This window comes from Sedimentibacter sp. B4, assembly GCF_000309315.1.
GTDB classification, from domain to species: domain Bacteria; phylum Bacillota; class Clostridia; order Tissierellales; family Sedimentibacteraceae; genus Sedimentibacter; species Sedimentibacter saalensis.
The window spans coordinates 1-109,287 of record NZ_CANG01000033.1; the positions used below are offsets into that span (position 1 = coordinate 1).

Annotated in this window: 99 protein-coding genes and 1 pseudogene; 80 read left to right on the forward strand and 20 right to left on the reverse strand. The window is 35.4% G+C overall.

Going from position 1 to position 109,287, the window contains the following annotated elements; translation table 11 throughout:
• The 13 genes from BN358_RS05530 to BN358_RS05590 form a co-directional block, all read left to right on the forward strand.
• Nucleotides 1–1,179: acetyl-CoA C-acetyltransferase (locus tag BN358_RS05530; RefSeq protein WP_019228213.1), on the forward strand; the 1,179-nt coding region annotated here is incomplete at its 5' end.
• A gap of 283 nt (nt 1,180–1,462) precedes the next feature.
• Nucleotides 1,463–1,687, forward strand: coding sequence for a hypothetical protein (locus tag BN358_RS05535; RefSeq protein WP_019228214.1), 225 nt, complete (start codon nt 1,463–1,465; stop codon nt 1,685–1,687).
• A gap of 295 nt (nt 1,688–1,982) precedes the next feature.
• Nucleotides 1,983–3,365 carry a sigma-54-dependent Fis family transcriptional regulator gene (locus tag BN358_RS05540; RefSeq protein WP_019228215.1) on the forward strand — a complete coding sequence of 461 codons (1,383 nt, stop codon included), beginning with the start codon at nt 1,983–1,985 and terminating at the stop codon, nt 3,363–3,365.
• Nucleotides 3,366–3,628: 263 nt separating this feature from the next.
• A complete protein-coding gene (locus BN358_RS05545) occupies nt 3,629–5,080 on the forward strand; it encodes a 4-hydroxyphenylacetate 3-hydroxylase family protein (RefSeq protein ID WP_019228216.1) in 1,452 nt (483 codons plus the stop codon).
• Between the two features lie 68 nt (nt 5,081–5,148).
• Nucleotides 5,149–5,427: a NifU family protein gene (locus BN358_RS05550; protein WP_019228217.1), complete on the forward strand. Its 279-nt coding sequence runs from the start codon at nt 5,149–5,151 to the stop codon at nt 5,425–5,427.
• Nucleotides 5,428–5,720: 293 nt separating this feature from the next.
• The gene (locus BN358_RS05555; RefSeq protein ID WP_040582090.1) at nt 5,721–7,019 is read left to right on the forward strand and encodes an acetyl-CoA hydrolase/transferase family protein; all 1,299 of its coding nucleotides are present in this window, start codon (nt 5,721–5,723) and stop codon (nt 7,017–7,019) included.
• Nucleotides 7,020–7,043: 24 nt separating this feature from the next.
• Entirely contained in the window at nt 7,044–8,414 is a 1,371-nt protein-coding gene (locus BN358_RS05560) for a hypothetical protein (RefSeq protein ID WP_019228219.1), read from the forward strand.
• 165 nt (nt 8,415–8,579) lie between these two features.
• The gene (gene larA / locus BN358_RS05565; protein ID WP_019228220.1) at nt 8,580–9,827 is read left to right on the forward strand and encodes a nickel-dependent lactate racemase; all 1,248 of its coding nucleotides are present in this window, start codon (nt 8,580–8,582) and stop codon (nt 9,825–9,827) included.
• A gap of 217 nt (nt 9,828–10,044) precedes the next feature.
• Nucleotides 10,045–11,703 (forward strand): ABC transporter substrate-binding protein, encoded by a 1,659-nt coding sequence (locus BN358_RS05570; protein ID WP_019228221.1) that lies wholly within the window; start codon nt 10,045–10,047, stop codon nt 11,701–11,703.
• A gap of 56 nt (nt 11,704–11,759) precedes the next feature.
• Entirely contained in the window at nt 11,760–12,680 is a 921-nt protein-coding gene (locus tag BN358_RS05575; protein WP_019228222.1) for an ABC transporter permease, read from the forward strand.
• 12 nt (nt 12,681–12,692) lie between these two features.
• Nucleotides 12,693–13,601, forward strand: a complete 909-nt coding sequence (locus BN358_RS05580; RefSeq protein WP_019228223.1) for an ABC transporter permease — start codon at nt 12,693–12,695, stop codon at nt 13,599–13,601.
• A 21-nt stretch (nt 13,602–13,622) separates the two neighbouring features.
• Entirely contained in the window at nt 13,623–14,609 is a 987-nt protein-coding gene (locus BN358_RS05585; RefSeq protein ID WP_040582091.1) for an ABC transporter ATP-binding protein, read from the forward strand.
• On the forward strand, nt 14,606–15,583 hold the full coding sequence (locus BN358_RS05590) for an ABC transporter ATP-binding protein (RefSeq protein WP_019228225.1): 978 nt from the start codon (nt 14,606–14,608) through the stop codon (nt 15,581–15,583). Before BN358_RS05585 ends, BN358_RS05590 begins: the two co-directional genes overlap by 4 nt.
• Nucleotides 15,584–15,677: 94 nt before the next feature.
• On the opposite strand, the gene BN358_RS05595 is transcribed toward BN358_RS05590, so the two are convergent.
• A complete protein-coding gene (locus BN358_RS05595) occupies nt 15,678–17,039 on the reverse strand; it encodes an oxaloacetate decarboxylase subunit alpha (protein WP_019228226.1) in 1,362 nt (453 codons plus the stop codon).
• A gap of 313 nt (nt 17,040–17,352) precedes the next feature.
• Here BN358_RS05595 and BN358_RS05600 point away from each other — a divergent pair, with 313 nt between their 5' ends.
• The 11 genes from BN358_RS05600 to BN358_RS05650 all read left to right on the forward strand — a co-directional run bounded on the left by BN358_RS05600 (nt 17,353) and on the right by BN358_RS05650 (nt 32,159).
• Nucleotides 17,353–17,778: an Lrp/AsnC family transcriptional regulator gene (locus tag BN358_RS05600; protein ID WP_019228227.1), complete on the forward strand. Its 426-nt coding sequence runs from the start codon at nt 17,353–17,355 to the stop codon at nt 17,776–17,778.
• 350 nt (nt 17,779–18,128) lie between these two features.
• Entirely contained in the window at nt 18,129–19,730 is a 1,602-nt protein-coding gene (locus BN358_RS05605) for an NAD(P)/FAD-dependent oxidoreductase (protein ID WP_019228228.1), read from the forward strand.
• Between the two features lie 4 nt (nt 19,731–19,734).
• Nucleotides 19,735–20,955, forward strand: a complete 1,221-nt coding sequence (locus BN358_RS05610; protein WP_019228229.1) for an NAD(P)/FAD-dependent oxidoreductase — start codon at nt 19,735–19,737, stop codon at nt 20,953–20,955.
• Between the two features lie 20 nt (nt 20,956–20,975).
• Nucleotides 20,976–23,735, forward strand: a complete 2,760-nt coding sequence (secA, locus tag BN358_RS05615) for a preprotein translocase subunit SecA (RefSeq protein ID WP_019228230.1) — start codon at nt 20,976–20,978, stop codon at nt 23,733–23,735.
• A 116-nt stretch (nt 23,736–23,851) separates the two neighbouring features.
• Nucleotides 23,852–24,965, forward strand: a protein-coding gene (gene prfB / locus BN358_RS05620; RefSeq protein ID WP_157593255.1) for a peptide chain release factor 2 whose coding sequence is annotated in 2 segments (ribosomal slippage) — nt 23,852–23,926 and nt 23,928–24,965 — 1,113 coding nt in all. Because the reading frame shifts where the segments join, the coding sequence is not laid out codon by codon here.
• A 55-nt stretch (nt 24,966–25,020) separates the two neighbouring features.
• Nucleotides 25,021–27,309, forward strand: a complete 2,289-nt coding sequence (locus BN358_RS05625) for a Tex family protein (RefSeq protein ID WP_019228232.1) — start codon at nt 25,021–25,023, stop codon at nt 27,307–27,309.
• A 9-nt stretch (nt 27,310–27,318) separates the two neighbouring features.
• Nucleotides 27,319–27,951 (forward strand): HAD-IA family hydrolase, encoded by a 633-nt coding sequence (locus BN358_RS05630; protein WP_019228233.1) that lies wholly within the window; start codon nt 27,319–27,321, stop codon nt 27,949–27,951.
• Nucleotides 27,952–28,105: 154 nt separating this feature from the next.
• Entirely contained in the window at nt 28,106–28,879 is a 774-nt protein-coding gene (locus tag BN358_RS05635; protein WP_019228234.1) for a short-chain-enoyl-CoA hydratase, read from the forward strand.
• Between the two features lie 299 nt (nt 28,880–29,178).
• A complete protein-coding gene (locus BN358_RS05640; protein ID WP_019228235.1) occupies nt 29,179–30,318 on the forward strand; it encodes an acyl-CoA dehydrogenase in 1,140 nt (379 codons plus the stop codon).
• A 13-nt stretch (nt 30,319–30,331) separates the two neighbouring features.
• Nucleotides 30,332–31,114 carry an electron transfer flavoprotein subunit beta/FixA family protein gene (locus BN358_RS05645; protein ID WP_019228236.1) on the forward strand — a complete coding sequence of 261 codons (783 nt, stop codon included), beginning with the start codon at nt 30,332–30,334 and terminating at the stop codon, nt 31,112–31,114.
• 13 nt (nt 31,115–31,127) lie between these two features.
• Nucleotides 31,128–32,159: an electron transfer flavoprotein subunit alpha/FixB family protein gene (locus BN358_RS05650; RefSeq protein WP_019228237.1), complete on the forward strand. Its 1,032-nt coding sequence runs from the start codon at nt 31,128–31,130 to the stop codon at nt 32,157–32,159.
• Here BN358_RS05650 and BN358_RS25275 read toward each other — a convergent pair.
• Nucleotides 32,160–32,276, reverse strand: a pseudogene (locus tag BN358_RS25275) (3-keto-5-aminohexanoate cleavage protein); the annotation flags it as partial.
• A gap of 27 nt (nt 32,277–32,303) precedes the next feature.
• Here BN358_RS25275 and BN358_RS05655 point away from each other — a divergent pair.
• Nucleotides 32,304–32,696 carry a hypothetical protein gene (locus tag BN358_RS05655; RefSeq protein WP_157593257.1) on the forward strand — a complete coding sequence of 131 codons (393 nt, stop codon included), beginning with the start codon at nt 32,304–32,306 and terminating at the stop codon, nt 32,694–32,696.
• Between the two features lie 86 nt (nt 32,697–32,782).
• Here the strand turns inward: BN358_RS05655 and BN358_RS05660 are convergent, their stop codons facing one another.
• The gene (locus BN358_RS05660) at nt 32,783–33,031 is read right to left on the reverse strand and encodes an alpha/beta-type small acid-soluble spore protein (RefSeq protein ID WP_019228239.1); all 249 of its coding nucleotides are present in this window, start codon (nt 33,029–33,031) and stop codon (nt 32,783–32,785) included.
• Nucleotides 33,032–33,809: 778 nt separating this feature from the next.
• Between BN358_RS05660 and glmS the strand changes: the two genes are divergently transcribed.
• Complete coding sequence (glmS, locus tag BN358_RS05665) at nt 33,810–35,600, forward strand: glutamine--fructose-6-phosphate transaminase (isomerizing) (RefSeq protein WP_019228240.1); 1,791 nt, start codon at nt 33,810–33,812, stop codon at nt 35,598–35,600.
• A 253-nt stretch (nt 35,601–35,853) separates the two neighbouring features.
• Here glmS and BN358_RS05670 read toward each other — a convergent pair whose 3' ends face one another.
• On the reverse strand, nt 35,854–36,561 hold the full coding sequence (locus BN358_RS05670) for a hypothetical protein (protein WP_019228241.1): 708 nt from the start codon (nt 36,559–36,561) through the stop codon (nt 35,854–35,856).
• A 173-nt stretch (nt 36,562–36,734) separates the two neighbouring features.
• Here BN358_RS05670 and BN358_RS05675 point away from each other — a divergent pair, with 173 nt between their 5' ends.
• The 7 genes from BN358_RS05675 (at nt 36,735) to BN358_RS05705 (ending at nt 44,700) form a co-directional block, all read left to right on the forward strand.
• Entirely contained in the window at nt 36,735–37,397 is a 663-nt protein-coding gene (locus tag BN358_RS05675) for a TnsD family Tn7-like transposition protein (protein WP_019228242.1), read from the forward strand.
• A gap of 204 nt (nt 37,398–37,601) precedes the next feature.
• Entirely contained in the window at nt 37,602–39,119 is a 1,518-nt protein-coding gene (locus BN358_RS05680) for an SAVED domain-containing protein (protein WP_019228243.1), read from the forward strand.
• The gene (locus BN358_RS05685) at nt 39,119–40,228 is read left to right on the forward strand and encodes a nucleotidyltransferase (protein ID WP_019228244.1); all 1,110 of its coding nucleotides are present in this window, start codon (nt 39,119–39,121) and stop codon (nt 40,226–40,228) included. The genes BN358_RS05680 and BN358_RS05685 overlap by 1 nt, the downstream gene beginning before the upstream one ends.
• Nucleotides 40,225–41,994: a ThiF family adenylyltransferase gene (locus tag BN358_RS05690; protein WP_019228245.1), complete on the forward strand. Its 1,770-nt coding sequence runs from the start codon at nt 40,225–40,227 to the stop codon at nt 41,992–41,994. The genes BN358_RS05685 and BN358_RS05690 overlap by 4 nt, the downstream gene beginning before the upstream one ends.
• Nucleotides 41,981–42,460 (forward strand): Mov34/MPN/PAD-1 family protein, encoded by a 480-nt coding sequence (locus BN358_RS05695; protein ID WP_040582093.1) that lies wholly within the window; start codon nt 41,981–41,983, stop codon nt 42,458–42,460. The genes BN358_RS05690 and BN358_RS05695 overlap by 14 nt, the downstream gene beginning before the upstream one ends.
• A 285-nt stretch (nt 42,461–42,745) precedes the next feature.
• Nucleotides 42,746–43,720 carry a DUF2971 domain-containing protein gene (locus BN358_RS05700; RefSeq protein WP_019228247.1) on the forward strand — a complete coding sequence of 325 codons (975 nt, stop codon included), beginning with the start codon at nt 42,746–42,748 and terminating at the stop codon, nt 43,718–43,720.
• 218 nt (nt 43,721–43,938) lie between these two features.
• A complete protein-coding gene (locus BN358_RS05705) occupies nt 43,939–44,700 on the forward strand; it encodes a hypothetical protein (RefSeq protein ID WP_019228248.1) in 762 nt (253 codons plus the stop codon).
• A gap of 230 nt (nt 44,701–44,930) precedes the next feature.
• Here BN358_RS05705 and BN358_RS05710 read toward each other — a convergent pair whose 3' ends face one another.
• Nucleotides 44,931–45,200, reverse strand: a complete 270-nt coding sequence (locus BN358_RS05710) for a hypothetical protein (RefSeq protein ID WP_019228249.1) — start codon at nt 45,198–45,200, stop codon at nt 44,931–44,933.
• 372 nt (nt 45,201–45,572) lie between these two features.
• On the opposite strand from BN358_RS05710, the gene BN358_RS05715 reads away from it, so the two are divergent.
• The 5 genes from BN358_RS05715 to BN358_RS05735 are packed head-to-tail and all read left to right on the forward strand — an operon-like array spanning nt 45,573 to nt 50,343.
• Nucleotides 45,573–46,481, forward strand: coding sequence for a YIEGIA domain-containing protein (locus BN358_RS05715; protein WP_019228250.1), 909 nt, complete (start codon nt 45,573–45,575; stop codon nt 46,479–46,481).
• A gap of 24 nt (nt 46,482–46,505) precedes the next feature.
• Nucleotides 46,506–46,694, forward strand: coding sequence for a hypothetical protein (locus BN358_RS05720; protein WP_019228251.1), 189 nt, complete (start codon nt 46,506–46,508; stop codon nt 46,692–46,694).
• An 11-nt stretch (nt 46,695–46,705) separates the two neighbouring features.
• Nucleotides 46,706–49,042 carry a xanthine dehydrogenase family protein molybdopterin-binding subunit gene (locus BN358_RS05725; protein ID WP_019228252.1) on the forward strand — a complete coding sequence of 779 codons (2,337 nt, stop codon included), beginning with the start codon at nt 46,706–46,708 and terminating at the stop codon, nt 49,040–49,042.
• Nucleotides 49,029–49,859, forward strand: a complete 831-nt coding sequence (locus tag BN358_RS05730) for an FAD binding domain-containing protein (RefSeq protein ID WP_019228253.1) — start codon at nt 49,029–49,031, stop codon at nt 49,857–49,859. The genes BN358_RS05725 and BN358_RS05730 overlap by 14 nt, the downstream gene beginning before the upstream one ends.
• Nucleotide 49,860: 1 nt before the next feature.
• The gene (locus tag BN358_RS05735) at nt 49,861–50,343 is read left to right on the forward strand and encodes a (2Fe-2S)-binding protein (protein ID WP_019228254.1); all 483 of its coding nucleotides are present in this window, start codon (nt 49,861–49,863) and stop codon (nt 50,341–50,343) included.
• A gap of 62 nt (nt 50,344–50,405) precedes the next feature.
• On the opposite strand, the gene BN358_RS05740 is transcribed toward BN358_RS05735, so the two are convergent.
• Nucleotides 50,406–50,765, reverse strand: a complete 360-nt coding sequence (locus tag BN358_RS05740; protein ID WP_019228255.1) for a four-helix bundle copper-binding protein — start codon at nt 50,763–50,765, stop codon at nt 50,406–50,408.
• Nucleotides 50,766–51,028: 263 nt separating this feature from the next.
• Between BN358_RS05740 and BN358_RS05745 the strand changes: the two genes are divergently transcribed.
• On the forward strand, nt 51,029–51,637 hold the full coding sequence (locus BN358_RS05745) for a DUF421 domain-containing protein (RefSeq protein WP_019228256.1): 609 nt from the start codon (nt 51,029–51,031) through the stop codon (nt 51,635–51,637).
• 103 nt (nt 51,638–51,740) lie between these two features.
• Here the strand turns inward: BN358_RS05745 and BN358_RS05750 are convergent, their stop codons facing one another.
• Nucleotides 51,741–53,978 carry an immune inhibitor A domain-containing protein gene (locus BN358_RS05750; protein WP_019228257.1) on the reverse strand — a complete coding sequence of 746 codons (2,238 nt, stop codon included), beginning with the start codon at nt 53,976–53,978 and terminating at the stop codon, nt 51,741–51,743.
• Between the two features lie 572 nt (nt 53,979–54,550).
• On the opposite strand from BN358_RS05750, the gene BN358_RS05755 reads away from it, so the two are divergent.
• From BN358_RS05755 to BN358_RS05765, 3 genes are all read left to right on the forward strand, one after another.
• On the forward strand, nt 54,551–56,605 hold the full coding sequence (locus BN358_RS05755) for a methyl-accepting chemotaxis protein (protein ID WP_019228258.1): 2,055 nt from the start codon (nt 54,551–54,553) through the stop codon (nt 56,603–56,605).
• 126 nt (nt 56,606–56,731) lie between these two features.
• Nucleotides 56,732–57,319, forward strand: a complete 588-nt coding sequence (locus tag BN358_RS05760) for a winged helix-turn-helix domain-containing protein (RefSeq protein ID WP_019228259.1) — start codon at nt 56,732–56,734, stop codon at nt 57,317–57,319.
• 3 nt (nt 57,320–57,322) lie between these two features.
• A complete protein-coding gene (locus BN358_RS05765; RefSeq protein WP_019228260.1) occupies nt 57,323–58,552 on the forward strand; it encodes an MFS transporter in 1,230 nt (409 codons plus the stop codon).
• Between the two features lie 61 nt (nt 58,553–58,613).
• On the opposite strand, the gene BN358_RS05770 is transcribed toward BN358_RS05765, so the two are convergent.
• A complete protein-coding gene (locus BN358_RS05770; RefSeq protein WP_019228261.1) occupies nt 58,614–58,832 on the reverse strand; it encodes a hypothetical protein in 219 nt (72 codons plus the stop codon).
• Nucleotides 58,825–59,178, reverse strand: coding sequence for a hypothetical protein (locus BN358_RS05775; protein WP_019228262.1), 354 nt, complete (start codon nt 59,176–59,178; stop codon nt 58,825–58,827). Before BN358_RS05775 ends, BN358_RS05770 begins: the two co-directional genes overlap by 8 nt.
• A 227-nt stretch (nt 59,179–59,405) precedes the next feature.
• Here BN358_RS05775 and BN358_RS05780 point away from each other — a divergent pair, with 227 nt between their 5' ends.
• The 10 genes from BN358_RS05780 to BN358_RS05820 all read left to right on the forward strand — a co-directional run bounded on the left by BN358_RS05780 (nt 59,406) and on the right by BN358_RS05820 (nt 68,192).
• Complete coding sequence (locus BN358_RS05780; RefSeq protein ID WP_019228263.1) at nt 59,406–59,813, forward strand: NusG domain II-containing protein; 408 nt, start codon at nt 59,406–59,408, stop codon at nt 59,811–59,813.
• Nucleotides 59,814–60,072: 259 nt separating this feature from the next.
• Nucleotides 60,073–60,762 carry a response regulator transcription factor gene (locus BN358_RS05785; protein WP_019228264.1) on the forward strand — a complete coding sequence of 230 codons (690 nt, stop codon included), beginning with the start codon at nt 60,073–60,075 and terminating at the stop codon, nt 60,760–60,762.
• Between the two features lies 1 nt (nt 60,763).
• A complete protein-coding gene (locus tag BN358_RS05790) occupies nt 60,764–62,119 on the forward strand; it encodes a cell wall metabolism sensor histidine kinase WalK (RefSeq protein ID WP_019228265.1) in 1,356 nt (451 codons plus the stop codon).
• A gap of 189 nt (nt 62,120–62,308) precedes the next feature.
• Entirely contained in the window at nt 62,309–63,349 is a 1,041-nt protein-coding gene (locus BN358_RS05795; RefSeq protein ID WP_019228266.1) for an extracellular solute-binding protein, read from the forward strand.
• Nucleotides 63,350–63,351: 2 nt separating this feature from the next.
• A complete protein-coding gene (locus tag BN358_RS05800; RefSeq protein ID WP_040582085.1) occupies nt 63,352–64,908 on the forward strand; it encodes an iron ABC transporter permease in 1,557 nt (518 codons plus the stop codon).
• The gene (locus BN358_RS05805) at nt 64,908–65,546 is read left to right on the forward strand and encodes an ABC transporter ATP-binding protein (RefSeq protein WP_019228268.1); all 639 of its coding nucleotides are present in this window, start codon (nt 64,908–64,910) and stop codon (nt 65,544–65,546) included. Before BN358_RS05800 ends, BN358_RS05805 begins: the two co-directional genes overlap by 1 nt.
• A gap of 185 nt (nt 65,547–65,731) precedes the next feature.
• Nucleotides 65,732–65,875, forward strand: coding sequence for an LDCC motif putative metal-binding protein (locus tag BN358_RS25990; RefSeq protein ID WP_019228269.1), 144 nt, complete (start codon nt 65,732–65,734; stop codon nt 65,873–65,875).
• A gap of 49 nt (nt 65,876–65,924) precedes the next feature.
• Nucleotides 65,925–66,230, forward strand: coding sequence for a hypothetical protein (locus BN358_RS05810; RefSeq protein WP_019228270.1), 306 nt, complete (start codon nt 65,925–65,927; stop codon nt 66,228–66,230).
• Nucleotides 66,231–66,682: 452 nt separating this feature from the next.
• The gene (locus tag BN358_RS05815; RefSeq protein WP_019228271.1) at nt 66,683–67,552 is read left to right on the forward strand and encodes a radical SAM protein; all 870 of its coding nucleotides are present in this window, start codon (nt 66,683–66,685) and stop codon (nt 67,550–67,552) included.
• A 106-nt stretch (nt 67,553–67,658) separates the two neighbouring features.
• A complete protein-coding gene (locus BN358_RS05820; RefSeq protein ID WP_019228272.1) occupies nt 67,659–68,192 on the forward strand; it encodes a hypothetical protein in 534 nt (177 codons plus the stop codon).
• Nucleotides 68,193–68,512: 320 nt separating this feature from the next.
• On the opposite strand, the gene BN358_RS05825 is transcribed toward BN358_RS05820, so the two are convergent.
• The 5 genes from BN358_RS05825 to BN358_RS05845 form a co-directional block, all read right to left on the reverse strand.
• Nucleotides 68,513–70,411, reverse strand: coding sequence for an extracellular solute-binding protein (locus BN358_RS05825; protein WP_019228273.1), 1,899 nt, complete (start codon nt 70,409–70,411; stop codon nt 68,513–68,515).
• On the reverse strand, nt 70,411–71,277 hold the full coding sequence (locus tag BN358_RS05830; RefSeq protein WP_019228274.1) for an ABC transporter permease: 867 nt from the start codon (nt 71,275–71,277) through the stop codon (nt 70,411–70,413). Before BN358_RS05830 ends, BN358_RS05825 begins: the two co-directional genes overlap by 1 nt.
• The gene (locus BN358_RS05835; protein WP_019228275.1) at nt 71,274–72,353 is read right to left on the reverse strand and encodes an ABC transporter ATP-binding protein; all 1,080 of its coding nucleotides are present in this window, start codon (nt 72,351–72,353) and stop codon (nt 71,274–71,276) included. The genes BN358_RS05830 and BN358_RS05835 overlap by 4 nt, the downstream gene beginning before the upstream one ends.
• Before the next feature lie 346 nt (nt 72,354–72,699).
• Complete coding sequence (locus tag BN358_RS05840) at nt 72,700–74,037, reverse strand: sulfite exporter TauE/SafE family protein (RefSeq protein WP_019228276.1); 1,338 nt, start codon at nt 74,035–74,037, stop codon at nt 72,700–72,702.
• Nucleotides 74,038–74,050: 13 nt separating this feature from the next.
• Nucleotides 74,051–74,599, reverse strand: coding sequence for a DUF2318 domain-containing protein (locus BN358_RS05845; protein WP_019228277.1), 549 nt, complete (start codon nt 74,597–74,599; stop codon nt 74,051–74,053).
• Between the two features lie 211 nt (nt 74,600–74,810).
• Between BN358_RS05845 and BN358_RS05850 the strand changes: the two genes are divergently transcribed.
• From BN358_RS05850 to BN358_RS05865, 5 genes are all read left to right on the forward strand, one after another.
• Complete coding sequence (locus tag BN358_RS05850; protein WP_019228278.1) at nt 74,811–75,380, forward strand: GNAT family N-acetyltransferase; 570 nt, start codon at nt 74,811–74,813, stop codon at nt 75,378–75,380.
• A gap of 78 nt (nt 75,381–75,458) precedes the next feature.
• The gene (locus tag BN358_RS25280) at nt 75,459–75,620 is read left to right on the forward strand and encodes a hypothetical protein (RefSeq protein WP_019228279.1); all 162 of its coding nucleotides are present in this window, start codon (nt 75,459–75,461) and stop codon (nt 75,618–75,620) included.
• A gap of 416 nt (nt 75,621–76,036) precedes the next feature.
• Nucleotides 76,037–77,329 (forward strand): ATP-binding protein, encoded by a 1,293-nt coding sequence (locus BN358_RS05855; protein WP_019228280.1) that lies wholly within the window; start codon nt 76,037–76,039, stop codon nt 77,327–77,329.
• Nucleotides 77,330–77,467: 138 nt separating this feature from the next.
• Nucleotides 77,468–77,803, forward strand: a complete 336-nt coding sequence (locus BN358_RS05860; protein WP_019228281.1) for a YtrH family sporulation protein — start codon at nt 77,468–77,470, stop codon at nt 77,801–77,803.
• Nucleotides 77,800–78,282, forward strand: coding sequence for a hypothetical protein (locus BN358_RS05865; protein WP_019228282.1), 483 nt, complete (start codon nt 77,800–77,802; stop codon nt 78,280–78,282). The genes BN358_RS05860 and BN358_RS05865 overlap by 4 nt, the downstream gene beginning before the upstream one ends.
• 30 nt (nt 78,283–78,312) lie before the next feature.
• Here BN358_RS05865 and BN358_RS05870 read toward each other — a convergent pair whose 3' ends face one another.
• The gene (locus BN358_RS05870; protein WP_019228283.1) at nt 78,313–79,203 is read right to left on the reverse strand and encodes a putative ABC transporter permease; all 891 of its coding nucleotides are present in this window, start codon (nt 79,201–79,203) and stop codon (nt 78,313–78,315) included.
• A 184-nt stretch (nt 79,204–79,387) separates the two neighbouring features.
• On the opposite strand from BN358_RS05870, the gene BN358_RS05875 reads away from it, so the two are divergent.
• The 9 genes from BN358_RS05875 (at nt 79,388) to citC (ending at nt 88,256) form a co-directional block, all read left to right on the forward strand.
• Complete coding sequence (locus BN358_RS05875; RefSeq protein ID WP_019228284.1) at nt 79,388–79,609, forward strand: YdbC family protein; 222 nt, start codon at nt 79,388–79,390, stop codon at nt 79,607–79,609.
• Between the two features lie 42 nt (nt 79,610–79,651).
• A complete protein-coding gene (locus BN358_RS05880; protein ID WP_040582088.1) occupies nt 79,652–81,235 on the forward strand; it encodes a sensor histidine kinase in 1,584 nt (527 codons plus the stop codon).
• Entirely contained in the window at nt 81,228–81,914 is a 687-nt protein-coding gene (locus tag BN358_RS05885) for a response regulator (RefSeq protein WP_019228286.1), read from the forward strand. Before BN358_RS05880 ends, BN358_RS05885 begins: the two co-directional genes overlap by 8 nt.
• Before the next feature lie 166 nt (nt 81,915–82,080).
• Nucleotides 82,081–83,253 carry an NADP-dependent malic enzyme gene (locus BN358_RS05890; RefSeq protein ID WP_019228287.1) on the forward strand — a complete coding sequence of 391 codons (1,173 nt, stop codon included), beginning with the start codon at nt 82,081–82,083 and terminating at the stop codon, nt 83,251–83,253.
• 33 nt (nt 83,254–83,286) lie between these two features.
• The gene (locus BN358_RS05895; RefSeq protein ID WP_019228288.1) at nt 83,287–84,576 is read left to right on the forward strand and encodes a 2-hydroxycarboxylate transporter family protein; all 1,290 of its coding nucleotides are present in this window, start codon (nt 83,287–83,289) and stop codon (nt 84,574–84,576) included.
• A 90-nt stretch (nt 84,577–84,666) separates the two neighbouring features.
• Entirely contained in the window at nt 84,667–84,936 is a 270-nt protein-coding gene (citD, locus tag BN358_RS05900) for a citrate lyase acyl carrier protein (protein WP_019228289.1), read from the forward strand.
• A gap of 2 nt (nt 84,937–84,938) precedes the next feature.
• A complete protein-coding gene (locus BN358_RS05905; RefSeq protein ID WP_019228290.1) occupies nt 84,939–85,805 on the forward strand; it encodes a CoA ester lyase in 867 nt (288 codons plus the stop codon).
• Nucleotides 85,805–87,208, forward strand: a complete 1,404-nt coding sequence (citF, locus tag BN358_RS05910) for a citrate lyase subunit alpha (RefSeq protein ID WP_019228291.1) — start codon at nt 85,805–85,807, stop codon at nt 87,206–87,208. The genes BN358_RS05905 and citF overlap by 1 nt, the downstream gene beginning before the upstream one ends.
• 10 nt (nt 87,209–87,218) lie before the next feature.
• Nucleotides 87,219–88,256 (forward strand): [citrate (pro-3S)-lyase] ligase, encoded by a 1,038-nt coding sequence (gene citC, locus BN358_RS05915; protein WP_019228292.1) that lies wholly within the window; start codon nt 87,219–87,221, stop codon nt 88,254–88,256.
• Between the two features lie 121 nt (nt 88,257–88,377).
• On the opposite strand, the gene BN358_RS05920 is transcribed toward citC, so the two are convergent.
• Genes BN358_RS05920 through BN358_RS28465 form a run of 4 tightly spaced genes read right to left on the reverse strand, consistent with a single transcriptional unit; the run spans nt 88,378 to nt 91,712 of the window.
• Nucleotides 88,378–90,243: a carbohydrate-binding domain-containing protein gene (locus BN358_RS05920; RefSeq protein ID WP_019228293.1), complete on the reverse strand. Its 1,866-nt coding sequence runs from the start codon at nt 90,241–90,243 to the stop codon at nt 88,378–88,380.
• Between the two features lie 10 nt (nt 90,244–90,253).
• Complete coding sequence (locus tag BN358_RS05925) at nt 90,254–90,928, reverse strand: DUF4956 domain-containing protein (protein ID WP_019228294.1); 675 nt, start codon at nt 90,926–90,928, stop codon at nt 90,254–90,256.
• The gene (locus BN358_RS28460) at nt 90,910–91,266 is read right to left on the reverse strand and encodes a VTC domain-containing protein (protein WP_306461324.1); all 357 of its coding nucleotides are present in this window, start codon (nt 91,264–91,266) and stop codon (nt 90,910–90,912) included. Before BN358_RS28460 ends, BN358_RS05925 begins: the two co-directional genes overlap by 19 nt.
• A gap of 17 nt (nt 91,267–91,283) precedes the next feature.
• The gene (locus tag BN358_RS28465) at nt 91,284–91,712 is read right to left on the reverse strand and encodes a VTC domain-containing protein (RefSeq protein WP_306461325.1); all 429 of its coding nucleotides are present in this window, start codon (nt 91,710–91,712) and stop codon (nt 91,284–91,286) included.
• Nucleotides 91,713–91,974: 262 nt separating this feature from the next.
• Here BN358_RS28465 and BN358_RS05935 point away from each other — a divergent pair, with 262 nt between their 5' ends.
• Nucleotides 91,975–93,366, forward strand: coding sequence for a sodium:alanine symporter family protein (locus tag BN358_RS05935; protein ID WP_019228295.1), 1,392 nt, complete (start codon nt 91,975–91,977; stop codon nt 93,364–93,366).
• A 238-nt stretch (nt 93,367–93,604) separates the two neighbouring features.
• Entirely contained in the window at nt 93,605–94,285 is a 681-nt protein-coding gene (locus BN358_RS05940; protein WP_019228296.1) for a Crp/Fnr family transcriptional regulator, read from the forward strand.
• Between the two features lie 27 nt (nt 94,286–94,312).
• Here the strand turns inward: BN358_RS05940 and BN358_RS05945 are convergent, their stop codons facing one another.
• Nucleotides 94,313–94,759 (reverse strand): DUF2680 domain-containing protein, encoded by a 447-nt coding sequence (locus BN358_RS05945; RefSeq protein WP_019228297.1) that lies wholly within the window; start codon nt 94,757–94,759, stop codon nt 94,313–94,315.
• Nucleotides 94,760–94,946: 187 nt separating this feature from the next.
• On the opposite strand from BN358_RS05945, the gene BN358_RS05950 reads away from it, so the two are divergent.
• From BN358_RS05950 to BN358_RS22775, 12 genes are all read left to right on the forward strand, one after another.
• A complete protein-coding gene (locus BN358_RS05950; protein WP_019228298.1) occupies nt 94,947–95,642 on the forward strand; it encodes a response regulator transcription factor in 696 nt (231 codons plus the stop codon).
• Nucleotides 95,632–97,104: a HAMP domain-containing sensor histidine kinase gene (locus BN358_RS05955; RefSeq protein ID WP_019228299.1), complete on the forward strand. Its 1,473-nt coding sequence runs from the start codon at nt 95,632–95,634 to the stop codon at nt 97,102–97,104. Before BN358_RS05950 ends, BN358_RS05955 begins: the two co-directional genes overlap by 11 nt.
• 12 nt (nt 97,105–97,116) lie before the next feature.
• Nucleotides 97,117–98,307: an aldo/keto reductase gene (locus tag BN358_RS05960; RefSeq protein WP_019228300.1), complete on the forward strand. Its 1,191-nt coding sequence runs from the start codon at nt 97,117–97,119 to the stop codon at nt 98,305–98,307.
• A 242-nt stretch (nt 98,308–98,549) separates the two neighbouring features.
• On the forward strand, nt 98,550–99,026 hold the full coding sequence (locus BN358_RS05965) for a sigma-70 family RNA polymerase sigma factor (protein WP_019228301.1): 477 nt from the start codon (nt 98,550–98,552) through the stop codon (nt 99,024–99,026).
• A 12-nt stretch (nt 99,027–99,038) separates the two neighbouring features.
• Nucleotides 99,039–100,421 (forward strand): DUF4179 domain-containing protein, encoded by a 1,383-nt coding sequence (locus BN358_RS05970; protein ID WP_019228302.1) that lies wholly within the window; start codon nt 99,039–99,041, stop codon nt 100,419–100,421.
• Between the two features lie 116 nt (nt 100,422–100,537).
• Nucleotides 100,538–101,785: a putative DNA modification/repair radical SAM protein gene (locus BN358_RS05975; protein WP_019228303.1), complete on the forward strand. Its 1,248-nt coding sequence runs from the start codon at nt 100,538–100,540 to the stop codon at nt 101,783–101,785.
• A gap of 7 nt (nt 101,786–101,792) precedes the next feature.
• On the forward strand, nt 101,793–102,521 hold the full coding sequence (locus BN358_RS05980; protein ID WP_019228304.1) for a TIGR03915 family putative DNA repair protein: 729 nt from the start codon (nt 101,793–101,795) through the stop codon (nt 102,519–102,521).
• Nucleotides 102,522–102,643: 122 nt separating this feature from the next.
• Entirely contained in the window at nt 102,644–103,792 is a 1,149-nt protein-coding gene (locus tag BN358_RS05985) for a GGDEF domain-containing protein (protein WP_019228305.1), read from the forward strand.
• Between the two features lie 113 nt (nt 103,793–103,905).
• A complete protein-coding gene (locus BN358_RS05990) occupies nt 103,906–105,150 on the forward strand; it encodes a [Fe-Fe] hydrogenase large subunit C-terminal domain-containing protein (RefSeq protein WP_019228306.1) in 1,245 nt (414 codons plus the stop codon).
• A 117-nt stretch (nt 105,151–105,267) separates the two neighbouring features.
• Nucleotides 105,268–107,277 (forward strand): sigma-54-dependent Fis family transcriptional regulator, encoded by a 2,010-nt coding sequence (locus BN358_RS05995; protein ID WP_019228307.1) that lies wholly within the window; start codon nt 105,268–105,270, stop codon nt 107,275–107,277.
• Nucleotides 107,278–107,554: 277 nt separating this feature from the next.
• Complete coding sequence (locus BN358_RS06000; RefSeq protein ID WP_019228308.1) at nt 107,555–109,000, forward strand: DASS family sodium-coupled anion symporter; 1,446 nt, start codon at nt 107,555–107,557, stop codon at nt 108,998–109,000.
• A gap of 112 nt (nt 109,001–109,112) precedes the next feature.
• On the forward strand, nt 109,113–109,287 hold a 175-nt coding region (locus BN358_RS22775), incomplete at its 3' end, for a CoA transferase (RefSeq protein WP_198018345.1).

Sequence of the window (109,287 nt, forward strand, 5' to 3'; positions counted from 1 at the left end):
ATGAGAAAGGCAGTAATAGTATCAGCAGCAAGAACACCAATAGGTTCTTTCGGAGGAGCATTATCACCGTTATCAGCTGTTGACTTAGGCGTGATTGCAGCCAAAGAAGCAATTAAAAGAGCAGGCATTGAGCCAAGTGCAATCGAAGAAGTTTATTTTGGAAATGTTTTAGGAGCCGGTCTTGGACAAAACGTTGCAAGACAGGTTACATTGGGTGCAGGAGTTCCAATAGAAATTCCGGCGCTGACAATCAACATGGTATGCGGTTCAGGCTTAAGAGCAGTGAGCATGGCTGCACAATTTGTGGAAAGCGGACAATGCGATGTTATTCTTTGCGGAGGATGTGAATCCATGACAAATGCTCCATATCTTTTACCTAAAACAAGATGGGGACAAAGAATGGGAGACGGCCAGATCATAGACTACATGGTTTATGACGGACTTACAGATGTATACAATCAATACCACATGGGAATCACAGCTGAAAATGTAGCTGAACAATGGGGTATTACAAGAGAAGAACAGGACAGAATAGCCGTTCAAAGCCAAAACAGAGCTGAAGAAGCACAAAAGAGCGGAAGATTTGCAGATGAAATAGTTCCTGTTGTACTTCCACAGAAAAAAGGTGATCCGGTTGTAATAGATACAGATGAATATCCAAGACACGGTTCAACATTAGATAAGATGGCAAAATTAAAACCAGCATTCAAAAAAGACGGAACAGTTACAGCAGGTAATGCATCAGGAATAAATGACGGAGCAGCAGCTCTGGTAATCATGAGCAAAGAAAAAGCTGATGAACTTGGGCTCAAATACTTGTGCGAAATAGCAGGATATGGCTCAGCAGGAGTAGATCCGAAAATAATGGGTATAGGACCTGTTCCGGCAACAAAAAAAGCTCTTGCTAAAGCAGGCTGGACAATTGAAGACATTGAACTTGCAGAAGCAAATGAAGCATTTGCATCACAGGCATGTGCAGTTGTAAGAGATTTGGGTTTAAGTGAAGACATTACAAACGTAAACGGCGGAGCAATAGCACTTGGACATCCAATCGGAGCTTCAGGAGCAAGAATTCTTGTTTCATTGATTTACGAAATGCAAAAAAGAGATGCTAAAAAAGGTCTCGCAACATTGTGCATAGGCGGCGGAATGGGAACTGCCATGCTGGTACAAAGATAAAAAAGGGCATATTAAATTCTAAGAGGCATTTAATATTTGAGAGGCTGCTAATGCAGCCTCTTTTTTAACAAAAATTACATTAATAAATGTATAGACAAATCGAGAAAAACATAATAAAATAAAAAGTATAACATTTACAATAGAACAAATAAATATACATACAAATAATCAAGTCGAATTGTTGCAATTTCTGCAGAAACATCCACATTATCTTTATAACATAGAAAATAATTAAGAAAGGAAAATGAATTTATAAGCTAAATTTATTTTACAAGGACGATATATGAAACAACTGATTATATTATTGTTTACAGCATTGGTTCTTACATCATGCAACAGCTCTGAAACAAAGACGGAAGAAACTAATACTTCTCAAGTTGAAATCAAAAATGACATGGTAATTAACGTAACAGACTCTGCTCTTAAAAAAATGGATTATGAGCTTAAAAATTCCAATATTGTTGGCGCAATGTACAGAATTGACTTTGTCTATTCATCAGCAGGATGAGGCACTCCTGTTTATAATCTTGTTCTGGATGAACATGCAAGTGACGAGAGTTGGGAATTTTACGAAGTCAATAATATGGTAATAGCTGTTCCTGTCAGTTTGAAAGAATATTTGAGCGGATTTAATATAGATTATGATAATAAAAGTATACTAAATGAATTTTTAATTGAACCAGTGTATTGACAATCACTTGTATTACTTGTTAATATATTAACCAAAGTTAAGGCTATAATTGTGCTATGACTTTGAAACATTTCAAGGAAGGAAAGTATAACTTATTATACACGGTATGTATATGAAAGAGGCTTTTAAAAGTTTAGATCATTTAATGATGCTGGAAGCGATTATAGAGACTTCTTATGATGGTATTTATATAACAGATGGACAAGCAAATACCATATTAATAAATAATAGCTATGAACGAATTACAGGACTAAGAAGAGAAAACCTCTTAGGTCACAACATGGAGGAACTAGTAAGAAAGGGCATCATATCCCAGTCAGTTACCTTGAAAGTTTTAAAGGACAATGCATCATACACACTGCATCAGCAATTTAACACCGGTAAGTGCGCGCTGGTCACAGGAACACCATTTTATGATTCAGATGGAAAAATTCAGTTGGTAGTGACCAATGTCAGAGATATTACAGATTTAGAAGCTTTAAAAGAAAAGGTAATTAAAAGTAAAAAAGAAAATTTAAAATACCAAAACTTAATTGAGGAACTGAACAAACAAATTGCAGGGACTGAATATATAGTGGCAGAAGATGAAGAAATGTTGAATCTTTTACTGCTGGCAAAACGTGTTGCTCGTGTTGATACAAACATATTGATTAATGGAGAAACAGGTTCAGGCAAGGAAGTGCTTGCAAAATATGTTCATGACAACAGCCTCAGAAGAGATAAGCCTTTTATAAAAATAAACTGCGGAGCAATACCGGAGAGCTTAATGGAATCGGAATTTTTTGGTTATGTGGAAGGTTCTTTTACGGGAGCTTCAAAGGGTGGGAAGTTTGGAATATTTGAAGCGGCAAATAACGGTACATTGCTGTTGGATGAAGTTGGGGAGCTGCCACTGGCAATGCAGGTTAAACTATTAAGGGTTTTGCAGGATGGTGAAATAGAAAAAATTGGAAGCAATAAACTTATAAAGGTTGATGTTAGAATAATTGCTTCAACAAACAGAGACTTGCAGAAAATGGTTGAAGATGGCCTTTTCCGTGAGGATTTATACTATCGTCTAAATGTTGTTCCCCTAAAGGTGGTACCATTGAGAAACAGAACCAGCAGCATTATTCCAATTGTAGAATACTACCTGAAGGAATTTAACAAAAAGTATGGTTTAAATAAGAAGATATCACAAGAAGCACTGAAATATTTGTATGAATACAGCTGGCCCGGAAATGTGAGAGAATTAAGAAATCTGGTTGAAAGAATAACAGTGACAACAGTAGATGACGTAATTACTAAAGGAGATTTACCTCCTCATATTACTGAAGCTTCTCATGCTGAAAAAAAATCTTACGACAAAATAGTGAAACTTTCTGATGCATTGGAAGTTGTTGAAAGAGAACTTCTCCTAAAGGCATATGAAAGAAACGGCAACGTAAGAGATGCTGCAAAGGAACTTGGTATTGATCCGTCTACTTTCGTCAGAAAGAGAAAAAAGTACATTTAGACCGATGCAATAATGCAACCAGTTGCATTATTGCATCGGTATTTTTTTGCTCTTTTTCATGAATTTTTAAGTTTTTGATGCAAATTTACATCAATCAAAAAATTGATATAAAAAATGTTTGAAGATCAAATATTTTGCGTATTAGTATTTGTTGAAATATCAATATTAAAAATTTTTATTAGATTCTTGTTGATTGTTAAATAATTGGCATGGAATATGCTATTTATATATGCGTAAATTAAAAATTCTTGGAGGTATATATAATGGCATTAATGACTGGTGAACAATTTATCGAAAGCATTAGAAAGATGAACATGCAAATTTATATGTTTGGAGAAAAGGTTGAAAACCCTGTTGACAACCCAATACTCAGACCATCTCTGAACTCAGTAAGAGCAACTTATGATTTAGCACAAATGCCTGAATATGAAGATTTAATGACAGTAAAATCTTCTATTACAGGAGAAAAAATCAACCGCTTCTGCCACATTCATCAAAGTACGGAAGATTTGATTAAAAAGGTAAAAATGCAGCGTTTATTGGGACAAAAAACTGCTTCCTGTTTCCAGAGATGCGTAGGAATGGATGCTTTTAATGCAGAATTTAGTACAACTTATGAAATTGATAAGGCACATGGAACTAAGTATCATGAGAATTTCGTTAATTACATGAAATTTGTTCAGGAAAATGACATGACTGTTGATGGAGCCATGACTGACCCTAAAGGAGACAGAGCACTTTCTCCAAGCAAACAAGCAGATCCTGATTTGTATTTGAGAGTTGTAGAAAGAAGGCCTGACGGTGTAGTAGTCAGAGGAGCAAAAGCTCACCAAACAGGTATCTGTAACTCACAGGAAGTAATAGTAATGCCTACAATCGCATTGTCTCCTGAAGATAAAGATTATGCAATATCATTTGCAGTTCCTGTTGATGCTGAAGGTATATTGATGATAATAGGCAGACAGTCATGCGATACAAGAAAATTGGAAGGCTCACAGTTAGATGTTGGAAACAGTCAGTATGGCGGTGTTGAAGCTTTGGTAGTATTTAATGATGTGTTTGTTCCTAACGACAGAATATTCTTAAATGGAGAAACTGAATTTGCCGGAATGCTTGTTGAAAGATTTGCAGGATACCACAGACAAAGCTACGGCGGATGCAAGGTTGGAGTTGGTGACGTTCTTATAGGTGCAGCAGCTTTGGCAGCTGATTACAACGGAGCACAAAAGGCATCTCACGTAAAAGATAAATTAATTGAAATGACACATTTAAATGAAACATTGTACAGCAGCGGTATTGCATGTTCAGCAGAAGGTTCTAAGACAGAATCAGGAAATTATATTATAGATTTACTTTTGGCAAATGTATGTAAGCAAAATGTAACAAGATTCCCATATGAAATTGCAAGACTGGCTGAAGATATTGCCGGCGGTTTAATGGTTACAGCTCCATCTGAAAAAGATCTAAAAGATCCTGTAGTTGGACCTTATGTTGAAAAATATCTGAAGGGTGTAAATGCAGTTTCTGTTGAAAACAGATTAAGAATTTTAAGATTAATTGAAAACCTGACATTAGGAACAGCTGCAGTTGGTTATAGAACAGAATCTATGCACGGCGCAGGCTCACCACAGGCTCAAAGAATCATGATAGCTAGACAGGGAAATATTAACGGAAAGAAAGAATTAGCTAAAGCAATAGCACAAATTACAGAATAATTTTCGAGCCCGGAACTCTCAGGGGTTCCGGGTACACACAAAAACACACAAACACAATGGAGCTTAACATGATTGAAAAAATAGAACATGTGCTTGATGAATATGTAAGGCCTAAATTATCGGAACACTATGGAAATGTAAAAGTACTGGATTTTAAAGATGGTGTTCTTGATATTAAGCTTGAAGGTCAATGCAGCAACTGCCCATCAGCAAGATTTACAGTTGAAGATGTTATTGAAATAGAAGTTAAAAAACATGTTCCGGAAGTTGAAAAAATTGTATTGATTGAAGGTGTCAGTGACGAATTATTAGCCTTTGCCAGTAAAATACTGAATAAGAAATTATAATAGGGTTATTTATGAAAATTGGAATAAAGTATTGCGGCGGATGCAATCCCGGCTATGACAGAAAAAAACTAGTTGAGAAGCTTATAAGTGAGCACAAGGAAATCTCATTTGAAAATGCCAAGGATAACACTTTCTATGATATTGTGGCAGTAATAAACGGATGCAGCAGAGCGTGCTCTGAACACGAACCATTTAAAAGTACAAAGAAATTATTTATAAACTCTGAAAATGATTACTTGAAGTTTAAAGGAATAATACCATCAACTAAAATTATGGCGAGGAGGAAAAGTTTATTGAGTTGGAAAGAAATATTCAATGAAAGACTTTTGACAGCGGAAGAAGCTGTTAAAAAAATAAAATCTAATGACCGAGTTGTAATTGGTCATGCAGTTGGTGAACCATCATATGTTGTAGGAAAAATGGTCGAGAACAAGGACCAATATGAAAATGTAGAAATTGTTCACATGGTTGCCATGGGAAAAGGTGAATATGCTCAACCTGGCATGGAAAAGCACTTCAGACACAATTCCATTTTTGTAGGAGCATGTACTCGTGATGCAGTAAGCTGCGGAAGAGGTGACTTTACACCAAGTTTCTTCTACGAAGTTCCAAGACTGTTCAGAACATCAATGCCTGTAGACGTGGCACTTATTCAGGTAACACCTCCTGATGAACATGGCTACTGCAGTCTTGGGGTGTCTGTTGATTATACAAAGACAGCAGCACAAGAAGCTAAAATTGTAATAGCTCAAGTTAACGATCAAATGCCTAGAACAATGGGAGACACATTTTTACATGTTTCAGAAATAGATTGTTTTGTTGAACATTCAGCTCCCATAATTGAATTAGGTGCTCCTAAAATTGGTGAAATTGAAAAGGCAATTGGAGAAAACTGTGCTTCTCTGGTTTCAGATGGAGATACATTACAGTTGGGTATTGGAGCCATACCGGATGCGGTATTGTTATTCCTGAAAGATAAAAAGGATTTAGGAATACACTCTGAAATGTTCTCTGACGGAGTAGTTGAATTGTTTGAGGCAGGAGTTGTTACAAATAAGAAGAAGACACTACATCCTGGAAAAATGATAGTTGCGTTTTTAATGGGAAGTAAAAAACTTTATGATTTTGTCAACAACAATCCAATGGTTGAAATGTATCCTGTTGATTATGTAAATAATCCGACAGTTATTATGAAAAATGACAACATGGTTTCAATCAATTCATGCGTGCAGGTTGATCTTATGGGTCAAGTATGTTCCGAAAGTATAGGATTAAAGCAAATAAGCGGTGTTGGCGGTCAAGTTGATTTTGTTCGAGGTGTAACAATGGCTAAGAACGGTAAATCAATAATGGCAATGCCATCTACAGCAGCCAAGGGAACAGTTTCAAAAATAGTTCCACTGTTGGATGAAGGAGCTGCAGTAACAACTTCCCGTAACGATGTAGATTATGTTGTAACAGAATATGGGGTTGCGCATCTAAAGGGCAAGACATTAAGAGACAGAGCAAGAGCACTTATAAATATTGCTCACCCAGATTTTAGAGATGAACTAGTTAAAGAATTCGAAAAAAGATTTTCCACAAAATTCTAAAATAATACTAAGGGAGAAAAGTCTATGTCAGCAGTAAGAGAATACGGTAAAGAACAACCTTATATACCAGCGGGTATATTCAAGATCAGATTGCCTTTTATTCACTACAAGTGGGAATGGTCTGAGTTTTTTCAAGCAATACTTATGTGTGCTACATGTCTTGGAGCTATTCCGGTTTTGACTGAAGTTCTGGGAGTTTCAAATGACATTGCATGGAGCATGGTTATTATCAACAGCATGGGTTATATACTGCACTCCTTGTTGGGAGATCCGGTTGTTCCAGGATGGATAACACCATCTATTCCGTTAACGATAGCATTTTTGTCTAACTACATTATAGGTCCAGAAAGAACTCAAGCTCTTATAGCTCTGCAGTTTGAGGTAGGTATTATATTTATAGTATTTGGTATAACAGGAATAGCAAATAAAGTAATACACATTGTACCAACATCAATAAAAGCAGGAATTCTTCTTGGAGCAGGTGTTGCGGCTATTTACGGAGAATTTAAGACAGGCGGACGCTTTGGAACATATCCTATAGCAGTAACAATTGGAGTATTGGTTGCATTTTATTTATTGTTCTCACAGAAGTTTAGAAATTTAAGAAAGACAAGTAAGTTTGCAAATGCTCTGGGCAAGTATGGTATGCTTCCGGCAGTAGCCATCGCAATTATTGTAGGACCTTTAGCAGGAGAACTTCCATTTCCTAATATTCAAATGGGTTCATTTATAAAAATACCTGATTTGGCAGGAATAATGGAAACACTTAGTCCGTTCAGCATAGGATTCCCAAGTGCAGCTGTATTTCTTCAGGCAATACCAATGGCAGTAATGGCTTATATAATTGCATTTGGTGATTTTGTAACAAGTGAGACACTCATTCGTGAAGCAGATGAAGCAAGACCTGATGAAAAAGTTGACTTCAATGCAAACAGATCAAACTTAATAAGCGGTATAAGAAACATAATTCAATCTTTAATATCTCCTTATACGCAATTGAGCGGTCCATTATGGGCAGCGGTTACAGCATCTGTTTCTCAAAGATATAAAGACGGCAGAGATGCTATGGATTCTCTGGTAGGCGGTATGGGAACATTCAGATGGACCAGTCTTCTCATGGTTGCCATTGTTCCGATAGTTTCATTAGTACAGCCTGTATTGCCTGTGGCATTGTCATTGACATTGTTGGTTCAGGGATATATATGCACAAGACTGGCAATGGATATGTGTGAAACAGAAATGGATAAGGGAATTGCAGGTGTAATGGGTACAGTTATTGTAGCTAAAAGCGCAGCCTGGGGACTTGCAGTTGGAATAATTCTGCATTTGCTTCTGTCTTCAAAGAAAACTGCTGAAGTTGAGAAAATTGAAGAACTAGAAGAACTTGCAAGTTAGTAACATATAACAAGAGTTTTTAGAACAAAGGGAAAAAATTAAGAGGCATAAAGGCTCTCTGCGCACGCAGAGAGCCTTTGTTTTTAAAAAACAAAAAAATTAAAAAAGGTGGAATTTAACAATTTAATTATATATAATTAAGCAATACAACTTGCGGAGGGCAAAATGGAGATCAAATTAAAAAAAGATAAAGATTATGTTTATGCCAAAATTGATGACACACACACTACAGAAATTTTGATGCCAAACACAGTGGACAACAATGATTCTGAAGAATCTATAATTATAGAAGCTTTAAAAAATCCTATCAATTCTGAACCCTTGGATAAAATCGCAAAAAAAGGAGAAAAGATTGTCATAATCACAAGCGATATTACAAGGCCTATGAAGAGTAAATTAGTTTTGCCGTACATTGTTCAGGAGCTTAAAAAGGCAAATGTAGATCAAAGTGACATAACAATTGTGTTGGCTCTTGGAAGCCACAGGAAACACACTGAAGAAGAAAAAAAGCAATTGGTTGGAGAAGAAGTTTATAAAACAATAAAAATCGTTGACAGCAACATGGATGATTGCAAAAATTTTGGAACATGCAAAAATGGAACTCCAGTAGACATTTTCACGCCTGTAGCAGAAGCGGACAGGATTATTTGTCTTGGCAATGTGGAATATCATTATTTTGCAGGATACTCAGGGGGAGCAAAAGCTATAATGCCCGGTGTTTCCAGCTATGCTGCAATTCAAGCCAACCATTCAAATATGGTTAAGGACGGTTCATATGCAGGAAACCTTGACACTAACCCTGTAAGGCAGGACATAGACGAAGTTGGTAAACATATAAAAATTGACTTTATTTTAAATGTTTTGCAATCTTCCGACAAAAAAATTGTTGGAGCTTTTGCTGGACACTACATAGAGGCACACAGGGCTGCCTGCCGTGCATTAGATTTGATGTACAAAGTTAACATTAAAGAAAAAGCAGATGTTGTCATTGTTTCGCCGGGAGGATATCCAAAGGACATAAATATATACCAGGCTCAGAAAGCTCTGGACAATGCAAGACATGCCGTAAAAGACGGGGGAACAATAATTCTCTGTGCCTCATGCAAGGAAGGCTTAGAAAATGATATTTTCGAAAAATGGATGATGACAAAGACAAAGGAACAGATGGTAAAGGAAATAAGGGAAAATTTCGTTCTTGGCGGTCATAAGGCAGCTGCTATTGCAATGACACTTATGAAATCTGAAATATACATGGTCACAGATTATGACAAATCAACAATTGAACACATTGGATTTAAGTATTTCGATAATCTGCAGGATGCTGTTGACAGAGCACTGAATAAATCCGGCCGTAAATCAAGAGTTATAATAATGCCTGCAGGTGGCAGCACCCTTCCTAACTATGTGGGGTAATTGCGTACATTGCGTACAATTGTACATTAAAGGCGTAAAATAAATTTAAAAATTATCTTTTAATATATTGAAAAAAATTAAAGAATATGATTGACAATCAATAATTATAGAGCTATAATACAAAAAAAGATTTCAGCAAAGGCGCTGTAGGTTATACCTACGGCGTCTTTTTTTTCAGCTAAATCAGAAGAGAAATTAAAAATACGGAGGATAAAAAATGATAAGAAGAAAATTAGCAATACTATTGGCAGCAGCAATAATCATGCTTCCTGTTATGACATCCTGCTCGGGTTCACACACCAGCGCTTCTGCAGAAAGTAAGACAGAAACAGAAAAACCTCAAGTTGCTGAACCAGTATCAACAGACAAAATTTTAAAGATAGCGTCATCCGACAATCCTGCCACATTGGATCCTCAAAAGACATCCGAATATTACAGAGAACCGTTGAATATTTATGACAGGCTGGTTGAAGCTGTAACAGTTGACGGAAAACCTGAACTGGTGCCAGGATTGGCAGAAAGCTGGGATGTGTCAGAAGATGGTCTTGTATACACATTCCATCTTGCAAAGGATGTAACATTCCATAACGGAGAAGTATTTACAGCAGATGATGTCATGTTCACAATAGACAGAATGATGAATCCTAATACGGCAGCAATGAACACTGACTTCTTCGATATGATAAAAGGTGCAACAGAAGTATTTGAAGGAAAAGCTGATCATGTTGAAGGCGTTAAAGTTATTGATGACAATACAGTTGAAATAACCCTGGAAGAACCATTTGCTCCATTCATTGCAAATATTGCAACTCCAGGATGTTCAATATTGAACAGAGAAGCAACGGAAGGAGCAGGAGACCAGTTTGGAATCGATACTTCTGTTACAGTAGGAACAGGGCCTTTTAAGGTAGAAAGCTGGTCAGTAAATGAAGAGGTTGTGCTGGTTGCAAACAAGGAGTATTTTAAAGGTGCGCCTCAGATTGACGGATACACTGTGAAAATAATTCCTGATGCAGAAACACAGAGGATGATGTTTGAAAGCGGCGAACTTGATGTGTTTGACACTTCTGAAGCAAGAACTCAGGTGCCATATTTCAAATCAAGTCCTGATTATAAAGATAATATTATAAGCGCTCCTGAAGCCGGATTATATTTTTACGCATTCAACAACAGTATGGAACCTTACAGCAATCTGAAAGTAAGACAAGCACTTCAAATGGCTGTAGACAGACAGACAATTCTTGATACCATGTATGACGGAGAAGGAATGGTATTGAACACATTTTTACCTGAATCTGTATTGGGACATAATTCAGAGGCAAAAGAAATAAAATACAATCCTGAAAAAGCAAAGGAACTGCTTGCAGAGGCAGGTTATCCAAATGGGTTTGAAATGGAAATTATTCAGGTTTCAGACAGTGCAACTACATTGGAAATGAATGAGGTTGTACAGTCCATGATGTCTCAGATAGGAGTAAATGTTAAAATAACTCAAGTTGACGAGGCTACATACTATGCAATGAGAAAATCCGGTGAAATTCCTGTTTACAGAAGCTCATGGTGGGCTGACTACAATGATCCTGATAACTTCTACTACACATTCTTTTCAGAAAAGAATGCAGTTGTAAGATCTACATGCTACAACAATTCTGAAGTTTTTTCAGGTCTCGATGAAGCAAGAACCATGGTTGATCCTGATGCAAGACTTAAGTATTATCAGGAGATGGATAATATTATTATAAATGAAGATGCAGCTATACTTCCTATGTTCCAGATGAACAAAATATTTGTTGTAAGCGACAGAGTTAAGGAATTCCATATTGCATGGAATGGCTGGTCAGACATGTCATTCTATGATGTGGTGATTGAAAACTAATTAATCATGAGAGTTTATCTTAATTGATAAACTCTCTCATTACAAATGGAGGTATTATGGCTAAATATTTTTTTAAGAGGATTTTAATAGCTGTGCCTGTGCTCATAGGAGTAGCGTTCATTACTTTCATGATGCTTAATGTAGTTCCTGGTGATCCGATTACAGTCATGATGAGAGAACACGTAAAGCCCGACGTTATAGAAAATTTAAGGAAGACAATGCATTTGGATGACCCTGCCATAATAAGGTTTTTAAGATTTCTTGGAGATGCTCTCAGAGGAAACTTTGGCACTTCATATAAATTGAGCAGGCCGGTTTCAGATTTAATTGTGCAGGCTTTTCCCATAACAATCAAGTTAGCTACTACTGCAGCAATAATTTCGTGGATTATAGGTATTCCCATAGGAATAATTTCGGCTATAAAACAAAGCACCATAACAGATCAGCTTTTCATGGGATTTGCCTTATTTGGAGTATCAATGCCTGTTTTTTTAATAGGGCTTTTGGGACAATATACATTTTCTTACAAGCTTGGGTGGCTTCCCGTTTCAGGTTTTGGAAGCTGGAAGCAGCTCATTATGCCTGCACTTGTTCTTGGGTGGAATTCAGCGGGTACAATTGCAAGACTTACAAGATCAAATCTTATGGAGGCAATGAAAAATGATTATATCAGGACTGCAAGGGCAAAGGGTTTGAAAGAGACAGGCGTTGTTGTGGACCACGCACTCAAAAATTCCCTGCTCCCTGTAATTACAATAATGGCAATTCAAATTGCAAGCCTCCTTTCAGGATCAGTAATAACTGAATCAATATTTGGAATACCGGGCATAGGAAGACTATCAGTGGATGCAATTCAAGGAAGGGACATGCCGCTTCTGCAGGGTTCAGTTGTATTTGCCACTGCATTGATAATATTTGGAAACATTTGCGCAGACATGCTTTATTCGTTGGTTGATCCAAGAATAAGAGTAGAATGATGAGGTGATGACATGAGTGACTGCACAGAAACTGTAACAGTAATTGAAGAATACGACATAGAATCTGAAATTGCTGAAAACGACAACATTTTTTATAAAATTAAAAATATGATCAGAACCAACAAGGTTGCTACCATCAGCGGTTTATTAATTATACTACTAATAATAGTGGCAGTATTTGCTCCGGTTTTTGCCCCCCATAATCCTTATGCAATTGATTTGCTGTCAAGGCTCAAGGGACCTTCTGCAGAACATTTGCTTGGTACTGATGAGCTGGGAAGAGATGTGCTCAGCAGAATAATTTACGGCAGCAGGGTATCCTTGTTTGTGGGTCTTGTTCCAACATTGCTGTCTATGATTATTGGAACAGTATTGGGACTCATATCAGGTTATTTCGGGGGAAAAATAGATTTTGTCATTATGAGGCTGGCAGATGTAGTGCTTGCCTTTCCATCACTGCTTCTTGCCATGGTAATAATGTATACGCTGGGGGCAAGCACATTCAATCTTTTTATTGCACTGACCATCATCAACTGGGCAGGAACTGCACGTGTTGTAAGGTCACAGGCAATGTCACTGAAAGAAAAAGAATTCATTGAAGCCGCTAAATCCATAGGAGTTAAAGACAGCGTCATCATGTTTAAACATCTTCTGCCAAACTGTCTGCCATCTTTGATTGTGCTGTTCACAACAAACATACCCGGTGCAATTTTATCGGAAGCAAATTTAAGCTTTCTTGGTGTTGGAGCACAGCCTCCTGAGGCCAGCTGGGGTCTGATGGTTAACAACGGCAAGAAGTTTTTGTTTACAAATCCGATTGTTGCATTGGCGCCGGGCATAGCAATTTTAATAATAGTTCTTACATTCAATTTTCTTGGAGACGGACTAAGGGATGCAATAGATCCATATATGAAGGAATAGCTGAGGTGTAATATGAGTGAAATGAGCAATGAACAATCCTTACTTAAAATTAACAACATTAAGACGCACTTTTTTACAAAAAGAGGAATTGTGCCTGCAGTTGACGGTGTCACCATAGAAATACCTTCTGGTAAAATCATTGGAATAGTTGGTGAATCAGGCTGTGGGAAAAGCGTCACATCCCTTTCTGTATTGGGTTTGCTTCAAAGGCCTGGAAAAACCGTAGAAGGTTCAATTGAATTCAATGGAAGAAACCTTCTGGAATTAAACAAAGCACAAATGAGGAAGTTAAGAGGAAACGAGATCTCCATGATATTCCAGGAGCCCATGACTTCACTGAATCCTGTTTATACGGTTGGAAAGCAGGTGAGTGAAGCAATAACCATCCATAAAAATATAAGCAAAGAGGAAGCCAAGTCAAAGGTAATAGAAATATTTAAAAATGTAGGAATTCCTGAAGCAGAAAAAAGATTCAATGCATATCCGCATCAGCTGTCCGGAGGGTTAAGGCAGAGGGTTATGATTGGAATGGCCATGTCCTGCTCACCGAAGCTTTTGATAGCTGATGAACCAACAACAGCTCTCGATGTTACAATTGAAGCTCAGATACTGCATCTTATGAGAGAACTCCGTGATAAAAACCACACCTCCATAATGATGATAACCCACAATCTTGGAGTGGTGGCGGAAATTTGTGATTATGTATATGTAATGTACGCAGGCAAGGTTATGGAACAGGCAGATATAAATGAACTTTTTGAAAAACCCTGTCATCCGTATACAGAAGGACTCATGCGTTCAATACCAAGAATACATTCCAAAAACACAAGGCTGTACAGCATAAAAGGTGTTGTCCCTAACCTTCTTAAGCTTCCAAAGGGCTGTCGGTTCAGTCCCAGATGTGATAAGGCAACAAAAAAGTGTTTCACACAGGAGCCTGAATTGTACAAGATTGACAAAAATCACAGCGTCAGATGTTTTTTATATGAAAACGGGGTGAGACAATGAGTAAAGATGTGCTTGTAAAGGTAAATAATCTTGTAAAAAATTTCAGTGTGACAAATTCTCACGGCAGCAAAAAAAATGTTGTGCAGGCTGTTTCAGATGTAAACTTTGAAATATTTAGGGGAGAAACATTGTCTCTGGTGGGGGAATCAGGGTGCGGCAAAAGCACGCTTGGAAGACTTCTGATAAATTTAATTGAGCCTACATCAGGAAGCGTAATGTTTGAAGGAACTGATCTGGTAGGGCTAAAAAGCAATGAAATGAGGGAACTAAGAAAGAAAATGCAGATTATTTTCCAGGATCCCTATGCATCTCTCAATCCAAGGATGAACGTATGCCAGATAATTTCTGAGCCCCTAAAAACTCATAAAATATATAAAACAAAAAAGGAAAATGAAAACAGGGTAAAGGAATTAATGGAGAAGGTGGGAATCCGTAGGGAATTTATTAACCGTTATCCTCATCAGTTCAGCGGAGGTCAGAGACAGCGCATAGGCATTGCCAGAGCTCTTGCGTTAAATCCTGAATTGATTGTCTGTGATGAACCGGTATCGGCGCTTGATGTATCCATTCAATCCCAGATATTAAACCTCATTCATGACCTGCAGGAAGAATTCAACCTTACCTATTTGTTCATATCCCATGATTTGAGTGTGGTAAGATACATTTCAGACAGGGTATGTGTGATGTTTCTTGGAAAAATTTGTGAGATAGGCAATACGGAGGATATTTTTGAAAGGCCTCTTCACCCGTACACAAAATTTTTAATAGAAGCAGTCCCAAAGCCGGATCCAAAGCTTAAAAAAGAAGATAAAAAAATTCTAACAGGTGAAATACCAAGCCCGGTTAATCCTCCTTCAGGCTGCAGATTTCGAACTAGGTGCCCATATGCCAAGGATATTTGTTCAGAGTATGAACCGGAAATGAAAAACTATAATGGCAGGTTTGCAGCATGCCACTTTGTATTGGAAAGTTAGTATGTATTATATAATATAGGAAGGTAAGAGAAGAAGAGGCATTTAAAAAGCTCTCTGCTTTACAGCAGGGAGCTTTTATGCTAAGTTTAAAATTTTAGATTGCCATGTCAACAGACATGGATTTTCTTCTTTCAAAGAATTCTTTTGCAACGGGCGGGAACAGTGCATAGGATAATACGTCTTGTTCTGACTGCGCCAGGTCACCTATCTCTGATTTTATCTGTTCAAAACCGTCACTTAACAGGTCTGCAGGTCGTACTGTAATAACTTCTTCATCTCCGATTATGAGTTTCTTGATTTCTTCGGAAATAGGGGAAGCAGATTTTCCATACAATCCTTTAACATAATTTTTGATTTCTGTAGGAATAATTTTATATCTTGTGCCGGATATAACATTGAAAACTGCCTGTGCTCCCACCATCTGGCTCATTGGAGTTACTAAAGGAGGGAAACCTAAGTCTTCTCTTACTCTTGGCACTTCTGCCAGCACTTCTTCAAATTTGTCGCTGGCGTTAAGTGTCTTCATCTGATAAATCATGTTTGATAGCATTCCACCAGGAACCTGGTACTGCAATGTCTTAGGCTCAGTCATAAGCACTTTCACATTGTATGTGCCGTTTTCTTGATATTTTTTCATAACTTCCTTGAAATAATCAGCAGTGTTGTTAAGCTTATTAAAGTCCAGCTTCGGATCCCACTCAGTGCCCACAAGGGACAAAGCCAAAGATTCTGTGGCAGGCTGTGATGTGCCTGAAGAAAGAGGAGAAATGGCTGTGTCAATTATATCCACTCCTGCTTCAATTGCCTTAAGCATTGTCATCTGTGCAACTCCGCTAGTGCAGTGTGTGTGGAATTCCAAAGGAAGTTTTGTAACTTCTTTTATTGCTTTAACCAGGTCATACGCTTCATATGGAAGCAAAATTCCTGACATATCCTTGATGCATATTGAATCTGCTCCGGCATTTTCAAAGTCCTTAATAAGGTTAAGGTAATATTCTCTTGTGTGCACCGGGCTAGTTGTGTAAGAAATGGCACATTGGCAGTGAGCCCCTTCTTCCTTAATAACCTCAATAGATTTTCTTAAGTTTCTGAAATCATTCAGTGCATCGAATATCCTTACAATATCAATTCCTTCATATATTGCGTTTTTCAGAAATTTTTCCACTATGTCATCAGGATAATTCTTGTATCCCAATAAATTTTGTCCCCTTGAAAGCATTTGTAACTTTGTATTTTTAACATTAGCTCTAATTTTTCTCAGTCTTTCCCATGGATCTTCGTTTAAAAATCTCAGGGATGTGTCGAAAGTTGCTCCGCCCCAAACTTCCATGGAATAAAATCCGGCATTGTCCATTTCATTCAGTATAGGCAAAATTTCATCGGTTGTTAATCTTGTAGCAATCAAAGATTGATGTCCATCTCTAAGTGATGTCTCAGTTATTTTTAGTTTAGGCATAAATCCTCCTCTAATTGATATTATAATCATTAATAATGCAAATATCCTTTAAAATAAATGCAAATTTGTAAGATACAGCATACTATATTAAGCTTTTCCTTGTAATGAATTATGTATGTATGATATAATAACATAAAAAAAATGTTTTGTATATAATAATTTGAAAATAAAATAGTTTGATAATGAAACAATTCTCATTTCATATTATTCATGGTAAATTAAACATTTACAGCAGCAGAAATGTTTTGAAATACATTTTCAAATTTATACAAAAGCACCATGACAAATATTAATATAATAAGGCGGGTATAAAATGGATCAGACGGATTTGAAAATTATAAGCATTTTACAGCAGGACGGAAGAATATCAATGAAGGAACTGGGTAAGGTTGTATCTCTGAGCCCTCCTGCAGTTGCAGAAAGAGTAAAAAGATTAGAAGATGTTGGAATAATAGAAAGATACAAGGCTGTTGTTAACAATGAAAAAGTAGGAAAACCAATTTGTGTTCTTATAAATGCATCAATAAAGCCTGAAAAGCAGGAAATATTCCTGGATTTTGCAAAAAAATCAGAAGAAATTGTGGAATGTCACCATGTTACAGGGCCTCACAGCATGATTATGAAGGCTTATTTGAGAGAAATGTCACATCTTGAAGAGCTTGTAGGAAAAATTCAGTTTTACGGAAACACTGAAACTTATATTATAATGTCAAGCCCCATATACGGAAAAGAAATTTAAATAATATGATCCCCGAAAAACCGAACATGTATCTGTAAAAGATATTTTCGGTTTTATTTGAGACCCAAAAAATAGTTTTTAATATAAAATATGCAAGCTAGGCTTGCATATTTCTGAAAAATACTTTTTCCATAAGAGTATATAGAAGCTTGACTATTATTGCATGGATAAACGTGAAAGCTAAAAAGCATCAGGCTAAGGTTCTCGAAATTATTTTTATGAAATATTTAATATGCTCAAAAATGTGAAGATTATGTTTCAAAAATTTACATAGAATATTTGAGAAAATATGTTATAATGGTAAAGTTAAAATTGAACTTAGTTAAAGAAAGCAATTAAGAGGTGCAGAAATGATCAGAATACAGCAAGTTAAGCTTCCAATAGAGCACAATGAAGAAGATTTATATATAAAAGCAGCTGAATCGTTGAAAATCAAGAGAGAGGACATAAGTACACTTTCAGTTTTTAGAAAATCAATAGATGCCAGAAAAAAGGATGAAATAATGTTCATTTATGCTCTGGATGTGGAACTAAACATCGATTATAAAATTTCAAAAAGAAACAACAATGTAGCATTGGTGGACCCATTCATTTATGAAGCTGAAGCAACAGGGGAAATAGTTTTAAAAAACAGGCCTGTAATCGTAGGAAGCGGACCGGCCGGACTTTTTTGTGCTTTGCTTTTGGCTGAAAAAGGATATAATCCTATAATCCTTGAAAGAGGAAAAAAAGTAAAGGACAGAGTGAAGGATATTGAAAAGTTCTGGAAAGACGGAACCTTAAACTTAGATTCCAACATTCAGTTTGGTGAAGGCGGAGCAGGAACATTTTCTGATGGTAAACTGAACACGCTAATTAAGGATCGCTCAAAAAGAGGCAAGAAGGTTCTTGAAGAATTTGTGGCAGCAGGAGCTCCTGCTGAAATAACGTATGTTAACAAGCCTCACATAGGAACTGACCTTTTAAGAAACGTGCTTGTTTCCATAAGAAAAAAAATTATCAGTCTTGGCGGAACATTCAGATTTGAAGAATGTGTAACCGACATAAAAATAAAAGACAACAGCGTTTACAGGATTGTAACTGAAAGCGACATAATAGAAACAGACGTGCTGGTTCTTGCCATAGGACACAGCGCAAGAGATACATTTGCAATGCTTCATGGAAAACTTGAACTTACAGCTAAGCCCTTTTCCATAGGAGTCAGAATTGAGCACCCTCAAAAAATGATAAGTGAGGCTCAATACGGAGAAATGGCAGGACATCCGAATCTTGGACCGGCTGACTACAAATTTGTTCACAAATGTAAAAATGGAAGAAGCGTGTATACATTTTGTATGTGCCCCGGAGGTGTTGTGACTGCTTCTGCTTCTGAAACAGGAGGAGTGGTTACAAATGGCATGAGCTTCCACGACAGGGATTTGGAAAATGCAAATTCCGCTATTGTTGTTTCTATAAATCCAGAGGATTTCGGCGGTGAAAATGACCCTATGGCAGGAATTGAATTCCAGAGACAGTGGGAAAGAAAGGCTTTTGAAATCGGTGGAGGAAACTACAAGGCTCCTGTCCAGCTTTTTAAGGATTTCAAGGAAAAGAAAGTGTCCACTTCATTTGGAGAAATTTATCCCACATACAGACCTGGGTCCACATTTGCGAACCTTTGGGATTGTCTTCCGTCATACGTGTGCGAAAGCCTAGTAGAAGGAATATCAGCATTTGGAAACTGGCTCACTGATTACGACAGGGCTGATGCAGTTCTAACAGGAGTTGAAACAAGGACGTCATCACCACTTAGAATTACGAGGGATGATGACTTACAAAGCAACATAAGGGGAATTTATCCATGCGGGGAAGGCTCAGGCTATGCTGGAGGAATCATGTCTGCATCAATTGACGGACTTAAGGTTGCAGAACAAATTATAAAGAAATACAAACCACTTAATATAAAGGAATGATATAATGAAAGTAGCTGTTATCGGCGGAGGCGCAGCCGGACTTGTAGCTGCAATTGCCGCGGCCAGGAACGGAGCCGAAGTTTCAGTTTATGAGAAAATGAATAAAGTAGGAAAAAAGATACTGGCTACAGGAAACGGCAGGTGCAATTATACAAACATGTACATGTCCATGGACCGATATCACAGCAAAAATATCACGATGGCAGAAAGTGCTATGAATTTTTTCGACCGCGACAAAACAATTTCTTTTTTCGAAAATTTAGGAATTTATCCATATATAGATCAAAGTGGAAAAGTGTACCCTAATTCCCTTCAGGCATCAAGTGTGCTGGATGTGTTGAGATATGAAACTTTAAGGCTTAATGTTCAGGAAATAACTGACTTTGAAGTGAGAGAGTTAAGGAAAAGTAAAGATAAATTCAGTATTATAGGGATGGAGAATGCCTTCACGGCTGACAAGGTTATTTTGTGCAGCGGAGGAAAGGCGAGTCCGCAGCTTGGTTCAGACGGCAGCGGATATGAAATTGCCAAATCCTTCGGTCATAAAATTATCGAGCCTTTTCCTGCCCTGGTGCAGCTTAAGCTTGCGGGAAAATACTTCAAAAGAATAACTGGAATCAGGTTTGACGGTATTGTAAGAAGCTTCACCGAAAGTAAAACAATCAGAGAAGAAGAAGGAGAACTGTTATTTACGGACTACGGAATATCAGGCCCTCCTGTTTTGCAGATAAGCAGGAAGGTAATCGAAGCAATTAACAGGAATGAACTGGTGTTTATTGCTGTTGACATGTTCCCTAATTTGACAAAAGCCATGCTTTATGACATATTAAAAGACAGGTTTTTCCATATTGGCTACAAGTCAATGGAAGATGCATTGATAGGCTTTATAAATAAAAAGCTCATCTCAGTGATTCTCTCTGAGGCAGGGTTTGATAACATACAAAAAGAGTGCGGAAAACTAAGCAAGAAGGAAATTTTTAAAATTATTGATATATTAAAGGAATGGAAATTTGAAGTTACCGGACACAACACATGGCAGCAGGCACAGACCACTGCCGGAGGAATAGCATTGACGGATATAAATCCAAAAACAATGGAATCAACAAAAGTGAAGGGATTGTACTTTGCAGGAGAAGTGCTTGACGTTGACGGAGACTGCGGGGGATTTAATCTGCAGTGGGCGTGGAGCTCCGGATATACAGCAGGACACTCTAGTTCAATATAGCATTGGAGAAAGGATAAATTATGAAAAATTTTTTGGAAAAGATATTTGGTTCATACAGTGAAAAAGAAGTAAAAAGATTATTTCCCTCAGTCGATAAAATAATGTCTTTGGAAAAGACCATGGAAGCATTGACTGATTATGAACTTAAGGCAAAGACATCTGAGTTTAAACAGCGCCTTGCAAATGGAGAAACAAAGGATGACATTTTGCCGGAGGCATTTGCTGTAGTGAGAGAAGCAGCATGGAGAGTATTGGGACAAAAGCATTACAGGGTTCAGCTCATAGGCGGTATGGTTCTTCACCAGGGACGTATTGCAGAAATGAAGACAGGCGAAGGAAAAACTCTTGTTTCAACTCTGCCTGTATATTTGAATGCTCTTGATGGAAACGGCGTCCATGTAATCACTGTGAATGATTACCTGGCAAAGCGTGACTGCGACTGGATGGGAAAGGTGCACAATTTTCTTGGACTTTCTGTAGGCTGCATAGTTCACGGCATCACAAAGGAAGAAAGAAAAAGAGCATATCAGTGTGACATCACTTACGGAACAAACAACGAGTTTGGATTTGACTACTTAAGAGACAACATGGTCATCCGCAAGGAAGAAATGGTACAAAGAGATTTAAGCTACTGCATCATAGACGAAGTTGACTCAATTTTAATAGATGAGGCAAGAACACCTCTTATAATTTCCGGTGAAGGAGATGAATCAACATCCCTTTACGAAGCAGCAAACAGCTTTGTTATTCCTTTGAAGGGAAAAATTCAGCTTCCTGAAGAAAAGAAAAGCAAAATGGACTACATGATGGGTGACGTTGATGAAGACGACACTGTTGATTATATAGTTGATGAAAAGGGAAAAAATGTAACGCTGACTGCAAGAGGTATTACAAAGGCTGAAAGATTCTTCAGCATTTCAAACCTTGCAGATCAGGAAAACATGGAAATATCTCACCACATCAACCAGGCACTCAAAGCCCACAACACAATGAAAAGAGACATTGATTACATTGTTAAGGATGGAGAGGTGCTCATAGTAGATGAATTTACCGGCCGTATAATGTATGGAAGAAGATATTCAAACGGTCTGCACCAGGCAATAGAAGCAAAAGAAAGAATTGAAGTAAGAAAAGAGTCAAAGACTCTGGCTACAATAACATTCCAGAACTATTTCAGAATGTACAAAAAACTTTCAGGTATGACAGGTACTGCTAAGACTGAAGAAGGCGAATTCAGAGAGATATACAACGTTGATGTTATTGAAATTCCTACAAACAAGGACGTAATCCGTAACGACATGCAGGATGTTGTCTACAAGGGTGAAGCAGGTAAGTTCAACGCTGTAATAAATGAAATAATAGAAAAGAACAAGACAGGCCAGCCAATTCTGGTTGGTACAATTTCAATAGAAAAATCCGAACTTTTGAGCAAGATGCTTAAAAAGCAAGGTGTTAAACATGAAGTATTAAATGCAAAACAACATGACAAGGAAGCTGAAATAGTAGCTCAGGCAGGAAGACTTGGCTCTGTAACTATTGCAACAAACATGGCCGGCAGAGGTACCGACATAGTTCTTGGAGGAAACCCGGAATTTATTGCTAAGCACAAAATGAAAATGAAGGGCTATTCAGAAGAACTTATTTCTCATGCAGACGGCTTCAATGATACTGATGATGCTGAAATAATTGAAGCAAGAGAAACATACAAGAAACTTCTCGAAGAATCTAAAAATGAGCTGAAGGATGAACAGCAAAGGGTAAGAGATGCGGGAGGCCTTCACATAATAGGAACCGAGCGCCACGAGTCAAGACGTATTGACAATCAGTTAAGAGGCCGTGCAGGAAGACAGGGAGACCCTGGTTCAACAAGGTTCTATATTTCACTGGAAGACGACCTCATGAGACTTTTTGCCGGGGATAAAGTTAAGGGAATAATCGAAACTTTGAAAATGCCTGAAGATGAGCCTTTGGAAGCAGGAATGCTCACAAGGACAATTGAAACTGCTCAGGGCAGAGTTGAAGGAAGAAACTTTGAAATAAGAAAGCATGTCCTTCAATACGACAATGTAATGAACAAGCAAAGAGAAGTCATTTATTCTGAAAGAAAAAGAGTTCTTCTTGGTGAAGACCTGAAGGATTATGTTTCTAAAATGGTTGACAGCCTCATTGACAAGGGTATACAGATGTATACTACTGACGAAAGATATTCAGACAACTGGGATATAAAAGCATATGAAAAATATATTGCTGAAACATTCTACATGCTCATAAGCTTTGACGGTGAAGAAAATATCACAAAGGATATCCTTAAAGAAAAGGCAAGAAATGCTGTTGACAGACATTATGAAAGACAGGAAGCTGAGTTTGGAGCAGAAATTTTCAGAGAAGTGGAAAGAATCATACTTCTTAGAAATGTAGATACAAAATGGATTGACCACATTGATGCAATGGATCAGTTAAGACAGGGTATAGGCCTTCGTGCCATAGGAAACGAAGATCCTGTGAGAGCTTACCAGGTAGAAGGATTTGACATGTTTGAAGAAATGACTGCTTCAATCCAGGAAGACACTGTAAAAATGCTTATGCGCGTAAAACCGCAGGAAAAAGTTCAGCGTAAGGAAGTTGCTAAAATCACAGGCACAAGCGGCGGAGATTTAGGCGGAACAGGAAAACCACAGCCTGTTGTTAAAAAGGATAAAAAAGTCGGAAGAAATGATCCATGCCCGTGCGGAAGCGGAAAGAAATACAAAAAATGCTGCGGAGCAAACGAAGAAGAATAAAGAAATTAAGAATTAAGAGTTAAGAATTAAAAGAGGGATTTGTGCCGGGCACAAATCCTACAATCATTCTTAATTCTTAATTATTAATTCTTAATTAACAAAAGGGAGCTGATACATTGATAGATTTGTATGAAATAACAGAAAATCTTAAAAGGTTCAATGCAATATTAAACGAGGTAGGTGGTTCCCTTTGACTTGGAAAAGTTAAAGGAAGAAAACATACTGCTGGAATCTGAAATGCAGGAGCCTGAGTTTTGGAATAACCAGGAAAGAGCTCAAAAAGTATCTCAAAAATTAAAACACAACACAGACAGAATAAACGAATATAAAAATTTAAAACAGCAGGTGGAGGAAGTTGAATTGTTTCTTGAAATGATCAGGGAAGAAGACGACGAAAGCCATCTTTCTGATCTTAAAAAAAGCATGGATGAAGTTGAAAAACAGCTTGAAGATGCAAGAATTGTCGCTCTCTTAAGCGGAGAATACGATGAGAACAACGCAATATTGTCCATCCACGCCGGTGCCGGAGGGACAGAAGCCCAGGACTGGGCAGACATGCTTTACCGTATGTACTCAAGATGGATTGATTCACATGGATTTAAGTCCACTGTCCTCGACATACTTCCGGACACTGAAGCCGGTATTAAAAGTGTTACTCTTCTTGTAGAAGGGGACAATGCCTACGGATATTTGAAATCAGAAAAAGGCGTACACCGACTTGTGAGGATTTCACCATTCGATTCTTCAAACAGAAGACACACATCTTTTGCATCAGTTGACATCACACCGGAAATGACAGATGATGAAGAAGTTGAAATCAATGAAACTGACATCAGGGTGGATACTTTCCGTTCAAGCGGAGCAGGGGGTCAGTATGTAAACACTACAGACTCTGCCATCCGTATAACACACATTCCCACAGGAATAGTGGTGTCCTGTCAAAACCAAAGGTCCCAGCACGCCAATAAGGATTTTGCAATGAAAATGCTTAAATCAAAGCTGCTGGAAATCAAGAAGATGGAAAACAAGGAAAAAATTGAGGATATTCAAGGAAAATACAATCAAATTGCATGGGGAAGCCAAATAAGGTCTTATGTATTCCATCCATACAGCATGGTAAAAGACCACCGCACAAATGCAGAAACGGCCAATGTACAGTCTGTAATGGACGGCAATCTTGATATGTTCATGAATGAATATTTGAAAATGAAATCTTTAAAAAGCAATTAAGAGTTAAGAATTAATAATTCTTAATTCTTAATTTAAACAAGTAAGGGGAGAGAAAATGTTAGATATAAACAAATTATTATGCCAAGAGTTCAATATAAAAGCATTTCAGGTTGAAAATACAATCAAGCTTATTGATGAGGGAAACACAATTCCTTTTATAGCACGTTACCGTAAGGAACAGACAGGTTCCCTTGATGACGTTGTTCTTAGAGACTTGTACGAAAGACTCATGTATTTGAGAAATCTTGAAGCAAGAAAAGAAGAAGTTGTGAGACTCATTGAAGAACAAGGAAAACTTACAGAAGAACTTAAAAGTGAAATCTTAAGTGCCGATGTTCTTCAGCGTGTTGAAGACTTATACAGACCTTTCAAACAGAAAAAGTCAACACGTGCTTCAAAAGCAAAGGAAAAGGGACTTGAAGGCCTTGCAAATATTATTCTTGCTCAGGATGTTTTACAAGGTAATCTTGAAGAACTTGCTGCACCATACATAGATGAAGAAAAGGGAGTTAAAAACTCCAAGGAAGCATTTGACGGAGCATGCGACATAATTGCAGAAATCATATCTGACAATGCGGATTACAGAAAACATATACGTGAATTATTTGCAGCAGATGGAATATTAGTTTCAGAAGCAGTTGATGAAAATGAAAAAACAGTTTATGACATGTATTACAAATATGAAGAAGCCGTAAAAACAATCGCTAACCACAGAATTTTAGCAGTGAACAGAGGCGAAAATGAAAAGAAGCTTAAGGTAAAACTAAACACACCAGATGAAAGAGCAATAAATTATCTTAAGTCAAATGAAATTAAAAATGAAGCTGCCATAACTACTGAATATTACATAGCTGCAATAATGGACAGTTACAAGAGACTCATATCTCCTTCCATTGAACGAGAAGTGAGAAACATTTTGACTGAAAGGGCGGAAGAAGAAGCAATAAAGGTATTTGGAAAAAATACTAAAAACCTGCTGATGGTTCCTCCTGTAAAGGATGTTAGAATTCTTGCAATCGACCCAAGTTTCAGAACAGGATGCAAGCTTGCAATACTTGATGAAACAGGAAAATTCCTGGAACAGGGAGTAATTTATCCTAACGAACCTAAAAATGAAGTTGAAAAGTCTCAGAAAATAATGACTGAAATCATTAAGAAATATGATATAGATGTTATTACAATAGGAAACGGCACTGCATCAAGAGAAACTGAGCAGGTTGTTGCAGACATGCTCTCAAGAATTGACAAGAACATAACTTACACAATAGTATCAGAAGCAGGGGCGTCTGTTTACTCTGCATCAAAGCTTGCTCAGGAAGAATATCCGGATCTTGATGTTACCATAAGAGGAGCCATTTCCATAGGAAGAAGACTGCAGGACCCATTAGCTGAACTTGTAAAGATTGATCCTAAGAGCATAGGTGTTGGTCAATACCAGCACGATGTTAACCAGCCAAAGCTTGGTCAGGAGCTTGATGGGGTTGTTGAAGACTGCGTTAACAGCGTAGGAGTTGACTTAAACACTGCTTCTCCTGCACTATTGCAGTATGTGTCAGGAGTTTCCAAGACAATTGCTAAAAACCTTGTAAAATACAGAGAAGAAAACGGAAAATTTGTCAACAGGAAAGAACTTCTTAAGGTTAAGCAACTTGGAGAAAAGGCATTTGAACAATGCGCAGGATTCATGAGAATATCTGACGGGGACAATCCTCTGGACAGGACTGCAGTTCATCCTGAATCATATGAAATTGCTGAAAATCTTTTGAAAAAACTTGGATACACAATTGAAGACGTGAGAACAGGAAATTTGAAAGACATTAACGAACGCATAATGAATGTCAAGGTTAAGGAAGATGACAGTAAATTAAAAATGACATCCAAAAACAACAGGCTCCATGGACTTGAAGCTCTGGCTCAAGTAAACTTCAAGCAGGAAAAAAAGCTGCCAAAAGAAAATTACCAGGCAAAAGTGAAGGTTCTTGCTGATGAACTGAGTATTGGAGTTCCAACACTCACTGATATAATTGAAGAACTTAAAAAACCAGGAAGAGATCCGAGAGACGAAATGCCGAAAGTAATATTCAGAAGCGACGTTGTTAAGTTTGAAGACATGGAAGTTGGAATGAAACTCACGGGAACAGTAAGAAATGTTGTGGATTTTGGTGCTTTCGTAGACATAGGAGTTAAACAAGACGGACTGGTACACCTTTCTGAAATGAGCGACAAATACATTAAAAATCCTATGGAAGTAGTCCAGGTTGGAGACAATGTCAATGTGACAATCATCAGCATTGACAAGGAAAGACAAAGAATCGGCCTCAGCATGAAAACAAAGAAAAATTAGGAGATTTAAATGATTGATACAATAATATTTGATTTTGACGGTACTTTGGCAAATACAAATCAAATGATCATAAATTCCTTCAGACACATATATAGTTCTTTCCTGGAAGAAGAATGCAGCGAAGAATACATCATGAGTACATTTGGAGAACCTTTGGAGCTTACCCTCAGAAGAGATTTCGGGAAGTTTCCGTTCGAAGATGTAATCGAGGCTTACAGAAACTACCAGCGAGACCGTTTTAACCAAGAAGTTACTCTTTATGAAACGGTGGAAGAAACATTGAAATATCTGAAAAGCAAAAACATAAAACTTGGAATTGCCACATCAAGGCTGAGGCACTCCACAGTGTCAGCCCTTGAAAATTTCAACATTGCATGTTACTTCGATTCTGTTGTATCAGCCGATGATGTGCAAAAGCACAAACCAGACAAGGAACCTCTCATGAAAGTAATCAATGAACTCAATACTACAGCTGAAAGGACATTGTATGTGGGAGATTCAAAATTTGATATGGAATGTGCCATAAACGCTTCTACAACTCCTGTGCTTGTGGGGTGGCAGTCAAATTCCAGGGAACTGGCTGATAAATATAATATAAAGCATGTCCTTGACAAAATGTGGGACATAACTAAATTAATTTAAAAATTCGCCGGCTGGCTAGATGGCGTGCTGTCCAATAAAAGTCTTTTAATAAGTTTTTACTGGACAGAGCCATGCATGCGGCTGACTTGTTTTCCTTAAAATCCAAAGGCAAATGGATAAGAGGCAATATAAAAATGTAAAGGAAGGGTGGATTATGGAACTAAAAAATTTAATTGTTGGAAAAAATGAGGGCATTTGCACAATTACAATAAACAACCCTCAGACATTGAACGCTTTGAATGCAGAAGTGCTTAATGAACTTGAATTTGTATTTGACGGGCTCAAATGTGATGATGAAGTGTCAGTGGTTGTTCTCACAGGCGAGGGAAAAGCTTTTGTTGCAGGAGCTGACATTGCGTACATGAATACTCTGGACCCGGCAGGAGCTAAAAAATTCGGCCAGGACGGCGCAAGATTATTCAGAAAAATTGAAACATTGGACAAGACTGTAATTGCAGCAGTAAATGGTTTTGCACTTGGAGGAGGCTGTGAGCTTGCAATGGCATGCGACATAAGAATTGCATCTGTTAAAGCAAAGTTCGGTCAGCCTGAAGTAGGTCTTGGAATAATTCCGGGTTTTTCAGGAACACAAAGACTCCCGAGACTTGTAGGAATGGGAAGAGCAAAAGAACTCATATTCGCAGGCGGCCACATTGATGCTGAAGAAGCATACAGAATTGGTCTTGTGAACAAAGTTACAGAAAAAGAAACTCTCATGGAAGAAACATACAAAATGGCTGAAAAAATAAAAGCAAATTCAAGAACAGCCGTAAAATATGCCAAGGAAGCAATTAACAAGGGATTAGAAACAGACATAGAAACAGGAATTTCATATGAGTCAAACTTGTTTGCTCTGTGCTTTTCATGTGAAGACCAAAAAGAAGGCATGACAGCTTTTGCAGAAAAAAGAAAGCCTCAGTTCAAATAATAAATTATAAATTAATGTATAAAGAAAGGTATACGTTTGCACGGCCGTGATTGTGATAGTATTGGCAATTGTAGGTTGATTTAAAGTCAATGAAGACCGCGAATTTTTTTGCGGTCTTCATTTTTTAAAAAAATATGTAGTAAAATTGAACAAAATATCAAATAAGGGTTGAATTTTATTTTCTTTTTTAGTATAATCATAATGTTTGGTAATTGTCAAACAAAAGGGTTAAATTAACAGGTGAAAACTTGTTAAAGGGCGAAAATAAGGGTCAATAAAAAATTTAAGGGAGTGAAATGATGAATTTTCAATTAAGCAAGGAACACGAAATGGCAAGACAGCTTTTCAGAAGTTTTGCTGTCAACGAAGTGGAGCCATTGGCACAAGAAATTGACGAACAAGAAAGATTTCCACTTGAAACTGTTGAAAAAATGCAGAAATATGGTTTCATGGGAATTCCATTTCCAAAACAATACGGCGGACAGGGATGCGACTATTTAACTTATGCAATGGCAGTTGAAGAATTGTCAAAAGTATGCGCTACTACAGGCGTTATCGTATCTGCACACACATCATTGTGCGGTTCACCACTGTTGGAATTTGGAACAGAAGAACAAAAGCAAAAATATTTGACTAAAATCGCATCAGGTGAGTGGATAGGCGCATTCGGCTTAACAGAACCTGGAGCAGGAACTGATGCTGCAGGACAGCAGACAAAAGCAGTTCTTGATGGAGACAACTACATTTTAAATGGAAGCAAAATATTTATAACTAATGCATCTTATGCAGATGTTTATATAGTTATGGCAATGACTGACAAATCACAAGGAACAAAAGGCATTTCAGCATTCATAGTTGAAAGTACCTTCCCTGGATTTTCAATAGGAAAGAAAGAATTAAAAATGGGTATCAGAGGTTCAGCAACATGTGAACTGATATTTGAAGACTGTGTAGTTCCAAAAGAAAATCTTCTTGGAAAAATTGGACAGGGCTTCAAAATCGCCATGAAGACTCTTGACGGCGGAAGAATAGGAATAGCAGCTCAGGCTCTTGGTATTGCTCAAGGAGCAATAGATGAAACTGTGAAGTATGTTAAGGAAAGAAAACAGTTCGGAAGATCAATTTCTCAGTTCCAGAACACACAGTTCCAGTTGGCTGAAATGCAGACAAAAGTTGATGCAGCTAGACTCTTGGTTTACAGAGCAGCATGCAGCAAAGACGCAGGAGCAGCTTATGGAGTAGATGCCGCAATGGCAAAATTGTTCGCAGCAGAAACAGCAATGGAAGTAACAACAAAAGCTGTTCAGCTTCATGGAGGATATGGATACACAAGAGACTATCCTGTTGAAAGAATGATGAGAGACGCTAAGATAACTGAAATTTATGAAGGAACTTCAGAAGTTCAAAGAATGGTTATCAGCGCTAATATGTTGAAATAGGGAGGCAGAAGACGTGAATATAGTAGTATGTATAAAACAGGTGCCTGATACAACAGAAGTCAGACTAGATCCTAAAACAAACACATTAATAAGAGACGGCGTTCCAAGCATCATCAATCCAGATGACAAAGCAGGCCTGGAAGCAGCAATAAGATTGAAAGATGAAATAGGAGCACATGTAACAGTGGTTTCCATGGGACCACCACAGGCAGATTTAGCTTTGAGAGAAGCACTGGCTATGGGAGCAGACGAAGCAATACTTGTTACTGACAGAGCATTTGGAGGAGCAGACACATGGGCAACTTCAACAACACTGGCAGCAGCTCTTAACAATCTTGAATATGATTTGATAATTACCGGAAGACAAGCTATAGACGGAGATACAGCTCAAGTTGGACCTCAGATAGCTGAACACTTGAATCTTCCTAACATAAGCTACGCAGAAGAAATCAAAATAGAAGACGGACACATAATAGTAAAAAGACAATATGAAGACAGATATCACACAATAAAAGCAAAATTGCCTATACTCATTACAGCGTTGGCAGAACTCAATAAGCCTCGTTACATGACACCAGGCGGAATTTTTGATGCTTTCAGAGAAAAACAAGTAAAAGTTTGGACACTGAAGGATTTGACTGTAGATTTGGACAACATTGGCTTAAAAGGCTCTCCTACAAAGGTTAAAAAATCATTTACAAAGGGCGCTAAGTCCGCAGGAAAGGTATTTAACCTTGAACCATTGGAATCAGCTGAACTGATAGTTGATAAAATGAAAGAAAAGTTTATTTTATAGTAGGAGGCGGACGATGAATATTTCTGAATATAAAGGAATTTTTGTTTTTGCCGAACAAAGAGACCGTAAAGTACAAAAAGTAGCCCTTGAATTAATCGGAAAGGGAAAACAACTGGCAAAAGATTTAAACACAACAGTAACTGCAGTTCTTCTTGGACATGACATGATGGACGAAGCAAAAAAACTTTGCTATGCAGGAGCAGACAATGTAATTTATGTTGACGATGAAATCCTTGATGTATACATGACAGAACCATATGTATACACAATGAATAAAATAATCGAAGATAAAAAACCAGATATAGTAATATACGGAGCAACAGCAATCGGAAGAGACATGGCTCCAAGAGTTTCAGCAAGAGTTCACACAGGACTTACAGCAGACTGTACAGGACTGACAATTGAACCTGACGATGAAAATCCTGAAAAACTGAACCTCATGATGACAAGACCTGCATTTGGTGGAAACCTGATGGCAACAATAGCATGCCCAAATCACAGACCACAGATGGCAACAGTAAGACCTGGAGTTATGCAGGCACTGAAAATGTCAGATCAAAATCCAGTAAACATCGAGCAGTACAAGGTAGAAATTCCTGCAGACTGCAAGAATGTTGAAATACTTGACATCACAAAAATAATTCAGCAAAGAATGAATATAGAAGATGCTAAAGTATTGGTATCAGGCGGAAGAGGAATGCACGGCCCTGAAAACTATCCAATGCTTGAAGAACTGGCTGACCTTCTTGGTGGAACAATTTCAGCATCAAGAGCAGCAGTTGATGCAGGATGGGTGCCAAAAGACAGACAGGTAGGACAGACAGGAAAGACAGTAAGACCAAATCTGTACATTGCATGCGGTATTTCCGGGGCAATACAGCACTTGGCAGGAATGGAAGAATCTGATTACATCATAGCAATCAACAAGGATGCAACAGCTCCTATATTTGATGTAGCTGATGTTGGAATAGTCGGAGACATTTTCAAAATAGTTCCGCTTCTTATTGAACAATTGAAACAGGCAGCTAGCAAAGAAGATAAATAATAAAATTTTTCTTGCTTCATCAGGTGTAGCTGCTTCACGGTCTAGGAGTCCGGCAATTTCCTTGACTTTTAAAACTGGTTCAGCATTAGATTTTGCAAGAACACCCTTGGAAATATACGACTTCATAAACTTCGAATTCAGGTTTTGTTCTATTTTCATTCATTATACGGATATAGTCTTCCATTCCTTGAAATGTGTTGGCAAAAGTACGACAAGACTGTTGTAATTGATTATTCCATACCAAACGTAAGAATTACAGGATACAAGTCAATCGACTGGTCAGACCCGGAATACCTTTCACATTATTATGTATTCAGGGAACCAGAACCACATGAAATATACAACAAATGGAAGTATAATAGAGATACACTGTCACCTAATATCAAAGCATTGATGTATCTAAACGGCGATATCCTTCCGGAGCAGGGTATCTCAGGAGCCTGGCACAAAAAGAAGGAAGACTCATATTCCTGGATACAAAGACTGATTATGTATACCATGATGAGGATTCTTTCAACGGCTACGGAAGACTCATGAAAATGCCGGTAAACAAAGACTGGTAATAAAAATTGGTGAACAGTAACCCTGTTCACCAATTTTATATTAATTTACTTTTTTCTTACTTATTTAGTTTGCATTCCGCTTGAGCCCATGCCTGAAGATCCGCTCATTTGTCTCTGAGCCATCTCAACCAGTCTCTTAGTCATGTATCCGCCTACATAACCATTCTGTCTAGCAGTAAGGTTACCTTTGTCTACCTGTTCATAGTTAGTTAATCCCAATTCATTAGCTATTTCAGCCTTCATTTGGTTTAATGCTTGTTTTGCTTCAGGAACAACTATATTGTTGCTTCCACTGTTGTTTGTTGCCATAATTTTGTTTCTCCTTTCATGAATGATGTAGTGTTATTATTGTCAGTTGTGTTTAATTTAATCATGTAAGATATTGTTAAGTTGGTAAATTATACTTCCCGGGCCCTATCAACCTGAGTACATTTATGTTTTATGTATTGCAGGTCAATTAATTTACAAGATTAAATTTGTTCTGAAAATCAATTTGAGATTGACTTTCTAAACATATTATTGACACGAGATTTAATATAATACATGGCAAATTAATGAACAAAAGGTCGACTATTGGAAACATTTTAACTTGCATTTTATATTATTTCAAAATAATCATGTACTATTTATTAGTTTTGTGATAAAATTAAAAAGATAAAGTAACTAATTTTTTTAAAATTCATAAATTAATAATAAATTTAGAAAGGAGAATAAATAGGGAAGCTAATCTCAGATTATTGTATTATAGCGCCAGAACTTTTAAAGTTGACGAGGACAGAGTTATCGAATATTCGGCGGATGCTCTGCGGTGTAGTTACATCGAAATGGTTTCAGCAAATATGACGGGTGACTGTCAAAACAAAATGAAATCAATAACTTTCACATCTTAATGAAATAATATCAATCTGATTTACAATCCCACAATTAATTTATTGAAGTAAAACAAAAAAATCATAATATAATTAGTATTGTGATGATGGTAATTTTATCATTTGACTTTTTTGACATGTTCAAAAGTCATATTAAAAGCTTGGAAAATTTCTATTTCAAGCCTGGTTTTTAATTAAAAAAAGAATGGAGAATTGATATGTGCGGAATAGTAGGTTATATCGGATATGAAGATGTGAAGGAAATTATATTAGGCGGACTGGAGAAATTGGAATACAGAGGTTATGACTCAGCAGGTATTGCAATTGCCAATGACAACAACGTCTATATATGCAAAGAAAAAGGCAGAATAGCAAAATTAAGAGAATGCCTTGACAACAATGTTACAGGAATGCTTGGAATTGGTCACACAAGATGGGCTACACACGGAGTGCCAAACCAGATAAATTCACACCCTCACCAGAGCAGCTCAAAACGCTTTACTTTAGTACACAATGGAATAATTGAAAATGAAGTTGAATTGAGACAAAAATATTTAAAAGACACTAAATTTACAAGCGACACAGACACAGAGGTAATTGTTCAGCTTATTGAAAAATTCGTCTGTGACGGAGAAACAGTTGAACTTGCCATAAGACATACAATGAGCGAACTTAAAGGATCCTACGCCCTTGCAATACTTGACGGTGAAGACATGAACACATTGTATGCCGCAAAGAACAAAACTCCTTTATTGGCAGGAAAAGGCGAAGAATTCAACATGTTGGGCAGCGATGCCATGGCAATGATAAACCATACTAACTTGTTTTATGAAATTGAAGACAAGGAATTTTTGAAAATTACAAAAGATTCAATAGAAATATACACAATTTACGGCAACAAAGTCACAAGGGAGCCATACAAGGCAGACATAGATGCATCAGACACAGAAAAGGGAACATACCCTCATTACATGATGAAAGAAATTGAAGAACAGCCTTTTGTGATTAGAAAAATAATGTCAGAGTATTCCGATGAAAATGGAAACATGAACATCCAGCCTGAGATACTTGAAGATGTAAGAAACTGCGACAAACTATATATCATAGCATGCGGCACAAGCTATCATGCAGGACTTATTGGAAAGCAGTTCTTTGAAAAAATTGCAGGCAAACCAACAGAAGTTGTAATAGCAAGTGAGTTTATCTACAATATGCCTTTATTAACTGAAAAACCGCTTTTCATGTTCATTTCACAAAGCGGTGAAACAGCAGACTGCAGAGCTGTATTGGTCAAAGTAAAACAAATGGGTTACAAAACTCTTACGCTTACAAACGTAAAAGGGTCAACATTGTCAAGAGAATCAGACAACACCCTTCTCTTATACGCAGGACCGGAAATAGCAGTTGCTTCAACTAAAGCATATACAGCACAAATTGCTGTTCTTGCAATACTTGCTGCAGTGGTTGACAACAAAATTGACATCAATATATTCAAGGAACTTGGAAAAATTGCATATTCCATGGAAACACTGTGTGATGACAAGGACAATTACAAATTATTGGCTGAAAAGTATCTGAAAGACAGCAGAAACTGCTTCTATATAGGAAGAAGCATGGACTACTTCGTTTGTCTGGAAGCTTCATTGAAACTCAAGGAAATTTCCTACATCCAGACAGAAGGTTTTGCAGCAGGAGAATTAAAGCACGGAACCATAGCTCTCATTGAACACAACACCCCTGTAGTGGCAGTTATTACTCAAGAGAACATCAACCTTAACACAAGAAGCAACATAAAGGAAGTTAAGGCAAGAGGAGCAGCAACTCTTGTAATATCAATGAGGAAATTGAGCCAGGAAACAGACGAAATAGTAATCGACGATGTAAATGAATTGCTTTCACCACTGGCAACAATCATTCCGGCGCAATATCTAGCATACTATGCGGCACTCCTTCGCGGCTGTGACATAGATAAGCCAAGGAATCTGGCAAAATCAGTTACTGTAGAATAAATACGTGAGCTTCGCTGAATAAATTGTAGTCGTACAATAAAGTCGTTAAATGTACAATAAAGTTGTTAAATGTACAATAAAGTTGTTAACTGAAAAATGAATAATTATTCAAATAAATATATATGATTATTGTTTATAACAATGAAAGGTTTAAATTGATATGCTCTCCCAATAGTAAACAGTTGAAATAATAAAACTGTTTACTATTAGGAGAGCATTATTACATACTGTTGATTACTCAACTATTTTTTGTCTACTCCTCATCAATAGGGGACTCATATTTAAGACTCAGATTCCAACATTTATATTTCTCGTTATAGTCCAACACCATTGCACGAAATTCATCGCCTTCTGAAACCACGTTAAAAATATCCTTTATATATCCCTTATTAAGTTTACCGACATGAATACTTCCAGAGTACTTTTTACCGTAGTGGTTTATTTCAACTAAAGCAAAAGAAGGGATTACTCTGCTAACAACAGCGATAACCATATCACCTTTTTCCAGCGTTTCTTTACGTAGCAAACCAATGTCCTGTTTTCGGCCGATAGATAATGCACCTTGTAGTGCATAATGAACCATAAGTCTCCATTCATCAGATAGAATAATACCTTCATCTCCCTTGTGCTGCCACCTATAAGTTTGGGATGCTGGTAAATAATTTCCCAAGAATCCTAGACGATAAAGATCTTGCAGAACTTGATTGAATTTCTTCTCTAGGATGCTTCCAGAATAGTAGTCTGATATTCTGACTCTTAATTGTTGAACTGAAAATTTGGTTTTAAAGCCAGTAAAGCAATTAATAATCGTTTCTATTTCTTCAGCGGTGTAAAGTGCACGCATTTCTTCTTTAATTTCTAATAGGCTATCTAACGAATACTTTTTCTTTATGGCATCAAACACAGCTTGATTGAAAGATGTCTCGTAGGCCTTTATCGAACTTTGGACTGAGGATATCATTCGAACAATATCTCTAGGCTTATTCCAGCCATTATTTAGAATATAATTTGCTGGCTCAATATCATGAATTTTTTCTGGAAGCCATCGAGTGTAAATATCTTTATAATCAAGAATTTCTTTATTTTCGCTAATAAAAATTCGTTTAAGTAAAATCTGTATTATAGTCAGAAAAAATGAATTGTGATCCTAAAACTATTGTTAAATACGCTAAAAAATTATCTGTTGTTGAAAAAATAAATACAAGTATGGTAATTAAGGAAAGCAATATTGTAAGTGCAATAGAAAATAATTCTGACTATAAAGATGAATTGTTAAGCTTTATTAAGCTCAATCCCGGTTTAAGTAGAACTCAAATAAGGAACTTAATGAAAAAACAGTACATTTGGTTATATAGGCATGATAAAGAATGGCTTATGCAAAACTTTCCTGATAGTATTCCAAACAGCGAAATTGATTATAAATCTGATACTAGGGTTGACTGGAATGAAAGAGATAAGCAAATTTATAATGCTATTAAAACTGAATATGAGAAAATAATAAGTTCTGGGAAGTTAGTAAGAATTACAAAATCATTGTTAGGCAACCGAACTGGACTTAGCGGCTTGATTTATAACAATATTGAAAAGTTACCGATGACTTCTCATCTACTTGAGAAAATATGTGAAAGTGTTGAAGAGTATCAAATAAGAAGGATTAAGATGGTTGCTAAACAATTATATGAAAATGAAGGTGCAATTAAGAGATGGGAATTGTTAAGAGCTGCTGGAATAAGTAAGTTGTATGAAAATAAATTAAATACGTTTATTAATGAAATAGTATCTGAATACAATAATTAAACATTAAAAGTATTCAACTGTTTTAAACGTTAATCATTTACATTACTGTTTGTAATTTATTTCTTTATATGGTAAAATAATGGAAAAGTTAAATAACACTAATTTAATGTGCTTAAAGTGTCGTGGAATATAACTGGGTAATTAATATATTCAGAATTTAAAAGATAAATTAGAACATTATTTGAAGCATTAGGGGGACATAGTATGGGTAATGCAGTAGCTGCTAGATCATTTGGAGACGATTATCAGGGAATGGTATTCTGGAAGTATATTAATCTTATGCTTAATAATAATAGCGATATTAGTTGGATTGGTTATGAATATAGTGATTTAAAATCTTTTGATGATATTGTTGTTGTTTATAAAAATGAACAAAGGTTCCATGAAGATTTTATAAGTACAGATTATATACAAGTGAAATTTCATATGCGTCAATCCGATTTTTTCACTTTAGATAATTTGTTAGATCCTAATTTTATAAATGCAACAACCAATTCACTTATGCATAATATTGTAGCTGCATATAAAAAATTAGGTGATAATTTTAAAGGAAGTCGTTTCATCATATATTCACTTTGGGACATTGCTCAGGGTGATGAATTGTATAATTTGATAAGCAATATTGATAATAGCTTTGAAGTTGATAAAATTTTTGATGGAAAAACAACTAGGTCAAGAATGGGGAAAATTAGAAAGAAGTTCTGTGATATTTTATCTATAAAAGAAAATGAGTTATTTACGATTTTGAAACAAACCTGTATATATCATGGAAGAGAAAGCATAGCTGAACTAAGAGAAATTCTAAACTATGAATTTTCATACAATGGTTTAAAACGATTGCAGGAAAGTAAAGATACGAATCCATATATTGATATGATTCGTTCATGGAATCAGTCGGGTATTCATAAGTTCGATCGAGATTATATTTTACGTCAATGTAAAAAAGAAGGATTGTTAGAACATTGCAAAGATGAAACTGATATTGCTATTAGAAGTTTTAAAAGACATACTGAAGGTATTAAGGAAAGAACAACAGACATGCTTGATTTAGTAGAATGTTTTGAAGGACGTTTTTTAAAAAAAGAATATAGCTGGAATGATATATTTGCTCAGTTAGATTTGTTTGTTCAGAAAAAAATGAAACAGGATATAGAGTACCATATTGAGTTGGAAACTCATTTAACAATTGCATTTACTGCAGGTAGAATTTTAAATTCTAAATCAGGGATAAAAACAATACCTGTACAGAAAACTGTTAATGGTATTTGCGATTGGGGAATTGCTGCGAAAGATGAACAGAATTATGATCTTTTTAAGATTAGCGATGAATTGTTAAATAAAGATGGACAAGATACAGTTGTGGCTATTAGCATTACTAATGATATTCATGATGAAGTTGTTAACTACCTGCAGGACAAGCATTTTTTAATAAATACTGCGTATTATTTTACCTTATCTGATGTGGGGAATAATTCAATATCTAATGGATATCATGCATGGTTACTTTCTAATCAAATAAATGGTGTTATTAGAAAACGCTCTACTGACACTAAACGAGGAATTTTACATATTTTTGTAGCAGGTCCTACAGCACTGATGTTTAATCTTGGAAAGTTATCTATGTCATATGGTAAAATTCAGTTATACGAATATGATTTTCAAAATATAAGTACGGGTACTTATTATCAAACAATTACGTTCCCACAGGAAGGAGAAAATTAATGGCACAGAAGATGACAACATATTTTAAAGATTTTTTACGTGAGATTAGATTAACAGACAAGCAGGTTGAGGAATTAAAATCAGCACATTCTACATTGAGAAACAGATTACAGACGGACGAGGGTTTATCAGATATTATTGAAACAACATTTCTTCAGGGAAGCTATAGGAGATCTACAGCTGTAAGACCGAAAAATGGTACAAGATCGGATGTAGATATTATTATTGTTACAAAGATAGACCGAAATGAAGTGACACCAGAGGAAGCGTTGGACAAATTTGAACCGTTCTTAAAAAAGTTTTATGATGGCAAATACCGCAAGCAGGGTAGGTCTTGGGGAATTGAAATGACACATGTTGATTTGGATGTTGTACCCACATCAGCTCCATCAATTGCAGAAGCCGAATTGCTGAAAAACATGGCTGTTCTTTCTGATGACGATATTATTGAAATGACTGAAAAAGCAGAAAATATCTTAAAAAGCTATCATAGCAGTAATTTGTGGTATACAAATTATCAAGAAATATTTCATGCTGGTAAAGAAGCCGATTGGAAGTCTGAGCCATTATATATACCAGATAGAGAAGCTGATTCATGGGAAAAAACACATCCACTAGAGCAGATTAGCTGGACTCAGCAGAAAAATGCGAGATGCAATGGACATTATGTAAACATTGTAAAATGTTTGAAGTGGTGGAGAAAAGAAAAATATCCTGATATTAAAAACCCTAAGAGTTATCCGTTAGAACATTTTATAGGGGATTGTTGTCCTGATGGGATTGAATCTATTGCTGAAGGAATTACATTAACCTTGGAAACCATAGCAAGTGATTACCAACAGAAACCTTTCTTAGCTGATAGAGGGGTACCAGAACATGATGTCTTTGCAAGGTTAACAGATGAAGATTACGAGGCGTTTTATGAAGCAGTTTGCGATGCCGCTATAATAGCAAGGAAGGCGTATGATGCAGAAACTATTGAAGAAAGTGCGACTTATTGGCAGTTGCTATTAGGAAATAAGTTTCCTTCACCTCCTTCAAAAAGTAGTAATGTTTTTACAAAAAGAGAAGGTGCAAGTAGTGAGATATCCGGAGGAAGATTTGCTTGAAAGAAATAAGTACTACATTAATACAAAGTAGAAGGTGTATTGATGAATTTAATCAAATTGAATTGCTACATGATTTATCGTGGGATGATTATGAAAAAATATGGTTTATACATATTCAAGTTAAGCTTCTTTCAGAAAGCATGGGTATTCCGTATGAAACGGAGTGGTATGTAACCTTACCAGATGAATATCCTGAAGGAAAGGTTCGTGTGTATCCTGCAATTGAAAATGGAATTAGCGATACTTTCTATCATCAAGCAAATAATGGTGAAATATCTGCAAATGGGTTGTGGAGAAAGGGTGATTTATGTCTTAAAGATCCTCTGGATGATGTTGCTGGAATTTATGAGGAACCAAATGATGAGTTTAAGTTACTTTGGAACATAAATAGACTTTTATTATGGATAGATAAAGCCAATAAAGGTGAATTATTATCAGATGGAGACTTCTTTGAATTACCAGATGTTAGAAAAAATCGAACAGACTTATTTATATTTGATGAAGATGAAGTTTCTTTTATGCAATGGGAAGATTCTTCTGAAAATAGTGGAATCTTTAGTATGAAATTTATCGAAGATAATAAAATATTTATTGATACATTCAGAGGATTGAAAGGGTGCATTTGTAAGCAAACAGCATGGGGAAGCTATGTTTCTGAAAAAAAAGCAACTGATTATATAGGCATATGGATGAAGTTAGATAAAATCCCTGTCATAAATCAGTGGCAAGCTCCAAATACTTATGGAGAGTTAAAAAAAGCATTGGAATTGCAAGGTATAAATTTAAAAGAGCTGTTATTGCCACTACTTGATAGAATTAGAGATGGTAAGAAACATCCATTGCTAATTGGCTTCCCTATACCAGAAAGAATTGGAGATGAGCAGTTTTGCTATCATTGGTGGTCTTGTGTATTACCTGTATTATCTTATAATAGTAATGTAGAAAATGGATTTAGACCAAATAAAAAAGGATGGATTCATAGAGATTTTTTGCGGATTTTCAAGGATTCTATGATACTTGACTGGTCGAGAACAGAAAATTGGAATCAAAATCAAATAATGTGTAGAGGTATGTTTGAAAGACAGATTACAAAAAATAGATTCATTATTATTGGTGCAGGTGCTATAGGTAGTGTAATTGCTGAACAATTGGTGAGGTCAGGCGTATGGAGCATATCTATTATGGACGGCGACTTGTTGTCCGTTGGAAATCTCACTCGCCACACTTTAACAGTAAATGACATAGATAAATTTAAAACAGTGTCTTTAACTGAACGATTGAATAATATTAACTGTCATGTCCGAGCAAAGTCATTAGCATATAATCTAAATATGTCAAATATTGAAGTATTGAATGACTATGATGTAATAATTGATTGTACAGCTAAAGATAACGTTTGGAATTTACTATCACGTCTTAAAAGTACTAAAATTATATGCTCTGTTTCTGTTGGATATAAGGCAGAAAAGATGTATTTTCTATATTATAAAGGAAATCAATTCAATATTAATTTATTTGATAAGCAGATTATTGAACATACAGATCATGATAAGCAAGAAATTATTAATGACGAGTTGCCATGGGATGGAATTGGATGTTGGAATCCTGTGTTTCCAGCCTATTATTATGATATGCAATTGGCAGGAACAGTTGCAACAATTGCATTGACAGATTTAATCAAAAAGAACGATATTGAAATGGTGTGTTTTGTATATCAAAAAAAATATGATGAAAACGGAATGTTTATGGGCTATGAAAGAATTTAGAAATGATGAAATTAATGTTAGTGTTTTTTTAGAGGAGAAGGCATACAGTAGCTTAAAAGAAATTACCGATAAAAGTGTGAACCTTGAGACTGGTGGAATTCTTATTGGGTATTATGATGTATCAAGTCTGAATGCAATTATAACGGAAATTACGATTGCACCTGAAGATTCAAAGTCAGGACGAAATTGGTTTCATAGAGGCGTTTTGGGATTAAAACAACTGCTTATATATAGGTGGCAGGCGAGAGAAGACTACTACTTAGGTGAATGGCATCTTCATCCTAAATCATCTCCTCAACCAAGCTTAATTGATGTTTCTCAAATGAAGCAAATCTCTAATGACAAACGTTATAATTGTAAGGAGCCATTATTGCTAATTGTCGGTGAAATTAATAGAGAGTTAGATATAAATCTTATGCTTATTATGAATGACAAAATATATAAGTTTATGGAAAAAATTTTATAACTATGAGATGATTTAGATTGCTAAATTTATGGTAGAATATTGTAAATTAGCTATATAATGATAAGCGAAGATTTATTAACATCTAATTGTTGCCACAACAAGTAAATGAATGTCGCACTTGAAATGCATGATAATGGTAAAGCGGTTATAGTTCCAATTTTTGAGAAAATGTGATTGGAAATCTGCCTCTTTTTCTAATTTGTTTGCATTTCATAATGATGGGTTAGCAATTTCATCTTGGAAAGATAAAGACAAAGATATAATAAAAATATGGAGAAATATAGAATGAATGAAATATCATTTAGTGATAGAATATTTTGCTTTAATCCGTATGATGAGAATAAAAGAAACAGAGTAGTTTACCATTATACATCTCCAGATGGGTTATTAGCAATATTAAAAACGTCAAGCATTAGATTTACGGATTGTGAGTACCTCAATGATAAATCTGAGTATAATCATATACGTATACCATTAGACAAAGCATTTGAAGAAGTCCGGGACAAGCTCTATAATTCAGATCTTCCTGAAATGATTGAAGGTTATATTAATGCAGAATATGATTATTCAGAACTTGTAACAGAAAAAGCAGAATCTGGTTTAAAAGGAATTAGGTTTTTAAATATGCGTCACTTTGTTTTTTGTGCTTCAAATGATAGTGATTCACTAAATATGTGGAATTATTATGTTAAGAATGGAACATATCAGGGATATAATATTGGATTATCAGTTAATGATATAGTCAAATTATTATATAATAAAATAGGTAAATACGGTAAACTTTTTTATGGTCAAGTAATTTATAGTGATAAAGAGAAAATTGAAATTCTTAAAAACATTATAGTCAAAGTTGATAAAGACTTAAACAATGCTTTGCAACTTAATGATGATAATGAGGAAAATGATCTTATAGTACAAGAGCATTATGGTGATTTGATCTCATATATAGAAAACTATAGATTGTTTTTCAAGGATGTTGCTTTTTCTGGGGAGCGAGAATATCGTTTTGTTTTGCGGCTTTCTGATGATCAGTTGATGAATTCAAATGACAATTTGAACATCAGTTATTGTATAAAACAAGGCATAGTTACTCCATACTATGATATGCCATTTGATAAAACAGGCATAATAAAAGGAATAACTATTTCACCTATGATAGAACCTCAACTTGCAAAATCGGGATTGCATAGGTTTCTGAAAGATTATGAATACAATTCAAAAATCTATATCGATTTTTCAAAAATCCCAATTCGTTATTAAAGAATTATAATAAAGTAGTTATCTTGTTTACTTTGAAGCTTTACTTATTAATTTAAAGTAGGATTTATTTTATAGGATTATTTGGCGTTAATTTGAATCTATTTGAAAAACTGCTTTTTAAAATGCACTTGAGTTAGTGTGGGTTAGTATTTCAAGAATTTGAAGCCCAAGACTACTTAATGCAAGGTATTAGGGAGTTAAAATTGGAGGGTATTTATATGGGGAAGTACGATGCATTAAAAGGTGAATTAATTACTCTTGTTGATGAGGGGAGAAAATTAGAAACAGGTCTATCAATATGTTCAAGATCGTTTAACATTCAGGATGCAACTAAAGAAGATAAATCAATAGTTGAATATTTTTTTGATAATTATGAAAAGTGGTATACCAAAGCACTATTTATTATCAAAGTTTTTATACCAGATAGATATAATGATTTTTCCCTTCTTTATAAAAATGATAAAAGAAAAGAGATCTCTTGGAAGACTTATACAATATCTGATGCAGTTCAATTAATAACAAGCAAAGACAAATCTTTGCATCCATATAAAGCACTTACAAGATTATCTCAGCAAGTGTCAATGCTTGAGGTTTGTTTAGATAAATTTGAGAGTAAGATCTTTGACATCCAAACAATATTACAAGCGGATGTTTTCGATAGTGAGATTGAATCTGCACGTCATCTTTCAAAGATGGGATATTTAAGAGCTGCGGGTGCAATTTGTGGCGTTATTATTGAAAAACATTTAGCTGATGTATGCCGAAATCATAATATTGGTTTGAAGAAAAAGAACCCTTCTATTTCTGATTATAACGTTTCTCTAAAAGATATCGCTTATGATACAGTTGAGTGGAGAAGAATACAACGCCTTGGAGATCTGAGAAATTTGTGTGATCATAGTAAAGATAGGGAACCACTTAAAGAAGAAATTGATGAATTGATTAGTGGTACAGATAGAGTGATAAAGACGGTGTTCTAATAGCAAATTATATGTGAACTATGTATAAATTTACTATACAATATATATTTTTTAGCCTAGTTAACAACTCTATTGTACAAATAAATGAAAGAAATAAAAATCATAGCTTAATAGTTAACGACTTTATTGTACGACTACATAAATTATTAATAATTTCACAAGAAATCACTTAGAGTATTAAAGATATGCTCTAAGTGATTTTTTAATTATTTTATTATCTAGTCAGGTTATTATAATAACCCCTGTTTACCACTTTTTTGAACTGTATTTTTAACACTTTGCAGTTCTTCAGACCCTACAGATGTAGAACTATTTAAGCTAGGAACAGAATTGGTCATACCTAGGCTTGCTGATTCTGAAATTTTTGAAGTTAATTCAGCACCTAAAATCGTACTTTTGCTTGCAACAGAGTTCATATTTTTCATAGCAGTTTGAATTTCTGTCTGATCTATTGATTTTGAATTTTTAATATTAGGAATATTTCCATTTATATTTGTCATGTTATTACCTCCATTATTTTTTTAATATCTACAAATTAAAAATGATTATTCTAAAAGTATATTTTAGAAAAACAATTTAATTTAACCAATTATTTTTCTTATAAAAATCTCTGTTATAAACAAAATATTTCTTATAATACAAAATAATAATAACTTTCAAAATAATGTAAATAATATTTTTTATAAAAGCTTCAGTAGTTCATCCTCTATGAAAAATACTTCGCAATCCATTCAAACAAGATTAGATTTTGTTTAGCAAGAAGAAATCATAATAAACAATAATTTTATATTTCATCCCTCATAATTAATATTACAAGGGTTTTATTAAGGATAGGGGTGCAATGTAATTTAAAAATTTAATTGGAGGTCATAATGAAAGAAGAAATTATATCACAGCAGCAACTCATTTTTATAGGCACTGCTGTTCTTATGGGCAGTTTAGCAAGAATATTAACCATAATACAGGATTATAGGCAATACCCGAGTTATCCGAATGGTTATTTGTTAAATTTAGTTTCAGGCATAGTTGCAGCTGGTTTAGGGGCTGTTGTCGTTCCTGCTTTTCTAACTAAGAATTATTCAGCTATTACTTTTTTAACATTGGGGATACAGCATTTTAGGGACATTAGAAAATTGGAAAAGGAAAGTTTAAAAGATGTTGATACTACTGAATATGCTAAAAGAGGTAATGCTTACATAGATGGTATTTCAAAAACATATGAAGCAAGAAATTATTTTGCTCTGTTAGTATCTTTAGCCACTGGAATAACCATGCATGCCGTTAACAGTCCAATAATATGGGTAAATATTATAGTTGGTGTAATAGCCGGTACAATAACATTTTTAATTTTAAGAAGATTTTCAAAAGGACATAATGTCGGAGATCTTGCAGAAGTTAAAATAGGCAAAATTGAAGTTAGAAATTCTGAATTATATGTAGATAATATATTTGTTACAAATTTATTAGGAACTGATAATTCAAGAAAATTAGTTCAATCAGAAGGTATTGGTGCTGTAATAATTCCCAAAAAAGAGCACTTCCGCATCACTCTAGATAATTATGGTCAAAGACAGGCAATACTTTTTGAAGTTTGCAGAAGGCTTGGTGTTAAAAGATATAACTTCATCAGGAAACAATTTAGTACGGGTAAAATTGCTTTAGCAATAGTTCCAATAATTAGAGATGAAGGAGCCTTTGTTAATACAATAAAACAAACACCAATTTTAGAAAATGTTAAAAAGAATCCTGAACTAATGAAAAGCCCGCTTGAAGATAAATAATTAAAAGCTTAAGGAGAAATTATCATGTCAAAAGAAAAAGCTGAAATAATTGCATACATTACTTTAAATAAAGAAAGAGTTCTTGGAGGCAATCCATTAACAATAATAGCAAATGACGTTGATGAACAAAAAATATTGTGCAGGGATATCGCAAAAGCCATGAAAGCCAATGTTTCACAACTAAATTGCGGTGATTATATCTTAATAAAATAGGAGGAAATGAATTGACGGTTTTAGGCAATAGCATTATAAAAAAAGAAGCATGGGATAAAGTAACAGGGGCAGCAAAATATAATGCAGATGAAATTGTGAAAAATATTTTTCATGCAAAGATGTTATGCAGCACATATGCCCATGCTAAAATTAAGTCCATTGATGTTTCCGAAGCATTAAAAGAACCTGGAGTTAAATCTGTTTTAACAGGCCATGATTGTGAAATTTTATTTGGAGAACTTATTGATGACATGCCCCCAATTGCAAAGGAAAAAGTTAGATACTACGGAGAGACGGTTGCTTTAGTAGTTGCTGATTGCGAGCAAATTGCGATGCGAGGAGTAAATTTAATAAAAGTAGAATACGAACCACTTACTGTTATAAATACTGTTTCTGAAGCAATAAAAGAAAATGCTGCATTGATTCATGAGAATTTAATTGATTATAAATTTGAATCTAAATATATATATCCGCAAAAAAATACTAATATTTCTCACATAGTAAAGATCAGAAAAGGTGATATGAATACGGGCTGGCAGGAGAGCAACATCATTGTGGAAGGAAGCTTTACTGAGCCGCAGGCAGACCATGCTGCCTTGGAAACAAGAAATGCAATGGCTGAAATTTTAACGGATGGAACAGTTCTAATAAACACTTCGACACAAACTCCTTTTACAGTAAAACAATATATCAGCAAATATTTCAAATTAGAAGAAGGCAAAGTTATTGTACATACACCCCTTGTAGGAGGTGCTTTTGGCGGCAAAGCAAATGTTCAATTAGAAATATTAGCATATCTTGCTTCAAATTCTGTTAATGGAAGACCAGTTAAAATTGCAAACAGCCGTGAAGAGGATATTTCTACTTCACCATGTAAAATGGGAGTTGAAGTTAAAATTAAGCTTGGAGCTGACAGCAATGGAAAAATAAAGGCAGCAGAAATGACTTATTTAGTTGATAGTGGAGCTTATTCAAACATATCTCCACGTTTAGCAAAAGCTATTGCAGTGGATTGCTCGGGGCCATACAGTATAGAAAATTTATCATGTGATGCAATGAGTATATATACAAATCATACTTATTCCACATCATTTAGAGGATTTAGTCATGCGAGCAACGCTTTTTGTTTAGAAAGAATGTTGGATAAATTAGCATTAAAATTAAATATGGACCCTATTCAATTAAGAGTTACCAATGCAATAACTGTAGGCACAACTTCACCGACACAGGTGAAAATCACCAAAAGCAATACGGGTGATCTTGTTTTATGTTTAGAGAAACTTAAACAGATCATGAATTGGCAGGAAGGAAATAAAATTGAACTAGACAATGGAAAGGTTAGAACTAAAGGCATCAGTTGTTTTTGGAAAACATCTGTATCACCTACTGATGCATCCTCTGGTGTTTTGCTCACTTTTAATTCTGACGGAAGCATAAATTTAAACTGTGGAGTCGTTGAAATAGGTCCTGGTTCAAAAACAACATTGGCTCAAATTCTTGCGGAGAAATTGAAAATGCCTGTAAGCAAAGTCAATGTAGTTATGAATGTAAACACACAAACAAGCCCGACACATTGGAAGACTGTTGCGAGCATGAGCATTTATATGGCAGGAAGTGCAGTTTTAAGAGCTGCAGAAGACTTAATCATGCAGTTAAAAAAAGCCGCTGCTGTTGCTCTAAAATGTTCTCCGGAAGATTTAGATGTTGGCAACATGCGGGTATTTTTAAACGAAGATCCAACAACATACATGTCTTTTAAGGATTTAGTTTATGGATTCCAATATGACAATGGAAATACTGTGGGTGGTCATATTTTTGGAAGAGGAAGCTTCATTATGAGCAGGCTTTCACATCTTGATCCTGCCACAGGAACAGGTAAAGCAGGTCCGACCTGGACACTGGGAGCTCAAGGGGTTGAAATTGAATTTGATAAAACCGATTATACGTATAGATTTGTTAAAGCTGCAACTGTAGTTGATGTAGGAAAACTCTTAAATCCAAGATCAGCAATGGGGCTCTTAATGGGCGGTATGAGCATGGGGCTTGGAATAGGAAGCAGGGAAGAATTTTTATATGATGAAAATGCCATTATGCAAACTACAAGCTTTAGAACATATAAGATGATGAGATACGGAGAAAATCCTGAATATGTTGTTGATTTTATAGAAACACCTGATTTATCAGCACCTTATGGTGCAAGGGGAATAGCAGAACACGGCATCATTGGAATTCCTGGTGCACTTGGTAATGCCATATCCTTGGCAGCCAATATTGATGTGGATAAACTTCCAATAACACCGGAATATATTTGGAGCAAAAAAAATGGAGGTAATAATGATACCTACTAAATTTGAATATTATAAGGTTGACACATTAGAAGAAGCCTTCCAAACATTTAATGAACTAAATTTGCAGGGTAAAAATCCCATGTACTACAGCGGTGGGACTGAAATTATAACAATGGCAAGATCAAATAATATTCACATGGGTGCTGTCATTGATATAAAAGGGATTTCCGAATGTTGTACAATGGAAATGAAGGACAATAAATTAAAAATCGGTAGTGCTGTAACCCTTAGCCAAATATCTGAATCAAAAATATTTCCCCTCCTTGGTCAAACTGCAGACCGTATAGCCGATCACACCGTTCAGTGCAAATTGACCATTGGAGGCAACCTGTGCGGTACAATAATATATAAAGAAACATCGCTTCCTTTAATGCTTTGTGACAGCAATGCAGTCATTTATGGGACAAACGGAAGACGAGAAGTTCAGTTTAATCAAAAATTTAATAAAAAACTCAATCTCTTACCCGGGGAAATATTAGTTAGCCTAAAAATAGATGAAGGATATTTTTCACTTCCATATGTTCATGTTAAAAAAACGAAAAGCGATAAAATTGCGTACCCTCTTATGACAGTGGCAGCACTTAAAAAGGATAATAAAATCAGAATTGCATTTAGTGGATTATACTCATATCCATTCAGAAATAAAGAAATAGAAAATTATATTAATGATGAGGGGAACCATAAAAATAAAATAAGTCAGATTATTGAGCAAGTATCATCTTCAATATTAAATGACACCGAAGGATCGTCAGAATACAGAAAATTTGTGCTCAAAAACACCATTGAAAATACTTTTAAAATGTTAAATGAGGTGTAATATGATTAAAATAATAGACACAAGCATCATAGAACTTGATGTGAACGGTGAAAAAAGAAAAGTTGCAGTGAACCCTACTGATACATTGCTTTATACTCTTCGAAATGAATTAAATCTTACAGGTGCGAAGCCTGGCTGTGAAAATGGAGATTGTGGAGCATGCACTGTTATTGTTGATGGATGGCCTATAAAGTCCTGTTTGACTCTGACTGTTGAAATGATCGGGCATAAAATAACAACAATTGAAGGTCTTAAAAATGCACCTATTCAAAAAGCATTTGTAGAAAAATGGGGATTTCAATGTGGATTTTGCACATCAGGATTTTTAATGGTATGTAATTCTTTAGCTACACAGCACATGTATGCAAATGATTATATTACAGAACAGTGGCTACAATCTAATTTATGCAGATGCACCAGCTACCAGGAAATCAAAGAAGCCATAAACTCAATTTTAACAGGAAAAATTAAAAACATAAAATAATTATGTCTAAAAAAATAGTGAACATAGAAAAACTCCTGAAATCAGGAGTTTTTCTATGTTCACTAAACCATGGAATGAATATTTGCCATTTTCCTGCATTCTTCAGCACACATACGGCAAATGTCTCCACATTTTTTACAATGATCATCTTTAAACATTGCACATTCTTCAGCACATTTATCACATATTTTAGCACAAATCTGGCAATGTTCACTTGAAAATTGTCCACTCATTGACATAGTAGCCACTGACATTTGACACATCATAGCACACTCTACCAACATACTAACGCAGTTTTTCCTCGCATTTAAATCAGGTTCATTTAAACAAGCATTAAAACACTCATAACAAGCCTGTGAGCACTTAGCACAAGCATCAATGCAAGATTGCATTTTATCAGTTTTATTTGTTACAATTCCCATATCATTTCTCCTTAGTTGTATTTTTTACCTTTATATTTTTAATAATATTTTCAAAAATATACTTTGAATTTAAATTTTTTTAATTTAGTTATTCGTTAAATAACACCAGTGCCTGGACTATAACACGTTTAAATGACTAATCGTTAACATACGAAAATAGTTCATTAGAAAAATTGGCTTGTAATACATGTTATAATTTTAAAAAAATGTAGAATAATTAAGGTATAAATTTAGTAATGAATCAATAATTAGGAGATGGTTAAATGAATAATTTAAATTGGATTTGGCAGACAATTCTTATATTTTATGGTGGAAGATTAATTTTAAGGATAGGAGGAAGAAAATCCATATCCCAGATGACAATTACCCAGGTCGTCGTAATGGTAGGAATTGGTTCATTATTAATTCAGCCTGTAGCTGGAAAAGATATTTTCCGTACTTTGGCTGTTGGATTAATAATAACAGTACTGATGATAATAACTGAATATTTAGAAATGAAGTTTGACCTTTTAGAAACCATATCTACCGGTAAAGCAAAAATTGTTATAGAAAATGGTAAATTAAATCTAAAGAACTTAAGAAAGCTTAGAATGTCAGTTGATAGGCTTGAAACGCGATTAAGACAATCCGGGATATCATCTATTGAAGATGTAAAATATGCCACAATCGAAGTTAGCGGTCAAATAGGATACGAATTAAACGAAAATAAAAAGGCAGTTACTAAAGAAGATTTCAATTTATTGCTAAACGAAATATTACAGCTGAAGAAGTTAATAGGAACGAATGCAAATTTGCAATTAAATGAAAATAAAGTAAATAATATTTTTAATGAAATAAAAACTAAAAAATTTGAAGGAAAAAATGAGCCCTAAAGATTAAACAAAAACAAAATTATTTTGATTTTTATTTAAGGTTCAGTTTCATTGTTATTTTCAAACAAAACTGAACCCGTGGTATTACGATACAAGTTGGTTATTATTTATTTTTACTTGATTTTGCCGAACGTACCTGTATTTGAATGAAGCCGTTTGAATCCATTGAACGAACATCAATAATTGTGCCGGTATTTGGATGTATTACACTTCCTTGCGGATTAGTATCATCATAGTGCAGTATACTGTCGTCAAATACATTTGCTGCCGGTAGACTTTCAACAGGTGATAATATACTATTTAAGTGCAAATCCGGAATTCCGTCTGTTGCAGTTGTAGTGAATGTGGAGTCATATGTCTGGATGCGGTTACGCCAAATTTTACCATCACTACGTTTCAGTGCATGGTAGTGAGCATCAATTGGCAGAACTAAACCATGTCCTGGGTGATCAGCTGTAGCATTATCGCTTTGAGAAGTATCCCAATAATTTATGAGTAAACCATCTTGATAAGCAAAGTGTTCAGCCCAGTTTGCCAGAAGTTCATTATCTAAAAAACCAAAGTTATATGGGCCTACTTTAAGCGTAGAGTCATAACCTTTGTAAGTACGGTATTCAGCTATATAATAATTGCTGAAAAGTCCGGATTCCGTTCCGGTAGTCACTTTAAAACCATCAAATGTCCAGCCTTCATCAGTTTCAGCACCATCTATTGGAAAGCCGTTGATATTGATATCGTCCACCATGAAGCCTACTCCGCCAGAAGCTCCATCAGTCCAGTAGCGGAATCCAATAGTTATCGGTCCTTCATAAGCTGAGAGATCAGCAATTAATTCAACCCATCCATCCGAAGTGCCTGTGATGCCATTACCATAGTTTTGGCCATTTGGGTCATCGTCAGTTGAAAGGTTTGTCTCTATATTTGTCCAAGTTGCACCACCATCGGTAGAAACAACAAGGTAAGCATAGTCCCAATCTTCTTCTATGTCGTAGTTTACCATTGCAGATATGGCTGTACCGGAAGTGACGTCAATTTGCTTAGTCATAAAGTTATCCAGGTCGTCACCGGAGCCGCTGTAGTAGAAATTGGAGCCAGCATATGGATCACTGATAACAGTGGTCACTGACTTCTCCGGCAAAACCACGAACAAAGCCTGTGGTTGCTTTGTATTGAACTCCATTGGACCTAATTTAAATGACAATGGTTTTTTACTGGCTTTAGTTACTTCATAATTTAACCATCCAAACTGTAACTTTTCCCAGGCTCCCATGTGGCTTGGCTTAGAACCGATATCCTTTGTGCCATCACTCATCCATGAGCCTGAAGACATAAGAGTCCAGAAACCTGTACCATTCTCACCACCGGAAGTGTCGTAAAGATCAGGTAAACCCAGGTCATGGCCATATTCGTGAGTGAATACGCCAACTCCGCCGTTTTCAGGCTGAATTGTATATTTGCCAACCCAGTAATCACTGTCACCAATCTGAATGCCGCCTAACATGTTGAAAGAAGGTCCTGCTATACCAACCAGGCCGCTTCGAGCATACCAGCTGTGGCTCCATATAGCATCATCACCTAAAGTTCCGCCGCCGGCTTCTTCACCTTCGCCTGCATGCACTGACTGGAATGTATCAATATAACCATCAGGCTCGTCAAAATCTCCGTCGCCGTCGTAATCGTAACGGTCTCTTACATCATACTGTTTTAGGTACTCATTTATCTTGTCAGTAGATATGCCTGCGTCCAGCTGTTCTTTATACCAGCCATTGACTGTATCTTCCAGGAAAAGCCATACATTTGAGTCAGGGTTGTCATCGTAATATGCAGCTTCATGTGGTACTTTAATCCAATCTGTAACATCACCATAGACTGCATAACGATTAGAAGATTGTTCAATATAATAGTTACGCATGGAGTTTGTACCTGGTTCTTCGCTGAAAAGCAGATCATGAAAATAATCTTTGCTGAAATCAGGTTCCCAGATTGTTGTATTATCTACTTCGCGATCAGGTTCTGGTAAAGAGTTGTGTTCAAAATCAGAAAATTCGCCTAATACCGTCCATATTGCTCCTTCACCTTCCCGCTCCAGCTCAACATACTGGCCTTTGGCAACTTCATGAGTTTTACCTATTGCTTTACCATTTAGTTTTGCTTCAAGTGCTTTCTTTTTTAAATCCTGTTGTTTGGTTGTTAATGGGTCAGGAAGATTGTCCTTTTTTTGAACAAATTTCTTCCCGTTATTGATATTTCCATCAGCTGCAGATACTGCATATGTAGTAGTTGTCATGCTTCCAATAATCATGGATGCAATTGTCAGTAGACATACTATTTTATACTTCATTTATATCCTCCTATTTTTCTAAATGTATTTTTTAAAAAGAGATTCTTTAATGTTTATTTACTATGCACCCCCTTCACATAACAAAATAAATGATCCTCATGTCACTAATAAAATAATTTTCTGACATTAAGGCAACTGCAATAAACAAATAGTCTTGCTTTTACCTCCTTCTTGTATTTTTTATAATACAAAACCAACATTATTGATTTCATACCCAGATTAATTTAATTAATATGAATAGAAGTATTAGAAAAATATAAATTCTGAATTATTATTTACAATTTCATAAAATATGCAAAATTTGGATTTGAAGAAAATCTATATTATGTACTATTCAACATTTGTTCATATATATATTTTAAACTACAATTTAAGCATTAAATGTCGAATACATTTGCAGCATAAAAATATTTATTAAAATAATATGGATTTACATGTGCAACATTTAATTACATAGCAAATAATTTTCGACTGGAATAAAATGTATTATTAATTTTGTAAATTATTTAAAGCTTTTTGCCGATATATGCTTGTACAAAATAATAAGGCAGCTTAGAAGGAAAGGTAAAAACATGAGATTTATTAAAAACAAAATTGTCAAAGATGAAATTAGTTCCAAAAAAAGCAAGAAAGCAAGAACTATTAGAGGAAAACTAGTAACTGCAATATTTATAGCATGCTTTGTGCTATTGACCATAAGTGGTGTTGTAATTTCGTCTAGTGTAAGATCCGAATATGAAAGTACAAAACAGGAATTATTATTAGAGAAAGCTATGAGGGTAAGTGGAGAAGCAAATGAATTTTTTGAACGCTATACAGTTTTAGCAGAAATGGTATCAAATAACACAACAGTACAAAATTATTTAATCAGTACTCAAAATGGAACAAGTGTAACAACAAACAAAGATTTTGCCAATATAATTGCAATATTAAAGGATGCTCAAAAAGGATATGATGGTGTTGTAAGCTCTGTTTATGTAGCTGAAGAAAGTCCATCAAGTTATGTAACATCATCAAAGACTGTTGTTAAAGAAGATGTTGATTTAACACAAAAAGCATATTATAGGACGCTTCAGGATGGATTAAAACATGTATCAGAGATATATCAAGATTCTAACACAGGTTCCATGGCGGTTACATTATCAGTTCCCGTAAATGTAAATGGACAAGTGATTGGAGAAGTATGTGTTGATATATTAATAGATAAACTTGAACAAATGACAGGTGACAATAAATTTGGCGAAAGCGGATATTTTACACTTTTAACAGGTGACAATAGTATTGCTTACAGCAAGGATGCTGATAAATTATTGAAAAATGTAACAGAAGTTGGATTTGATGAGAAATTAGTATCTGCTATCAGAGAAAGCAATACTGAATTAATAGAATATGAAGAAAATGGAGAAAAACATGTTGGCAGCCTGGGTATTATAGGGGATACAGGCTGGAAGCTGGTATCATCTATGAGTGAAAAAGAATTTTCACAAGCTACAGAAGACTTATCAAATAAAGTAGTCTTCATCTTTTTAATTGTTGGAATGTTATTACTAACTTTAATATTTATATTGATAACAAAAATGACAAAACCAATAGTACAGATACAAAGGGTAACTGACAAGCTGGCTAGTGGAGACCTTGATGTTGAAATCAATGTATCTTCAAATGATGAGGTTGGTAAATTAGCAGAATCAATAAGCAGCTTAACAGACAGGTTAAAGAAGTATATTGACTATATAGATGAAAGTTCAGATGTATTGAATCAATTTGCAAATGGAGATATACGTTTAAACTTAAAGTATGAATATACCGGGGAGTTTGAAAAACTCAAAAATGCATTGATTAATGTCAGTGAAATGCAGAAACAAGTAATTGGAGAAATAAAAGAATCATCAGAAGCTATTAACAGCGGAGCAGAACAAATAGCAAGCGGAGCATCAGCAACTTCACAAGGAGCAACAGAACAAGCAAGCTCAATAGAAGAATTATCAGCCTCGATAATTGTGCTTGCTGATGGAGTTAAAAATACAGCAGATGAAGCTAAAGATGCTGGGAACAAATCACTAGAAGCTTCTGAAAAAGTTGAAAACGGGAATGCTAAAATGCAGGAGCTGTTAATAGCTATCAACGAAATAAGCAAGACATCCGGACAAATAGGAAAAATAATCAAGGTAATAGATGACATTGCCTTTCAGACTAATATTTTAGCATTAAATGCAGCAGTGGAAGCCGCACGTGCAGGTGCTGCAGGAAAGGGATTTGCAGTAGTAGCTGATGAGGTAAGAAACTTAGCAGGAAAGTCAGCAGAAGCTGCAAAGGAAACTACAGATTTAATAGAAAATTCACTTTCGGCTATTAGCAATGGAACAACATTAGCTAAAGAAACAGGGAAATATTTAGAAGAAGTAGTAGTTGCAACAGAAGAAGCAAGCAGGTTAATAGGAAACATAGTTGATATGGCCAATGATGGAGCTGTAGCTATAGAACAAATCAAAATTGGCGTAGAACAGGTATCATCTGTGGTCCAAGAAAATGCTGCTTCAGCTGAGGAGTCAGCAGCTAATAGTGTAGAACTTGCATCACAGGCAGAAAAACTAAATGAATTGATTAAAAAGTTTATATTAAGTTAAGTAAAAAATATTATAAAGAACATGACAATTCAAGTCATGTTTTTTTATAATATTTTTTATTTTTCTCTAGACAAAACAATTAATGTAATGTTACAATAATTGTAACGACGTTTCGGAGGTGTTATCATGGTAAATGATAAAATAGTAATTGCATCAGATAAGGATCTTAAAGTTGTAATGTCACCAATCAGGCAAAAAATAATGAAATTTATGCGTGTTGAAGGCAGACCTGTAACATCAAAATATATTGCAGATAATTTAAACATAACGCCTTCATCTGCCCGTCATCATATAAAGCTATTAGAGCAATTAGGGATTATAGAAACTGACCATTGTGAAGTCATAAATGGTATAACAGCAAAGTACTTAACAATAACTGACAAAACTGTCAGCCTGGGGCAAAATATAAATGATGAACTTTCAGAAGAACGTGATATATTAGCAAGAAATATGATATATGAAACATATAATGGTTTTTTAAATCTTATAAAAAATAATAGAACTCTACTTGTAGATGAATTTAATAAAGGCAATAAATTGGCAGATGTTTTATCAGGTGTTGTTCACTTAACTGAAAATGAAGCAAATGAATTGTATGACATGGTAAATAATTTTATTAACAGTCATTCTAAATCAACTGAAGCTTCTCACCCATTTGAATATACTTTAATAGCGTACAGGGCAGATTTAATAGAAAATCAGGTGAAGGAGTAAAAAATGAGGGTGAAATTATATTCCTTAATAGTATTCCTAAGATCATTATCAACGGGTCTTCTAGTACCTGTTTTAAGCCTGTTGTTAATTGATAAAGGTGCTTCATTAAGCAACATATCTATAATCATGGGAATATATTCTTTAACTGTAGTAGTACTTGAACTGCCCACGGGAATATTAGCCGATGTAATAGGCAGGAAAAAAATATTTTGTCTGTCTTTGATTGTTGCACTTTTAGGATATTCAGTTATTATTATTGGCCATGGTATGATTTTTTTGTGCATTGGTATAATATTTTATGGAACCAGCAGAGCACTTTCTTCCGGTTCATTTGATGCTTTGTTTATAGATTCTTATATTGAAACATTTGGGAAGGATAAGTTACATAAAATTACCGTTCGCCTGTCTGTTTTAGATTCACTGGGTTTATCTTTAGGGGCATTGACGGGAGGAGTATTACCAAAGTTCTCGCAAAACTTAATTGTAGATATTGGAACTTTTGATTTAAACTTGATTGCAGAAATATTATTAATTATTATAGTACTGTTATTATCTGTTGTTTTTATTTCTGAAAATTCTAAATCTGAAATAAAAAAGAATATATCATTAAAAAATCATATTAAAGACAGTTCATTGATAGTAATAAAAAATAGAACTATAAAGTGTATTTTTATTTCTGCATTTGCAACAGGATTTTTCTTATTAACCATAGAAACATATTGGCAGCCACATTTTACTTCGCTTTTGCCTGATAACAGCATGTATTGGCTCCTTGGAATTATATCATTTTTATATTTTGCATCAAGTATATTTGGAAGCATTATATCAGAAAAAATTATTGAAAAGTATAATTTAGACTTAAAAAAAATGTATTTAATACTACGAACTATGCTTGTATCATCATTGATTATTACTTCTCTTCAATTAAATGCATATTCGTTTATTGTGTTTTATACTTTAATATATTTGTTATTAGGAATGTCAAATGTTCCGGAAAATGTTATATTAAATTCTGAAATTCCAAGCAAAATAAGAGCTTCTGTATTATCAGTAAACTCTTTAGTGTTGCAGCTGGGCGGATTAACAGGTTCCCTAATAAACAGCTTCATAATAAATTATATATCAATACCAGCATTGTGGATGATTGCAGCTGGCGTAATACTTATTACCATATTGATTATATCAAAACATTTTATATTTAACAAAAATAATGAAATACAACATGTTCAATAAAAAATTGATACCGTAAAAATCGGTATCAATTTTTTTATTACTTAAATTTTGTTTGTTAAGATTAATCATTTAGAGGTCGTACATTACATATATTGTCACAACAAATTACTATTATTCCGCCGCCTATATATTCCATTATAAGAAGATTATCTCTTACATCCAGAATTTCTCCTACTGCATTGTAGTAGGATGGGCATTTGGTTTTTATTATTACAGTTCTTCCCTCATAATCATTCAGGAGGGTATCACAAATACTACAATAATTTCCGCGTTCAGTCATTTGCCTTCTCCCCCTTTTGCAGATTGACAAAGGATCCTGAAAGTGTAACTCTTTCCTTTTCTTCAACCTTGTTTCTGAGTTCTGCCATGCTCATAGGTCCGTTAGTATCAAGTGTTGGGAAGAAAACTTCAAAGATATCTTCACAATTAGCTGTAAAAATTACATCGCCGCCACTTGGAGCATCATATAATCTAATGCTGTCACCATAAAATGATCGTTTCCTCAGATAACCAAAACCATAAGCGTGGTTATACTGAGGTGTGTCAAGAGAACAGTTGCATATAAATCCTATACCTACAAATTGTCCTATATAATTTTGTAAAAAGCAACAAAATGGACATCTCATATTAAATTATCACCCTATTTCTAATATAAAGATAGAAAAAATTTGTGCTGCAGAGTTTTGTGGACATCTATCTTCAATACATAATATGTCCATTTTTTATTTTGGTTAAAGTTTTTGTAAATTTAAATTTTATCAATGTGACCATGAAAGATACATAACTTCTTCACATTTTTATCTTATAATTACTTGTTAATTATATAACTTAAAAAATTGAAAGGTAAATTAAGATGTTAAGCAAAATGACATTGTGGGATAAAATATTAATCTGCTCACTTATTATAATAAGTCTTGCATGGTTAGGGTTAGCCGTATTATTTAATACAAAAGTAGAGACAAAAGTAATTGAAATTAAAGTATATGGTAATATTGTTGAAAAGTTATTATTAACTGAGGAGGCTGCAGATACTTATAGCTTTGAATATGGAGAAAATACAGGTTTTATAGAAGTCAAGGATGGTGCAGTAAGAATGTTAGAAATGGACAAAGCCATATGCCCTGAAGAGATATGTTCAAAAACAGGATGGATAAAAGAAGAGTATGAAACTATTGTTTGTATGCCTAACGGAATTATTGTTAACATTAAAAACAATACAAACAATCAGGAAAATGATATCGATATAGATATTGTCGCATAAAAATAAGACCTTAGAGGTCTTATTTTTCATAACTTATATTTTTGGAGGGAGATTAAATTGCGTTAATCTGACAATTCAAAATCCATAATTAATTTTACTAATTGTTTATGGAGAAGTTATGGAGAAAAGAAAATATATAAATCACACAATTATTCATAATAACTACATGATTTATTATTAGAATAAATGAGTATAATATAACCAATCTTAATTTAATTTTGGCTATGACATTGGATTAAAAAAATATATGGTGAAAAAGATGAATGAGAAAATATTAGTTGTTGATGATGAGATTAATCTTTCAAATGTTATAAAAGATTATCTATTGCGTGAATCTTACGAAGTTTTCACAGCAATCCGCGGAAATAAAGCTATTGAATTGTTTCATGAGATAGAGCCTGATTTTATTATACTTGATTTAATGCTTCCGGATATTTCAGGAGAAGAAATATGCAAACTTATACGAAAGGAATCTGATGTGCCTATTTTAATGCTCACAGCAAAAAGCAATGAAGATGATAAGGTTACAGGTTTATATATAGGAGCAGATGATTACTTGACAAAACCATTCAGTCCCAGAGAGCTGGTTGGAAGAGTAAGAGCAATTTTAAGACGAACGAAAGGCAAATCTGAATTAACTGATGCACTGGAATTCAATGATAAAGATCTTTTTATTGACATTCCTAAACATAGTGTTCAGAAGGCAGGACAAGATGTAAGTTTAACACCAAATGAGTTTAAAGTATTATTGACCCTGGCACAGAATCCGTATAAAGTTTTCTCCAGAAGTCATTTAGTAAGTCTTGCTTTTGGTTATGATTTTGAAGGCTATGACCGTACTGTTGATACTCATATTAAAAATCTGAGACAAAAAATAGAAGATAATGTAAAAGAACCCAAATATATTGTAACTGTCTATGGGGTTGGATATAAATTTGAAGGAGAATAACATGATAAAAATAAGTGAACAGTTACGAAAGTATTTTGTAACTATCTCAATATTATTAATTGCATTTATTACAATTACTTCAAATATAGGTATAAATTATTTTTTCTCGGATTATATAAAAGATTCAAGAGGCAGAGATGATTTAAAAGTAGTTCAGTACGTGGAACGTGTATACAACGATTATGAAGAGTTGAATTCCCATTCATTGATGAATATAATGCATTATGCATTCAGTGAAGATGTTATCATTCAAATAAGGGACAAGAATGATGTTATAAGCTGGAACAGCAGCACTTTCGGTACATTATACGGAATGATAGATGAATATGCTAATGATGAAGGTAATTTTTCTTTTAGAAGTTATCCATTCATATACAATGAGTCAGAAATAGGAACTATCGATGTGGGACGACCAAAAAGCATAATATCTAATATAGAAGATGAAAAGTTTATTGTAACGATAAACAGTATTTTTGCACTAGCTTCAGTATTGACTTTCATATTTGCAGTACATTCAAGCACTCGTATATCAAAGAGATTTTTAACCCCGATTTATGCAATCAAAGAAAATGCTAATTTAATTGAGCAAGGAAAATATAATTCATTAAATGACATTAATACTAACACATTTGAACTATTTGAATTGTCGGTATCTGTTAAGGAACTTGCAAAAAGATTGAACTATCAGGAACATTTAAGAAAAAGGATGACTACAGATATAGCACATGAGTTGAGAACTCCCCTTGCTGCCATTCAAAGCCACGTAGAGGCTTTTATGGATGGGGTGTGGGAACCAAATGATGAAAGACTTTCTGTTATACATGGAGAAATAATCAGATTAACAAAATTAATCAATGAATTATCTGAATTATCTATAGTTGAGGACGATGAAATAAATCTTAAGTTAAGCTCAATAAATCTCTCGGATATTTTAAATGATATTTTAGACAGCTATGAACCTATGTTCTTGGAAAAAAATATTAATGTAAATAAGAAAATTCTAAATGATGTTAATATGATGGGTGACATTGATTATTTAAAGCGTATTTTCGTGAACATTTTATCTAATGCAATTAAGTACACTAATGAATATGGATCTGTCAGTATTTCTCTTGAAAAAATAAAAGATAAAATCAGAATAACTGTAAATGATACAGGTATTGGAATTCCCAAACAAGATTTAAAATTTATTTTTGAGAGATTTTACAGGAGCGACTTATCAAGAAATCGCCAAACCGGGGGAACCGGCATAGGACTTACTATTACAAAAGCATTGGTGGAAGCACATGAAGGTATAATAAAAATTGATAGCGAAGTAGGAAAAGGAACTAGCGTAATAATTGAATTCAACAGCTAGATACATCCCCTTATGCTGATGTTAATCAGTAATATGGGGTATTTTATTGACATAATTGTTTTTATTATTGAAATGTTAATAAAACTACTTAATTATTTTATTCTTCTTCATAAAATCTTCATATTCGTATGATAAATTATGCAAGTGATAATGATTATCAATATCAACATAAAACATTTGGAGGAAATCATGAAAAAAAATATATTAATCATATTCATATTAGGATTAATTTCACTTATTGGGTGCAGTGCTAAGACTGAGGTAAATCAAACTTACTCAAATGAGCAAAACCAAGAAAGTATTGTAAATGTTTATTCAGCTCGTAATTATGATGTCGACAAGGATTTGTTTTTGCGTTTTGAAGAAGAAACCGGAATAAAGGTTAATTTGATAGAAGGCAAAGGGGATGAACTTTTAGAGCGAATGAACAGAGAAAAAGACAATTCTCAAGCTGATGTTTTTTTAACTGTAGGTGGCGAAAATATTTCTTATGCAAAAGAACAGGGATTACTGCAGGAGCATGAAATAGAAAATTTAGATAAAATCATGGAAGAAGGTTTTTTTGGTAATGACTGGATAGCCCTTACAAAAAGAGCTCGTGTATTGGTGTATAACAAGAACAAGAATCCTGATTATGAGATTAAATCATATTTCGATTTAGGTCAGGATGCATATAATGATAAGTTGCTTGTTCGTTCCGGAACATCTTCATACAATATTGCCTTAACAGCAAATATTATTCAAAATTATGGCTCAGAAAAAGCACGTGAATTTGTGAGTGGAGTTGTAAACAATATGGCTCGTGAACCTCAAGGAAATGATCGTGATCAAGCAAAAGGAGTAATTGCTGGTGATGGTGAATACGCAGTAATGAATACTTATTATGTTATAAAAATGCTTACATCGGCGGAAGCCGCAGAAGTGGAAGTAGCAGAACAAGTTGGGCTTGCATTTCCTGAAGAAACTCATGTTAACATTAGTTGGGGAGGAATAGTAAAAGATTCTAAAAATAAAGAAGATGCAAAGAAACTATTGGAATATTTACTAGAAGCTGAACAACAGAAAGTTTATATGGATGCTAATGGAGAGTACCCTGTTAATATCAATGTTGAATTAAGTGAAACATTAAAAGAGTTTGGTGATTTTAATCTAATGGCTGTTGATTATGAGAAACTCGGAAACCATACAACAGAAGCAATCATGATAATGGATGAATTAGGGTGGAAATAAGAATGAAAAACAAGGTAAATGCTATAAGAATAATCAGTACAATAATTATATTTTTGATTGTTAGTATACTTAGCGAATCTGTACTGGCTATTTTTGAACCTTCAAAGGCTATTTGGAATCATATAAAAGAAAATTTATTGATTGATTATACTATAAATACTGTCTTGCTTGTTTTTTTTAGTATGATGTTTAGTGGCTTAATTGGTACTGTTATGGCATATATAGTTACCTGTTTTGATTTCTTTGGCAGGAAAGTATTGAGCATATTGCTCTACTTTCCTCTTGCCATACCTCCGTATATAGGCGGGTATGTTTATATGAACATGATGCAGGTAAATGGAATAATTGCTAATCTTTTAGGCAGGTCTGTTTACTTAAATTCTTTGTCTATGGCAATTCTTGTGTTTACCCTTTTTTTATTTCCGTATGTATATATAGGAGTGAAAGGATATTTAAGCTATAACATAGGAGGATATGTAGAAAATGCAAGGCTGCTTGGTAAAGGAGAACTTTCCATATTTGCAAAAGTAATAGTACCAATTTCCAAATCGGCTATATTTAGCAGTATGCTTTTAGTTGGATTAGAAGTGTTAGGTGATTTTGGTGTAGTGCAATATTTTGGAGTTCCTACTTTTGCTACTGCCATATTCAAAAGTTGGATTAGTTTTAAGGATTTCGACAGTGCAATACGCCTTAGCGGAAATATGGTTATAGTTGTATTTATTTTGTTGGTATTCAAGAATGTTCTTATAAATAAAAAGAATCAATCAGCTACTACTACAAAATCAAGGCAAATTCATAGACGAAAATTGTCTGTACCAGATCAAGCTGGACTTCTAATAATGGGCTTAACTGTTACTACTCTTTCTTTTGGTCTTCCTATTTATCAGCTTTTTAGATGGGCTGCTGAATCAATAACAAGAGTGCGATATGTAGAAATATTTTCCATGCTAAAGAACACTATTTCAATGACAATGTTAGTTTCAGTAATTATTTTAATAATATCATTTATTCTTGCCTCATATACAAGAGTTAGCTCGAAATTTACAAAAGTTATATATGGAAAGTCTACCTTACTTTCTTACGCTATTCCTGGCTCTGTAGTTGCCATGATGATTATTTTGTTTTTTAGGAATTTGGATTCATCATTGAATATTTCACTTTCAACAACTATTATCATGCTAATAATTGCATACGTGCTCAGGTATTTAGGGGTCGCATATGAAAATTTAGAAAATGGCTTTAATAAGGTGGGTATTAAATTTCATGAAGCTTCAAGATTATTAGGCAACAACTATTATGAATCATTGTTTAAAGTTGATTTGCCAATTCTAAAACCGTTTATAATAAGCTCTTTTTCTATGGTATTAATAGATTTAATAAAGGAACTGCCTTTGACTTTAATTTTGAGGCCTTTCAATTTCCATACCTTAGCTACTCAGGCTTATCAGTACGCCAGTGATGAAATGCTAGCAGAATCAGCGGTTCCAAGTTTAATAATCATCAGTATCTGCATGTTCTTTGTTGTTGGACTTGCTAAAAAAGAAAGGAGAATATGATGTCATATTTTAAATTAAATAACTTATATTTCAATTATCCTAACCAAAAATCAGGAGTAATAGAAAATTTTTCTATGGAGCTGGAAAAGGGTGAAATAGTCGCACTGCTTGGAAACAGCGGAAGCGGTAAAAGTACAATATTGAGATTAATAGCAGGGCTGGAAAAACCAAGCTCAGGAAAGCTGATTATTGATAAAGAGAGAATGTTTGATGAAAATTATTACACAGCCCCACAAGATAGGGGAGTAGGAATGATTTTTCAAGATTACAGTTTATTTCCTAATTTAACTGTGATACAAAATGTTGCTTTCGGAATTAAAGGAAAAAGAAAAAGTGAAAAAATAAAAATTGCAATGAATTATCTTAAAATGGTTCAACTAGATGACCACTCAGATAAATATCCAAGTGAGTGTTCAGGAGGCCAACAACAAAGAATTGCCATCGCGAGAGCACTTGCAGCAGAGCCAAACATCTTATTGTTAGATGAGCCATTTTCAAATTTAGATGAAGAGTTGAAAGTTTCAGTCAGAAAAGAAATAAAGGATTTGCTGAAAAAATTCAAAATGAGTGCTATTTTAGTTACTCATGACCATAATGATGTGGAGGCAGTAGCCGACAGAGTAATTAAAATATCATAAAAATAGAACTCTTATATTATGAGTTCTATTTTTGTTACTAGAAATTAATTTATAAACTTCATAATTTCTCCATAGTCTCTTGATAGAATATAGAAAAGATACACAGATGGATTGAATATTTTTCATTATGTAGTGGACATAATAAAAATAAAAGATTCATAAAAATTAAAAGAGGAGTGGTATAAATGTTAAAATTTATTAAAAATTGGCTTGAAAGATTGGCAAAGGAAAATGAAAAAAGTTTCGGAAGCGGAAGGCTTGATTGCTGTGATTTAAATAGACCAAAAAATATAAATGTACAAACTTCCAACAATTCAAATAAAAAGTAAGCCTTAACAATTAAAAAATAAATTTCAAAAGTACAATGGAGGAAATGCAATGAGCTGTCATGGTAATAAAGATAATAAAGGACATAATCATAGTCCAATAAAACACATGCTTCATATGATTCTTTGCTGCGGTTTACCAATATTAATTTTTGCAGCATTGCCGTTTATATCAAGATTTAGCCCTGGTTCCAGCAGATTATTGGCAGTAATAGCACCATTTATATGCCCTATCATGATGATTGGAATGATACCTATGATGCTTGGCAGAGGCAACAATAATAAAAAGTCAAGCTGCTGTGAAAGCAATGAAGATAACCAAAGTGCACAGCTTGAATTAAACAATACTGCTGAATAATTAATGTGCAGATGAATGCAAAATGGCCGGATTGATTGTAGCAATAACAAAAAAACTTTTAAAGCTCTGATGATTTCAATTTGTCAAAGAGCTTTTTTATTTTAACAATTTTAAAATTATAGTTGTAATAAATTTTATAATCAAATATTATTTATGGAGTACCTATAGAGGAGATTAAATTTTGAACTACTTATAGTTAACTTTGTCACACAATGGCATAACATTTAAAAGAACATTATTGAAAATGGTGGCAGCGATTTAATTTTCATTGCAACATGCAACATACATTTTGGAATAAATACAATAACAATGAGCAACGGTGTACTATTGCAAAGCGAACATTTGTTTGCAAAGTCTTGAATTATGTGCTATAATAGTTTGAAAGGTAATAATTGAATAGTAGTTTAATCAGTGTCAATTTTTATTGAAATTAATTTATCAGGAGTGGTTTCATGCATTACAAGGAGTACAAGTCAATTCTATCAGCTAACAATGGAATTAATATATACAGGGGCTGTAGCCACGGCTGCATTTATTGTGACAGCAGAAGCAGTTGCTATCAGATGAAGCATGAGTTTACAGATATTGAAATTAAAAAAGATGCACCTGCAATGCTTGAAAATGAATTAAGGCGAAAGCGAAAAAAATGCATGATAGGTACAGGTTCCATGTGCGACCCGTATATTCATATTGAAGAAAAAATAATGTATACCAGAAAATGCCTGGAGATAATAGATAGATATGGTTTTGGACTTTCTATTTTAACAAAGTCAAACAGAATCTTACGTGATTTAGATTTACTTAGGAGCATAAATGAAAAATCAAAATGTGTTGTACAAATGACTCTTACTACTGCTGATGAAAATTTATGCCGTATTATTGAGCCTGATGTTTCCACTACAAAAGAGAGAGTTGAAACATTGAAGATACTCAACGAAAATGGAATACCAACGGTTGTTTGGTTATGTCCATTCTTACCTTTTATAAATGATACGGAAGAAAATTTTAGAACACTGATCAATTACTGCATTGAGGCTAACGTTCATGGAATCATATGTTTTGGCATTGGAGTAACTATGCGAGAAGGCAATAGAGAATATTTTTACAGTAAGCTGGATGAACATTTTCCGGGAATGAAACAAAAATATATGAAAGCATTTGGAAATTCTTATGAATGTCACAGTGCTAATAATGACAAGCTTATGAAGATACTTTATCACGAATGTCATAAACATAATATATTGGTTGGGGTAGACAATGTATTTACTTATTTAAAGGAGTTCGAAACCAAAAATATAAATGAACAAATTTGTTTGTTTTGATTATAACATTAGAAAACTTTAGGGTTTTCTTTTTTGATGCTAAAAGTTACATCTATTTTAAAGTAACATATAATGAATATAGGAGATATATATTGGAGAGATTATAATGGATTGTAAGAAGCCAAATTTGTATAACAGTTGTTTTAATTATGGAAATATTGACTATTATAATAAAGTAAATGCAGCTCTTGGTATTATCAATAATGAAGTACCTGTTAATACTGAATACGGATATTTGGAACTTTATGTTACTAAAAATCTCGGCAAGGATATCGCAACTGATGCAGTTGTGACAATATATGCAAGGCAGGGTGACGAATTTCACATTCCAGTAGAAAAAGTTGTTATAGTCAGCAATCCAACCATAATAGAATTGCCCATAGCACATAAATTAGGAAATTTAATTAAGGGTCCTGAATATTATTTTACAACTTATAATTTGACAATAGAAAGTGAGGGCTATTATAAAGTAAACACATTAAATATACGTCTTTTTCCGGAAATCAAAACTTCATTTTTTTACAATTTAAATAAAATTGTTCAAGGCGTTCCTATTGATGAAAAAGTTACGAATATTCCGCCTCATCCAAGAGATGCAATCATAAATAATAATATTTCATTAATGAATCATAAAAAATAAGACCGGAAGGTCTTATTTTTACTTATATTGGGGGAGAAATAAATTGTATAAGCTTCAATTTAAATTCTAAATATATTGTACATCATAAATATGAAGATATTATGGAGAACAATAAATGTAATATTTCATTGTTTTTCAATAAAAAAGCTTCGCCATGCGAAGCTCAGACTATTGACAAACACTGACGCTGTCATCTTAAACGATAGTGAAGGATCTCATCTTTATTGAAAACATGAGATTCTTACGTGTCGCCCTCAGAATCATAACGTCGAAAATTACTTTGTCATAACCTAAGCTTCTTTATGCGAAGCTTTTGTTAATTAATTACTTTTTAATTCAGTCCAAATTTCATCATAAACTACTGTTGTTTCGCCAAGGTCTCTTAGGTGTTCTCCCTTTTTTATGATTTCTGAATCGGGATAAATAACTTCATTATCCAGAGTTTCTGCATCCATGAGCTTGTGAGCTTCAACGTTAGGATTTGCATAAGGGAAACTCTTTGATATTTCCGCGCTTATTTCAGGCTCAAGCAGGAAGTTTATAAATAATTCCGCATTATCCTTGTGAGGAGCACCATTTGGAATTACAAAATTGTCCTGCCATAAATATAATCCTTCTTCAGGGAAGAAAACCTTGATGTCCGGATTTTCCAGCTGTGCAAGCACTGCTTCTGCTCCCCAGACATATCCAACAGCTGCTTCACCGTTTATAAGAGAAGTTTTAGGGCTGTCAGAGTCAAATATTTTAATGTTGTCTTTCAACTTAGCAAGTTCATTTTTTGCTTCTTCAAGCTTAGCAGGGTCGGTTTCATTGAATGAATATCCAAGTTTTTTCAGTGCTATTCCTATAATTGCTCTCTGGTCGTCAAGAACAACCATGCTATTATTAAGCTTGCTGTCCCAGAGATCTGCATAGCTGTTGATTTCAGTATCAATCATTTTAGTGTTTACAGCAACAACTGCATTGCCCCACATGTAAGGTACTGTATATTTGTTTTCAGCATCAAAAGCCAATCCCTTGAATTCATCGCCTATGTTTTTGTAGTTAGGAATGTTGGACATGTTTATTTCCTGAATCAAATTCTGATTTCTCATTACATCAACCATATAATCTGTTGAAACGGCTATGTCAAACTGAGCTCCGCCTGCCATTAACTTTGCAAGCATCTCTTCATTTGATGCATATGTGGTGTAATTTACTTTAATATTATACTTTTCTTCGAATTTTTCTATAACTTCTTCAGGCAGGTACTCTGACCAGTTGAACACATTTAACACTTCTTCGCTTTTTTTCCCAGCTCCGCCTTCTGATTTGCTGCAGCCTGTAAATACTCCTGCTATTATCAATACTGCAATGAATAATGCAGCAATTTTTTTAATACTTTTCAAATTTATTTTCTCCTTTAATATTATTTTTTCTTTTGCTTTTTTTACTTTATCACTTTTAAAACGAAGTTTTTCTGAAAACAATGCTATGCTCAATGTAAAAATCAGCATTAATGTGGACAAAGCATTTATTTCAGGGCTTACTCCAAATTTGACCATTGAAAATATCTGAAGCGGTAAAGTTGTAAAGCCTGGTCCTGAAACAAAAAAGCTTACAATTACATCATCCATTGACAAGGTAAATGCCAATAGCGAACCGGCCAGTATACCGGGAGCTATGAGCGGCAGAGTAATCTTGCAAAATATTTCAAGGGGCTTGGCACCAAGATCCATGGCGGCCTCTTCAAGGGAAGGATCAAAACCTTCAAGTTTGGATCTTACTACAATGACCACATAGGATACACTGAATGTCGTATGTGCAAGTATCAATGTAAGTGCTCCAGTTGGTATTTTAAGCTGTGAAAAGAACATTAATAGTGCTATGCCCATTACAATTTCCGGTATAATAATTGGAACATACAACAATCCGTCAAGCACTGTCTTGCCTCTGAATTTGTACTTGTACATTCCTACGGCTGCCAGTGTACCAATGGCTGTGGAAATCAAGGCGCTTACAAAAGCAACCATGAGGCTGTTTGTCATTGCTGTCACTATAGAGCTGTTATCAAAAAGTTCCAAATACCACTTGAAAGTGAATCCCTGCCACATTGCATTGACCTTTGAATCATTAAAGGAGAACACTATTAATATGATAATAGGAATATATATAACAGAGTAAATTATAAAAGAATATAAAGATAATAAATTTTGTTTTGAATTCATTTTTTTAACCATTACAATACCTCCATGTTTTTATTTTTGTTTAGTATTTTTACATATACACCAAGCAAAATAAAAGTAAGAGCTATTAGCACAATAGAAGCTGCAGAACCAAAAGGCCAATCTCTTGCAGTCAAAAACTGGTTCTTTATAAAGTTGCTTATGAGCATTATTTTACTGCCACCCATCAAATCCGGAATGAAAAACAATCCGAGAGTTGGGATGAAGACCAATATACAGCCTGCTATTATTCCGGGCATTGTCAGCGGGACTGTAATTTTCCAAAATGTCGTCCATGGATTTGCTCCTAAATCAGATGCGGCTTCAAGATATCTTTTATCAAGACTTTCAATTGAAGCATACAGAGGAAGAACCATAAAAGGAAACAGTGTATACACAAGCCCAAGAACTACAGCACCGTTTGTATAGAGAAATTGTATTGGTTCATTTATCATTCCAAACTGCATCAAGTAAGAGTTAATTATACCGCTTGTCCTTAAAAGGGTTATCCATGCGTACGTCCTTATAAGAGAATTTGTCCAAAATGGTATGATTATAAGCATCAGGAGTATCCCTCTTATTCTTTTAGGAGCATTTGCAATGAAATAGGCAAATGGATATCCTGCTGCAAGACAAATTATTGTTGTTATCAATGAAAGCCACAGCGATGATAACAGCATTTTAAGGTACAAAGGATTAAATATTCTCATGTAGTTTTCCAATGTAAATTTAAATTCCACGTTGCCGTATGTTCCGCGGCTTAAGAAGCCTATGGCTATAACAAACATAAGCGGAACAGCTACCAAAATGGAAAGCCAAATTACTAATGGGGACAGGGTCCAAAGGGGTCCTTTGTTTTTTTTCAGTGAATTTGTGGTCATTGCAGAATCACCACCCCATCTTCATAGTCCCACTGAGCAAACATGCTTTTATTTATATCATTAATAGTAGTTGTATTGCCAGTCAGCTCATTGATTGTTATTTCATATCCATTTGACAGAGCAGCAATAGTTTTATTGACAGAACCCGCATAAATTTTTTCCTTTACAGTAACCTTTATTTTATTCATACCTTCTTCAGCTGAAGATACAAGCTTCATTTTTTCAGGCCTTACTGCTACGTATACATTTGCATTTTTCTTTAAAGACAATTTATCAAGAAGAGGCTCTGTTATGGTTATTTCACTTAAGTCATCAATAATAACTTTAATACAATTTTCTGATATGTGACTTACTGTCCCTTCAAATAAATTTGTTTCGCCTATAAAATCAGCCACAAATTTAGTCTTTGGTCTTTCATATATTTCACTTGGTATACCTAATTGCTCTACTTTGCCGTTGTTCATGACAGCAATTCTGTCTGACAAGACCAAGGCTTCTTCCTGGTCATGAGTTACATATATAAATGTTATACCAAGTTTTTGCTGAAGATGCTTCAGCTCTATTTGCATTTCTTTCCTAAGTTTCATGTCCAAGGCACCCAAAGGTTCATCCAATAGAAGTACTTTTGGGTTATTGATAATGGCTCTGGCAATTGCAACCCTTTGTTTTTGCCCGCCGCTTATTTCATTGGGTTTTCTTCCTTCGTAACCTTCAAGACGGACCAACCTCAATGCTTCTTTAACTCTTTTTTTAATTTCTTCCTTAGGCAGTTTTTTTAACTTAAGACCGAAAGCTATATTTTCAAAAATATTCATATGAGGAAAAAGAGCGTAACTTTGAAACACAGTGTTAACATCTCTTTCATATGGTTGATTTTGAGAAACATCTTTCCCATTAAGTAGAATTTTACCTCCCGTAGGCTCTTCAAATCCTGCAATCATTCTTAATGTAGTTGTTTTTCCGCAACCACTGGGACCAAGTAAAGTCAAAAATTCACCTTGTTTAGCTTCAAGGTTGAGATTTTCAATAACTCTTTGACCCCCAAAGTCCTTCATTACGTTCTCGATTCTTACCATTTTTTTAAATTATCTTCCTCCTTATAATTAAATCAGCACTCTGAAACGTTTAAATTCTGCAGTTAAGTGCATTTTTTACAGAATGTTATAATTATAATGGAAGATGTAAGGTTTTACAACAAAAAAATTCATTTTTTTTAATATTTTTTTCGAGAGAAAGTCAATGATTTAACAATGTAGCTTTACATTGAAACTTTAATGAAATTCAATGGTTAAAATCATAAGAAATTTATGAAGAGTTTCAGAAAAATTTTAAGGTTTTCTAAGCATTGTATAATATGAAAGTAATTTAAAAATATGCAATTTGTAAATAAAAACTGCCCTTAAGGGCAGTTCTGAATTTGTTTTATTTTACGGTTATTGTGCTGCTTATCATACCCATCCAGCATGTGTAGGTTATTGTTCCTGTTTTTGTGGGTGTAAATTCAATAATGTTTTCACCGGGCACCAGCTTTTGCTGTTTATTGAACTCAGGAATAATAATTTCATTGTTGCAGCCGTTTAAGTTTTCCTTATCAGCAGTTATAGTCCATTTCAAAGGAACATCGGCATATACTGTAATCGGCTGATATTTTCCCGATTCAAGATTTGTTGTTACTGTTTGATAGCCATCTTTTATAACAGCATTTTTAGAACTGTCATCTTGTACAACATTAATTCCAAGTGGGGACAGTATAGTTTCGGCAATGTTGATTCCTGCAAGAGAAAAACCTCGTCTTCCCATTACCACTCCCAATATAATTACTAACATGGCGCTTACCTTCATCATCTGTTTTGTGAATCTGGAACTTATAATGGAACTGAATGCACTGAAGGCGAACATTAGTGGAACAGTACCTATACCGAATATAAGCATTGATAAAGCTCCTGTCAGGAAACTACCGGTTCCAAGGGCATAAAGCTGCATGGCCTGAAGGGGGCCGCAGGGCATGAATCCGTTAAGAAGTCCCACAATAAAAGATCCTTTATGATTTTTTGTGCTGTCGATTTTATCAGTCAATGCTTTTGGAAGGCGAGGAATAATTTTTCTTAAAACAGAATTTATACCAAGCATGTTAATTCCCATAACTATCATAAACATGCCTGCTGCAAGAGAAATTAAAGCTTTACCCTTAAGAGACACACTGAAAACAGAACCAAGGGCACCGGCCAGGCCTCCTAAAAATGTGTAAGATGTCACTCTGCCCGAATTATATAAAAGACTTGGCTTGAGCTTTAAATATATATTTTTGTTTTCACAGCCGCCACAGCCGGCACATTGAGATAGACTGATACCTCCGCACATGGCAATGCAGTGAACTGAAGTGAAAAGTCCAGCAATAAAAAGCATTCCGAAGCCCATGCTGCTGGTAACCTGAGGGAAAAAATTAAACCCTACAGTATTGTTTATAATAACATACAACCCTGCAAGTATAATGCCTATGAAAAGGGTGGTCATATGTGATGACTTTTCTTCACAGGTATCATCAAGGATTACATCATATCCCGCATTTCTTATGGCATCATAAATATCATTTAAATCTATCTTATGGCTAAAATAGGAAATATCTGCAATGGAAGAAGCATAGTCCACATCTGCACTCATTATTCCATCTAGATTTAATGCTTTTTCAATTTTACGTTCACATGCAGCACAAGTGATTCCATCTATTTTTATAATTATTTGTTCAATTGAATTCTGCATTTTTTATTACCGCTTAATTTTTCCAGTTTGCAAATATACCTTCAGCTTCAACAAATACATCCTTAGTGATAATAATAGAAGAGTCTGTTACTTCTTTCCATTCATCAAATATAGGTACCGGGTTGCATCCACCTTTTGCTACTTCAATTTCATCCATATCAAATCTGTTGCCGCAGTTCTGACATACTAAAACATCTCCGTCCTGGACATAGTAGCCCTTTCCTGAAGAATAGCATACCTGGCAAGTGTTAAATGCTGTTCGGATTGTTCCGTCAGACGCCTTAACAGCTAAAACTTCCATGTATGTGTCAAGCTTGTCATATGAATAGAAAGTTGCATCCTCAGTTACATCAGCAATTGGAATTACTATGTCGCCATTTTCATTAATAGCTGAAACCGGAGCGGTCTTTGGCTGTTCGCTTGTATTTCCATCATCGGTCTTAGGGTTTAAAAATGTGAATGCTGCAGCTGCTACCACTATAAGAGCAACTGCTCCAAGTATAAAATTATTATTTTTCTTTGGTTTATTGTAGTTTGAATTTGTTTTCTGATTATTTTTCATAAATATCCTCTCTCAAATTTAGTATGTTTTTTATTATCATACAATGAGCTTGTGAAGAAATTATGGAGAATTAATATTGTATTTGCCTGCAATAATGATGATGAAATTTTTAACTAGCTATAATTTTTATATGTGAAAATTAAATACTGGAGAAATTTATGGTAAAATGTTATTATTATTTCATATTATGTAGTTTTTATGGGAGGAAATTATGAATCATTTGGGGACGGTAAGTCTGGAAACAGAAAGATTAATATTGAGGAAATTTAAACTTTCAGATGCAGAAGCATTATATAACAACTGGGCAAATGACGGCGAGGTTACAAAGTTTTTAACATGGCCCACTCATACCTCTGTTGAAGTATCAGAAATTGTAGTAAATGACTGGGTTAACAGTTATGCTGACAACAAGTTTTATCAATGGGCAATTGTTTTAAAAGAAAATCAAAATGAACCGGTTGGAAGCATCAGTGTTGTACATATGGATGAAGAAATCAATATGGTGCATATAGGGTATTGTATTGGCAGGAAATGGTGGCATCAGGGTATCACATCTGAGGCCTTTGCAGGAATAATCCCATTTTTAATTGAAGAGGTTGGAGCAAAGCGAATAGAATCACGTCATGATCCAAAAAATCCAAATTCAGGCAAGGTTATGCTAAAGTGCGGCTTGACTTATGAAGGTACATTGCGAAATGCAGACAAAAACAACCAAGGTATATGTGATGCAGCAATGTACGGCTTGTTGGCTGATGAATATTACAACAGTATAAAGAAATAAAAATGTTTTCTTGAGTTGTTGAAACAGGTAGGAAATGGTGGTATAATGATTATATCGCCAGCGACATAGGAGTAGAAGATGGAAGTTTTCAAAGAATTTTGGTCAACTTACTACATGAATATATTGTTCGGAGCAGTTTTGCAGGGACTTATATGCTGGTCCATCAGCTCTATGATTGCCAAACTTAAAGGATATTATGAATTTAATATACATTGTTTGGATTTTTCTTTTCATTTATAAGAGTCATAATGGCAGCAAATCTTCCAAAAAAATCTTACCACCAATAAGAAATTTTTTTCAGAGGGAAACAAAGATTTAATTTATTTCTCGCTTTTATTCTAATTATTATTTGTTATTAGCAGCTGTGATAACATTAGCTTAAAATACATAGCTGAATTAAAACTTGTGTTGACTTCATCAATACAAGTTTTGTATTATTTATTATTTTATGATGTGATGGAACATTTCTTTATTAATATCGTCATAGGTAATGTAGAGTTATGCCCTGTGGAGGATACAGGGTCTGAGAAACTTAAATACCACAAAACAGAGCATTTTTTAATTGTGCAAACGTTGACAAAGTTTATATAATTTGTAATAATAAAGTGTAAGACATAAGTAATTCTTATTTTTACAAGCGGGGACGGGGGTATATTGTGAATAATTATGATGTAGCACGTGATGTTTATGCAGAATGGGAAAGTTTTGTTTCTAATGTCAAAAAAAGTTCTGAAGCAAGACCAATTACATTGGAGTCGTGGAAACGATGCAGTGAATTGGATTTGCAGTCTGACAAGCTGAAATATAAATTTCTCTCAGAGGAAGAACTATCAATAAAAATTCGAGAAAATTCCAGACTTATTGAAATATGCAAACCCTACCTGGAGTCTTTGTCTTTAAGTTTGGAAGAAATTCCACACATTGTAAGTTTAGCTGATAAAGAAGGATGGATAATTGATTTAAGAGGCACACCGCAAGAATTAGGCGGTAAAGATGCTGGATTATGTCTGGGATCAAACTGGTCAGAAAGAGTTATTGGAAACAACGGAATAGGAACAGCACTAAGACTAAGGGAACCGGTTCTTGTTCACGGTGTTGAACATTTTGGGATGGTATATGGTTCCTGCTCATGTATAGGAGTTCCTATTATAAGCAACGGTCATGTACATGGTGCCTTGGACATAAGTGTTCCTGTTCAATATGCACATCCTGCCAGGCTGCATATACTTACAGCATGCGCCAGTTCTATTGAGTCAGTGTTAACATACATCAACAACTCAAACAACATGAACTTTTCAGCAATGAACAACTTAATTTCTACTGCTGTGCATGACCTTAAAAACCCTTTGTCAGTAATCAGCGGCCTTGGTCAGCTTGGAAACAAAGCTACAGATGAAGACAAAATCAAAAGCTATTTTGACAGGATAGTCATACAGGCTGATGAAATGAATAAAATGGTAACGGAATTAATAAATGTGTTTAGACCGGAAGAACTTTCAAGCCAGAATGTAAATCCAATTATTGAAGAAGTTATTAACAGTTATAAACCAATTTGTGATTATAAAAATATCAAACTCACATTTAAGTGTGATTGTAATGATTTTGTGAGGGTGAGCCGGAAACTTTTTAAAAGGTCAGTTGAAAATTTAATAAACAATGCAGTTCAATCAATGAATGGTGAGGGAACCATAACAATAGGAACAAAATCCTGCGGTGAAACACTTTTAATAACGGTTAAAGATACTGCAGGAGGTATTCCTGAAGAAATGCGTGATATATTGTTTGAACCGTTCGTATTCAAAAGGTCAGGCGGAACGGGTCTGGGACTTTTTATGGTTTATTACACAATAACAAATACCCACAAAGGAAGAATATGGTTTGAAACAGAACCAGGCAATGGAACAACATTTTCAATTGAACTTCCTCTGGACAGACAATTGAAAATATAATAATTATGTAGTAAAAAAATCATGTATCTTGTGTTAAAGATACATGATTTGATTTTTTGCTTCCTAATAATTAAGAATGTCATAATCATAGCATTATTTCATACATTGTAAAAAGATAATATGAAAGTTGGGGATTTAATGACTTTTTATTCCAGCGTTGTGCAGAATTTTTTGGTTGCATTTGGAATTGTTATTGGTGCAGGTATTTTTTCCGGAATAGGAGCAATAATTACAAACAATCCTCCTTATAAGGCAATGATTGAGGCTGCAGCTTCAATTAAAATATGGGCATTGGCTGCTTCATTGGGAGGAACATTTACATCATTCACTGTAATAGAAAAAGGATTGTTTGACGGAGAAGTTAGAACACTTTTGAAGCAGGCAATTTTTGTGCTCATATCATTGTCCGGAGCAAATATCGGATATGGATTCATTAAAGCTATAAAAATTTGCGGTGACATATGGGGAAAATGAATAAAAAAAGAACAGGATTTATGTTTTGTTTTGCAACAGGTATTGTATGGGGTGCTCTCATAGGGGCTTCGTTTACAACAATGCTGGTAAGCTACAGAATTGATCTCTTCTATGAAAAAATAGCATATCAGGAAAATATAATCGAAGACAGCGTAGAAAAGTTAAAGAAGCTTGAAAAGTCAATAAATAATTCAAATATTGTACTAAAGGATATAAAAATCATAATAGAAACTGATGAAGAGCAAATTAACAGCATCAACAACATAGAAATTGAAAAAGCAATTAAAGAAAAATTCAATTCTTCACTGGGCAAGGAAGTGAAGAATCTGGATGCAGAAATCTTAATGCAGGTTATTGATAAAAGAATTTTAAAGTTTGACGAGGCTGAATATAAAATTGATGTCAAAAAGCTGTCTTTGTCTGATACACTCAAAATATGGGTTGGTATAACGGTTATGGAAATTGAATCTCAGGAATAACTTCACATGTGTAAAATAAAAATACCGAGGTTACTTCCTCAGTATTTTTTCTTTTAAATCATCCAATGCTTCCTTGTAGTGTTTTGATTTTAGTCCAGGGAAGGCATTTAATAGCCTTCTTTCTCCAAAGAATGAAAGATTCAGCATCTCATCACGATTGCTTTTAAGCTGGCGGATGATTGATTTTTTCTCTTCAATTTTCTGAGAAAAAATTTCTTTTCTGTCTTCAATTGTGCCCTCAACTTCAGATAGTCTTTCTTCTATGATGCCGCTAACTGTTAATTTTTGTTCTTCAATTGCAGCCCTAAGTTCTTCGCCCTTTTCAACTATTGAAATACTTTCTTCAGAAATTTTTTCTGCCATATCGTCGGAAATGCTTCTGATTTTAGCAGCCATTTCATTGATTTTACTAAGCTGTCTGTTAAGCTTCATTACTGACTGTACGGTTGCAACTACATCCACTGTCATTATTGTCAGAAAAATGCTAAGCATTATTTTCCCTATTTCAATGTTGATGTAAGATACAAAATTCTGTACCAGCGGATGAATAGCGCTTATTACCAAAAGGCAGGCTGTTCCCCAGGCCAGTGAAAATTTAAGGCATATGTATCCTTTGATGTTGAAGTGGAATTCTGAGTAGTCCCACCACTTGTGATTGAATGTTTTTTCAAGTATCCAGCCTGAGAAAAATTCAATTGCAGAAGTCATAACCACAGAACCGGCATACAACAACAGCAAATTGTTTTTAACGGGAGTAAGGACACTGATCACTGCAAGAACCCCAAAACCATAAATAGGACAAACTGGGCCGTTTAAAAACCCACGGTTTACAAGTTTTCCTGTGCTCACGGCTGCATAAACAACTTCAGTGCACCATCCTATGAAGGCATAAATAATAAAATACCATAAATATAAGTACATTTTGAACCTCCGATTATTAAATAATATTCCTGTATGATTAAAGTTTTCTTTAATTTGTGGGAAAAATGATTTTTGACTTTAAAATTTGTAAGTTCCTGTTGTCTTGACTTGACAGAATTTTATTGTATAATGATTTTACCGGAGGGATTAAATTCCTGAAAAATAATATAAGAAGAGGTACTACATGGCTGAATTTAAATATGAAATAGTTGAGGAAATTGCAGTAATATCTGAATCATCAAGAGGATGGTCAAAAGAGCTCAACCTTATAAGCTGGAATGAAAGAAGCCCCAAGTATGATTTGAGAGAATGGTCACCGGAACATGAAAAAATGGGAAAAGGAATAACACTGTCAGCTGAAGAGCTGAAAATATTGAGGGATGCTCTGAACAAGCTTGAATTATAAACAAAGGTGAAAGCTGTATAATATTATAACTAAGGAAAAAACATGAAGCTAAGAACGCAGATAATACTATTCTTTATTTTGATTCTATTGTTTTCAGTTGGAAGTATAACTATATTTTCCTACTATCAGATGGAAATAATTTTCAATAAGCAGCTGGAAGAAAAGCTTTTTGATATAGCTTACTATGCCGCAGAAGACAACCTGGTCAAGGAGGCTCTGGCCGTCAATGAAATCATTCCGGATTCTGAGCTGAATGACCATATAGAAAAAATACGTGTTAAGACAAATGTGGACTTCATTGTTGTTTTCAACATGAACAGAATCAGGTTTACACATCCCAATGAAAAGAACATAGGACAGCTTTTTAAAGGCGGGGATGAGAAGAGGGTTCTTGAAACAGCAGAGGAATATGCATCCAAGGCTGAAGGAACGCTTGGAATATCAGTAAGAGCCTTTGTTCCGGTTTTTTATGAAGGACGTCAGGTGGGTGCTGTTTGTGTGGGTAGTACGGTAAATGAAAACACCAAGTCTCTTAACAACATCATAAGACAGTTTTATCCTTTTATTTTGATTGGATTTGTTTTTGGTATATATTTGTCTGCTATTCTTGCTTCAAATATTAAAAATGAAATACTAGGACTTGAACCAAAAGAAATAACGCTCATGTTCAAGGAAAAAGATGCAATACTGGAAAATGTAATGGAGGGTATCATTACCCTTGACGAAGCAGGAAATCTCATTCAGTACAACAAGGAAGCTTCACGCATACTTGGACTGACAGAAGAGGACATGGGAAAAAACACCGAGGAAATCATACAGGGTAACAAAGCTTATGAATTGATTAAGTACGGTGAAGGTATGCATGAAACGGAAGTTAAAATAAGGCCGGGGCTTAGCATCTTGTGCAACAGCAGTCTGCTTAAGGACGATAAAAATCAGGTCATAGGAAGTGTTATAAATTTCAAGGATCTGACAGAAGTAAAAAAAATGGCTGAAGAGCTTACAGGCATCAAGAAAATGGCCTGGTCACTCAGAGCCAATAATCATGAGTTCATGAACAAGCTTCACACCATATCAGGTTTAATACAGCTTGAAGAATATGATGAAGCAATAAAATATATATCAAGGACTGCAAAAAGCAGGAACAAAATAACCGACATCATAACCGGAAATATTAAAATTTCTTCCATATCAGCTCTTCTTCTTGCTAAATATTACAAGGCTGAAGAAATGAGGGTTAAGCTTGAAATTGACAAACAGTCAAGCTTAACCAAACTTCCTGAACTTATGACTGAGGAGGACCTGGAAAGTATCATCGGAAATTTGATTGAAAATTCACTGGACGCCGTAAGTGTTGACGGAACAGGTATAATTTCCATGTCACTTTATGAAAAGGAAGGAAAGTTGATTCTTGAATTGAGAGATAATGGTCCGGGCATACCTGAAAATATAAGACACAGGATTTACGAGCAGAGATTTACAACAAAATCAGGCCAGAGAGGTTATGGAATGTACATTGTAAGGAAAATTGTGGAACGTCTGAATGGAGCTATAAACTTGACCGTATCCGGCGGAACATCGTGGTATATTGAAATACCAATGGAAGGCGGTGAGAAAGATGATTAATGTTATGATTATTGAAGATGATCCAATGGTCAGGGATATTAACTCAAAGTTCCTGAAAAAGGTAGATGATTTTAAATTAGTCAAAGCCGCGTCAAATCTCACAGAAGCCATAGAATTCATGAATGTCAACAAAGTGGACCTTTTGTTGCTTGATATTTATCTTCCTAAAGAAAACGGAATTGAATTTTTGAAGAAGCTCAGAAAAGAAGGAGCAGAAGTAGATGTCATTTTAATAACGGCTGATAAAACAAGCATCATGATTCAGGAGGCACTCAGATACGGGGCAGTTGATTATCTCATAAAACCATTCACCCTTGAAAGGTTTAAAGAAGCACTTGAAAAGTATAAACAAATGTACAACAGCTTCAGCAGCTCCAACACTATTGAACAAAAAACACTTGATAAATATATCGCCGGATCTCCTCTTGACAAAAGCAATGATGAAGAGGATTTTGAGAAAGGCATTAACAAGTACACATATAAAATAATCTGGAATGAAGTTGAAAATTCTAATGATAACTACAAGACAGCCGAGGAAATTTCAGCGGCTTCCGGAGTTGCAAGGGTTACTGTAAGAAAATACCTTGATTATATGGAAAAAGAAGATAAAGTTAAAAAAATCATAGAATACGGTAAAGTTGGAAGACCCCAGCACAAGTATAAAATAAAATCAAAATAGTTTAACCCCGTCTTACTGAACGGGGTTTTTGTATGAGGAAATCGTTATTTAAATAACAATGATATTTTTATGAACAAAACTTTTTTTAACTTTCATAATATTTACGTTATTTTCGCGGAATGATATATTGATTGTGAAATTAATTCAGTTATGGGAGGAAAACGATTTGAATTATTTTGAAGAAAGCTTGAAACTTCATGAAAAGCACAAAGGAAAAATAGAAGTTGTATCAAAAATGAAGGTTGAAAGCAGGGAAGATTTAAGCCTTGCTTACACTCCTGGAGTTGCTGAACCTTGCAGGAAAATTCATGAAAATGAAGAAAATGTATACAAGTATACATCTAAAGGAAACATAGTTGCTGTAGTAACTGACGGAACTGCTGTATTGGGACTTGGAGACATAGGACCAAAGGCTGCTCTTCCTGTTATGGAAGGTAAATCAATTCTATTCAAGGAATTTGCTGATGTAGATGCTTTCCCTATATGCTTGGACACAAAAAATGTTGATGAAATAGTAAATGCCGTAAAATTAATTGCACCGGGACTAGGCGGAATTAATCTTGAAGACATTGGCGCACCAAGATGTTTTGAAATTGAAGAGAAATTAAAAAAAATACTTGATATTCCTGTATTTCATGATGACCAACACGGAACTGCCATAGTAGTTCTTGCAGGATTAATAAATGCATTGAAAATTGTAAATAAAAAAATTGAAGATATTAATATTGTAATAAACGGAGCTGGAGCTGCAGGAACAGCAATTTCTAACCTTTTGTTGTCAGCTGGAGCTAAAAATATAATTGTTTGCGACAGAACTGGCGCAATATACAAGGAAAGAGAAAAAATGAACGAAGCAAAACTCATCCTTGCTCAGACTACAAACCTTGGAAACAAAAGTGGAAGTCTTGGTGATGTTCTTGTGGGAGCAGACGTGTTCATAGGAGTTTCTTCTGCTGATTCTGTAAAACCTGAAATGGTTCGTTCAATGAACAAAGATGCAATAATACTCGCAATGGCTAATCCTACACCTGAAATCATGCCTGATCTTGCAAAGGAAGCAGGAGCAAGAATTATAGGTACAGGACGTTCTGATTTTCCAAATCAGATAAACAATGTGCTTGTATTCCCGGGAGTGTTCAGAGGAGCCTTAGATGTCAGAGCAAAAGAAATAAATGAAGAAATGAAACTGGCTGCTGCATATGCTATAGCTGGCTACATTGATGAAAAAGATTTAAATGAAGACAATATAATACCTAGTGCATTGGATAAGGGAGTAGCAAAGGTAGTTGCAAATGCTATAGCTGATGCAGCACGCAAGTCAGGTGTAGCAAGAATATAAAAGTAAAATAAAATAATTTCTGGGAGGAAAATTATGAAAGATTACAAAATTATGGGAATTAGTCTACCAGTTTATTTCACATTGCTGGTTATATTGCTTGTAGCAGTATTTCTGGACATATTGCCTGGGGGCATGATAGGTGCCTTTGCATTTATGATGATTATCGGTTCATTGCTTGACGTAATAGGAAACAACACACCAATTGTAAAAACATTTTTTGGCGGCGGACCAATCGTAATAATTTTCGGTTCAGCAGCAATGGTTTATTACAACCTGATTCCTGCTTCTGTATCAGAAAATGTTACTACATTTATGAAGGGCGGAGGATTTCTTGACTTCTACATTGCAGCACTCATTACAGGTTCTATTTTAGGTATGAGCAAGAAACTTCTTATTAAGGCAGCTGTAAGATACTTCCCAACAATAATTGGTGGAGTTGCTGTATCATTGTTGTTTGTGTCATTGGGAGGCATGCTTTTTGGTCAGGCACCTGGAGAATCAATAGCGTATATAGGCATTCCTATAATGGGCGGCGGCATGGGAGCAGGAGCTGTTCCAATATCAGAAGTTTTTTCACAGGGACTGGGAGTTCCTTCAGAAACAATACTTTCTAAACTTGTGCCTGCTGTGGCTTTGGGAAATGCAATGGCTATAGTGTTCGGAGGACTTCTTGACAGACTTGGCAAAAAATATCCTTCATTAAGCGGAAACGGTAAACTCATGGAAATCGGCGAAGATGATCTTAAGGAAAAAGAAGATACTGAAGTTTTGAAGCTTTCTGACTACGGTATTGGTATTGCAATTGCAACTATATTTTTCGTAGTTGGGGAAATTGTGGCATACTTCTTTGATACTTATGCAGGCCTTGACATACATCCATATGCATGGATGATTATATCTGTTGCATTGGCAAAAGCATTCAATGTTCTTCCACAACAGTTTGAAAGAGCATGTGCAGGATGGTATAAATTTGTTGCTACAAACTGGACATCAGCACTTCTCATGGGAATAGGCATAGCATACACAAATCTTGGTCAGGTTATATCAGCATTCTCACCAATATACCTGGTTCTTGTATTCCTGGTAGTGCTTGGAGCAGTTGTTGGAACAGCTCTTGTAGGAAAACTTGTTGGTTTCTATCCTATTGAAGCAGCCATCACAGCTGGTCTTTGTATGGCTAACATGGGAGGAACAGGAGACGTTGCAGTTTTAACAGCAGCTCACAGAATGGAACTCATGCCATTTGCACAGATTTCTTCAAGGCTTGGGGGAGCATTTATAATACTGCTGGCAACATTTATAGTACCAATATTATTCGGATAAAATTTATTTATAAAAATAATAAGCTCACCCTCAGGGTGGGCTTTATTGCATAGTTCTATATCATGTATAAGTTTAGGAAGGGTGGCAAAAATGGAGATAAAAAAGAAGGCAACTGCCGGAACCTTGGAATCAAGCGATATATTTGTTCAGGTTGAGCCTAATGACAATGGAATAGAAATTAATCTTACATCAATTGTTTACAACCAGTTTGGCGAAGACATAGAAAGAACAGTGAGAGAAGTTCTTTCTGAATTTGATGTTAAGAGCGTAAAAATTCAGCTGAAAGACAGGGGCGCTGTTGAATGTGCCATTCGTGCAAGGATTGAAACAGCCCTGAGAAGAGCAGAAGGGATGGAATAATAATGAGAAGAAGCATGTTGTTTATGCCTGGCAACAATTCAGGCATGCTGTTAAATGCTGATGCCCTTGGTGCAGACAGCGTAATATTGGACCTTGAAGATGCGGTTTCCCCTCAAGAAAAGGATTCTGCCCGTATACTTGTGAGAAATGCGCTTAAATATCTTGGATACAAAGGCTGTGAAGTCATAATAAGAATAAATTCCATAGACACGGATTTCTGGAAGAAGGATCTTGACGAAATACTGCCTATGAAGCCGGACATGATTATGCCACCAAAGGTATGCAGCGGAATGGATATAAAAGTAATAGAAAACTATATGGGCGAAGTTGAAAGAAAATACGGCATTGAAAAGAAAACTTCCCTCATACCTCTTATTGAAACTGCACTGGGCGTTGAAAATGCATTTGAAATTGCTTCCTCCAGCAAAAGAATAAAAGCAATATTTTTAGGAGGAGAAGATCTCACTGCAGACCTTCGCTGCAAACGAACAAAACAAGGCGACGAAATATTTTACAGCCGAGGAAGAATGGTTATGGCAGCAAGAGCGGCAGGCATTGACGCCTACGACACTCCTTTCACTGATGTTGAAGACGAGGAAGGATTAAGAACAGATGCAGAGTTTGCCAAGAGTCTTGGTTTTACCGGCAAGGCTTGTATATCACCAAGACATGTGCAAGCAGTCAATGAAGTGTTCAGCCCTACGTTGGAGGAAATTGAGTATGCTAAGGAAGTTATGGATATAATTCAGGTTGCTAAGGAGCAGGGAAAAGGTGCAATTTCTTTAAGAGGAAAAATGATAGACGCTCCTATAGTTGAAAGAGCCAGACAGACTCTGGAAGCGGCTAAAGCTTTAGGAGGTGCATTTTAATGAATAAAGTGGTAAAATCTATAAAAGAAGCAATAACTCTATGCGGTCTTAAGGATGGAATGAGGATATCCTTCCACCACCACTTAAGAAACGGAGACCATGTAATAAATATGGTCATGGAAGAAATTGCAAACATGGGATACAAAGACCTGACAGTAAATGCAAGTTCTGTGTTCGACATCCATGCGCCGCTTGTAAATCACATCAAAAATAATGTTGTTACCGGACTAGAAGTGAACTACATGGGAGCTGCAGTTGGAAGAGAAATATCATCAGGCATAATGCAAAAGCCTGTTGATTTTAGAAGCCACGGAGGACGACCAAGCGACATAGAAAACGGCAACACTCCCATTGACATTGCATTCATAGCTGCTCCATCATCCGATAACATGGGAAACTGTTCAGGAAAGTACGGAAAATCTGCATGCGGTTCCCTGGGATATGCCTTTGTAGATGCCATGAATGCAAAAAAAGTTGTTGTAATAACTGACAACCTTGTGGAATATCCACTGTTCGACTTTTCAATTTCAGAAACATATGTGGATTATGTTGTTTGTGTGGACAAAATAGGCGACCCCACAGGAATTGTTTCCGGAACAACAAAAATCACAAGAGATCCTGTGGGACTAATGATGGCTTCCTATGCTACAAAAGTAATCCAAAGTTCTGGACTTCTCAAGGACGGATTTTCTTTTCAGACGGGGGCAGGAGGAGCATCTCTTGCTGTTGCCAAGTATCTGAAGGACATAATGCTTAAGGAAAATATAAAGGGAAGCTTTGGTATGGGCGGCATTACAAGCTATCTTGTTGACATGCTTGAGGCAGGATGCTTTGAAGCATTGATGGATGTGCAGTGCTTTGACTTAAGGGCTGTGCAGTCCATAAGAGACAACCCAAGACACAGGGAAGTAACTGCATCCCACTATGCAAGCCCTACTACAAAAAGCGCCATAGTTGACAATCTGGATGTAGTAATACTGGGAGCCACACAAATAGATACTGATTTCAATGTCAATGTTCACACTGATTCAAACGGATTCATAATGGGCGGTTCCGGAGGACACAGCGATACTGCTGCAGGAGCAAAACTTACCATGATTGTTGCTCCACTTACAAGAGCAAGGCTTTCAATAGTTGTTGACAAAGTTCTATGCGTTTCAACTCCGGGGAATACTGTGGATGTTTTAGTAACACAAAGAGGAATTGCCGTAAATCCTAAAAGAATCGATCTTAAAGAAAATCTATTAGCTTCAGGGCTTCCTGTTATTGACATTCATGAACTTAAAAGAATAGCTGAAGAGATTACCGGAGTTCCAAAAGAAGTAAAACTTGGCAGCAAGACAGTTGCCAATGTAATATACCGTGACGGCACAGTTATTGACACAATAAAAAATACTTTATAAAGGTGAAAACATGGGCTATGAAACATTTTACGAAGAATTCGGATTTCCTCTGAAGGGAAGCAAGCTTGAGAAGCTTAAAAACTTTCTGATAAGAGAAAATCTGTCTTATGATGAGGGAATTGAATTTACTGTTAACTTATGTTTAAGTGACGGAAAAATTGCAGCAACAGGCTCGCTTCAGGGCAATGTCCTGAAATGCATTGCAGTTGCAGACGAACACCAGGGTGAGGGTCTTGCAGCTAAAATTGTTACTCTATTGACATCTAAAGGCTTCGAAAATGGTTACAGCCACATGTTTTTATTCACGAAGACTGAAAACATAAATATATTCAGTGATTTGGGATTTTACCTAATAGCTGAAACAAAGGATGCTGCATTGATGGAAAATATAAAAGGCGGCATCCGAGACTTTGTGAATTCCATTAAAGGTGAACACAACTCAGACAATGCAGGTGCCATTGTATTAAACTGCAATCCTTTCACCAATGGACATTTGTACCTGGTTGAAACGGCAGCAAAAATGTGCAGCGTTTTGCATTTGTTTGTGGTTTCTGAAGACAAAAGCATATTTCCTGCCAAGGACAGGTACGAACTTGTTAAAAGAGGAGTGGAACATTTAAACAATGTTGTGGTTCATCCCACATCTGATTACCTGATTTCATCTGCAACATTTCCCACCTACTTCATCAAGGATACGTACAAGGCAGGGGATATTAACTGCATGCTGGACCTCACAATATTTTGCGAGCACTTTGCAAAACCATTGAACATTACAAGACGTTTTGTAGGAACTGAGCCATTTGATGTTGTCACAGCTTCCTACAACATAATGATGAAAAAATTTCTTGGTGAAAGAGGAGTTGAGATATTTGAAATACCAAGATTTGAGGAAGGCAATGTACCTGTCAGCGCTTCACTTGTAAGAAAATTAATGGCTGAAGGAAATTTAGACGAAATAAAAAAAATCGTGCCTGAAACAACTTTTGAATATATAATTTCCGGCAGAGGAATGAAAATAGCTGAAAAATTAAGGAACAGCAGGGGGTAATGTAGGGGAGGACTACTGTCCTCCCGAAAATTAAATCATCAAATAAAAATACGGGCGGAAACAAGATCCGCCCCTACAATTTTTTGGAAAATGCTGTTGTTAATAGTCTGGCATTATATAATTATACTGTTGCTTCATTTTCCTCAGCTTTACCGGGGATGCCAGTTTGCTGAGTAGCTCCGCTTGTTCCGTCAGTTTGTTGTGTCGCTTCGCTTGTTCCTTCAGGCATCTGCCTGTCACCCTTAAAACCAGCCGGTCTTTCACCTTCCGGCATTTCCGGTACTTCACCGTTTTGCATTCCAGGTTTCATTCCACGTCCGCCGCCTTGTCCGGGCTGTCCAAAACCTCCCACTGTAACCTCTTCTCCTGTCTCAGAAATGGTCAGGATGTTTTTTGTAAGTGTAAAATCAGCTGTCTTTGTATCCTGAGAGTACAGCTGGTATGCTGTGTCCAGATTTAAATCAGATGAACTTACAAGTACAGACTGGAATGTTTTTTCAGGTGTAAAATCAACAATTGTGTTTCCGTTTCCATCAAGAATTTTAACAGTAGTTCCTGCCTGCTGAATTTGAGAATAGCTGATGAGCAGTGAATTTTGTGTTGAACTGTCTGTAGGTGTCTGAACCATTCCTGAACTTCCTGCTGCAATAAGCATTCCTCCGTTCATTTCAAAAGTCTGGTCGTAGTCAAGTGAGCCGTTTCCGTTGTTTGTAGGGCCGTTTACCACAACTTTTCCTCCATCCATGTATATGGAGCCATTAGCATCAAGACCATCACCTGAAGCGTTTACAACAATGTTTCCACCTGTAATTGTAAGCTTGTTTTCACTGGTTTCTGAGAAGCTGTTTTGACCTGGTCTTCCGTTTACAGATGAGCTATCCATGCCTCCTGCAACGTTAATTCCGTCATCTGAAGAGACAAGTGTTATATTTCCGCCTGTAATGTTAATCAGTGCACTTTCAATGCCTTCATAGCTTTTTTGTATGTTTATTGTTCCTCCGCTTATGTCTATGGTGGAATCAGCGTGAATACCGTCATCTTCTGATGTTATTTCAAAAGTTCCTCCGTAGATGCTTATGGTGCTGTTGGAATGTATTGAATCTCCTGTTGAAGCTATCTGGTATGTTCCGTCAAATACTGAAAGATTTTTTTCTGCCTGTATGCCGTCAGAGCCTGCAGTTATATTGAAATTTCCGCTTTCAAGAACCACATTTCCTTTGTCAGCGTCAGTGTCGTTTGTTGCTTTAATACCGTCACCTGCTGCAGTAATTGTTAAATCAGCCTCCTTTACTGCAACCAGATCTTTTCCCATGAGACCGTCATCCACAGAATTAATTACTATTGTTCCTCTTGTTATCTTCAGCTGATCTTTTCCGTTTATCCCGTTGTTGTAATTTGAATTCACGGTGAGTTTTCCAGCTCCGTTTATGGTGAGGTCGTCCTTGCTGTAAATAGCAGCATTTGGTTCGTCAGTACCATCTGCCAGCACATAGGAGCTGCCGTCCGTTACAGAGTTTTCTGTGTTTTCTTCAAGAGAAATAATTGTTTTTTCTGAACTTACCACATAAATAGGAGCATTGTCGGAGCAGCTTATTTGCGCTTCGTTTAAAACTATTCTTACGGTATCTTCTTTGGAAGCATCTACAATAATCTGTCCGTCGGAAAGACTGCCGCTTACTACGTATGTTCCCGGCGAAGTTATTGTTATGGTTCCTTCTTTAATTGATGCTCCTGTTCCCTCAAGCTCTGCAGAGCTTCCATTTAATTTGATGTAGTTTGGACTTTGTCCTTCCCAATCTGTGTAATAATCGTCATCCTGGTATTCAACCAGGTTTTGGGACAGGGTCTTGATATTTAAGTTAACTTCTGTATTTTCACTTCCAGTTTCATTGGCTGCTGATTGTGTTCCTGAATTTGTGCTGCATGACATGAGAAGTGCTGAGCTCATTAGCAGTGCAGTCATTTTGTAAAATATTTTGTTTTTCATTTTAGTCTCCTTATAGTTCTTCATTTTGAGCATGCTTTCTGCTGCATATAATTGTTAAGTTGCCGTTTCTGCATCTGATATCATCAAGTAATGCTTTTTCTTCTTCGAGGTTTTTAAGAACGATGTCGTAGTGAAGCTCAAACATGCTTCCTAAATTTGTAGTTTTAACTTTTAATAAATCTGATGACTTAAGATATTTTACAAATAAGTCATCGAACACATTTGTGTAATCCAGGTTTTCAGGTATTGTTATTTTAAGTGATCTTTCAGAAGCAGCGCTGTCACCGAAGCCGCTTTTGTACAATGCCATAAACACAAGGCATATTGCAGCTGTTGCAGCTGCTGCAAATGTTATGAATCCCATACCTGTTGCTATTCCTACAGCCATGGCGAAAAATATGAAACTTATTTCCTTTGAGCTTCCAGGAACAGATCTGAATCTTACCAGACTGAATGCTCCCATGACTGCAACCCCTGTTCCCAGGTTTCCGTTGACCATCATAATGACAAGCTGTACCAGCAATGGCATGAGTACCAACGTCACCACGAAATTTTTCGTATATTTTTTGCTGGACATGTATGTTAGAGCTATTGCTATGCCCAGAGCCAATGAAGACACCATACATAAAATGGCATTTGTAACAGATAATGCTTCTGTCGTAGTTGTTAAGATGCTTGTAAACATTTTATATTCCTCCAATTTGTTGATGAATTTAGTTTGTTTTTTAATTCCTGTTCAGTCAGCTCTTCATGGATTGACTGTTCAAAAAGTCTTTCATTTATTAAACCCTGTTTGTATACTGATCCGTACTTGGAGAAGGAATCAGGATATATTTCAAGTTCTGACAATATTCGTGCAAGCCACAGTGGAAGAGAGGCGGATGTTTTTATTTCCATGAGATAGCCGCTGAAATTATTTATGGCCATGCCGAAGTCTCCCTTTCTTAAATCAAGATTATGTGTCCTGCTCCTTATGTCTGTGTCAAAAGTTATTCTTAAACTTTCATCTTCCTTTCCAAACAATGCAACTCTGTCATATGCTATAAATACTTTTTCCTTGGGTTGTAAAGTTTAATGAAATAGTCTATTTCTCTAAGTATCTGGCTGTCTTTTTTTGGCTTTATGTTTCGTTCCAGATAATCCTCAGCTTCATTTAAGCTAAGTGATATTCTTCTTTTGAATACTGTGCGGTCGTATTTCTTTTTTATTTCAAGAAACACCATGCTGTCTTCTCCCGGAACACCGTAGCTCCTGAGCCTGAACTTTTCCTTGTAAGAGGGTTTTTCTATGGAATTTCTTATTAAGTCAAATGTTTCAGTGTCGTAATAAATATTGCATATTGTGTGAAGACCAAATTTATCTATGGACATGTAAGGCTCAATTTTTTGAAATAATAAGTTGAATTTTTCTTCTGAAAGAAGATATTTTTTTTCAATTCGTTCAAATACATTGTTGTTTTTATCACCCATAATTGTTTCCTCCGTTTCTTTCTTTCATAATAAAGCCTCTTTGTGTTCATATAGTGAAGTTTTAATGATGCTTAAGTGAAGTTTTGTATTGTAGCATTAATAGTTAAAAAAATATCACGTGTGTAACTACTAATCGTTAAAATGTAAAATAAATATCACAAATTATAGCAAAATATTAGTTGAATTTATGAAATGTATGTACTATAATTAAGGCAAACGTTTCTTAAAACGTTATGAAATTATACTATATAGGAGGGTAAAAATGGAAGGAATTGCTCAATTAGTAACAACTATTGATGGATGGCTGTGGGGTTGGCCTCTGGTAATCTTATTGTTCGGAACTCATCTTTATTTAACATTCCGCCTCAAGTTCATTCAAAAGCACATTGGTAAGGCTATTAAACTTTCTGTAACAAAAGATGAATTGGCAACAGGCGACGTAAGCCAGTTCAGCGCACTTGCAACTGCATTGGCTGCTACAATCGGAACAGGAAACATAGTCGGCGTTGCTACTGCCATAGCATTAGGCGGACCTGGTGCTGTTTTCTGGACATGGATGACAGGTGTGTTCGGCATTTCCACAAAGTATGCAGAATCACTGCTTTCAGTTAAGTACAGAGTTAAAACAGCTGATGGAACAATGGCCGGCGGACCTATGTACGTTCTGGAATACGGAATGAAAAACAAACCGCTTGCATATATGTTTGCATTGTTTGGAAGCGTTGCAGCATTTGGTATTGGTAACACTGTGCAGGCAAACTCAATTTCTAACATGATGGCAAATCAGTTTCAAGTTCCTACTTGGATAACAGGTATAGCACTGGCAGTACTTACAGGTGTAGTTATTATAGGCGGTGTTAAGAGAATAGCAAGCGTTTGCGACAAGCTTGTACCTTTCATGGCTATATTCTATGTAATTGGCTGCGTTATTATCCTTGCTATGACATTTAAAACAATACCTGCAACAATAGGATTGATCGTGTCAAGCGCATTCACAGGCCAGGCAGCTGTGGGCGGATTTGCAGGTTCAACAATAATGATGACAGCAAGATACGGGGTAGCCAGAGGTTTGTTCTCCAATGAATCTGGTTTAGGTAGTGCTCCTATAGTTGCTGCTGCAGCACAGACAAGAAATCCTGTTAGACAGGCTCTTGTTGCATCAACAGGAACATTCTGGGATACAGTAATTGTATGTATGATAACAGGTATAACAATTGTTAATACAGGTGTTTGGAACTCTGGTCTTAACGGCGGAGATTTAACAAACGCTGCTTTCGGAAACATTCCTGTTATCGGACCTATAGTTCTGACAATTGGTCTTATGACATTCGTATTCTCAACAATACTTGGATGGTCATATTACGGAGAAAAATGCGTGGAATATCTGTTCCATTCAAAGAAAGCCATACTTCCTTACAGAGTTCTTTATACAATTGCTGTATATTTCGGTGCTGTTATGTCATTGGCATTTGTATGGGATTTGGCAGACTTGTTCAACGGTTTGATGGCTATACCAAACTTGATTTCACTGATTGCTTTGTCAAGTGTTATCGTAAGCGAAACAAAGGAATACTTATGGGACAACAATCTTGAAAAAATAAATGATGAAGTATTGGTTGAGCTTGATGAAAAAATGATGGCTAAATCAAAGTAAATGTAGAAATATAAATAAAAAAACTAGTGTCTGGGTTTATGACAGTGAAATTGTCAAAAATCTAAGCCGCTAGTTTTTTGTTTTGATAGTATTATAATATTCACAGTGTAAAAGTGATTCATGAATTCATATAATAAATATCATATATTATATTCCATTTATTAAATTGAATATGAAAATAGTTTCTTTTGATTAAACATGTGTTATAATATTGTAAATGCTTGTTGGGGGTTATTGAATGAATGATGAGGAATTGAAAAATATTGTCACGGATTTAAGCTTTTGGGATAAATTAAGTTCCAGGGAAAAGGAACTTTTTAAGAATAATGTGCAAAAAGTTAAATATACCAAGGGAGAAAATCTTCACAGTGCTGACAATGAGTGCCTAGGCCTTCTTTTGGTGCTATCCGGAGAACTGAGAGTATATATATTGTCTGAGGATGGCCGTGAGGTTACGCTTTACAGGCTTTCTGACGGAGATGCATGTGTTTTGTCTGCTTCATGCATACTTCACAACATCACATTTGATGTTTTCATAGATGCACAGAGCGATACAGAAGTGATGCTTTTGAACATTTCTGCTTTCAGCCAGCTCACCCTGGGAAATGTATATGTGGAAAATTTTGCTCTAAAAAACACTGTTGACAGATTTTCAGATGTAATGTGGGCAATTGAACAAATATTGTTCACAAGCTTTGACAAAAGACTTGCTACATTTTTACTGGATGAATCTTCAAAAAACAAATCACCTGATATTAAACTCACGCACGATCAAATTGCCAAGTACATGGGAAGCGCCAGAGAAGTTGTTTCCAGAATGCTTAAAAATTTTGAGACTTTGGGCATAGTAAGACTATCCAGAGGGCTTATACACATTGTTGACAAAGACAATCTCAAGAAAATGCTCAAAAAATTATAAAAACCTGGGAAATCCAGGTTTTTATTGTTACTGCCAGTTTCTTCCGCCGCCGAAGCCTCTTCCACCGCCACCGCAGCCTCTTCCGCCGCCGTAGCCAAGTCCCATCATTCCACCGCCGAAGCCGCCTGTTCCGTTAGCTGCGCAATATTCCTGTCTTAAAAGCATGTTTTCATATATATCGTCTGCTTGTTCCTGAGTTATTGTTCCGTCTTTAACTTTTTCATCCAGGTATGCTTTTTTATCTTCAAGCATTTTTTCATTGTATTCTTCCCACAATCCTTCATCATAAGCCATTTGGCCGTAAGTCAATCCTGTTTCATACCTTTCATCTGTAACTTCTTCAACGCTTTTTCCAGTTAATCCTGCAAGGATTTCAGCTGGAGAACTTACTGTGTAAGCAAAAGCTGTAAATGATGTTGCCAACAGAGCCAGCACAACCAGTACTACCACTGCTGCTTTTTTATGTTTTTTCATTTTGTTACCTCCTGTTATTGATTTTAGTTTGTATTGTCACTATAAAATAAAATTGTGGCAAAAGTGTGTCTTTTTTATATTGTTTTTATGTAATTTTTAATGACTTGAAACTCAAAAAACAAAATTTTGCCACACATTGAATACTATAATATGGTATAATTGCTTATCATATTACAGAGGTGATTTTATGTCAGTAATGCTTATAGCAGATGATAACAGACAAATAACGTCAATACTTGAAGAATACGCTAAAAATGAAGGCTTTGAAGTTAAATCTGCATTCAATGGAAGGGAAGCCTTAAGAAGTTTTGAAAAATACAACCCTGATATAGTCCTGCTTGATGTAATGATGCCGGAAATGGACGGTTTTGAAGTATGCCGTGAAATCCGCAAGCAGTCTAATGTTCCCATTATAATGATTACTGCAAGAGGAGAGGATTTCGAAAGGATTATGGGACTGGACATAGGTGCTGATGATTATATAGTTAAACCTTTTTCACCGGCAGAGGTTATGGCAAGAGTAAGAGCAATCATGAGAAGAATAATGATTGATGACAAAAAAGCAATCCAGATTTTTTCATATGACAACCTGAAAATTAATATGAACGATTACATTGTTACAATTGACAATAAAAATGTTTCTTTAACAAAAAAGGAAATTGAAATTCTTTGGACTCTTGTGTCGAACAGGAACAAGGTTTTTACAAGAGACAACCTGTTGAATAGCCTGTGGGGATACGATTATTTCGGAGACAACAGGACTGTGGACTCACATATCAAAAGACTCAGGTCTAAGCTTGATGAATTTGAACATACTAATTGGGACATAAAGACTATTTGGGGAGTAGGATATAAATTTGAGGTTGAGGCAGATGAAAAATAAAATAGCAAGAAAACTCATTATATATTTTTCAGCGGCGCTGCTCATATTTGCTGTTGTAATAGGCAGCATATTCATGAGCCTGTTTAAAAACAACACAATTGAAATTCACAAAAATGACATTGAAAGACGTGCTCTTAATATAGCAGAAACCATATCGGAGCTGTTGGAAGGTTCTTCATTTTCCGGCACACAAGGCGGAGGCATGGGAATGGGCATGGGCATGGGAGGAATGTACATGCAGGGAAGTCTTGGCTCATATCTCAGAAATGTGGATGATATAGCCATGGCAGATGTGTGGATTGTGGATGAAAATTTAAATCTATTGACCATAGGCCCTATGGCACAAATGCATTACACGTATTCAGACATGCCTGAAGATGCAGATGTTGTTGTAAAAGACGTGTTTGACGGCAGCACAACATTCAGTGAAGGCTTCAGCGACATGCTTAGGACGCCTACACTGACTGTGGGAACCCCTATAGTTTCAGGGAACCAAATAATAGGAGCACTGTTAATTCATTCACCTGTTGAAGGAATGAACGATGCTATTTTTGAAGGATTTAAAATGCTTGTAATAAGCATTGTAATTGCTCTTGTTTTGTCAATTGTAATATCTGTTTTTCTTGCCATGTATTTTACAAAGCCTCTTAAAAAGATGAAAAGCACTGCGCTTGTTCTGGCTGAAGGCGATTACACAGCAAAGACAGGAATTGTGCAGGATGATGAAATTGGAGAGCTTGCCGCTACAATAGATGTTTTAAGTGAAAGGCTTGATAAGGCAAGTCATGAAAGCGAAAGACTTCAAAAGCAAAGACAAGACTTTATCACAAACATTTCCCATGAATTAAGAACCCCGGTAACGGTAATAAGAGGCTCCCTTGAGGCTATATGCGACGGAGTGGTAAAGGACCCTGCCCAGGTAAAGGAATACAACAAGCAGATGCTTAATGAAAGCAAGGGACTGGAAAGGCTTGTAAACGACCTTCTGGAACTTTCAAGGCTTCAGAATTCTGATTTTAAAATTGAAATGCATGAAATTAATCTTTGCGATGTAATAAGAGATGCAGTAAGAAGCGCTTCAAACATGGCGAGAAAGAAAAACATAATCATAGATTATGCTGAGGACCGGGACATTTTCATGATCAAAGGAGATTACGGAAGGCTTAGACAGATGTTTATGATTGTAATTGACAATGCCATAAAGTTTTCAAAGGAAAACAGCATAATATATTTAAACTTAAAGAATAATACAGTTGAGATAAGGGATACTGGAATTGGAATTTCGAGGGAAGATATGCCTTACATATTCAACCGTTACTACAGGATAAAAACAGAAGAAAATAAAACAGGAACAGGGCTGGGACTCACCATAGCCCTGCAGATTGCTAACAGGCACAATGTTGAAATGTCGGCAGAAAGCGAGCCCGGAACAGGAACAAGCTTCAAGTTTGAATTCAAATAAGGAAGGATAAAAATGATAAAAAAGATTAACCAGAAAAATGTAGACGAACTTTCCATATTAGGGTTCGGCTGCATGAGGTTTCCCACAAGGGGAGGAACAATTGACGAAACAAGAGCAATTAACATGATTAGAAGTGCCATAGAAAATGGAGTTAATTATTTTGATACGGCGTACATATATCATGCAGGAAAAAGTGAATCGCTTCTTGGTAAGGCCTTGGAGGACGGATACAGGGATAGGGTAAATATTGCAACAAAGCTTCCTCCTTACATGGTAAACAAGCTTGACAATGCAAAAAAAATAATATCCACGCAGCTTACAAGGCTCAGGACAGACCATATAGATTATTACCTTCTGCACATGCTTACAGATTTAGCCATGTACAAAAAAATGGAATCACTGGGAGTCATGGAATATCTTGAAGAACTGAAAAGAGAAGGAACAATAGGAAACATCGGTTTTTCATTTCACGGCAGCAAACAGGATTTTGAACAGATAATAAAATCATACCCCTGGGATTTCTGCCAGATTCAGTACAATTATCTTGATGAAAACAATCAAGCCACAAAATCAGGACTGATGCTTGCATATGAAATGTCCATACCGGTGATTGTTATGGAACCATTAAGGGGAGGAAAGCTGGTAACAGGTCTTCCTAAAAGCGTTATAAAGGCTTTTGAAGAATGTGACAAAAATAAATCTCCTGCTGAATGGGGTCTTAGGTGGATATGGAACCACAAGGAAGTAAATGTTGTTCTTTCCGGAATGAGCGATGAAAAACAGGTCGAGGAAAATATAAGAATTGCCGGGGATGCAAGAGAAAATTCACTTACTGAAAAAGAACTTGAAGTGTTCAATAAGGTTAAAACTATAATGAACGAGAAAATCAAGGTTCCCTGCACTGCCTGTGCATATTGCATGCCATGCCCTCACGGTGTGAATATTCCAGGGTGTTTTGCAAGCTACAACGAAAAATATCTTCTTGAGGACAAAATGTACAAAGTGAAATATGCTCAGACATTGGGAGCCATGTCTTCAACTCCGGCATATGCATCACAGTGCAAAGAATGCGGAAAGTGCGAGCTTCACTGCCCTCAAAAAATAGAAATACGCAAGGAACTCAAAAATGTAAGCAGGGAAATGGAAGGCATTATGTTTAAAACCGCTGTAAAAGCAACAAGAAAAATCCTGAAAATAAAGTAAGGCCTGTGGCCTCAGTATGATGACATTGGATTTCAATGATGCAGGATGGATACTGTTCTATCGAAATTACAAAATTATTGAATTAAAAACACGGGCGGGCACAAGACCCGCCCCTACGATTTGTTGGAAAATAGGTTTGTCATCATCATGAAGACAAGGCTTTAATTTTTATAAAAATATTTTTAAATTCCGAAATGAAAATACTTTCTTAGATTCTCTAATGTATAGAGAGGAGATTAAGCATGTTTAAAGATGCAGTTGACAAGAAAGAGTATGTCTCTTTTATAACAGAATACAAGACAGTGATGTACCGCATTGCCTACGGATATCTTTGTGATGAAAACAAATCCCTTGATGCCGTTGATGAGGCTGTTTATTTGGGTTACAAGCACCTGAGGGAACTTAAGGAAAAAAGGTATTTAAAGACATGGCTCACAAGAATATTGATAAACGAATGCTACAGAATTCTGAGAAAAGAAAAACAAGAAACTCTAGTGGAAGTGATGCCGGAAGCAGTCTATCTTGACAGTGAACTTAATCTTCCTGTAAAACTGGCAGTGCAAAAACTAGAGGAAAATCTGCGCAAGGTAATAGTTCTTCGTTACTTCGGGGGTTATACAATTTCTGAAACAGCGGAAATTCTTGAGATTCCCGAAGGAACTGTATCAAGCCGTGCAAGGAAGGCTCTGGGAATATTGAAGCTTGAATTCAATGAATAGGAAGGAGAACAAATGGAAGATAAAAATATGAAAAATTTAATAGAAGAGTCATTTGAGTATCCTGAAGAATTGGCACATGTGGAACGCAGGCTTGAAATGAGAATACTTAAGGAAAAAAGGAAAAAAAGAGCACTTGTAAGTTTCATATCTTCTGTTGCAGCAGCAGTAATGTTTATTGTGCTTGTAAACACAAGCACGGCATTTGCCGGAATTGTTGCAGAAATACCGCTCATAGGGAGCATAGCAGAATATGTGAAGTTTGACAGGAGCTTAAAAAGCGCTATTGAAAATGATTATATACAACAAACAAATCTCATAGCATATGACGGCAGTGAAAAACTTCTGCTTCCTTATGTTATAGCAGATGAAAAAAATCTGGTTCTTTTCTTCAAACTTCCTGATGATTTTGAACTTACAGAAGGACAATGGGCAGGAATAAGCCTGACGAGTATGGAAGACGGATCTTCAGGAAAAAAAATTGAAGGATTCGGATATTCATCATCTAACATTTCATGGGAAGAAAATGAATCAAAGGGACTAATCATGCAGCAGTATAATTTTTCAGAAGGATTTATTCCCCATTCAATTAAAATAAATGTGTCTCTCAAAAGGGAAACGTACCAGGTGCAGGGAGATGAAAAATTAAGCAATACTGATGTGTTTTCCACACTGGAGGATGAAAAGTATCCGCTGACAGAAGAAGTGGGAAACTTTTCATTTAATATTGAATTCAATGAATTTGCTAAACCCATAGAATATGAATTCAATCAAGAGCACATCATAATGGGTCAAAAAATAACTCTAAAGGAAATGAAAGTCTATCCTACGGGGACGGAAGTGTCATTTGAGTTTTCCAAAGAAAATTCTGCATGGATAAAAGGACTTGATCTGGCAGTTGAAAGGGAAGGAACACAAATGTATTCAGTAAGAAGCGGAATCACTTCAACATACGATGAAACTAACAGCCACATGAATGTTTATATCCAATCTGATTATTTTGCAGAGCCTAAGGAACAATATCTAATAATAAAGGGAATTCGCCTTCTTGAAAAAGACAAGGAGTTTATAACCGTTGACCTGGAAAAGGGCGTTTTTTCACCTGAGGTTGAAGGAATGCAGCTTTCAAAAGTATCAAGACGCGGTCCAAAAGCAGATTTGATTTTTTTAACCAACACCATCAGCGACGATATGTTTGGAATTTTTGTTTCAAAATATACGGACAGTGAAGGAAACCCGTACGAAATAAAATCAGAAGGAAGTTCGGGGAGAGATTCAGTAATGGAAACATATTTAACAGTGGAATACCCTGAAAGTGGAGTAGTAATTCTCCAGAGGTCTTTGACACCTAAAATATTCCTAAAGGAACCAATTAAAATTCCTCTTCCTTTAAAGTAAACAAAAAGCAGAATTTCACTTTAGAAATTCTGCTTTAATTATGGCATATAAACGAACATATGTTTGACAATGATGACTGTCTGTGATATTATTTAAGAAAAAAGAAGTGGTGAGTTATGGACGAAAGTTTGTTTGAAAAGCTGAAAATTTTATCAGATGCTGCTAAATATGATGTTTCATGTGTATCCAGCGGAGTTGAAAGAAAAAACAATACTACTGGTGGAATAGGCAATGCCTCTGCAGCAGGAATTTGTCATGCCTGGTCTTCAGACGGAAGATGCATTTCTCTTTTGAAAATTCTCTTGACCAATGATTGCATTTATGACTGCAAATATTGCCTGAACAAGGTGACGAACAACATAAAAAGAGCCACATTCACACCTGAGGAAGTAGCAGAGCTCACTATTCAGTTTTACAGAAGAAACTATATAGAAGGATTGTTCTTAAGCTCGGCAGTTGAAAAAAGTCCTGACCACACAATGGAAAATATATACAAGGTTTTGTACCTTCTGCGTTACAAATACAATTTCTGGGGATATGTACATGTGAAAGTAATACCTGGAGCAAGCCCTCTTCTTGTTGAAAAAACAGGGGCACTGGCTGACAGAATGAGTGTGAATATTGAACTTCCCACAAGAGAAAGCCTTAAAATACTTGCTCCACAAAAAAAAATAGAAAAAATTCTTGAGCCAATGAATTTAATCAAAAATGAAGCAGCAAGATATATAGAAGACAAGAAGCATTCAGTGAACGCTCCTCGCTTTGTACCTGGTGGACAGTCAACGCAGATGATAATTGGAGCAACACCAGACAGTGACAGGACAATTCTAAATGTGTCTCAGAATCTTTATGATCGTTTCAGCATGAAAAGAGTGTTTTTTTCAGCATACATTCCCGTTGTTACATCACCAAATCTTCCTGCAGTAAGCTCCATGCCTCCTCTTTTAAGAGAGCACAGGCTTTACCAGGCAGACTGGCTCATGAGATTTTATTATTTCAAATCAGAGGAACTCTTCACGGAAATCGAACCGAACCTGGATCTTGAATTTGATCCTAAAATGATGTATGCCTTGAGAAACCTTGACAGATTTCCTGTTGAAATAAACAAGGCATCTTACGAGGATCTGCTAAGAGTTCCCGGCCTTGGAGTGACCAGCGCTCAGAGAATTATAAGGGAAAGAAAAAATGCAGAACTTTCCTACGACACCCTGAGAAGAATGAAGACAGTCTTAAAAAGGGCAAGATACTTCATCACTGTAAACGGTAAATATTATGGCAATACACAGTTTGAACCGGATGCCATAAAGGAAGAAATAAGATTTAAGGAAATACAAAAGCAATTAAGCATTTACGAGTTTATATGAGGTGGCTATGGATTATTTATATGACGGAACTTTCGAAGGACTTTTAACGTGCATTTACTTCCATTACAAAGTGGAAAATGCAGCGGGAATTTATAATGCCTCAAGCTACCAGCAATCAATTGTAAATGAATACAAAATCATAAAAACAAATAAAGAGAAGGCAGAAACTGTTTCTAATGCAATAAACAATAAAATTTCAAGGGAAGCCTACATAAATGTTTTTTACTGCTTTCTTTCAAATTTCGAAAATAAGGAAAATATAATACTTGATTTCTTGAGTTTTGCCTTTAAGTATGGAAAAAACACAATGAATTTTTTCTCTCATGAAAAAGTGCTTCCCATAAATGAAGCTTACATCAAAGTTTCGAGAGAGGAGCATAGGGTTCTTGGAATATTGCGTTTTGCTGACATAGGAGGAATTTTATATTCAAGATTTTCTCCTGACAATGACATTTTGATTTTAATAACTGATCACTTTGCCGACAGGTACAAGTATGAAAAGTTCATAATTCATGACGAAAAAAGGAAAAAAGCTGTTTTATATTCTGATGGGTTATGGGAAATAAAAGAAAATGTGAATATTGAGAATCCTGAATACTCAAAAGACGAAAAAAGGATTCAAAGTTTATGGAAGCAATATTTCACTGACCTTGCAATAAAGGAAAGAAAAAATATAAATTTGCAGTTTCAGTTCGTGCCATCCAGATACAGGAAAAATATGGTTGAATTCAAATGAATTCAACCATTAAATTTCATAAATGATTGAAATTATGCAAAATAAATTGTATAATAAATAAGAAAATACTATCAGCAAAAATTATTTATATTTTGCTGATTACCATAAAAGGTGGAGTTAATTTGAATGTTGGTTCAATAGGTTCTGATGTCATTGGTATTGCAGCGTTGTTTTTTACAATTAACCTGGCAAGACGCAATGCAGTAGTAGATGTGTACAAAACAAAAATATACATATTAGCTTCAACTATTACAATAATTATATTATCCTTGGAAATAATGGATATTTGGGGGCAAAGCCTTCAAAATGTTGAACATATATGGCTTTACAAGCTGGAAAATGTCTTGGGATTTTTCCTTACTCCAGTAGTTCCTTTTGTACTCTTGTATTTATACAACAATGATATTAATAACAACAAAATTTTTTACTCATTTCCATTGCTTCTAAATTCTGTAATAAGCATTGCAACCTACAAAACAGGATGGATATTTTACTTTGATCATGCTGCAACATATCACAGAGGAAGTTTATTTGCAATTCCCATAGTCATAGGCTTTTTTTACTACATATTGTTTATGATTTCCATATTGAGAAATGATTCTAAATATGAAAGGGATGATATGCTCTTTTTAAAATATGTCTTTTTTATGCCAGTACTGGGTGTTTCGCTGCAGCTTCAATTTGTTGATTTTCACATAGTGTGGCCAAGCGTTGCATTATCTCTGTTATTATACTATATTTTCCTTAGAGAACTTCAGTTTAAATATGACGTAATAAGCGGGATTATGAACCGAAAAGCATTTGAACGAGAAATGGAAATTTATGACAACAAAGACAACGTTGTTGCAGTTGTGGTGCTTGATTTAAATGACCTGAAAAAAATAAACGACAGCAAGGGCCATCATGCAGGAGATAGGGCAATACTCATTTCAGCCACAGTGCTGCAGGAAAGTTTTGAAAAAATCGGCAAGGCGTATCGAATCGGAGGAGATGAATTTTGTGCTCTTTGTGAAGGTGCTTCTGAAGAAGATATTGCAGAATCTCTTATAAAACTTGAAAAGCTTCTTTTGGAAGTTAACAATATACACGACATAAAAATTGAACTTGCCTATGGCTGCGCCTTTTACATCAAGGAAGAAGACAACAGTATTTATGAAACGTTTAAATGTGCTGACGAACGCATGTATGAACATAAGGCAAAATTAAAGGGATTATATGGCCGCAGGGTTGATGATATGAAACAAGCATCTTTTAATCAAGAGTATGAATAAAATCAATAATATAACTTAGACTTCAAAGCTTCACTTCTGTGAGGCTTATTTTTTTAATTCTGTAATTTTTAGTCTTTATTTGTTCATAATAATAGAAAAACATGGAGGAACTTATGGAATCTTACAACTCCCTTTATGATCATCTATTAAAGGCTGCTATAAATAAAAAAATAGACGAAGAACTTAAAAAGCTTATGGAATTTGATCCTCACCACCTGGATTGTCTTTTAAATCCTGACAAACATGGAACCGTAGTGAGAATTGGGGACTGCTGCTGCAGTGATGAAGAAAAAAGAAAATGCGATGATGGCTGTGATTTTAAGGCGATGAAAAGAGACGAAGAAGGTAATGTATATGTGACAGAGGACTGCATAGGGTGCACAAGGTGCATAGAAAGCTGCATTAAGAACAACCTTACAGACAAAAAGGATCTGCTGCCGCTTTTTGAAATGATAAACAACGGTGTCTATCCTGTATATGCCATGATTGCACCTGCTTTCACAAGTCAGTATGGACCTGAAGTGACACCGGGAAAATTACGCAGCGCATTCAAAAAAATCGGTTTTGCCGGAATGATTGAAGTTGCACTTTTTGCAGACATTCTCACGTTGAAAGAAGCACTTGAATTTGATAAATCCATAAAGACAGATGAAGATTTTCTCCTGACCAGTTGCTGCTGCCCCATGTGGATTGCAATGATAAAGAAAATATACAATGACATGGTTCCTCATTTGCCGCCTTCAGTTTCACCCATGGTTGCCTGCGGCAGATCCATAAAGAAGCTGTATCCACAGGTTAAGACAGTGTTCATAGGTCCATGTGTAGCAAAGAAGGCAGAAGCAAGGGAGAAGGACATAGAAGATGCAGTTGATTTTGTACTCACATTTCAGGAAGTTGCAGAAATCTTTGAAATTGCAGGCATAGAACCTGAAAAGATGGAAGAAGACTTAAGGGACCATTCTTCAAAAACAGGAAGAATTTACGCAAGGACAGGCGGAGTGAGCGAAGCAATTCAAGACACTCTGGATTATTTGCGCCCGGGCAGAACCATTCCTCTAAGGTCAAGACAGGCCAATGGAATTGCCCAGTGCAAGGAGCTTCTTAACGAAATAAAGGGCGGAAAAATTTCTGAAAACTTTCTTGAAGGAATGGGTTGCGTCGGAGGGTGTGTTGGCGGTCCTAAAAGAATCATAGACTCCCAGCAGGGAACAAAACATGTAAATGACTACGGCAGTGAAGCACAATACAAAACTCCCGTAGACAATCCATATGTCATGGAACTTTTGAAGAGGTTAGGATACGACACAATTGATTCGCTTCTTGAAAGAGACAACATGTTCATACGTGAAATGCAGTAACATACTAGCACTTTAATATTTAACAAATAAAAATTTAAAGATTTTTATTTGGTTTTGTGTTATCATAATTTAAAATGTAACATTATTTAATGATATTAAAGTGAAAGGATGTTTCAATTGATACAAATAGAACAGTCAATCAACATGCTTAACAAAAGAGTAACTGAAATATCTCTTATTGCACCAACCATTCAGCTTGCTCAGAAAACGAGAAACATAATTGAACAGCGAAATGAAGAAATTGATGTGTTTGTTCCAATTTCAAAAGAAGATACTCTTAATGATGCATTGAGAATTGCAAGAAATTTAGTTGAACAGGGTGCAAAGGTAATAATAAGCAGAAAGGGTACTGCTTCAGCCATAATTGAATCTAAGTTAAATGTATCGGTGGTTGCAATTAACAGTATTTTGTCAGATTACATAGAATCCATTGAAGTAGCAAAATATGAAAATGGAATTATAGCCTTTTTTTCTTATGGAGAAATGACAGATGATGTAAAAAGTCTTTGCAGCATGTTGGATATAAAGGCAAAATATTATACTTTCAAGACAGACAAGGACTGTGAAAGAATAGTGCGACAATCATTATCTGACGGTGCGGTTTTGGGAATCGGAGGAGTAATGACTCAAAAATATTCCGAAGTGTACAACTTGAAACATATAACCATTGAAAACTCTGAAGTTTCTATTACAAGTGCAATTGAAACAGCAAAACAGATACTTCAGGTGCAGAAAGAAGAATCAAAGAAGCAAAATGAACTAAAGGTACAGCTTGAAAGGTACAAGGCTGTTCTTAATTTCACTCATGATGCTATTATTGCAGTTGATGAAAAAGGAAAAGTGGATGTTATAAATCCTGTTGCGGAACAGATAGTAAAAACAAGTCCCGGTTATGCCGTAGGCAAAAACATAGATGAAATCATACACAACACGAGTATGTTTGACACAATAAGCAACAAGGAAAAACAGCTTAACCAGCTTATGGAAATTAACGGAACTCTTGTATCCACCAACAGGATACCCATAGTAGTTGATGACAAAGTAAAGGGCGTTGTGGCAACATTCCAGGATATTAAGGTCATTCAGGAAAATGAAAACAAAATAAGAAGAAGCCTTCATGAAAAAGGTCTTGTGGCAAGGTATCACTTCAGAGACATTAAGGGTGAATCAGATGAAATAAAAAATGCAATATCAATTGCTAAAAGTTATGCTTCTTCGGATTCTACAATCCTCATTCAAGGTGAGACTGGAACAGGAAAAGAGTTGTTTGCTCAGAGCATTCACAATTCAAGTTCAAGAAAAGGCGGGCCTTTTGTTGCAATAAACTGCGCATCGCTATCTTCTAATCTATTGGAATCGGAGCTGTTCGGATACGTGGAAGGAGCATTCACCGGAGCAATAAAGGGCGGAAAAATAGGTTTGTTTGAACTTGCTCACAAGGGAACAATTTTTCTTGATGAAATAGGTGAAATACCAATAGAAATCCAGGCACAGCTGCTTCGGGTCCTTCAGGAAAAAGAAATAAGAAAAGTTGGTTCTGTTGTGAAAACACCTGTTGATGTAAGAGTCATCACAGCAACCAACAAGAATTTAATAGATGAAATGAAGTCAAAGTCATTCAGAGAAGATTTATATTACAGAGTTGGAGTTCTGAATCTTACGGTGCCTCCATTAAGGGAAAGAGGCGGTGACGTAATGCTTCTTGGAAGATTTTTCTTTGACAAGTACCTTGGGAGTGAAAAAACAAAATTTTTAAGCATGTTTGAATACATTATGAAAAGGGTCAATTCATATAAATGGTATGGAAATATAAGAGAACTTCAAAATTTTGTTGAAAGAATCTCTGTCTTGATGAAATATCACGGCAATGGATATGATTTTGAACAGCTTGTAAGCAGCTTCATCAGCAAGGATTACAACATTAGCAACAATGAAGGTTCTATTGAAGAAGATCAAGTTTGTATACAAACATCAGTCAATGGTAATGATTTAAATAAATGGGAAGCTGAAAAGATAGCAAGTGCCCTTAAAAATAATGACTTATCAATTCAAAGAGCAGCTGATGCTCTTGGAATAAGCAGGACAACATTGTGGAGAAAAATGAAACAATACAATATTAAATTATAATATGTTGCAAGGTTCCATGGAATGGTTACAGAAAGAATCCTAATGAAACATAATGAAACTATTTTTTTTAAAATGAAATAAATATATAAAAAATTAAAGTGATGGATGACATATTTTCATACTTTAATTTTTTTAATATATAAAGATTGTATTGAAATTTCAACAATATTTTAACGGGAGATATTTTTTAATAAAAAGTTGGCACAATTAATGCTAAATATGAATACAAGAGTTTATAAATACGCATTTATAATCTATTAAATTATGGGAGGACCAAATGGGAGAATTTAAAGTAAGAAAAATTGGTTTTATTGTGGGTGTGCTTCTTTGCGCAATATTAGTTATTATGCCAACACCTGCAGGATTATCTGTTGTGGGACAAAGAGTATTGGCAGTATCAAGTTTGATGATTGTATTCTGGATGACTGAAGCAATATCAATTCCTGTAACAGCTTTATTGCCGATTTTGTTATTTCCTTTGCTAGGAATAACAGGAGCTAAGGGGCAAAATGACATAGTGCTGTTTAAACATTATGCATATCAGACAGTGTATTTGGTTTTAGGAGTTGGATTCCTTGCAACTTCAATGGTTAAATGGGGACTGCACAAAAGAATGGCACTTGGTATAGTTATGAAGGTTGGTAAAAAACCTGCAATGATAGTATTAGGATTTATACTTGCAACCGCAGTTGTATCAATGTGGATGTCAAATACAACAGCAACAGCAATGATGCTGCCTGTAGCTATGTCAATTATAGCAACTATGGACAAACAAATATCAGGCGGTTTCAAAAAAGCAATGGTATTGTCAATTCCTTTTGCAGCAACATTGGGCGGTCTTGGAACATTAATTGGAACAACAACAACTCCTACAGGAACTGGTATTATTGCAGAAACAATAGGAGTTCAGCTTGGATTCGTTGAATGGATGAAGATAGGTCTTCCTTTCGTTATAGTTATGATTCCGCTTGCTTGGCTGTTTATGGTTAAATTTTACAAAGTTGATAAACTTGATGAAATAAACGTAGATGTTATAAAAAAAGAATATCATGCTCTTGGAACAATGAGCAAAGGTGAAAAAATTACTGCTATTATATTCGCTGTTGCTGTATTGGCATGGATTACCAGCGGGTTCTGGAGGAAAAGATTCATACCGTTTGCAACAGATGAAACTATTGCAATGGCAATAGCAATTGCTCTTGTTGTAATACCTGTTGACTACAAAAAAGGTGAGTATGTTTTAAGCGGCAAGGAAGCTTTGGCAGATGCACCTTGGGGAACAATGCTTCTGTTGGGAGGCTCAATGGTAATGGGTAATGCCATTACTGATGCAGGAGTTGCACAGTGGATAGCTGGATCTTTAAGCGGACTTGGCGGAATGCCACCAATAATGATAATCATGGTTGTCGGTATAATTACAGCATTTATTACAGAAGTTACAACAAATGCCGTTGTTGTTGCTTCATTCTTGCCAGTACTTCCAGGGGTTGCCACTGCAATTGGAATGGATCCATTACAGTTAATGCTTGTATGTATGGTTGCAGCTAACTTCGCATTCATGCTTCCTCCGGCAACACCTCCAAATGCAATTGCTTACAGCACAGGAGCATTTGAAATTTCTGACTTGATGAAAGCAGGTCTTGGATTAAAAATCATATGCCTGATAGTATTCCCAATAATTATGTACGCTGTAGTATTCGGTTTATTCGGTATAGGCGCATAGTATAAAAATGAGCAGATAAATGTGACAATTTATCTGCTCTATAAATTAGAGTTATTATTGATAGTTAATAAAAAATTAAACAAGTTAAAAAATATTTTATAGGAGCAAGTAAATGAGCAAAGGATTATTGGATGGGGTTGTAGTTCTAGACCTTACAAGAGTGTTGGCAGGACCTTACTGCGGAATGCTTTTAGCTGACATGGGAGCTACAGTTTACAAAATAGAACAGCCAAAAAAGGGAGACGACAGTAGAGCTTTCGGACCGTTCATCAACGGAGAAAGTGCTT

What these genes read in the sequence shown, in the direction of transcription:
- BN358_RS05670 (WP_019228241.1), bottom strand. Translation starts at nt 36,561, where the DNA reads ATGATATCCTCAGTCCAAAGTTCGATAAAGGCCTACGAGACATCTTTC.
- BN358_RS05870 (WP_019228283.1), bottom strand. Translation starts at nt 79,203, where the DNA reads ATGTACTTATATTTATGGTATTTTATTATTTATGCCTTCATAGGATGG.
- BN358_RS05790 (WP_019228265.1), top strand. Translation starts at nt 60,764, where the DNA reads ATGATAAAAATAAGTGAACAGTTACGAAAGTATTTTGTAACTATCTCA.
- BN358_RS25280 (WP_019228279.1), top strand. Translation starts at nt 75,459, where the DNA reads ATGGAAGTTTTCAAAGAATTTTGGTCAACTTACTACATGAATATATTG.
- BN358_RS05935 (WP_019228295.1), top strand. Translation starts at nt 91,975, where the DNA reads ATGGAAGGAATTGCTCAATTAGTAACAACTATTGATGGATGGCTGTGG.
- BN358_RS05925 (WP_019228294.1), bottom strand. Translation starts at nt 90,928, where the DNA reads ATGTTTACAAGCATCTTAACAACTACGACAGAAGCATTATCTGTTACA.
- BN358_RS05775 (WP_019228262.1), bottom strand. Translation starts at nt 59,178, where the DNA reads ATGAGATGTCCATTTTGTTGCTTTTTACAAAATTATATAGGACAATTT.
- BN358_RS05695 (WP_040582093.1), top strand. Translation starts at nt 41,981, where the DNA reads ATGAAAGAATTTAGAAATGATGAAATTAATGTTAGTGTTTTTTTAGAG.
- BN358_RS05805 (WP_019228268.1), top strand. Translation starts at nt 64,908, where the DNA reads ATGTCATATTTTAAATTAAATAACTTATATTTCAATTATCCTAACCAA.
- BN358_RS05650 (WP_019228237.1), top strand. Translation starts at nt 31,128, where the DNA reads ATGAATATTTCTGAATATAAAGGAATTTTTGTTTTTGCCGAACAAAGA.
- BN358_RS05575 (WP_019228222.1), top strand. Translation starts at nt 11,760, where the DNA reads ATGGCTAAATATTTTTTTAAGAGGATTTTAATAGCTGTGCCTGTGCTC.
- BN358_RS05835 (WP_019228275.1), bottom strand. Translation starts at nt 72,353, where the DNA reads ATGGTAAGAATCGAGAACGTAATGAAGGACTTTGGGGGTCAAAGAGTT.
- BN358_RS05550 (WP_019228217.1), top strand. Translation starts at nt 5,149, where the DNA reads ATGATTGAAAAAATAGAACATGTGCTTGATGAATATGTAAGGCCTAAA.
- BN358_RS05965 (WP_019228301.1), top strand. Translation starts at nt 98,550, where the DNA reads ATGTTTAAAGATGCAGTTGACAAGAAAGAGTATGTCTCTTTTATAACA.
- BN358_RS05675 (WP_019228242.1), top strand. Translation starts at nt 36,735, where the DNA reads ATGAATTGTGATCCTAAAACTATTGTTAAATACGCTAAAAAATTATCT.
- BN358_RS05800 (WP_040582085.1), top strand. Translation starts at nt 63,352, where the DNA reads ATGAAAAACAAGGTAAATGCTATAAGAATAATCAGTACAATAATTATA.
- BN358_RS05975 (WP_019228303.1), top strand. Translation starts at nt 100,538, where the DNA reads ATGGACGAAAGTTTGTTTGAAAAGCTGAAAATTTTATCAGATGCTGCT.
- BN358_RS05820 (WP_019228272.1), top strand. Translation starts at nt 67,659, where the DNA reads ATGGATTGTAAGAAGCCAAATTTGTATAACAGTTGTTTTAATTATGGA.
- BN358_RS05710 (WP_019228249.1), bottom strand. Translation starts at nt 45,200, where the DNA reads ATGACAAATATAAATGGAAATATTCCTAATATTAAAAATTCAAAATCA.
- BN358_RS05920 (WP_019228293.1), bottom strand. Translation starts at nt 90,243, where the DNA reads ATGAAAAACAAAATATTTTACAAAATGACTGCACTGCTAATGAGCTCA.
- BN358_RS05705 (WP_019228248.1), top strand. Translation starts at nt 43,939, where the DNA reads ATGGGGAAGTACGATGCATTAAAAGGTGAATTAATTACTCTTGTTGAT.
- BN358_RS05610 (WP_019228229.1), top strand. Translation starts at nt 19,735, where the DNA reads ATGAAAGTAGCTGTTATCGGCGGAGGCGCAGCCGGACTTGTAGCTGCA.
- BN358_RS25990 (WP_019228269.1), top strand. Translation starts at nt 65,732, where the DNA reads ATGTTAAAATTTATTAAAAATTGGCTTGAAAGATTGGCAAAGGAAAAT.
- BN358_RS05895 (WP_019228288.1), top strand. Translation starts at nt 83,287, where the DNA reads ATGAAAGATTACAAAATTATGGGAATTAGTCTACCAGTTTATTTCACA.
- BN358_RS05635 (WP_019228234.1), top strand. Translation starts at nt 28,106, where the DNA reads ATGGAACTAAAAAATTTAATTGTTGGAAAAAATGAGGGCATTTGCACA.
- BN358_RS28465 (WP_306461325.1), bottom strand. Translation starts at nt 91,712, where the DNA reads ATGGGTGATAAAAACAACAATGTATTTGAACGAATTGAAAAAAAATAT.
- BN358_RS05660 (WP_019228239.1), bottom strand. Translation starts at nt 33,031, where the DNA reads ATGGCAACAAACAACAGTGGAAGCAACAATATAGTTGTTCCTGAAGCA.
- BN358_RS05700 (WP_019228247.1), top strand. Translation starts at nt 42,746, where the DNA reads ATGAATGAAATATCATTTAGTGATAGAATATTTTGCTTTAATCCGTAT.
- BN358_RS05960 (WP_019228300.1), top strand. Translation starts at nt 97,117, where the DNA reads ATGATAAAAAAGATTAACCAGAAAAATGTAGACGAACTTTCCATATTA.
- BN358_RS05765 (WP_019228260.1), top strand. Translation starts at nt 57,323, where the DNA reads ATGAGGGTGAAATTATATTCCTTAATAGTATTCCTAAGATCATTATCA.
- BN358_RS05605 (WP_019228228.1), top strand. Translation starts at nt 18,129, where the DNA reads ATGATCAGAATACAGCAAGTTAAGCTTCCAATAGAGCACAATGAAGAA.
- BN358_RS05750 (WP_019228257.1), bottom strand. Translation starts at nt 53,978, where the DNA reads ATGAAGTATAAAATAGTATGTCTACTGACAATTGCATCCATGATTATT.
- BN358_RS05880 (WP_040582088.1), top strand. Translation starts at nt 79,652, where the DNA reads ATGAAGCTAAGAACGCAGATAATACTATTCTTTATTTTGATTCTATTG.
- BN358_RS05735 (WP_019228254.1), top strand. Translation starts at nt 49,861, where the DNA reads ATGATTAAAATAATAGACACAAGCATCATAGAACTTGATGTGAACGGT.
- BN358_RS05875 (WP_019228284.1), top strand. Translation starts at nt 79,388, where the DNA reads ATGGCTGAATTTAAATATGAAATAGTTGAGGAAATTGCAGTAATATCT.
- BN358_RS05730 (WP_019228253.1), top strand. Translation starts at nt 49,029, where the DNA reads ATGATACCTACTAAATTTGAATATTATAAGGTTGACACATTAGAAGAA.
- BN358_RS05600 (WP_019228227.1), top strand. Translation starts at nt 17,353, where the DNA reads ATGGATCAGACGGATTTGAAAATTATAAGCATTTTACAGCAGGACGGA.
- BN358_RS05770 (WP_019228261.1), bottom strand. Translation starts at nt 58,832, where the DNA reads ATGACTGAACGCGGAAATTATTGTAGTATTTGTGATACCCTCCTGAAT.
- BN358_RS05745 (WP_019228256.1), top strand. Translation starts at nt 51,029, where the DNA reads ATGAATAATTTAAATTGGATTTGGCAGACAATTCTTATATTTTATGGT.
- BN358_RS05595 (WP_019228226.1), bottom strand. Translation starts at nt 17,039, where the DNA reads ATGCCTAAACTAAAAATAACTGAGACATCACTTAGAGATGGACATCAA.
- BN358_RS05540 (WP_019228215.1), top strand. Translation starts at nt 1,983, where the DNA reads ATGAAAGAGGCTTTTAAAAGTTTAGATCATTTAATGATGCTGGAAGCG.
- BN358_RS05785 (WP_019228264.1), top strand. Translation starts at nt 60,073, where the DNA reads ATGAATGAGAAAATATTAGTTGTTGATGATGAGATTAATCTTTCAAAT.
- BN358_RS05905 (WP_019228290.1), top strand. Translation starts at nt 84,939, where the DNA reads ATGAGAAGAAGCATGTTGTTTATGCCTGGCAACAATTCAGGCATGCTG.
- BN358_RS05535 (WP_019228214.1), top strand. Translation starts at nt 1,463, where the DNA reads ATGAAACAACTGATTATATTATTGTTTACAGCATTGGTTCTTACATCA.
- citD (WP_019228289.1), top strand. Translation starts at nt 84,667, where the DNA reads ATGGAGATAAAAAAGAAGGCAACTGCCGGAACCTTGGAATCAAGCGAT.
- BN358_RS05945 (WP_019228297.1), bottom strand. Translation starts at nt 94,759, where the DNA reads ATGAAAAAACATAAAAAAGCAGCAGTGGTAGTACTGGTTGTGCTGGCT.
- BN358_RS05715 (WP_019228250.1), top strand. Translation starts at nt 45,573, where the DNA reads ATGAAAGAAGAAATTATATCACAGCAGCAACTCATTTTTATAGGCACT.
- BN358_RS05795 (WP_019228266.1), top strand. Translation starts at nt 62,309, where the DNA reads ATGAAAAAAAATATATTAATCATATTCATATTAGGATTAATTTCACTT.
- BN358_RS05755 (WP_019228258.1), top strand. Translation starts at nt 54,551, where the DNA reads ATGAGATTTATTAAAAACAAAATTGTCAAAGATGAAATTAGTTCCAAA.
- citF (WP_019228291.1), top strand. Translation starts at nt 85,805, where the DNA reads ATGAATAAAGTGGTAAAATCTATAAAAGAAGCAATAACTCTATGCGGT.
- BN358_RS05950 (WP_019228298.1), top strand. Translation starts at nt 94,947, where the DNA reads ATGTCAGTAATGCTTATAGCAGATGATAACAGACAAATAACGTCAATA.
- BN358_RS05740 (WP_019228255.1), bottom strand. Translation starts at nt 50,765, where the DNA reads ATGGGAATTGTAACAAATAAAACTGATAAAATGCAATCTTGCATTGAT.
- BN358_RS05780 (WP_019228263.1), top strand. Translation starts at nt 59,406, where the DNA reads ATGTTAAGCAAAATGACATTGTGGGATAAAATATTAATCTGCTCACTT.
- larA (WP_019228220.1), top strand. Translation starts at nt 8,580, where the DNA reads ATGGAGATCAAATTAAAAAAAGATAAAGATTATGTTTATGCCAAAATT.
- BN358_RS05585 (WP_040582091.1), top strand. Translation starts at nt 13,623, where the DNA reads ATGAGCAATGAACAATCCTTACTTAAAATTAACAACATTAAGACGCAC.
- BN358_RS05640 (WP_019228235.1), top strand. Translation starts at nt 29,179, where the DNA reads ATGAATTTTCAATTAAGCAAGGAACACGAAATGGCAAGACAGCTTTTC.
- BN358_RS05680 (WP_019228243.1), top strand. Translation starts at nt 37,602, where the DNA reads ATGGGTAATGCAGTAGCTGCTAGATCATTTGGAGACGATTATCAGGGA.
- BN358_RS05590 (WP_019228225.1), top strand. Translation starts at nt 14,606, where the DNA reads ATGAGTAAAGATGTGCTTGTAAAGGTAAATAATCTTGTAAAAAATTTC.
- citC (WP_019228292.1), top strand. Translation starts at nt 87,219, where the DNA reads ATGGGCTATGAAACATTTTACGAAGAATTCGGATTTCCTCTGAAGGGA.
- BN358_RS05570 (WP_019228221.1), top strand. Translation starts at nt 10,045, where the DNA reads ATGATAAGAAGAAAATTAGCAATACTATTGGCAGCAGCAATAATCATG.
- BN358_RS05625 (WP_019228232.1), top strand. Translation starts at nt 25,021, where the DNA reads ATGTTAGATATAAACAAATTATTATGCCAAGAGTTCAATATAAAAGCA.
- BN358_RS05580 (WP_019228223.1), top strand. Translation starts at nt 12,693, where the DNA reads ATGAGTGACTGCACAGAAACTGTAACAGTAATTGAAGAATACGACATA.
- BN358_RS05865 (WP_019228282.1), top strand. Translation starts at nt 77,800, where the DNA reads ATGAATAAAAAAAGAACAGGATTTATGTTTTGTTTTGCAACAGGTATT.
- glmS (WP_019228240.1), top strand. Translation starts at nt 33,810, where the DNA reads ATGTGCGGAATAGTAGGTTATATCGGATATGAAGATGTGAAGGAAATT.
- BN358_RS05970 (WP_019228302.1), top strand. Translation starts at nt 99,039, where the DNA reads ATGGAAGATAAAAATATGAAAAATTTAATAGAAGAGTCATTTGAGTAT.
- BN358_RS05630 (WP_019228233.1), top strand. Translation starts at nt 27,319, where the DNA reads ATGATTGATACAATAATATTTGATTTTGACGGTACTTTGGCAAATACA.
- BN358_RS05545 (WP_019228216.1), top strand. Translation starts at nt 3,629, where the DNA reads ATGGCATTAATGACTGGTGAACAATTTATCGAAAGCATTAGAAAGATG.
- BN358_RS05860 (WP_019228281.1), top strand. Translation starts at nt 77,468, where the DNA reads ATGACTTTTTATTCCAGCGTTGTGCAGAATTTTTTGGTTGCATTTGGA.
- BN358_RS05955 (WP_019228299.1), top strand. Translation starts at nt 95,632, where the DNA reads ATGAAAAATAAAATAGCAAGAAAACTCATTATATATTTTTCAGCGGCG.
- BN358_RS05760 (WP_019228259.1), top strand. Translation starts at nt 56,732, where the DNA reads ATGGTAAATGATAAAATAGTAATTGCATCAGATAAGGATCTTAAAGTT.
- BN358_RS05720 (WP_019228251.1), top strand. Translation starts at nt 46,506, where the DNA reads ATGTCAAAAGAAAAAGCTGAAATAATTGCATACATTACTTTAAATAAA.
- BN358_RS05845 (WP_019228277.1), bottom strand. Translation starts at nt 74,599, where the DNA reads ATGAAAAATAATCAGAAAACAAATTCAAACTACAATAAACCAAAGAAA.
- BN358_RS05840 (WP_019228276.1), bottom strand. Translation starts at nt 74,037, where the DNA reads ATGCAGAATTCAATTGAACAAATAATTATAAAAATAGATGGAATCACT.
- BN358_RS05980 (WP_019228304.1), top strand. Translation starts at nt 101,793, where the DNA reads ATGGATTATTTATATGACGGAACTTTCGAAGGACTTTTAACGTGCATT.
- BN358_RS05830 (WP_019228274.1), bottom strand. Translation starts at nt 71,277, where the DNA reads ATGACCACAAATTCACTGAAAAAAAACAAAGGACCCCTTTGGACCCTG.
- BN358_RS05810 (WP_019228270.1), top strand. Translation starts at nt 65,925, where the DNA reads ATGAGCTGTCATGGTAATAAAGATAATAAAGGACATAATCATAGTCCA.
- secA (WP_019228230.1), top strand. Translation starts at nt 20,976, where the DNA reads ATGAAAAATTTTTTGGAAAAGATATTTGGTTCATACAGTGAAAAAGAA.
- BN358_RS06000 (WP_019228308.1), top strand. Translation starts at nt 107,555, where the DNA reads ATGGGAGAATTTAAAGTAAGAAAAATTGGTTTTATTGTGGGTGTGCTT.
- BN358_RS05885 (WP_019228286.1), top strand. Translation starts at nt 81,228, where the DNA reads ATGATTAATGTTATGATTATTGAAGATGATCCAATGGTCAGGGATATT.
- BN358_RS05850 (WP_019228278.1), top strand. Translation starts at nt 74,811, where the DNA reads ATGAATCATTTGGGGACGGTAAGTCTGGAAACAGAAAGATTAATATTG.
- BN358_RS05825 (WP_019228273.1), bottom strand. Translation starts at nt 70,411, where the DNA reads ATGGTTAAAAAAATGAATTCAAAACAAAATTTATTATCTTTATATTCT.
- BN358_RS05815 (WP_019228271.1), top strand. Translation starts at nt 66,683, where the DNA reads ATGCATTACAAGGAGTACAAGTCAATTCTATCAGCTAACAATGGAATT.
- BN358_RS05990 (WP_019228306.1), top strand. Translation starts at nt 103,906, where the DNA reads ATGGAATCTTACAACTCCCTTTATGATCATCTATTAAAGGCTGCTATA.
- BN358_RS05560 (WP_019228219.1), top strand. Translation starts at nt 7,044, where the DNA reads ATGTCAGCAGTAAGAGAATACGGTAAAGAACAACCTTATATACCAGCG.
- BN358_RS05685 (WP_019228244.1), top strand. Translation starts at nt 39,119, where the DNA reads ATGGCACAGAAGATGACAACATATTTTAAAGATTTTTTACGTGAGATT.
- BN358_RS05940 (WP_019228296.1), top strand. Translation starts at nt 93,605, where the DNA reads ATGAATGATGAGGAATTGAAAAATATTGTCACGGATTTAAGCTTTTGG.